General features: G+C 49.3%; 75 protein-coding genes, 2 tRNA genes and 1 pseudogene. 43 read left to right on the forward strand and 35 right to left on the reverse strand.

Annotation, left to right across the window (positions count from 1 at the left end; translation table 11 throughout):
* The 4 genes and pseudogenes from DXA74_RS08145 to DXA74_RS08165 all read left to right on the forward strand — a co-directional run.
* Nucleotides 1-983 (forward strand): annotated as a pseudogene (locus DXA74_RS08145) (mobilization protein); the annotation flags it as partial.
* A gap of 306 nt (nucleotides 984-1,289) precedes the next feature.
* A complete protein-coding gene (locus DXA74_RS08155; protein WP_117677821.1) occupies nucleotides 1,290-1,787 on the forward strand; it encodes a hypothetical protein in 498 nt (165 codons plus the stop codon).
* 19 nt (nucleotides 1,788-1,806) lie between these two features.
* Entirely contained in the window at nucleotides 1,807-2,466 is a 660-nt protein-coding gene (locus tag DXA74_RS08160) for a hypothetical protein (protein WP_117677820.1), read from the forward strand.
* A 67-nt stretch (nucleotides 2,467-2,533) separates the two neighbouring features.
* On the forward strand, nucleotides 2,534-5,149 hold the full coding sequence (locus tag DXA74_RS08165) for a UvrD-helicase domain-containing protein (protein WP_117853852.1): 2,616 nt from the start codon (nucleotides 2,534-2,536) through the stop codon (nucleotides 5,147-5,149).
* A gap of 160 nt (nucleotides 5,150-5,309) precedes the next feature.
* Here DXA74_RS08165 and DXA74_RS08170 read toward each other — a convergent pair.
* Nucleotides 5,310-5,394: transfer RNA gene (locus tag DXA74_RS08170), tRNA-Ser, on the reverse strand.
* Between the two features lie 215 nt (nucleotides 5,395-5,609).
* Between DXA74_RS08170 and DXA74_RS08175 the strand changes: the two genes are divergently transcribed.
* The 4 genes from DXA74_RS08175 (at nucleotide 5,610) to DXA74_RS08190 (ending at nucleotide 11,875) form a co-directional block, all read left to right on the forward strand.
* Nucleotides 5,610-6,842 carry an LL-diaminopimelate aminotransferase gene (locus DXA74_RS08175; RefSeq protein ID WP_118526499.1) on the forward strand — a complete coding sequence of 411 codons (1,233 nt, stop codon included), beginning with the start codon at nucleotides 5,610-5,612 and terminating at the stop codon, nucleotides 6,840-6,842.
* Between the two features lie 122 nt (nucleotides 6,843-6,964).
* Nucleotides 6,965-9,223 carry an aconitate hydratase gene (locus tag DXA74_RS08180; RefSeq protein WP_118526501.1) on the forward strand — a complete coding sequence of 753 codons (2,259 nt, stop codon included), beginning with the start codon at nucleotides 6,965-6,967 and terminating at the stop codon, nucleotides 9,221-9,223.
* A 16-nt stretch (nucleotides 9,224-9,239) separates the two neighbouring features.
* On the forward strand, nucleotides 9,240-10,502 hold the full coding sequence (gene icd / locus DXA74_RS08185) for an NADP-dependent isocitrate dehydrogenase (RefSeq protein ID WP_118526503.1): 1,263 nt from the start codon (nucleotides 9,240-9,242) through the stop codon (nucleotides 10,500-10,502).
* Between the two features lie 29 nt (nucleotides 10,503-10,531).
* Nucleotides 10,532-11,875 carry a citrate/2-methylcitrate synthase gene (locus DXA74_RS08190; protein WP_118526505.1) on the forward strand — a complete coding sequence of 448 codons (1,344 nt, stop codon included), beginning with the start codon at nucleotides 10,532-10,534 and terminating at the stop codon, nucleotides 11,873-11,875.
* A gap of 453 nt (nucleotides 11,876-12,328) precedes the next feature.
* Here the strand turns inward: DXA74_RS08190 and dapA are convergent, their stop codons facing one another.
* From dapA to DXA74_RS08205, 3 genes are all read right to left on the reverse strand, one after another.
* On the reverse strand, nucleotides 12,329-13,222 hold the full coding sequence (gene dapA / locus DXA74_RS08195) for a 4-hydroxy-tetrahydrodipicolinate synthase (RefSeq protein ID WP_118526507.1): 894 nt from the start codon (nucleotides 13,220-13,222) through the stop codon (nucleotides 12,329-12,331).
* Between the two features lie 66 nt (nucleotides 13,223-13,288).
* Nucleotides 13,289-15,295, reverse strand: coding sequence for an NAD-dependent DNA ligase LigA (gene ligA / locus DXA74_RS08200; RefSeq protein WP_118526509.1), 2,007 nt, complete (start codon nucleotides 15,293-15,295; stop codon nucleotides 13,289-13,291).
* A gap of 37 nt (nucleotides 15,296-15,332) precedes the next feature.
* On the reverse strand, nucleotides 15,333-16,211 hold the full coding sequence (locus DXA74_RS08205; RefSeq protein ID WP_118526630.1) for a family 16 glycosylhydrolase: 879 nt from the start codon (nucleotides 16,209-16,211) through the stop codon (nucleotides 15,333-15,335).
* 195 nt (nucleotides 16,212-16,406) lie between these two features.
* Between DXA74_RS08205 and trmD the strand changes: the two genes are divergently transcribed.
* The 3 genes from trmD to DXA74_RS16450 all read left to right on the forward strand — a co-directional run bounded on the left by trmD (nucleotide 16,407) and on the right by DXA74_RS16450 (nucleotide 17,952).
* Nucleotides 16,407-17,102 (forward strand): tRNA (guanosine(37)-N1)-methyltransferase TrmD, encoded by a 696-nt coding sequence (gene trmD, locus DXA74_RS08210; RefSeq protein ID WP_118526511.1) that lies wholly within the window; start codon nucleotides 16,407-16,409, stop codon nucleotides 17,100-17,102.
* A gap of 96 nt (nucleotides 17,103-17,198) precedes the next feature.
* Nucleotides 17,199-17,804 carry a zeta toxin family protein gene (locus DXA74_RS08215; RefSeq protein WP_118526513.1) on the forward strand — a complete coding sequence of 202 codons (606 nt, stop codon included), beginning with the start codon at nucleotides 17,199-17,201 and terminating at the stop codon, nucleotides 17,802-17,804.
* Entirely contained in the window at nucleotides 17,797-17,952 is a 156-nt protein-coding gene (locus DXA74_RS16450) for a hypothetical protein (RefSeq protein ID WP_199666135.1), read from the forward strand. Before DXA74_RS08215 ends, DXA74_RS16450 begins: the two co-directional genes overlap by 8 nt.
* 66 nt (nucleotides 17,953-18,018) lie before the next feature.
* Here the strand turns inward: DXA74_RS16450 and DXA74_RS08220 are convergent, their stop codons facing one another.
* The 4 genes from DXA74_RS08220 to DXA74_RS08235 form a co-directional block, all read right to left on the reverse strand.
* Nucleotides 18,019-18,267, reverse strand: a complete 249-nt coding sequence (locus DXA74_RS08220) for a hypothetical protein (protein ID WP_118526515.1) — start codon at nucleotides 18,265-18,267, stop codon at nucleotides 18,019-18,021.
* Nucleotides 18,268-18,274: 7 nt separating this feature from the next.
* Entirely contained in the window at nucleotides 18,275-18,844 is a 570-nt protein-coding gene (locus DXA74_RS08225) for a hypothetical protein (RefSeq protein WP_147401056.1), read from the reverse strand.
* Between the two features lie 90 nt (nucleotides 18,845-18,934).
* Nucleotides 18,935-19,576: a hypothetical protein gene (locus DXA74_RS08230; RefSeq protein ID WP_147401057.1), complete on the reverse strand. Its 642-nt coding sequence runs from the start codon at nucleotides 19,574-19,576 to the stop codon at nucleotides 18,935-18,937.
* Nucleotides 19,577-19,597: 21 nt separating this feature from the next.
* On the reverse strand, nucleotides 19,598-20,518 hold the full coding sequence (locus DXA74_RS08235) for a glucosaminidase domain-containing protein (protein ID WP_118526521.1): 921 nt from the start codon (nucleotides 20,516-20,518) through the stop codon (nucleotides 19,598-19,600).
* A 116-nt stretch (nucleotides 20,519-20,634) separates the two neighbouring features.
* Here DXA74_RS08235 and DXA74_RS08240 point away from each other — a divergent pair, with 116 nt between their 5' ends.
* From DXA74_RS08240 to galK, 8 genes are all read left to right on the forward strand, one after another.
* Nucleotides 20,635-21,114 (forward strand): cytidine deaminase, encoded by a 480-nt coding sequence (locus tag DXA74_RS08240; RefSeq protein ID WP_118526523.1) that lies wholly within the window; start codon nucleotides 20,635-20,637, stop codon nucleotides 21,112-21,114.
* Between the two features lie 53 nt (nucleotides 21,115-21,167).
* A complete protein-coding gene (locus DXA74_RS08245; protein WP_118526525.1) occupies nucleotides 21,168-22,784 on the forward strand; it encodes an ABC-F family ATP-binding cassette domain-containing protein in 1,617 nt (538 codons plus the stop codon).
* 91 nt (nucleotides 22,785-22,875) lie between these two features.
* Complete coding sequence (locus tag DXA74_RS08250) at nucleotides 22,876-23,448, forward strand: nucleotide exchange factor GrpE (protein ID WP_118526527.1); 573 nt, start codon at nucleotides 22,876-22,878, stop codon at nucleotides 23,446-23,448.
* A 15-nt stretch (nucleotides 23,449-23,463) separates the two neighbouring features.
* Nucleotides 23,464-24,621, forward strand: a complete 1,158-nt coding sequence (gene dnaJ, locus DXA74_RS08255; RefSeq protein ID WP_118526529.1) for a molecular chaperone DnaJ — start codon at nucleotides 23,464-23,466, stop codon at nucleotides 24,619-24,621.
* Between the two features lie 72 nt (nucleotides 24,622-24,693).
* Entirely contained in the window at nucleotides 24,694-25,980 is a 1,287-nt protein-coding gene (locus tag DXA74_RS08260; RefSeq protein ID WP_118526531.1) for a folylpolyglutamate synthase/dihydrofolate synthase family protein, read from the forward strand.
* Nucleotides 25,981-26,082: 102 nt separating this feature from the next.
* Nucleotides 26,083-27,162, forward strand: coding sequence for an aldose epimerase family protein (locus tag DXA74_RS08265; RefSeq protein WP_118526533.1), 1,080 nt, complete (start codon nucleotides 26,083-26,085; stop codon nucleotides 27,160-27,162).
* Between the two features lie 44 nt (nucleotides 27,163-27,206).
* On the forward strand, nucleotides 27,207-28,475 hold the full coding sequence (locus DXA74_RS08270; RefSeq protein ID WP_118526535.1) for an MFS transporter: 1,269 nt from the start codon (nucleotides 27,207-27,209) through the stop codon (nucleotides 28,473-28,475).
* Between the two features lie 40 nt (nucleotides 28,476-28,515).
* Entirely contained in the window at nucleotides 28,516-29,670 is a 1,155-nt protein-coding gene (galK, locus tag DXA74_RS08275; protein WP_199666137.1) for a galactokinase, read from the forward strand.
* Between the two features lie 360 nt (nucleotides 29,671-30,030).
* Here the strand turns inward: galK and DXA74_RS08280 are convergent, their stop codons facing one another.
* Nucleotides 30,031-30,420 carry a DUF3127 domain-containing protein gene (locus tag DXA74_RS08280; RefSeq protein WP_118526538.1) on the reverse strand — a complete coding sequence of 130 codons (390 nt, stop codon included), beginning with the start codon at nucleotides 30,418-30,420 and terminating at the stop codon, nucleotides 30,031-30,033.
* A gap of 141 nt (nucleotides 30,421-30,561) precedes the next feature.
* Between DXA74_RS08280 and dnaN the strand changes: the two genes are divergently transcribed.
* From dnaN to DXA74_RS08310, 6 genes are all read left to right on the forward strand, one after another.
* Nucleotides 30,562-31,683 carry a DNA polymerase III subunit beta gene (gene dnaN, locus DXA74_RS08285; protein WP_118526540.1) on the forward strand — a complete coding sequence of 374 codons (1,122 nt, stop codon included), beginning with the start codon at nucleotides 30,562-30,564 and terminating at the stop codon, nucleotides 31,681-31,683.
* A 12-nt stretch (nucleotides 31,684-31,695) separates the two neighbouring features.
* Nucleotides 31,696-32,463: a 3'-5' exonuclease gene (locus tag DXA74_RS08290; RefSeq protein WP_118526542.1), complete on the forward strand. Its 768-nt coding sequence runs from the start codon at nucleotides 31,696-31,698 to the stop codon at nucleotides 32,461-32,463.
* Nucleotides 32,464-32,538: 75 nt separating this feature from the next.
* Nucleotides 32,539-33,732: a bifunctional phosphopantothenoylcysteine decarboxylase/phosphopantothenate--cysteine ligase CoaBC gene (gene coaBC, locus DXA74_RS08295; RefSeq protein ID WP_118526544.1), complete on the forward strand. Its 1,194-nt coding sequence runs from the start codon at nucleotides 32,539-32,541 to the stop codon at nucleotides 33,730-33,732.
* A gap of 34 nt (nucleotides 33,733-33,766) precedes the next feature.
* Nucleotides 33,767-34,684: a DUF4835 family protein gene (locus DXA74_RS08300; protein WP_118526546.1), complete on the forward strand. Its 918-nt coding sequence runs from the start codon at nucleotides 33,767-33,769 to the stop codon at nucleotides 34,682-34,684.
* A 4-nt stretch (nucleotides 34,685-34,688) separates the two neighbouring features.
* Nucleotides 34,689-36,350, forward strand: coding sequence for a DNA repair protein RecN (recN, locus tag DXA74_RS08305; RefSeq protein ID WP_118526548.1), 1,662 nt, complete (start codon nucleotides 34,689-34,691; stop codon nucleotides 36,348-36,350).
* Nucleotide 36,351: 1 nt separating this feature from the next.
* Complete coding sequence (locus DXA74_RS08310) at nucleotides 36,352-38,028, forward strand: tetratricopeptide repeat protein (protein WP_118526550.1); 1,677 nt, start codon at nucleotides 36,352-36,354, stop codon at nucleotides 38,026-38,028.
* Nucleotides 38,029-38,426: 398 nt separating this feature from the next.
* On the opposite strand, the gene DXA74_RS08315 is transcribed toward DXA74_RS08310, so the two are convergent.
* The 9 genes from DXA74_RS08315 to DXA74_RS08355 all read right to left on the reverse strand — a co-directional run bounded on the left by DXA74_RS08315 (nucleotide 38,427) and on the right by DXA74_RS08355 (nucleotide 46,468).
* Nucleotides 38,427-39,311 carry a DUF368 domain-containing protein gene (locus tag DXA74_RS08315; RefSeq protein ID WP_118526552.1) on the reverse strand — a complete coding sequence of 295 codons (885 nt, stop codon included), beginning with the start codon at nucleotides 39,309-39,311 and terminating at the stop codon, nucleotides 38,427-38,429.
* A 133-nt stretch (nucleotides 39,312-39,444) separates the two neighbouring features.
* The gene (rplT, locus tag DXA74_RS08320) at nucleotides 39,445-39,789 is read right to left on the reverse strand and encodes a 50S ribosomal protein L20 (protein WP_118526554.1); all 345 of its coding nucleotides are present in this window, start codon (nucleotides 39,787-39,789) and stop codon (nucleotides 39,445-39,447) included.
* A gap of 108 nt (nucleotides 39,790-39,897) precedes the next feature.
* Complete coding sequence (gene rpmI / locus DXA74_RS08325; protein ID WP_118526556.1) at nucleotides 39,898-40,095, reverse strand: 50S ribosomal protein L35; 198 nt, start codon at nucleotides 40,093-40,095, stop codon at nucleotides 39,898-39,900.
* Between the two features lie 75 nt (nucleotides 40,096-40,170).
* Nucleotides 40,171-40,809 carry a translation initiation factor IF-3 gene (gene infC, locus DXA74_RS08330; protein WP_118526558.1) on the reverse strand — a complete coding sequence of 213 codons (639 nt, stop codon included), beginning with the start codon at nucleotides 40,807-40,809 and terminating at the stop codon, nucleotides 40,171-40,173.
* Nucleotides 40,810-40,881: 72 nt separating this feature from the next.
* Nucleotides 40,882-42,825: a threonine--tRNA ligase gene (gene thrS, locus DXA74_RS08335; protein WP_118526632.1), complete on the reverse strand. Its 1,944-nt coding sequence runs from the start codon at nucleotides 42,823-42,825 to the stop codon at nucleotides 40,882-40,884.
* A 96-nt stretch (nucleotides 42,826-42,921) separates the two neighbouring features.
* On the reverse strand, nucleotides 42,922-44,895 hold the full coding sequence (locus DXA74_RS08340) for a tetratricopeptide repeat protein (protein ID WP_118526560.1): 1,974 nt from the start codon (nucleotides 44,893-44,895) through the stop codon (nucleotides 42,922-42,924).
* Nucleotides 44,896-44,901: 6 nt separating this feature from the next.
* Entirely contained in the window at nucleotides 44,902-45,459 is a 558-nt protein-coding gene (gene def, locus DXA74_RS08345; protein ID WP_118526562.1) for a peptide deformylase, read from the reverse strand.
* An 8-nt stretch (nucleotides 45,460-45,467) separates the two neighbouring features.
* Nucleotides 45,468-45,881: a Holliday junction resolvase RuvX gene (gene ruvX / locus DXA74_RS08350; RefSeq protein ID WP_118526564.1), complete on the reverse strand. Its 414-nt coding sequence runs from the start codon at nucleotides 45,879-45,881 to the stop codon at nucleotides 45,468-45,470.
* A gap of 92 nt (nucleotides 45,882-45,973) precedes the next feature.
* Nucleotides 45,974-46,468, reverse strand: a complete 495-nt coding sequence (locus tag DXA74_RS08355) for an SPOR domain-containing protein (protein ID WP_118526566.1) — start codon at nucleotides 46,466-46,468, stop codon at nucleotides 45,974-45,976.
* A gap of 236 nt (nucleotides 46,469-46,704) precedes the next feature.
* Here DXA74_RS08355 and DXA74_RS08360 point away from each other — a divergent pair, with 236 nt between their 5' ends.
* From DXA74_RS08360 to DXA74_RS08370, 3 genes are read left to right on the forward strand one after another with little or no spacing between them, the layout of a single operon-like run.
* On the forward strand, nucleotides 46,705-46,914 hold the full coding sequence (locus DXA74_RS08360) for a YtxH domain-containing protein (RefSeq protein WP_118526568.1): 210 nt from the start codon (nucleotides 46,705-46,707) through the stop codon (nucleotides 46,912-46,914).
* A gap of 56 nt (nucleotides 46,915-46,970) precedes the next feature.
* On the forward strand, nucleotides 46,971-47,324 hold the full coding sequence (locus tag DXA74_RS08365) for a phage holin family protein (RefSeq protein ID WP_158576044.1): 354 nt from the start codon (nucleotides 46,971-46,973) through the stop codon (nucleotides 47,322-47,324).
* Entirely contained in the window at nucleotides 47,296-47,583 is a 288-nt protein-coding gene (locus DXA74_RS08370; RefSeq protein ID WP_118526572.1) for a hypothetical protein, read from the forward strand. The genes DXA74_RS08365 and DXA74_RS08370 overlap by 29 nt, the downstream gene beginning before the upstream one ends.
* 36 nt (nucleotides 47,584-47,619) lie before the next feature.
* Here the strand turns inward: DXA74_RS08370 and DXA74_RS08375 are convergent, their stop codons facing one another.
* On the reverse strand, nucleotides 47,620-49,008 hold the full coding sequence (locus DXA74_RS08375; protein WP_118526574.1) for an N-acetylmuramoyl-L-alanine amidase: 1,389 nt from the start codon (nucleotides 49,006-49,008) through the stop codon (nucleotides 47,620-47,622).
* 78 nt (nucleotides 49,009-49,086) lie between these two features.
* On the opposite strand from DXA74_RS08375, the gene DXA74_RS08380 reads away from it, so the two are divergent.
* Entirely contained in the window at nucleotides 49,087-49,287 is a 201-nt protein-coding gene (locus DXA74_RS08380; protein ID WP_118526576.1) for a hypothetical protein, read from the forward strand.
* Nucleotides 49,288-49,409: 122 nt separating this feature from the next.
* A tRNA-Ser gene (locus DXA74_RS08385) sits at nucleotides 49,410-49,494 on the forward strand.
* A 699-nt stretch (nucleotides 49,495-50,193) separates the two neighbouring features.
* On the opposite strand, the gene DXA74_RS08395 is transcribed toward DXA74_RS08385, so the two are convergent.
* From DXA74_RS08395 to DXA74_RS08435, 9 genes are all read right to left on the reverse strand, one after another.
* Nucleotides 50,194-51,138, reverse strand: a complete 945-nt coding sequence (locus DXA74_RS08395; protein ID WP_118526580.1) for a ChaN family lipoprotein — start codon at nucleotides 51,136-51,138, stop codon at nucleotides 50,194-50,196.
* Nucleotides 51,116-53,995 carry a pitrilysin family protein gene (locus DXA74_RS08400; protein ID WP_233550489.1) on the reverse strand — a complete coding sequence of 960 codons (2,880 nt, stop codon included), beginning with the start codon at nucleotides 53,993-53,995 and terminating at the stop codon, nucleotides 51,116-51,118. Before DXA74_RS08400 ends, DXA74_RS08395 begins: the two co-directional genes overlap by 23 nt.
* A 3-nt stretch (nucleotides 53,996-53,998) precedes the next feature.
* The gene (locus DXA74_RS08405; RefSeq protein ID WP_118526582.1) at nucleotides 53,999-55,228 is read right to left on the reverse strand and encodes a DUF4929 family protein; all 1,230 of its coding nucleotides are present in this window, start codon (nucleotides 55,226-55,228) and stop codon (nucleotides 53,999-54,001) included.
* A gap of 35 nt (nucleotides 55,229-55,263) precedes the next feature.
* Nucleotides 55,264-56,709: a RagB/SusD family nutrient uptake outer membrane protein gene (locus DXA74_RS08410; protein ID WP_118526584.1), complete on the reverse strand. Its 1,446-nt coding sequence runs from the start codon at nucleotides 56,707-56,709 to the stop codon at nucleotides 55,264-55,266.
* Nucleotides 56,710-56,727: 18 nt separating this feature from the next.
* Nucleotides 56,728-59,748: a SusC/RagA family TonB-linked outer membrane protein gene (locus DXA74_RS08415; RefSeq protein WP_233550492.1), complete on the reverse strand. Its 3,021-nt coding sequence runs from the start codon at nucleotides 59,746-59,748 to the stop codon at nucleotides 56,728-56,730.
* Between the two features lie 82 nt (nucleotides 59,749-59,830).
* Complete coding sequence (locus DXA74_RS08420) at nucleotides 59,831-60,166, reverse strand: DUF2149 domain-containing protein (RefSeq protein WP_118526586.1); 336 nt, start codon at nucleotides 60,164-60,166, stop codon at nucleotides 59,831-59,833.
* Between the two features lie 9 nt (nucleotides 60,167-60,175).
* A complete protein-coding gene (locus DXA74_RS08425; protein ID WP_118526588.1) occupies nucleotides 60,176-60,766 on the reverse strand; it encodes a MotA/TolQ/ExbB proton channel family protein in 591 nt (196 codons plus the stop codon).
* Nucleotides 60,767-60,779: 13 nt separating this feature from the next.
* Nucleotides 60,780-61,487 carry a hypothetical protein gene (locus DXA74_RS08430; protein ID WP_118526590.1) on the reverse strand — a complete coding sequence of 236 codons (708 nt, stop codon included), beginning with the start codon at nucleotides 61,485-61,487 and terminating at the stop codon, nucleotides 60,780-60,782.
* A 5-nt stretch (nucleotides 61,488-61,492) separates the two neighbouring features.
* Complete coding sequence (locus tag DXA74_RS08435) at nucleotides 61,493-65,602, reverse strand: cobaltochelatase subunit CobN (protein ID WP_118526592.1); 4,110 nt, start codon at nucleotides 65,600-65,602, stop codon at nucleotides 61,493-61,495.
* Between the two features lie 78 nt (nucleotides 65,603-65,680).
* On the opposite strand from DXA74_RS08435, the gene DXA74_RS08440 reads away from it, so the two are divergent.
* On the forward strand, nucleotides 65,681-65,947 hold the full coding sequence (locus DXA74_RS08440; RefSeq protein WP_118526594.1) for a hypothetical protein: 267 nt from the start codon (nucleotides 65,681-65,683) through the stop codon (nucleotides 65,945-65,947).
* A gap of 165 nt (nucleotides 65,948-66,112) precedes the next feature.
* On the opposite strand, the gene DXA74_RS08445 is transcribed toward DXA74_RS08440, so the two are convergent.
* Both DXA74_RS08445 and DXA74_RS08455 read right to left on the reverse strand, forming a co-directional pair.
* A complete protein-coding gene (locus DXA74_RS08445; protein ID WP_118526596.1) occupies nucleotides 66,113-66,847 on the reverse strand; it encodes a YitT family protein in 735 nt (244 codons plus the stop codon).
* A 740-nt stretch (nucleotides 66,848-67,587) separates the two neighbouring features.
* Complete coding sequence (locus tag DXA74_RS08455; protein WP_147401058.1) at nucleotides 67,588-68,499, reverse strand: hypothetical protein; 912 nt, start codon at nucleotides 68,497-68,499, stop codon at nucleotides 67,588-67,590.
* 68 nt (nucleotides 68,500-68,567) lie between these two features.
* On the opposite strand from DXA74_RS08455, the gene DXA74_RS08460 reads away from it, so the two are divergent.
* The 5 genes from DXA74_RS08460 (at nucleotide 68,568) to DXA74_RS08480 (ending at nucleotide 71,985) form a co-directional block, all read left to right on the forward strand.
* Nucleotides 68,568-69,161 (forward strand): DUF4252 domain-containing protein, encoded by a 594-nt coding sequence (locus tag DXA74_RS08460; protein ID WP_147401059.1) that lies wholly within the window; start codon nucleotides 68,568-68,570, stop codon nucleotides 69,159-69,161.
* The gene (locus tag DXA74_RS08465; RefSeq protein ID WP_118526604.1) at nucleotides 69,136-69,642 is read left to right on the forward strand and encodes an RNA polymerase sigma factor; all 507 of its coding nucleotides are present in this window, start codon (nucleotides 69,136-69,138) and stop codon (nucleotides 69,640-69,642) included. The genes DXA74_RS08460 and DXA74_RS08465 overlap by 26 nt, the downstream gene beginning before the upstream one ends.
* Nucleotides 69,639-70,157, forward strand: coding sequence for a hypothetical protein (locus DXA74_RS08470; RefSeq protein WP_147401060.1), 519 nt, complete (start codon nucleotides 69,639-69,641; stop codon nucleotides 70,155-70,157). Before DXA74_RS08465 ends, DXA74_RS08470 begins: the two co-directional genes overlap by 4 nt.
* Nucleotides 70,158-70,246: 89 nt before the next feature.
* The gene (locus DXA74_RS08475; RefSeq protein ID WP_255420801.1) at nucleotides 70,247-70,615 is read left to right on the forward strand and encodes a DUF4252 domain-containing protein; all 369 of its coding nucleotides are present in this window, start codon (nucleotides 70,247-70,249) and stop codon (nucleotides 70,613-70,615) included.
* 38 nt (nucleotides 70,616-70,653) lie between these two features.
* Nucleotides 70,654-71,985, forward strand: coding sequence for an acyloxyacyl hydrolase (locus tag DXA74_RS08480; protein ID WP_118526610.1), 1,332 nt, complete (start codon nucleotides 70,654-70,656; stop codon nucleotides 71,983-71,985).
* On the opposite strand, the gene DXA74_RS08485 is transcribed toward DXA74_RS08480, so the two are convergent.
* Nucleotides 71,895-73,382, reverse strand: coding sequence for a PepSY domain-containing protein (locus DXA74_RS08485; protein WP_118526612.1), 1,488 nt, complete (start codon nucleotides 73,380-73,382; stop codon nucleotides 71,895-71,897). The genes DXA74_RS08480 and DXA74_RS08485 overlap by 91 nt on opposite strands.
* Nucleotides 73,383-73,705: 323 nt before the next feature.
* Here DXA74_RS08485 and DXA74_RS08490 point away from each other — a divergent pair, with 323 nt between their 5' ends.
* The 5 genes from DXA74_RS08490 (at nucleotide 73,706) to DXA74_RS08510 (ending at nucleotide 80,778) form a co-directional block, all read left to right on the forward strand.
* Complete coding sequence (locus tag DXA74_RS08490; protein ID WP_118526638.1) at nucleotides 73,706-75,850, forward strand: TonB-dependent receptor; 2,145 nt, start codon at nucleotides 73,706-73,708, stop codon at nucleotides 75,848-75,850.
* A gap of 72 nt (nucleotides 75,851-75,922) precedes the next feature.
* Nucleotides 75,923-77,155 (forward strand): MFS transporter, encoded by a 1,233-nt coding sequence (locus DXA74_RS08495; protein ID WP_118526614.1) that lies wholly within the window; start codon nucleotides 75,923-75,925, stop codon nucleotides 77,153-77,155.
* 35 nt (nucleotides 77,156-77,190) lie between these two features.
* A complete protein-coding gene (hemN, locus tag DXA74_RS08500) occupies nucleotides 77,191-78,573 on the forward strand; it encodes an oxygen-independent coproporphyrinogen III oxidase (protein WP_370448492.1) in 1,383 nt (460 codons plus the stop codon).
* Between the two features lie 31 nt (nucleotides 78,574-78,604).
* Complete coding sequence (gene hemG / locus DXA74_RS08505) at nucleotides 78,605-80,005, forward strand: protoporphyrinogen oxidase (RefSeq protein ID WP_118526616.1); 1,401 nt, start codon at nucleotides 78,605-78,607, stop codon at nucleotides 80,003-80,005.
* A gap of 23 nt (nucleotides 80,006-80,028) precedes the next feature.
* Nucleotides 80,029-80,778, forward strand: coding sequence for a class I SAM-dependent methyltransferase (locus DXA74_RS08510; RefSeq protein ID WP_118526618.1), 750 nt, complete (start codon nucleotides 80,029-80,031; stop codon nucleotides 80,776-80,778).
* Nucleotides 80,779-80,813: 35 nt separating this feature from the next.
* On the opposite strand, the gene DXA74_RS08515 is transcribed toward DXA74_RS08510, so the two are convergent.
* Genes DXA74_RS08515 through DXA74_RS08525 form a run of 3 tightly spaced genes read right to left on the reverse strand, consistent with a single transcriptional unit; the run spans nucleotide 80,814 to nucleotide 84,524 of the window.
* Nucleotides 80,814-81,344, reverse strand: coding sequence for a hypothetical protein (locus tag DXA74_RS08515; RefSeq protein ID WP_118526620.1), 531 nt, complete (start codon nucleotides 81,342-81,344; stop codon nucleotides 80,814-80,816).
* A complete protein-coding gene (locus DXA74_RS08520; protein ID WP_118526622.1) occupies nucleotides 81,341-83,563 on the reverse strand; it encodes an ATP-dependent RecD-like DNA helicase in 2,223 nt (740 codons plus the stop codon). Before DXA74_RS08520 ends, DXA74_RS08515 begins: the two co-directional genes overlap by 4 nt.
* Before the next feature lie 10 nt (nucleotides 83,564-83,573).
* Nucleotides 83,574-84,524 carry a helix-turn-helix domain-containing protein gene (locus DXA74_RS08525; protein WP_147401061.1) on the reverse strand — a complete coding sequence of 317 codons (951 nt, stop codon included), beginning with the start codon at nucleotides 84,522-84,524 and terminating at the stop codon, nucleotides 83,574-83,576.
* 123 nt (nucleotides 84,525-84,647) lie between these two features.
* Here DXA74_RS08525 and DXA74_RS08530 point away from each other — a divergent pair, with 123 nt between their 5' ends.
* Entirely contained in the window at nucleotides 84,648-85,955 is a 1,308-nt protein-coding gene (locus tag DXA74_RS08530) for a cytidylate kinase family protein (protein ID WP_118526626.1), read from the forward strand.
* Nucleotides 85,956-86,156: 201 nt separating this feature from the next.
* Here DXA74_RS08530 and ftsH read toward each other — a convergent pair whose 3' ends face one another.
* Entirely contained in the window at nucleotides 86,157-88,013 is a 1,857-nt protein-coding gene (gene ftsH, locus DXA74_RS08535; protein ID WP_118526628.1) for an ATP-dependent zinc metalloprotease FtsH, read from the reverse strand.
* Between the two features lie 221 nt (nucleotides 88,014-88,234).
* On the opposite strand from ftsH, the gene DXA74_RS16330 reads away from it, so the two are divergent.
* Entirely contained in the window at nucleotides 88,235-88,849 is a 615-nt protein-coding gene (locus tag DXA74_RS16330; protein ID WP_158576045.1) for a cyclophilin-like fold protein, read from the forward strand.
* Nucleotides 88,850-89,001 lie beyond the last annotated feature (152 nt).

Genomic DNA, 89,001 nt, shown 5'->3' on the forward strand with positions numbered 1-89,001 from the left:
GAAGGGCATTGGCTGAACGGTCAGCCGGAAGCGGAAGACAAGGAGAGCTTCCAAGTCGGTAACAGATGGTTCAAACCAAATTATCATGCTCATGTCGTATTCGACTGGATGAACCATGAAACTGGAAAAAGCCGAAAGCTCAATGACGAGGATATGGCAACCATGCAGACCCTTGCTTCCGATATTCTCCTGATGGAACGTGGACAGGCTAAAGCTGTTACAGGTAAAGAGCATCTGGAACGGAACGACTTTATCATTGAGAAGCAGAAAGCCGAACTGCAACGTATAGAGGAAACCAAGCGACACAAGGAGCAACAGGTAAGCCTCGCCGAGCAGGAACTCAAACAGGTAAAAGCAGAGATACGTACGGACAAACTCAAAAGTGCAGCTACCGATGTAGCCACAGCCATAACCAGCAGTGTAGGTTCTCTTTTCGGAAGCGGTAAATTAAAAGATTTGGAACAATCTAACGAGAATTTACGTCATGAAATTGCCAAGCGTGACAAAAGCTTTGATGACTTAAAAGTTCAGATGCAACAAATGCAGGAACAGCACGGTAATCAAATTCGTAACCTGCAAGGAATACATAATCAAGAGCTTGAAGCCAAAGACAAGGAAATATCACGATTGAACACCATTCTTGAAAAAGCGTTCAACTGGTTCCCACTGCTCAAAGAAATGCTGAGAATGGAAAAATTATGCTATGCCATGGATTTACCAAAGATATGGTAAACAGTCTTTTGACAAAAAAAGAAGCTATCAGATGCAATGGGAAAATCTATTCCGAAGAGCATAGACGAAGATTTGAAATCAAGAATGATATTTTCAAGGTTGAAAAAAGTCCGATAGATGAGAATAAATTGGTGCTGACCATAAACAGGCAGCCGATAGGCGAATGGTTCAAAGAGCAATGGGAGAAATTAAGGCAAGGTTTGCGACAATCTACAGAAGAACCAAGAAAAAGTAGAGGATTCAGAATGTAATTTTGATAGTATTTGATTGTATCTCAATAAAATTAAATATCTTTGTAAACGGATTGAGACTACTCTTTCCAAAACATATTAGAATTAAGAAGAAGCGTTATGCTTATCTTGTACTTGAAAACGTAGGAAATTTTCAATTAGATGCAAGGATAGCATAGTGGTTCTCACGCATATAGCGTGGGCTGCTATTGTTACATCTGCATCTATGGTTTCCTACGACCTTCAAGTAAAGAATGTGGCATACAGTTCCACGCTTCTTTAATAGGTTAAATTCCTTTTGGAACTGGAGATTAAAATATGTAGTGTATGAGTGTAATAAAAAAATGGTTATTTGCTATTTGCGCCATTATATTAATGAATGGATGTGCACCACTTCGAATGCCTGTAATAGTAAGGAATGCTCCTATTGAAATGTATAAATACGCATACATTTCCCCAACAAAGGAATTGACATCAAGCATAGGAGGTACATATGGTGGGCAATACGGTATCTATGGTTCTTCAACCACCAAAAGTGTTAATCCAAGTGATGTAATAGCAGGAATACTAATAAAAGAAGGATATATCATATTACCCGAACTTAAACCCGAATTATCTAATGAAACTCTAATCGTCAATTATGGTGAGAGTGGCAGGCGTAATAGAGGTTTAGGTTATACAATAGAAGTAACTATACAGTTTAGCTCTGCAAAAACCAATGAAATGATATGTTCTTGTACAGCAGAAGGACAAGGCGAAACAGAAGCTGATGATATCCGTCAAGCCATTAGAAGAGCCTTAACAAGTTTATTCCCTGAGAAATAACCCAATAATACGACAGATTATGAAAAAGTTTTTAGTATTATCCGCTTTAGTTATAACTTCTTGTACACTCTCTAACGAGGAAAAAGCTGAGAAATTGGTTAAAGAGACGCTTAAAGACTATCTCTATCACCCTGATTCTTATGAGCCAATATCAACAAGAGTTGATAGTATGTTTATTGATGTAACTACTATTGAGCCTATTATGAAAATTAGCGATGAAATCAAGAATTTGATATCTAAAATAAATCGCTGTGAGAGAAAAATTGAATCAGCAGAATCTTCTATGGATATTTTTGCCCCCAATGGTTATTCTTCTCAATACTCTCGTGGAGAGTATTCACGAGCAAAAAAAGAAAAGGAAGAAGCCAAATCTGATTTGAACAAATACACCAAGAAACTTTCAGAACAACTTGCTTCTCTAAAAGAAAATGTCGCTAAATATCACAAAGGAGAATTTACAGGTTGGGCAGTAAGCCATAGATTTAGGAGTCTTAATGGAGCAGGCTCAATGACCATTCCGGGAGAAATGATTTTCTTTTGCGATGAAGAATTTACAACTTGTGGGGGTTATGAAACAGATAAGTTTGAGGACTTCGTAAAAATTTTAAACGCAGTAGATGAAGCAACTTCGGATGAAGATGTAATAGATTATTTTAAAGAAAATAATTTTTTGCTATAAATTCCGTATTTCCGTAGTACGCTAATTTTTATGCAAAGCAAATATTATTAACTGCTATTTTTTTAATATGCAATGGGCGTTTATTTTGGTTATTTGTATAATTGCTATTTCGGTTATTGTAATAGCGATGGTACGAACACGCCTAAAAAACAAATCCAAAGAGCTTGCAGAAAAGCTAAACCATATATCTGCATATAGCGAGAAATCAAATTATGAGCAAGCAAGAGAGAGATTATCGGCTCTTAATGAGGGGACGTTTATAGATATTCCCTCAGACTTAAATAATGGCTTTTATGGCAGGGTAATCTCCGCAACGCAAGAAAAAGATTTCATCAATCATTATAAGGTACATTTCCAAGAGGCATATTCACTTCTGAAGAAACTTGAAGCCTTTAACATCACTCCATCAGAAACCATATCCAAATTCATTAACGACTTTGGAAGAATCAACAAACTTGTAAAACAACATAATGATGGTGTTATAACCTTTCTACTTGACACGCACAGGGACTTTTTCGACCATTGCCTAAAATACCCATTAGACAAGCAACAAAGACGCTCAATTGTTTCAGAAGAGGATAATTGTTTAGTAGTCAGCAGTGCAGGTAGTGGTAAAACCTCTTCAATTGTCGGTAAGGTTAAATATCTCACCGAAATCAAGGGTATAGCACCTGAAAGAATTTTACTTATCAGTTATACCAACAAAGCAGCAGCCGAACTAACCGAAAGAATGGCGACCAATGGATTGAAAGGTTACACATTCCATAAGTTAGCCATTGATATTATAGGCAAAACAACAGGCACAAAACCATCGATTTGCGACAATACAGATTCATTGTTTGTTGATATATATCACAAATTGTTAGATAAATCGTCTTTCAAGAAAAGTATAGTAGAATACTTTATTGATTACCAAACGAATGAAGCCGATTGGGAACAACGCAAGAATGAAAGACGAGAGCAATTATCAGAGCAAAAGAATGTGCAGCTAAAGGCGATGTTCCCCGATATGGACGGCAGAGCCATATATGTGAGAAGTGAACAAGAACAAAAAATATGTTTTGCTTTGTCCTCGCTGGGAGTGAAATTCAGATATGAAGAACCATACGAACATCAATTAGCAGATGAGATGCACTCACAATATCGTCCCGACTTCTCAATATATTTTAAGCAAGGAGGAGTAACCAAACGCATCTATCTTGAACATTTCGGAGTTGATGAACACGGGCTTGTTCCTGCTTGGTTCGCAAAAGACAAGGGTATAACCTACGAAGAAGCCAATCAGAAATACAATGATGGTATAACTTGGAAAAAAGCGGCTCACGAGAAATTTGGTACACAACTTTTAGTGACATCAAGTGCAGATTTCCATTATTCTGATATTAGGGATAAACTCCGTAAACTATTAGCTGAAGCAGGTGTACCAATTCAAGAAAAAACCGATGAGGAGTTATACGATTTAGTACTACCCAAAGGCAGCAAGCAGGAAAAGGCGTTTATACGACTTGTTGTTACTTTCGTTACATTGGTAAAATCAAGTTGTAAATCAGTTAAAGAGGTTTTGAAACAAGCCAAAAATGCAGATGATGAACGAAGTGTGTTTATCATCAAGAATATATTTCAACCTGTATATGAACGCTACATAAATGCGTTAAGCGATAGTAACCAAATTGATTTTACCGATGCTATTCTTCAAGCCACTGAGATATGTCGTACTTCACACCCTGTTGAATATGATTATATCATAGTGGATGAGTTTCAAGATATTTCAGTTGACCGTTACAATTTCTTGAAAGTATTGCGAGAAGGGAATCCTCCTGCAAAGTTGTATTGTGTGGGTGATGATTGGCAGTCTATTTATCGTTTTTCGGGAAGTGATATGGCTCTATTCAATCAATTCCCCGAATATTTTGGAACAACGGAGATAAACAAGATTGAAACGACATACAGATTTGGAGAACCTTTGGTTTCTTTGTCTTCGAACTTCATACAACGCAATAAAGCCCAAATACAAAAGAATATCCATTCGTTCAGTTCTGAAATGAGAACTGAGTTGGAATTCTATGCTTACGATAGACGAGATTACTGCAATACGATAGGGCAACTTGTGGCTTCTATTCCATCGGATAAATCAATATTCCTATTAGGGCGTTATTCTTTTGATGATTACTACCTCTCCTTTATGTATCAATCTATAAAGGAGGGTAATAGATTCTACTATGTGATAGGAGGACAAAAAATAGAGTTTTTGACCGTACATAAGTCAAAAGGTCTTGAAGCAGATTATGTAATACTATTGCAATGTAACAAGGATACTTATGGCTTCCCGTCTCTTGTTAGTGACGACCCTGTGCTTAACTATGTACTAACTAAAAGCGACCAATTCCCATATGGAGAAGAACGTAGATTGTTTTATGTAGCAATAACAAGAGCAAAGATGAAAACTCTTGTGCTATATGACAAGCGTTTTCCCTCTGTATTTGTGGATGAATTTTTGCATCCTGAAAAGGTTTCAGAAGATAGCTATGTGAAGCACCCCAATGCCAATAAGAGATGGACAAGAAGTGCAGACCAATTTCTATTGAAACTGCATAATGAGGGAAAGAGCGTCAAATATATTGCAAACAAAATGGGCAGAAGTCAAACGTCAATCGTTATGCGATTGAATAAACTTAATCAATAACAATGCTTTAAATAACTTTTTGCAATTATACCACCAATAACATTGGGGTGTGTCCTTATTAAGGGTATAATCTTAAATAATACAAAAACACCCAACTTTACATTCTTGGGTGTAAAATTGGGTGTTTGTTTTGTAATTTACTGATTTTCAGCATTTATTGCGGAGAGACAGGGATTCGAACCCCCGGTGCCTCTCAGCACGGCGGTTTTCAAGACCGCTGTAATCGACCACTCTACCACCTTTCCAAGCTTCTTTGTAAGAAGGCTTTGTTTTCGAAAGCGATGCAAAGGTACGGCTTTTTTCTGAATATGCAAACTTTTGCGCTACTTTTTTTCAAAAAAAGTCTCCAAAATCCATTTTTCCCTCTAAAAAGATAAACAATAGCCTTGTTTCTCCCCTTTTTTTATCCTATTTTTGTAGTAATTAGAAAATATACAACAATCTAAAACAAAGACACGATATGGCATTAGTTAACGAACACTTTCTGAAATTTCCCAATAGTTATTTCTTTTCTGATATGGCCAAAAGAGTCAACTCTTTTCGAGTAACTCATCCGAAAGCCGACTTGCTGCGTATCGGAATAGGCGACGTGACCCGTCCCATGCCCAAGGTCTGCGCCGAAGCCATGTGTCGGGCTGCCCTTGAACTGACCGACCCGAAAACATTCCGGGGCTACGGACCGGAACAAGGTTACGACTTTCTGATTGATGCCATCTTGAAACACGAATACGCCAGCCGAGGCATCAGCCTCTCGCCATCGGAAATATTCATCAACGACGGTGCCAAAGGAGATACCGGCGGTATTGTAGACATTTTACGGCACGATAATAATATCGGAGTGGCCACACCCACCTATCCGGTTTATATAGACAGTAACGTCATGTGGGGACGGGCCGGCATGTATGATGCCGAGACGGGTACCTGGAGCAATGTAAACTATCTGCCATGTACCGAGGAGACCGACTTCAAGCCCAAGCCTCCCAAGGAACGTGTGGACATTCTGTATTTGTGTCTGCCCAACAACCCTACCGGTACAACGCTTACCAAGACCGAACTAAAAAAGTGGGTGGATTATGCCCTGAAGAACGACACCCTGATTCTGTTTGATGCAGCCTATGAGCGCTTTATCCGAAGCAATGATACTCCCCACTCCATTTACGAAATCCGAGGCGCCAAAAAGTGTGCCATCGAATTCCGCAGCTTCTCTAAGACAGCCGGATTTACCGGAGTGCGCTGCGGCTACACGGTAATTCCCAAGGAACTCACCGCAAGTACTCTGGAAGGAGAACCCATTTCATTGAATCAGCTGTGGCTGCGCCGCCAGAGCACCAAATTCAACGGCACCTCATATATTGCGCAAAGAGGTGCTGAAGCGATCTACACCCCCGAAGGCATTGCAGCCATAAACGAAAATATGGACTACTATCTGCAGAATGCCACCAATATGAAAAAAGCCATCACCCAAATGGGACTCAAATCCTGGGGAGGAGAAAATTCTCCTTATATCTGGGTGAAGACACCCAACGGCGAAAGCTCCTGGAAGTTCTTCGAACGCATGCTGTATGAAGCAAACGTGATTGTCACCCCGGGAGTGGGATTCGGTCCCGGTGGAGAAGGATTTGTGCGTCTGGCCGCTTTCTGTAGCCAGGAAGAGAGCCGCGAAGCGTTAAAAAGAATCGCATCAGTGCTCTAAAGTGCATAATTATTAATTTGTTCACTTTTTCTGCATAAGTATTGTTATTTTAATAGCTTTTCTCTATCTTTACCGACGCAATGATAATTAATTTTCTGTTATTACATTAATAAGTAAGAAAAATGATATACGATTTGAGCATGTTGCACAACTTTTATGCAACCTATGAAAGCGAAGTGAAAAATGCCAAAAAGAATCTGAACCGCCCCATGACTTTGGCCGAAAAGATTCTTTATGCACATCTCTATAATCCGGAACAGATGCAGGCTTTCAAGCGAGGCGAAGATTATGTAAACTTCCGCCCAAACCGCGTAGCCATGCAGGACGCCACCGCACAGATGGCCCTGCTCCAGTTTATGAATGCCGGCAAGGAGCGCGTAGCTGTGCCCAGCACCGTGCATTGCGATCATCTGATTCAGGCTTGCAAAGGAACGGCAACCGATTTGCCGGCAGCATGCTGTACCAATAAAGAAGTATATGATTTTCTGGGTAGCGTAGCCGCAAAATATGGCATCGGCTTCTGGAAACCGGGTGCCGGAATCATCCATCAGGTGATTCTGGAGAACTATGCATTCCCCGGTGGCATGATGGTGGGAACAGACTCACATACCCCAAATGCCGGCGGATTGGGCATGATTGCCATTGGTGTAGGTGGTGCCGACGCTGTAGATGTAATGACAGGAATGGAATGGGAGTTGAAGATGCCGAAACTCATCGGTGTAAAGCTTACCGGAAAACTGAACGGATGGGCCGCTCCTAAGGATGTGATTCTGAAACTGGCCGGTATCCTCACCGTAAAGGGTGGAACCAATGCCATTATCGAATATTTTGGTCCGGGTACTGAAAGCCTGTCGGCCACGGGAAAAGCTACTATCTGTAATATGGGTGCCGAAGTGGGTGCTACCACTTCCCTCTTCCCTTATGACGAAGAGATGGCTACTTATCTGAAAGCCACCGGAAGAGCAGAAATCGCTGCACTGGCCGACCAGGTAAAAGCAGAACTGAAGGCCGACGAGGAGGTAATCGCCAATCCGGAAGCCTATTACGACCGCATCATTGAAATAGATCTCTCTACATTGGAGCCTTATCTGAACGGTCCGTTCACTCCGGATGCCGCCTGCCCGATTTCCGAGTTTGCGGAAAAGGTGAAACAGAACGGTTATCCTCAGAAAATGGAAGTGGGACTGATCGGTTCGTGCACCAACTCTTCTTATCAGGATCTGAGCCGCGCCGCTTCATTGGCTCGCCAGGTAGCCGCCAAGAACCTCAAGGCTGCCGCACCGCTTATCATCAATCCGGGTTCGGAGTTGATTCGTTGCACTGCCGAGCGCGACGGCATGATTGCCGATTTCGAAAGCATGGGCGCCGTGATCATGACCAACGCCTGCGGTCCGTGTATCGGACAGTGGAAACGCGAGACCGATGATCCTACCCGTCCGAATTCAATCGTGACTTCATTCAACCGTAACTTCGCCAAGCGAGCAGACGGTAACCCGAATACACACGCCTTCGTGGCCTCTCCGGAAATGGCTATGGCCATGACCATTGCGGGCGATCTGACCTTCAACCCGCTGACAGATACACTGATCAACGAAAACGGAGAAGCTGTCAAGCTGAACCCTCCAACCGGAGACACACTCCCGAAGAACGGATTCACCGTGGAGGACAACGGTTATGTAGCTCCGGCAGAAGACGGCAGCAACATCACCGTAAGCATCAGCGCCGACTCCAACCGCCTGCAAAAGTTGCAGCCGTTTGCTCCATTCTGCGCTGCTGATTTCCAGGATATGCCGCTGCTGATCAAGACCAAAGGCAAATGTACTACCGACCATATTTCCATGGCTGGTCCGTGGCTCAAGTTCCGCGGCCATCTGGAAAACATTTCCGACAATATGCTCATGGGAGCCGTGAATGCCTTCAACGACAAGACCAATGCCGTGCGCAACAGTCTGACAGGCGCTTACGAAGCCGTATCGGCCGTAGCCAAGCAGTATAAGGAAAAAGGCATCTCTTCGATTGTTGTAGCCGAAGAGAACTATGGCGAAGGCTCCAGCCGTGAGCACGCTGCCATGGAACCGCGCTTCCTGAATGTGAAGGTGATTCTGGCCAAGAGCTTTGCCCGCATCCACGAAACCAACCTGAAGAAGCAGGGTATGCTGGCACTGACCTTTGCCGACAAGGCAGACTATGACAAGGTGGGCGAACAGGACAAGCTCTCTATTCTGGATATTGAGAACATCTGCCCGGGAAAGAACCTCACTGTAGAAGTGACTCACCCGGACGGCAGCAAGGAATGTTTCGAAGCTACACATACTTATAATGACCTGCAGATCGAATGGTTCAAAGCCGGATCTGCTCTGAATATTTTCACTAAAAAATAAAAACAGAACTAGAACGATGGAAAACAAAGCATATATGCAAGACGGTAAACTGGTGGTCCCTAACGTAGTGACCATCCCGTTTATCGAAGGCGACGGTGTAGGAGCCGAAATTACTCCCGTTTGTCAGAAAATTGTAAATCAGGCAGTAAGCAAGGCTTATGGTGACAGCAAAAAGATCCTGTGGAAGGAAGTGCTGGCCGGTGAGAAGGCCTTCAACCAGACCGGTTCCTGGCTTCCTGAAGAAACCATGGAGCAGTTCCGTGAATATCTGATCGGCATCAAAGGTCCGTTGACAACTCCGGTGGGCGGTGGCATCCGCTCGTTGAACGTAGCCCTGCGCCAGACTCTCGACCTGTATGTATGCCTGCGCCCGGTACGCTGGTTCAAGGGCGTTGTTTCTCCGGTCAAGGAACCACAGAAGGTGGATATGCACATCTTCCGTGAGAATACGGAAGATATCTATGCCGGTATCGAATGGGAGCAGGGAACTGCCGAGGCCCAGAAATTCTACCGTTTCCTGAAAGAGGAAATGGGTGTCAGCAAAGTGCGTTTCCCGGAAACCTCCTCTTTCGGTGTGAAGCCGGTATCTGTAGAAGGAACCAAGCGCTTGGTGCGTGCCGCCATTGAGTATGCGCTGACCAACAAGTTGCCGTCTGTCACTCTGGTGCATAAAGGAAACATCATGAAGTTTACCGAAGGCGGTTTCAAGAAATGGGGCTACGAAGTGGCAGAACAGGAGTTCGGCGCACAGACTTTCACCATGAACCAGTTTGACGCTCTGAAGAAGAGCGAGGGCGAAGATGCCGCCAAAGCCGCTCTGAAAGAGGCACAAAAGCAAGGCAAAGTCATCATCAAGGACTGCATTGCCGACGCATTCCTGCAGAACACACTGCTAATTCCGGAAACCTACTCCGTAATCGCCACCCTGAACCTGAACGGCGACTATGTTTCCGACCAGCTGGCAGCCATGGTAGGCGGCATCGGTATTGCTCCGGGTGCCAACATCAATTACCACACCGGTCACGCTATCTTTGAGGCGACACACGGCACCGCTCCGAACATCGCCGGAAAGAACATCGTGAACCCCTGCTCTCTGTTGCTGTCATCCGTGATGATGCTTCAGTACATGGGCTGGAACGAAGCCGCCGACCTGATTACCGATGCTCTGGAAAAGGCCTTCGAAAGCGGAGAAGCCACTCACGACCTGGCCCGCTTCATGCCTAACGGAAAGTCACTCTCTACACAGGAATTCGGAGACAAGATTGTGTCTCTGCTTTAATTCATTCACTTTAAACTCAGATTGATAATATGAAAAAAGAATATATCGTTTACAAGCTCTCAGAATGTGCCAAACAAGCGTCGAGAATCGACAACGGACTCTTTACCAAGTTCAACGTAAAGCGCGGACTTCGTAACGAGGATGGCACGGGTGTACTCGTGGGACTGACCAAAATCGGTAACGTAGTGGGTTACGAACGTACCGAAGAAGGCGGCCTGAAACCGATTCCGGGAAAACTGTTCTATCGCGGATATGACCTGGACGACATCGCACACGGTCTGCTCCGTGAAAAACGATTCGGATTCGAGGAAGTGGCCTATCTGCTGCTCTCCGGCGAGCTGCCCGACAACGAGCAACTGGCAGCCTTCAAGGAGCTGATCAGCGACAATATGCCGCTCGACAAGAAGACGACCATGAATATTATCGATCTGGAGGGCCAGAACATCATGAACATTCTGGCCAGAAGTGTGCTCGAAATGTATACTTTCGACCCGAATCCGGACGATATCTCACGCGACAACCTGATGCGTCAGTCTATCGAGCTGATTTCCCGTTTCCCGACCGTAATCGCCTATGCGTATAACATTTATCGCCACAGTACCCGAGGACGCTCGCTGCACATCCGTTTGCCGAAAGAGCACTACGGACTGGCCGAGAACTTCCTGTATATGCTGAAGAAGGACTTCACCCCGCTGGAGGCCCGTACGCTGGACTTGCTGCTGGTACTTCATGCCGAGCACGGTGGTGGTAACAACTCTACTTTCACTGTTCGTGTGACCAGTTCTACCCGCACCGATACCTACTCCAGCATTGCGGCCGGTATCGGTTCTCTGAAAGGCCCGTTGCACGGTGGTGCCAACATCAAGGTGAGCGATATGTTTGAACACCTGAAGGAGAACATCTCCGACTGGACCAATGTGGACGAGGTGGATACTTATCTGACCCGCATGCTCCACGGCGAGGCATACGACCACAGCGGACTGATTTATGGTATCGGCCATGCCGTATATACCATTTCCGACCCAAGAGCCGTATTGCTGAAGGAACTGGCCCGCGAGCTGGTAGCCGAGAAGGGACGCGAAAAGGAATTTGCATTCCTGGAACTCATCGAAGAGCGCGCCATCAAGTGCTTCAAGAAGGTTAAGGGCGGCAAGAAGAGCGTTTGCGCCAACGTAGACCTCTATTCCGGCTTTGTGTACGATCTGATCGGTCTGCCACAGGAAATCTATACCCCACTCTTTGCCATGGCACGTATTGTGGGATGGACCGCACACCGCATCGAGGAATTGAACTTCGAAGGCCGCAGAATCATCCGTCCGGCCTACAAGAATGTCATCGACGAACAGCCTTACACTCCGATTAACGAGCGTTAATCCGGCAGCAGGAATCTCTATTCATAAAGACAGAAAAGCCCTGACGTTTTTCCATTTAAGAAACGTCAGGGCTTTTCTGTATGATAATGCCGCCCAGCAGACTTCTGTCCGGAATCTTTACCCGCCCATAAAAAACATTCAGAATCATGGGCATCACAATCAGAAATCATTCCGATCTTTGCAGAATTTCATCAAATTGTTTTTTCCAAAAGAAGCTGATGAAATTTTTATTTTTCCAAGTTATTAAAAATCAGATATTTGAAAAGCTTCTGAAACATGCCTTGAAATGCTTCGTTTTGTCCGATTCTTTGCAGTATTTCTATTCTGACAGCCTGCCCCACAGACAAAGCGAAAAAATCCCGATATGGCTAAAACAAAAAGGGAACTGCTTCATGTTTTGCGAAGCAGTTCCCTCTCTATATCGTCTTTCTGTCCGTCTTTCAAAACCGGAAATCAGATACGGATATCCAGTTCCTTCAGAATGGCACTGATTTTCTCCATTGTAGTCAGTCGGGTCGGTACCAACGGCAAGCGCAACTGATTTTCAATCAGTCCCATAGCATGCAGCATAGCCTTTACACCGGCCGGGTTTCCATCAACAAACAGCAGTTTGAAGAGCTCGGCAAATTTGTGGTGAATGGTACGCGCACTCTCATAGTCGCCATTCAGTGCCAGACGCACCATGCGGCTGAACTCGGCCGGAAGGGCATTACCGATTACAGAAATCACACCCACAGCACCCAGAGTAATCAATGGGAAAGTGATACCGTCGTCACCGGAAATCACATCAAAATGAGCCGGTTTGTTCTTGATGATGTCATCCATCTGCGTGATGTCACCGCTGGCTTCCTTGATGGCTACAATATTCTGGAAGTCACGGGCCAGACGCAAGGTAGTCTCGGCAGTCATATTCACTCCCGTACGGCCCGGCACATTATACAGCACCACCGGAACCGGAGAAGCCTCGGCTATGGCCTTGAAATGCTGATACAATCCCTCCTGCGAAGGTTTGTTGTAATAAGGGCATACAGAAAGGATACCGTCGATGCCCTGCCAGTTGGCAGTCTTCAGTTCGTGAACCACAGCAGCCGTGTTATTACCGCCACAGCCCATCAACAGGGGCACTCTGCCGGCAACGCGCTCTACAAGAAGTTCCTTTAACCGTGTTTTTTCATCTAACGACAGACAAGGAGTTTCGGCGGTTGTTCCCATAATGCACAAGAAATCCGCTCCGTTTTTTATCTGATATTCAACAAGACGTATCAGTGCATCATAATCTATGCTTCCATCTGCTTTGAACGGAGTTATCAGAGCAATACCTAACCCCTTAAATTTATTCTGTATCATATATCAATGTGATTTTTTCTGTTGCGATGGCAAAAATAATAATTTATTCCGACTATAACAATAGTTTTATGCTTCAATTAACAGAAGAAACTCTTCTTCACTCAGGATGCGGATGCCCAGTTTCTGCGCTTTTTCCAGCTTGGCGGGACCCATATTGGCACCGGCCAGGATGAAGGATGTTTTCGCCGAAATGCTTCCCACATTCTTTCCGCCATGACGCTCGATCATGGCCTTGTATTCGTCGCGTGAATGCTGGGTAAACACGCCGCTGATGACGATGCTCTGACCGGCCAGCACGTCGGAGTGCGCCGTCAGCTCTTCCTCACTCAGCGCCATCTGGACTCCGTGGGCCCGCAAGCGCTCGATGAGCCGCACATTCTTCTCATCGGCAAAGAAGGAAACCACGCTCTGGGCAATGACCTGCCCCACTCCGTTCACCTTCATCAGGTCGTCGAGTGTGGCGGCAGCCAGATTGTCCATCGACTTGAAGTTACGCGCCAGGGTCTTGGCGGCAATCTCGCCTACAAAGCGGATTCCCAGCGCATAAACCACACGTTCGAACGGCACGGAAGCAGACTCCTGTATCGAGCGGATAATCTTCCGGGCCGACTTTTCACGGCCGCCGTCCTCACCGTTGATCTGTTCCACGCGGAGGTCGTAAAGATCGGCCACATCGTGAATCAGTCCGCGCTCGAAATACTCGTCCACGGTTTCCGGTCCCAAGCTGTCGATATTCATGGCCTTACGGCTGATAAAATGCTCGATGCGTCCTTTGATCTGCGGCGGACAGGAAGTCTGGTTCGGGCAGTACCAGGCCGCTTCGCCTTCATAGCGCACCAACGGAGTGCCGCATTCGGGACAGTGCGTCACAAAGCGCACCTCGGGCGATGCCATGAAACTGCGTGCCTCATAGTCCACACCCACAATTTTCGGAATGATTTCTCCGCCTTTCTCCACATAGACCATATCTCCCAAATGCAGATCCAGCTGTTTGATAATGTCGGCATTATGCAGTGTGGCCCGCTTTACCACCGTACCGGCCAGCTGAACAGGATCCATATTGGCTACGGGAGTCACCGCGCCCGTACGGCCCACCTGGAAAGTAACGGCATTCAGACGCGTATAGGCGCGCTCGGCCTGAAACTTATAGGCAATGGCCCAACGCGGACTCTTGGCCGTGTAGCCCAAAGTACGCTGCTGGCGCAACGAATCCACCTTAAGGACAATACCGTCGGTAGCCACCGGAAGGTTCTTGCGCTCGGCGTCCCAATAGTCTATAAAATCATAGATTTCCTGTAAGGTGGAAACCTTGCGGATGGCATCGGACACCTTGAAGCCCCACCGGCGTGCCCGTTCCAGATTCTCATAATGACTGTCGGAAGGGATTTCCTCGCCAAGCAGATAATACAGGAAACAATCCAGTTTACGCTGGGCCACAGTGGCCGAATTCTTACTTTTCAGCGTACCGGAAGCGGCATTTCTCGGGTTCGCGAACAACGGTTCCTCACGCGCTTCACGCTCCTGGTTCAGCGCCTCGAAACTGCTCCACGGCATGAGAATCTCTCCACGGATCTCGAATGATGCCGGATAATCTCCCGGCTGTAACTGCAAGGGAATGCAGCGGATGGTGCGCACATTATCGGTCACATCATCCCCCTGCACGCCATCGCCACGCGTCACGGCGCGCACCAGGCGTCCTTCCTCATAAATCAGCGAGATGGACAGACCATCGTATTTCAGTTCACAGCATATCTCAAACGGCTCACCTTTCAGGCCTTCAGACACACGCTCATAGAATGCCGCCACCTCCTGCTGGTTATAAGTGTTCGACAGCGAGAGCATGGGATAACGGTGGGCCACCTGCACAAAATCGTGGTTCAGGTCACTACCGACACGCTGGGTCGGGGAATTCGGATCCTGAAACTCCGGATGTTCCTGTTCGAGCTGCTGCAGACGGGCCATCATTTCGTCAAACTCACGGTCACTGATTTCCGGAGCATTCAGCACATAATAATTATAGTTATGCCGATGCAGCTCGTCACGGAGCTGCCGGATTTCATCTTTTATTTCCATTTTTCAATCGTTGGGTTAAGAAAGCGCTGCTTCGTTTTCATTTTTTCTGGTAGACACGTACATAATCCACCTCATAACGCATCGGCAAAGCCTGCTCGTCTATGCGTCCGCCGGTGGCTCCCATAGCCAGATTCAACAGGAGATACATCGGCTTGTGGAAAGGATTCTCATAATTTCCGTGCTTGCCGTTTACGGTCTTCGACAGATCGATGGTATTCATCAGACGATCGTCCAGATAAAGGTCAATCTTCTTGTCGGTCCACTCCATAGCCCACACATGGAAGCGGGTGGCCCACAGGGAATCCGTCTCCGTAAACTCGGCATAAGGCACTGCGGCCGAATCCCATACACTGCCGCCCTTGTCGTCGCCCCAGCAGGCGTTGGCGTGCAACAGCGCATGTCCCTTGCGCGGATAGAACTCCATGATGTCTATCTCGCCGCACGAAGGCCATCCGTAGTTCTTCTTGCTGCCCAGAAGCCAGATGGCCGGCCAGGAGCCGCGGGCAGCCGGAATGCGGGCACGCACTTCGAAATAGCCGTACTGGAATTCGCACAAGCCCTTGGAAATGACCGAAGATGAGGTATATTCGGCATACGGACGGTTTTTCTGCCAGCTGTCCGAACCTTCCTTGTAAGCCGGATTCTTCACCTTTTCTTTCTTTCCGGTGATCACCAGCACTCCATCGCGCACCTCGGCGTTCTGCGACTGATACCACTGAAGTTCCTTGTTGCGCACAAATCCGTTTTCGTAGGTCCAGTTCTTCGGATCCGGTGTTCCGTCTTTTTCAAACTCATCTTGCCACACCAGCTGATAACCGGCCTGCATCAGGGAATCGGCACGCTGGGCCGACGCGGGTGAAGCCAGCAACAGACCGGCTCCAAACAATAACCCAATATGAATGACTGATTTTTTCATGTTTTTTATTTCAAAGTTATAAAATCGCCACAGAGAAACCAAATAAATCTCAGGCTTTTTGGACAAAGTTTCCCATCCGCCCCCGGCCGAATCCTAAAAGTTCTTTATCGGCTTCTGTTTTATGCCCCGTGATTGTCCGGATTCCAAGGACTATTATTATCTTTGCAACTTAATTATGATTGGAAATACAGAAAAATGAGAATAGACATCATCACCGTACTTCCGGAATTGCTGGAAGGTTTTATGAATGAATCCATTCTGGGCCGAGCTCAGAAAAAAGGACTTGTGGAAATCCATATCCACAATCTGAGAGATTATGCCACCAATAAATACAAGCGTGTGGACGATTACCCCTACGGAGGTTTCGCCGGAATGGTGATGCAATGCGAACCGATAGACCGTTGCATCTCGGCCCTGAAGGCTGAAAGAGACTACGACGAAATCATCTTCACCACCCCCGACGGCGAACAGTTTGACCAGCCTATGGCCAACTCGCTTTCGCTGAAAGAGAACATCATCATCCTGTGCGGACACTACAAGGGCATCGACTATCGCATCCGCGAACACCTGATTACCAAGGAAGTGAGCATCGGCGACTTTGTGCTGACTGGCGGCGAACTGGCGGCAGCCGTAATGACAGATGCCATTGTGCGCATCGTGCCGGGAGTGATCGGTGACGAACAGAGCGCCCTTTCGGACTCCTTCCAGGACAATCTGCTGGCCGCTCCGGTTTACACCCGTCCGGCCGACTATAAGGGATGGAAGGTTCCCGAAATCCTGCTTTCAGGCCACGAGGCCAAAATAAAGGAATGGGAGCTGCAGCAGTCTTTCGAAAGAACCCAGCGCCTGCGCCCGGATCTTCTTGAAGGCAAAGGCAACGCTTCGGAATAAAAGAGTCTAATAATTAAAGAAAAATAAGGTCTGACATTTGCTTTTCTCAAAGCGAAAACCTATATTTGCTCTAGGAATCTAAATTTTTATACCATTATGTCAGAACAAAAACACAATCTTTATATCATTGCCGGTTGCAACGGGGCTGGTAAGACAACGGCCAGCTTCACGGTGTTGCCGGAAATGCTGCATTGCCGGGAGTTCGTCAATGCGGATGAGATCGCCGCTGGGCTGTCTCCGTTTAATCCCGAAGGGGTGGCCATACAGGCGGGAAGACTTATGATCGACCGGATTATCCAACTGCTGAAAGAGGGCGAGGACTTTGCTTTTGAAACGACATTGGCCACACGTTCCTACGTGAAGCTGATTCAACAGGCACAGAAGCGAGGCTATTTCGTGACCCTGCTCTTCTTCTCTCTGGCCAGTCCGGAACAGGCCGAAATGCGCGTGGCCAAACGCGTCAGCCAGGGCGGACACAACATCCCTATCGATGTGATCCACCGCCGTTATGACAACGGACTGCGCAACTTGTTTGAGTTGTATATGCCGATCTGCGACTATTGGGCTCTGTACGACAACAGTACTTGCCCAACCAATAAGGTGGCTTACGGCTGGAAGGACACACGCATCACTGTCCTGCAACCGGGCATTTTCGATAAGTTTAAGAATGAATACTCTAAAAGATCAGACAATAATGAATGAACTAGAAGTAGCAGAGATGCAACGTAAAATAGACGAAGGCATTTTCTTGGCACAAGAACGATTGGTCAAACGTGCCAAACATGACAATCTTACATTAGTCATTGTCCGTAACGGACAAGTAGTAGAAATTCCAGCAGAGGAGCTTTAAGAGAGCTCCTCTTTTTTATGCGCTGAAGCTAAAAAGACGAAGGAATTTCCTTCCGGCTACAGCCGGCTATAAGGATTCGGCTATGCGGCGGATGCGGTTTCTGTTGGGCACCCACTGCATGGCTTCATCCAGCATACACAAATCCGTAAGACGGTAAATGTTCCGGGATTCGTCCTGAGAACCGGAACCGATATTACGGAATAAACAATTGTATGGATCCGCTATTTCTATCAGATCCATACAATATTCTACATCCTGCAATCGCAGAATTTCCTGAGCCACAAAACGGTATAATTCTTCTTCCAGGGAATGCATCGTACTTTTATTTTTTAATTAGAGGCTGGTCCAACACACGGACACAAACCGGCACAGAATCCGAAGCCGTACGCGTCATCTCATCCAGATTACGTGCCGGAGCATACAGCGAACCATAACCGAAATCATTCCAGTAGCGGTCGTAGTTCCGCAGAGAGAAACGGGTTGAAGTGCCGTAGCCGTCGATATATCCTTCAAAATAAGAAGAAGAAAGACGATAGTCTGAAATGCGGCAGTTCAAATCGGCATTACGGAAATACATATAGATGCTCCGGTCACGGATTTCCCACTCAAAACTGTATTCTATGGCATCGAGATAACCGGCTACATTATAGAAATAGTCCGTCTCTCTGCCGTAGCCATAGAGATAAGACCCGTTGTCGGGCACAAACTCCAGAACCGTACCGTAGGCCGGACGTCCGTCAACATATACGCCCAAATCGCCGAACCATCTTCCGCTAAGCACATATCCCCGGTCGCTGTCATCATCATAACCACCGATATGCCAGTAGGGGTCGCAAGATGAGAGCCAAAGCATGGCACTCAAAAACAGGAATATAGTCTTTAGTTTTGTCATCGTTTTATCCATTTTTGATTCGTATTTCAAAGATAGGCATTACACAGACAATCCTCAAGGGATTTTTCCGATAAAACAATAGGGGTTTCCCTATTTTGCCTCTTCCACACTGATGGAAAATGAAAAGGCATCGTTACATTTCACATGAATCATCCCACCGAAACGATGGTCGTAGTCATATAGCCCCCATGTGCGGAACGGCGCCGGAATATGCGAAAACGGCAGAATCCGCTTCGAAGCATAAGCCCCCAACGTCACCTTTTCCGTGAGTTGATAGGCCGCCATGCCCGACAACCCGAACGAACGGTCGTGCCATCCGTTCCAATGCTGTGTGTCGACATACACGCCGCCAATAAGCCGGAAACGAGAAGTCACCGGAAAGACATACGCCGCTGATGCCTGTGTGGAGAACAGAGCTCCCGGGAAACGGTCGCGCCCCAAGCCAACCGTCACGGAAGTGGACAGCTGAAAGTTCAGTCCGTCGTGCAGATACCAGGGTGCCGCCCCGGAAAAGGCATAGGGATCAGTCCAATAAAGTACCGAAGGCATCACAGGAAACAATCTGCCGGGCATAACCGCCGTAACCGAATCGCTCCAAAGCGAATCGGTGAGCACACTGCGCCACACATTCCGGCTTTCCGGAATCTGCACAGCTGTTGAATCACTTTCATTCTGTGCCTGCACGGCCGAAACAGCCATGCTGATCAATGCCAAAGATATAAGTCGCTTCATCGGAAATCTGATTTTAAGTTGTTATCTTAACCAAATAATATCATTCGGCTTGGCCGCGTAATCCTCCGGCAAATCATTGATTTTATACAGGCTCTCCAGACGGATACCGTATTTCTGGGCAATGCTGTACATGGAATCACCGGGCTTGATGATATGCGGCTGCCGCTGCAAACTCTTGTGTCCTCTCTTTTTCTTCTTTTCCAGATAGATGATATCTCCTTTCTGCAAACGATAGTCGGAAGGCAGTTCGTTGTATTTGCGCAAACGGCGCGGCGAAACTCCGGTTTCGGAGGCTATGGCCTCAAAGGTATCACCGGCTTTGGCAATCACATAATAATTGTCGTTGTTGCGATATACAGTGTGATCGTTCTGAATGACGGTTACAAGCTGCCCTTCGGTATAATGGCCGGAGCTCAAGCCCTTCAGCGAACTGTATTTGTCGTACTGGGTCAGGTCATAGCGCTCAATGATATCAATGAGCGAGTACGCATATCGGGGATTCGTAGCATATCCGCACCGCTTCAGCCCGTGCGCCCAGCCTTTGTAATCCTTCATCGACAGATTGAACAGGGAACGGTAACGGGGCTGCTTCAGGAATACGGAATGGTCTTCATACGATTCCTTGGCCGACCTGTACTTGCGGAAGCGCTCATTGGGCGCATCATCGTTGGCCAGTATATAAGGCCCGTTCCAGGAACCGCCGCATTTGATACCGAAATGATTGTTGGCCTCGCGCGCCAACCGGCTTTTTCCGGCAGCGCTCTCCAGCAGTCCCTGTGCCAGCGTGATACTGGCCGGAATCCGATGCTTCAGCATCTGATCCACAGCCATATACTTATATTGGTCTATATAATTCAAATAACTTTGATTCTGCGCCTGTGCAAATGCTCCGAGAGAGACCAAACAGGCCAGCAGATACAGCAATGTAAAACGAAACTTCATCGTATTTCTAATAATAAATATATTCAATAGTCAATGATGCAAAAATAAAATAAAAACCTCGCATTTCTCAAAAATCAGAATTATATTTGTGATTGTTTTAAATAAGATTACATATTATGAAGGAATTCACAATTCATACTCAGGTCAAAGTTTACCAGGAACAGGAATTAAGCGACGAAGACAGAGCTTTGGTGGAGGCCGCACGCGAAGCTACCAAGCGCAGTTATGCCCCCTACTCCAAATTCTATGTCGGAGCAGCGGCACGCCTGGCAAACAAACAGATTATATGCGGCAGCAACCAGGAGAATGCGGCTTACCCGTCGGGAACTTGCGCCGAACGGACTACCCTGTTCTATGCGAACGCCCAATATCCCGACCAGCCGGTAGAGGCTCTGGCCGTTGCAGCCCAGACACAAGGAAGTTTTCTGGCCAAGCCGATCTCACCGTGCGGTGCCTGCCGGCAGGTGATTCTCGAAACGGAACACCGATACGGAAAACCCGTCCGCATTCTGCTTTACGGAACCGAAGGAGTGTATGTTCTCGAAGGAATCCAGTCTATTTTGCCACTTCAGTTTGACCAAGACTGCTTGCTATAGAATAATTTTTGTATCTTTGCAGACAAAATCTATAAAATCTACTCAAAAGAATTATGATAACTGTATCGAATCTAGCCATCCAGTTTGGCAAACGTGTATTGTACAAGGACGTAAATCTGAAGTTTACAAACGGTAACATTTATGGAGTCATCGGTGCTAACGGTGCCGGAAAATCCACTCTGCTGAAAGCCATCTCTGGAGAACTGGACCCCACAAAAGGAAAAATCGAACTCGGTCCGGGCGAGCGCCTTTCTGTATTGAGTCAGGACCACTTCAAATACGATGAGTTCACCGTATTGAACACTGTGCTCATGGGGCACACGACACTTTGGAGCATCATGCAGGAGAAGGACGCGCTTTACTGCAAGCCTGACTTCTCGGACGAAGATGGAATCAAAGTGGCAGAACTGGAAGAGAAGTTCGCTGAAATGGGCGGATACAATGCCGAAAGTGACGCGGCAGCTCTGTTGAGCGGTCTGGGCATCAAGGAAGACAAGCACTATACGCTGATGAGCGAGCTGAGCGGTAAGGAAAAAGTACGTGTCATGCTGGCTCAGGCTTTGTTTGGTGAGCCCGACAACCTGTTGCTGGACGAGCCGACCAATGACCTCGACCTGGAAACCGTACAGTGGCTGGAGTCATATTTGTCAGAATTCGAGCACACCGTATTGGTTGTAAGCCACGACCGTCACTTCCTGGATTCTGTATGTACGCACACCGTAGATATCGACTTCGGCAAGGTTACTCTCTTTGCCGGTAACTATAGCTTCTGGTATGAATCCAGCCAGTTGGCATTGAGACAGGCACAGAACCAGAAGGCCAAGGCTGAAGAGAAGCGTAAAGAGTTGGAAGAGTTCATCCGCCGATTCTCTGCCAATGTGGCCAAGAGCAAGCAGACAACCAGCCGTAAGAAGATGTTGGAGAAGCTGAATGTTGAAGAAATCCAGCCTTCAACCCGTAAATATCCGGGTATCATCTTCCAGATGGACCGCGAGCCGGGTAACCAGATTCTCGAGGTTAAGGATCTGAAAGCCACTATGGACGACGGCACCGTACTGTTCGACAACGTGAACTTTACCGTAGAAAAGGGAGACAAGATTGTATTCCTGAGCCGCAATCCGCGCGCAATGACCGCACTCTTCGAAATCATCAACGGCAACCGTCAGCCGGATGCCGGTACTTTCAACTGGGGTGTGACTATCACCACGGCTTATCTGCCTTTGGATAACACCGAATACTTCAAGTCAGACCTGAATCTGGTTGACTGGTTGAGCCAGTTCGGTGAAGGAAACGAAGTTTATTTCAAGAGTTTCCTGGGCCGTATGCTCTTCTCCGGCGAAGAGGTGTTGAAGAAAGTCAACGTGCTTTCCGGAGGTGAGAAGATGCGTTGTATGATTGCCCGCATGCAGCTCAAGAACGCCAACTGTCTGATTCTCGATACTCCGACCAACCATCTGGACTTGGAAAGTATCCAGGCCTTCAACAACAACCTGAAGCTTTACAAGGGAAATGTGTTGTTTGCGAGTCACGACCATGAGTTCATCGAAACTGTGGCCAACCGTATCATCGAGTTGACACCAAACGGTATCATCGACAAGATGATGGAGTATGACGAGTACATCGCCAGCGACCACATCAAGGAGCTGAAAGCTAAATTGTATGGAGAATAATCTCTCCATACATACTTTTTAATAAGAGAGAGAAGCCTTTTGGCAAGATATTTGTAGTATTCCTTAAAAATGAAACTATAAATTAAAGGACATGAAACCAGAAGAAAAAATCAACGAAGAAATAGAGCAGAACGAAGTAACTGACACTCAGAACGAAAAGGCAGAAGAAACTGCTGCTGCAGAAGAAAAAGTGCAGGCCGAACTGACAGATGCTGAAAAACTGGCAGATGCGGAGCAAAAACTGGCAGAATTGCAGGACAAGTATCTGAGACAGGTTGCCGAGTTCGACAATTATAGAAAAAGAACCATCAAGGAAAAGGCCGATTTGATTCTGAACGGCGCTGAAAAGACCATCACAGCCATCCTGCCGGTGCTCGACGATATGGAGCGTGCGCTGAAGAATATGGAAACAGCCGAGGATGTGGCAGCCGTAAAAGAAGGTGTAGATCTGATCATGCAGAAGTTCATCAAGATTCTGGAGAACCAGGGCGTGAAGAAGATTGAAACCGAGAACGCAGATTTCAATACAGACCTGCACGAGGCTATTGCCCAGATTCCGGCACCGGCCGATGAAATGAAGGGCAAGGTAATCGACTGTGTACAGACGGGCTACACACTCAACGACAAAGTAATTCGTCACTCAAAAGTAGCTGTTGGACTGTAACCTTATTATATAAAGATGGAGAAAAGAGATTACTACGAAGTACTGGGGGTGTCCAAAACAGCCTCTGATGCAGAAATAAAGAAGGCCTACAAGCAGATGGCCATCAAATATCATCCGGACAGAAATCCGGGTGACAAGGAAGCGGAAGCGAAGTTCAAGGAAGCGGCCGAAGCATACGATGTTTTGCGCGATCCTCAGAAACGTGCCCGCTATGACCAGTTCGGACATGCCGGAATGAGCGGAGCCGGAGGATTTGGCGGTGGTGCCAGCATGAACATGGACGATATTTTCTCTATGTTCGGCGATATTTTCGGTGGCCACGGCGGATTCGGCGGTTTTGGCGGATTCGGTGGTGGCGGCGGTCGTCGCAAGCCACAATATAAAGGTGGTGACCTCAGATTGAAAGTAAAGTTGAATCTGTCTGAAATCGCCACGGGTGTAACCAAGAAATTCAAAGTAAAGAAAATGGTTACCTGTAGCCATTGCCACGGTACCGGCGGCGAAGGCGACCACAGCACTGAGACCTGTCCAACCTGTCACGGAAGCGGTTACGTAACCCGCACCCAGCAGAGCATCTTCGGTATGATGCAGACTCAAAGCGCCTGCCCTACCTGTCACGGTGAAGGAACTGTCATCAAGAACAAGTGTAAGGTCTGTGGTGGCGAAGGAGTGGTCAGCGGCGAAGAAGTGATCGAAGTGAACATTCCTGCAGGTGTTGCCGACGGAATGATTGTCAACGTACCGGGCAAAGGTCATGCTGCCAAGCGCGGCGGTATTCCGGGTGATATCCAGGTATTCATTGAGGAAGAAGCACATCCAGAGTTGCTTCGCGAAGACAACAATTTGATTTACAGTCTTCTGTTGGATATTCCGACAGCCACATTAGGTGGCGAGTGCGAGATTCCGACCATCGACGGAAAGGCAAAAATCAAGATCGAACCGGGAACACAGCCCGGCAAGGTGGTGCGTCTGCGCGGAAAAGGTCTGCCTGCCGTACAAGGATATGGCTACGGTACGGGCGATCTGATTGTAAACATCAGCGTGTACATCCCCGAAACACTCAACAAGGAGGAGAAAAAGTTCTTCGAGAACGCACGCAACAGCGACAGCTTCGCCCCCAATCCATCTATTAAGGACAAGATTTTCAGAAAATTCAAAAGTTTCTTTGAATAACCTATTTATTTAACACTGGGGGATCAGCACGGTGCCATGCGCCTGTGCTGATCCCCTTTTTTTCAGAATCACATGACTTATCAGGAAGCAACAGACTATCTGTTTAACAGCACCCCCCTTTTCCAGAACGTGGGAAAGGACGCCTATAAAGAAGGACTGGAAAACACCCTTCTTTTAGACAAGCATTTCAATCATCCGCATCAACTATACCAGACCATCCATATTGCGGGCACCAACGGCAAGGGCTCTTGCAGCCATACTCTGGCCGCCATATTGCAGGATGCCGGCTATAAAGTAGGCTTATACACTTCGCCCCATCTGGTTGATTTTCGGGAACGTATCCGCGTGAACGGTGTCTGCATCCCCGAAGAACGTGTCGTGCGTTTTGTCGAAGAGGAACGTGCCTTCTTCGAACCGCTGCATCCTTCCTTCTTTGAGATTACCACAGCCCTGGCATTCCTCTATTTTGCCGAACAGAAAGTAGACATCGCCGTTATAGAGGTCGGTCTGGGCGGTCGCCTGGACTGCACCAACATCATTTCTCCCCTACTCTCCGTCATCACCAACATCAGTTTTGACCATGTGCAGTTCCTGGGACACACACTCGATAAAATCGCATCCGAAAAAGCCGGCATCATCAAACCCAACACGCCGGTGGTTATCGGTGAGACCACACCGGAAACCCGACCTGTTTTTGTAGAAAAAGCCAGACAATGCCAGGCTCCGATTCGTTTTGCCGAAGAAGAGCACGAATTGGAACAGATCCGTGAAGCGAGCGACGGCACCCGCGAATACCAGACCCGTCATTTCGGCATCATCAATGGAGTACTCAACGGAGACTGCCAGACCAAGAACACGCAAACCATACTGGCTGCTACAAGCGAACTGCAAAAGACGCTCCGGATTACCGAACAGAATATCCGCAACGGATTCCGGAATGTCTGCCAGACGACCGGTTTGAGAGGACGCTGGCAGAAACTGGCCGACGCACCGCAGACCTACTGTGACACGGGACACAATGTGGCCGGAATTTCGTATATCGTGAAGCAACTGGCACGCATTTCCTGTAAACAAAAACGCATCGTCATCGGTATGGTGAACGATAAAGACATCAATCATGTGCTCGATTTGCTGCCTAAAGATGCCGTTTACTACTTTACACAGGCAAAAGTGAAGCGCGCACTGCCTGCCAACGAACTTTTGGCCCAGGCAGAGGCAAAAGGCTTGCACGGAAAAGCGTTCCCCTCTGTAACAGAAGCATATACGGCGGCACATCGCGAAGCAGACGCAACCGATCTGATCTTTATTGGCGGAAGTACCTTCGTCGTGGCGGATTTGTTTACGGATATTTTTAAATAAAATCACGTTTTTTCTGCCACAAATCCGGTGGAATATTTGTTAAAACCGAAGTTTTTATTTTAATTTGCATAACAATCTATCAACTTTAAATCACCATAAACAATGGATAAAATGAATCTCTCTGGTCTGAACCCTAAAGATTTCCAGACCGAAATAGACGGAAAAAAGACCGACCTCTACATTCTGAAGAACCAGAATGGCTATGAGGTGGCAGTTACAAATTATGGCGGATCACTCGTTGCCATTATGGTTCCGGATAAAGACGGACAGGTGGCAAACGTCATTCAGGGACACGACAACATTCAGGATGCTATCGACAGTCCGGAACCGTTCCTGAGCACACTGGTTGGCCGTTATGGCAACCGTATTGCCAAAGGAAAGTTCACACTGGAAGGCAAGGAATACAGTCTGTCCATCAACAACGGCCCGAACCATCTGCACGGCGGACCAACCGGCTTCCACGCCCGTGTATGGGATGCAGAGCAGCTCTCTGAAAACAGCCTGAAGCTGCACTATCTTTCTGCCGATGGCGAAGAAGGTTTCCCAGGCAATCTGGACATGACCGTTGTCTATACTTTCACAGATGAAAACGAACTGGTTATCGACTATACCGGAACAACCGACAAGACTACAGTGGTGAACATGACCAACCACGGTTTCTTCAGCCTGACCGGTATTGCCAACCCAACCCCAACCATCGAGGATCTGGAATGTGAAATCAATGCCGATTATTATATACCTATTGATGACACTTCCATTCCTACCGGAGAAATTGAAAGTGTGAAAGGCACTCCTTTCGACTTTACGACTCCGCACGCAGTGGGCGAACGCATTGATGCCGACCATATCCAGACCAAGAGAGGTGCAGGATACGACCACTGCTTTGTTCTGAACAAAAAGCAACCGGGTGAGTTAACCTTTGCAGCCCGCGTTGTAGAGCCGAAGAGCGGCCGAATGATGGAAGTCTATACCACCGAGCCGGGTGTTCAGGTTTATACCGATAACTGGGCCGACGGTTACAAAGGCCAGCACGGAGCAACATTCCCACGCCGCAGTGCTATCTGCTTCGAGGCCCAGCACTTCCCAGACTCTCCTAACCACCCTTATTTCCCTTCAGTAGTATTAAAACCGGGAGAAGTCTATACCCAGAAAACCATTTATAAGTTTGGTGTAAGAAAATAATTATTTACTAATCAATCATCAATAACTAACAACTTTAAAAAACAATGAGTCAAGAAAAAAAACAATGGGGTGCCATTATCATCATGATTGCACTCTTTGCTATGATTGCCTTCGTTACCAACCTGTGTACACCAATGGCAACCATCATCAAGAACCAGGGTGAGATTTCAAATGTGCTGGCCCAGATCGGTAACTATGGTAACTTTGTTGCTTATCTGATTATGGGTATTCCTGCCGGTATGCTGATCTCTAAGTACGGTTACAAGAAGACAGCCCTGATCGGTTTGTTCGTAGGTATCGTAGGTATCCTGATCCAGTGGTACAGCGGTCAGCTCGACGCTAAGGAGAACCTCGGTCTGGTATTCGGTGTTTACCTGATCGGTGCATTCATCGCCGGTTTGTGTATGTGTATTTTGAACTGCGTGGTTAACCCGATGCTGAACCTGCTCGGTGGTGGCGGTAACAAAGGAAACCAGCTGATCCAGGTAGGTGGTGTGTTCAACTCAACTGCAGCCGTTGCCTGCTACATCCTGATGGGAGCCCTGATTGCTGACGCTTCAAAGGCTAAGATCTCTGATGCCACTCCTGCGTTGATGATCGCTCTGGCTATCTTCGTGGTAGCATTCATCGTGATCCTGATGACCAAGATTGAAGAGCCGAAGCAGGCTCCGGTTAAGCTCGACCTGATTAAGGGTGCCATGAGCCACCGTCATTTCGCATTGGGTGCATTGGCTATCTTCTTGTATATGGGTATCGAGGTAGGTGTGCCTAACTTCGTTCAGCAGTACCTGATTGCCGATAACATTCCGGCTTCTACTGTGGGTATGTTGGTAGCCGTTTACTGGTTCATGATGTTGATCGGCCGTTTCGTTGGTGCCAGCATCGGTAACAAGGTAAGTAGCCGTGCCATGATCACTACCGTATCTTCAGTGACTATCATTCTGGTATTGTTCGGTATGTTCGCTCCAACAGACGTATTGGTAAGCTTCCCGGGTGTTGACTGGGGTAAGTTGGAAATGATCTGGCAGGAAATTCCGGTTGGTATCTTTGCCTTTCTGCTTGTAGGTCTTTGCACATCAGTTATGTGGGGAGCCATCTTCAACATGGCTGTTGAAGGTCTGGGTAAATATACAGCCATCGCCAGCGGTATCTTTATGACCATGGTATTCGGATGCGCTGTAATGATGTTCATCCAGGCAAGTGTTGCCGACATGACCGACTACATCACCAGCTTCTGGGTAGTAGTATTCTGCGCCGCTTACCTGTTGTTCTACGCACTGGTAGGTAGCCGTGTAACAAAACGTGAAGAATAATCTCTCTTTAGTAAAACCATAAAATTATATTCCTATGAAATTGACAATTGACGATGTACGCAGTCGTTTTATCGAGCATTTTGACGGTACAACAGGATCAGTTTATGCTTCACCGGGTCGTATCAACCTGATCGGTGAGCACACAGACTATAACGATGGCTTTGTATTCCCGGGCGCTGTTCAGCAGGGAATGATTGCCGAACTGAAAGTTAACGGTACTCGCAACGTTAGAGCTTACTCTATCGACCTGAAGGACTATGTAGAGTTCTCTTTGGACGACGAGAAGGGACCAAACGCAAGCTGGGCACGCTACATCTACGGTGTATGCCGCGAGATGATGGCTCTGGGTGTTCCTGTAGAAGGATTCAACACAGCTTTTGCCGGTGACGTTCCATTGGGCGCAGGTATGTCTTCTTCTGCCGCTTTGGAAAGCGTTTATGCTTTCGCTCTGAACGACATGTTCGGCGACAACAAGATCGACAAGATGACTTTGGCTAAGGTAGGTCAGGCTACAGAGCACAAGTATCTGGGCGTTAACTGTGGTATCATGGACCAGTTTGCATCTGTTCACGGTAAGGCCGGTAACCTGATGCGTCTGGACTGCCGCAGCGGTGAGTTCGAGTACTTCCCATTCAACCCACAGGGCTACAAGCTGGTGTTGGTTAACTCTTGCGTAAAGCACGAATTGGTTGGTTCTCCTTACAACGAGCGTCGTTTGAGCTGCGAGCGTGTAGCTGCTGCCATCAACAAGCTGCATCCTGAGGTAAAGAGCCTGCGCGATGCTGACTGGGCTATGTTGTACGAGGTTAAGGACACTGTATCTGAAGAGGATGCTAAGCGTGCCAAGTATGTAATCGGCGAGAAAGAGCGCGTGCTGAAGGTTTGCGACGCTTTGGAGAAGGGCGATTACGAGACTGTAGGTGAGATGATGTATGCCACTCACGAGGGTCTGAGCAAGGACTACGAGGTTTCTTGTGTTGAGCTCGACTACTTGAACGATTTGGCTAAGGAAGCTGGCGTTACCGGTTCACGTATCATGGGTGGCGGTTTCGGCGGTTGCACCATCAACCTGGTAAGCGAAGAGTTGTATGATAGCTTCGTAAATGATGTGAAGACCAAGTTCCGTGAGAAATTCGGAAAAGATCCTATCATCATCGATGTAGTTATCGGCGACGGATCACGCAAATTGTGCTAATTGAAGGACATTATATCCGGATAGCAGGCGGGGCCTTTTCAAGGCTCCGCCTTTTTGTTTTCATGCCGAGAATGACTCGGAAAAAAGCCGATGAAACGGACCGGAAAAATGATTGGGAAGAAAATGTATTTTCATTTCGATCAAATCAGAAAAACATCGAAATGAAAATATAATGCCGCAGGGGACGCCGTGTAGCGTTATGCGAGCCAGCCCCTCCAACAGGAAGCAGTCTCTGAAGAAAAAGGAAGCACCGGAAAGAAAAAAGCGTTCCCGCCTTTCGGAGCACACAGGCTCGCGAAAAGCGGGAACGTTACCATAGCACTTTATGGGACAAGTGCCGTGCCTTGTCTGCCTCCGGAATTAGAAAGGCAGATCATCGTTAGAGTCGCCACCGGCAGAGAAATCCATCGGAGCGGCCGGCTGGGCGGTAGGAGCAAACGGAGTTTCTACGGCTGTAGGAGCACCCATCGGCATGCTTGCGCCACGGTCCACCTTCCAGGCACGGATACTGTTGTACCATCTGCCCTGATACTCACGGGCATCAATATCGAAAGAAACAGTCAGCACCTCGCCCAGCTGAATATTGAACTGGTCAATCTTGTCGCTTCCAAACACATCGAAGCACATTTTGCGCGGATACTGTTCCTGTGTTTCCAGAACATACTCCTGAACTTTCCACTCGGAGCCTGTGCGTGCAGATACTCCGCTGCGGGCCGGCAATACGGCAATGATTTTTCCTGTAATTTCCATTTTTTCTTTAGATTAATGTTGGTGCGAAATTACAATTTTTCCTCTAGTTTTACTAATTTTTAATGGAGATTTTTTTGAAAACCTTGCTAAAATCTGTAATTTTGTTCTATTAATATATAATGATAAAAACAGCAATAATTTATGAAATTTGTAGTCTCCAGCATCGCCCTTTTCGGTCGCATACAAGCTATTAGCAAAGTTATCAATTCCAAGAACACCCTCCCCATTCTCGATAGTTTTCTGTTTGAAATAGAAAACAACACCCTGACCATTACCGCCTCCGACACCGAGACCCGTATGGTCACTTCACTCGAAATCGTAGAGAGCGAATCCGACTTCCGTTTCTGTATCAATGCCAAGACCATGCTCGATTCGATGAAGGAGATTTCCGAGCAGCCGCTCACCTTCGACATCAATCCGGACACAATGGAGATCCAGGCACAGTATCAGAACGGACGTTTCAGCATTATGGGACAGAATGCCAACGAATATCCCGAGGCACAGGCTGCTCCCGAGGCAAACACGCTGACCCTCTCGGCAGAATCTCTGCTCAAGGGCATCAACTACTGTCTCTTTGCCACTGCCGATGACGAGTTGCGCCCAATCATGAACGGTATCTATGTGGACATCTCTACGGAGGATGTTACTTTCGTTTCTTCCGACGGACAGAAACTGGTGCGCAACAAGGTGCTCAATGCCCACGGCGACAGCAAGTGTGCCTTCATCCTGCCGAAAAAGCCGGCAGCCCTGCTCAAGAATATCCTGCCGAAGGAGAGCGGCGACATTGAGGTGAAGTTCAACGAGCGCAGCGCCGTGATTATCATGAGCGACTACACACTTTCCTGCCGCCTGATTGAAGGACGCTATCCGAACTACAACATGGTGATCCCGCAGAACAATCCCTACTCTGCCATCATCGACCGTCTGCATCTGCTCGGCGCCCTGAAGCGCGTGCTGATCTTCTCTAGCCAGAGCAGCTCGCTCATCAAGCTGAGCCTGGACAACAATACACTGGTGGTTTCGGGTCAGGACGTGGACTTCTCTACCTCTGCCGAGGAGAAGATTGCCTGCTCATACAGCGGCAACGCTTTCAAAATCGGATTCAACGGTACTTATCTGTACGACATCCTGAACAACCTGAACTGCACGGATGTGACCATCGAGCTGGCTGACCCAAGCCGCGCCGGTGTGGTGGTTCCGACCGAACAGGCCGAGAACGAAAACACCCTGATGCTGTTAGTTCCCCTGATGCTTAACGAATAAAAAAACATACTCATGAAACTGAACCTTAAAAACCCGCTGGTATTCTTCGACCTGGAAACCACGGGCATCAATATTGCCACCGACCGTATTGTGGAGCTTTGTTACATCAAAGTATATCCCAACGGCAATGAAGAATCAAAAAGCATGCGCATCAATCCGGAAATGCATATTCCGGAAGCATCTTCTGCCATCCACGGCATCTACGACGAGGATGTAAAGGACTGCCCCACCTTCAAGCAGGTGGCCCGCGAACTGGCCAACGCCATCGAAGGTTGCGACCTGGCAGGATTCAACTCCAACCGCTTCGACATTCCGATGCTGGCCGAAGAGTTCCTGCGTGCGGAAGTGGACTTTGACCTGACACGCCGCAAATTCATTGATGTGCAGAACATCTATCATAAACTGGAAAAGAGAACCCTCTCGGCCGCCTATAAATTCTATTGCGGAAAGGATCTGGAAAACGCGCATTCTGCTCTGGCCGACACACAGGCCACCTATGAGGTCTTGCAGGCGCAGTTGGACAAGTATCCGAACGAACTGCAGAACGATATGCAGTTCCTGGCAGATTTCTCCCGCATGAGCAACAATGTGGACTTTGCCGGACGCATCGTCTACAACGAGCAGGGCGTGGAAGTCTTCAATTTCGGCAAGTACAAGGGAATGCCGGTTACCGAGGTCCTGCAAAAGGATTCGGGCTATTACGGTTGGGTGATGCAGGGCGACTTTACGCGCAACACCAAGCAGGTGCTCACCCAGCTTCGACTTAGAGGAAACAAATAATCAGAAACATTTCATGGAATCTTTCTTCGGCCCGTAACGGGCGGGAGAAAGATTCCTTAATTAAATCGTGTATTCATGCTAAAAGGCAAAAAAATAGTTTTGGGCATCACCGGCAGCATCGCTGCCTACAAATCGTGTCTGCTCATCCGCAACCTGATTAAGAAAGGTGCCGAAGTGCAGGTGGTCATCACCCCTGCGGGCAAGGAATTCATCACTCCCATCACCCTGTCGGCACTGACCAGCAAGCCGGTCATCAGCGAATTCTTCTCACAGCGCGACGGAACGTGGCACAGCCATGTGTCGCTCGGTCTGTGGGCCGATGCCATGATCATCGCACCGGCCACAGCATCGACTATCGGCAAGATGGCTCACGGCATCGCCGACAACATGCTCATCACCACTTATCTGTCGATGAAAGCTCCCGTGTTCGTGGCTCCGGCCATGGATCTGGACATGTTTGCCCACCCCAGCACCCAGAAGAATCTGGACATCCTGCGTTCTTACGGCAACCACATCATCGAACCGACCAGTGGCGAGCTGGCCAGTCATCTGGAGGGCAAGGGACGCATGGAAGAGCCAGACGTGATTGCCCAGGTGCTGGACGACTTCTTCGAGCAGCAGCAGGATCTGGCCGGAAAGAACATCCTGATCACCGCCGGTCCTACTTACGAAAAGATTGACCCGGTGCGCTTCATCGGTAACTACTCGTCGGGCAAGATGGGATTTGCCCTGGCCGAGGAATGTGCGTCGCGCGGGGCCAAGGTGACGATGGTGTGCGGACCGACAGCGCTGAGCTGCCATCATCCGAACATCTGTCGCATCAACGTGGAATCGGCTGCCGAAATGTACGAACAGAGTGTGAAGCACTTCCCGGAAACAGATGCCGCCATCCTTTGCGCAGCCGTGGCGGACTTCACTCCGGAGCATCGTGCGGACAACAAGATCAAGCGCGAGGGCAACGAGCTGTGTCTGCATCTGAAACCGACCAAGGACATCGCCCGCGAACTGGGACAAATGAAGAAACCGGAACAGGTGCTCGTGGGCTTCGCTCTGGAAACCTGCGACGAGGTGAACCACGCACAGGACAAGCTCCAGCGTAAGAACCTGGATTTCATTGTACTGAACTCGCTCAATGATGCCGGAGCCGGCTTCCAGCACGACACCAACAAGATATCCATCATCACGGCTGACGAGCGGACCGACTATCCGCTGAAAAGCAAAACGGAGGTGGCTCACGACATCGTGGACCAGCTCAGTGCCCGCCTCTGATGCCTTTTAATCACCGCACTTACGGAAGACCATTATGAAGAGAAGAAACTGGCTCAAAGCTGCCTGCATGGCGTGTCTGCTGGGATGCCTCCCTACCCTGGCCGACGCGCAGGAACTGAATGCGCGCATCACCGTGAACCACTCGCAGATTTCTACCACACGCACCTCCATCTTCGAGGCGCTGGAAAAGAATCTCACGCGCTTCATGAACGAGCGACAGTGGACCGGCATGAAGTATCAGCAAAACGAACGAATTAACTGCACATTCAGCATCACCATCTCGCAATACAAGGAGGACGAGAATCTGTTTACCGCCCAGATGCAGGTACAGAGCACCCGTCCGGTGTTTAACTCGACTTACACCACCACCGTGTTCAGCATGAAGGACAACAAATTCAATTTCAACTTTCAGGAATTTGACCAGCTGAACTTCATGCCCGAACAGATGGACAACAATCTGACGGCCATGATGGCTTATTATGCCTATCTGATCATCGGTATGGACATGGACACGATGGCTCCTCTGGGCGGCACTGAGGTGCTGCGTCAGGCCGAGAGTATTGTGACAGGAGCACAGAATCTGGGCTTCGAAGGCTGGAAAGCGTATGATGACAACCGCAACCGCTTTGCCATCATCAATGACTATCTGGACGGAGGCATGGAACCGTTCCGGCAGATGCAGTATCAGTACTACCGCAACGGACTGGACATTATGGCTGACCAGGTGGATCAGGGACGGGCGGCCATCACCGAAGCGCTCACCTTGCTGCAAAAGGCGCACGAAAACAAGGCGCTGAGCCAGTTGCCGCAGATCTTCACCGACTACAAGCGTGATGAAATCGTAAATATCTACTCCAAAAAGGGAACTTCCGAAGAAAAACAGAAGGTGTACGACATTGTGTTCGGCATCAATGCGTCACAAAGCAACTATTGGGACAAAATCAAACAATAACCTCATGCTGAAATCTTTATTCATTCAGAACTATGCCTTGATCGACACGCTGAATATTGAATTCGAAAGCGGTTTCTCGGTCATCACCGGCGAAACGGGTGCCGGAAAATCAATCATTCTGGGAGCCATCAACCTGCTGCTCGGACAGCGGGCCGAAAGCAAGTTTATCAAGAAGAATGCCAACAAGTGCACCATCGAGGCTGTCTTTGACCTGTCGCGCTATGGAATGGAGGCTTTCTTCGAGCGCAACGATCTGGACTTTGACGGCGAATGCATCATCCGGCGCGAGATTTCGGCATCGGGCAAGAGCCGCACATTCATCAACGACACGCCCGTACCGCTGGCGCTGCTCAAGGAACTGGGAGAAACGCTGATTGACATCCACTCACAGCATCAGAATCTGTTGCTCAACAAAGAGGACTTTCAGATGAATGTGGTGGACATCATGGCCAACAACCGGAAGGAACGCGAGGTATATGCTGGTCTTTACAAGAAATTCCGCACCTTGTCGGCCAACCTGAAAAAGGCAATTGAACAGGCTGAAAAGACACGGGCCGAGGAGGATTATATCCGTTTTCAGCTGGAACAATTGGAAGCCGCACAGCTTCAGCCCGGCGAACAGAAGGAACTGGAAAAGGAAGCGGAAATGCTGGAACATGCCGAAGACATCAAGCATGCCCTGTTCTCAGTGGATGCCAAACTGAACCACGAAGAGGAAGGGGTGGTCACCGTATTGCGGGAATGCCAGCATACGTTGCAGAACCTGCAGGAAATGTATGCTCCGGCCGAGGAAATGGCCAGCCGTCTGCAAAGCTGTTACATAGAAATCAAGGATCTGGCCAAGGAGATTGCCAGCGAAGCGGAACAGATTGAATACAACCCGGAACGCCTGAGTTATGTGAATGAGCGCCTGAACACCATCTACTCGCTCCAGCAAAAGCATCATGTAGACACGCTGGAGGCGTTGATTGACTTGCAGGAGGATTACACCCGACAATTGGACAACATCGAAAACAGCGAGGCCTACATCCAGCAACTGGAGCACGAAAAGGAAGAGGCGCTGAAGGAGGTTAAAAAACAGGCGGCCGTGCTGACTGAACAGAGAAAACAGGCGGCCGTGCTGATTGAATCGAAAATGAAGGAACTGCTCATCCCGTTGGGCATCCCGAATGTGCGCTTCTGCATCGACCTGAAGCAAAAGGAAGAGCCCGACGAAAGGGGCATGGACAAGATTTCTTTCCTGTTCAGCGCCAACAAAAACGGCGAACTGCAGCAGATTGCCCAGGTGGCTTCTGGAGGAGAAATCGCGCGCGTCATGCTCTCGCTCAAAGCTTTGATTTCCGGTGCGGTGAAACTGCCTACCATCATCTTTGATGAGATTGATACGGGCGTATCGGGATATATCGCCGAGAAAATGGCGCACATCATGCAGGAAATGGGGGCCAATAACCGTCAGGTAATCAGCATCACACACCTGCCGCAGATTGCCGCTTTGGGAGCTACGCACTATAAGGTTTACAAGGAGGACAACGAACAGGGCACCACCAGTCACATCATCCGGTTGAATCAGGAGGAACGCGTGCAGGAGATTGCACACATGCTGAGTGGAACCACACTGACGGATGCTGCCGTCAACAACGCCAAAGAATTATTAAACATAAAATAAAATGAGAAACAGATTTATAGGATTGCTGGCTGCCGGCTGTCTGCTGACAGGCAACGCACTGGCACAAACACCCAAATGGTATAAGAAAGCACAGAAATCTCTATTGAGCATCGTCACCTTTGATGAAAACAATAATATTCTGGCCTCCGGTAACGGTATTCTGGTGGACGAGGACGGAACGGCAGTGGCCAACTACGGACTGTTCAAAGGAGCACACAAGGCCAAAGTGGTGGACAGTAACGGAAAAGAGCATGAGGTGAAATGGATTTGCGGCGCCAGTTCCTTGTATGATGTCGTGAAACTCCGTCTGGACGACGAGAAGTTGCCGGCAGGAATCAAACTGGCAGAAACGGCAGCAACCAAAGGAGAAGAGGTGTACTTCCTGCCTTATGCCACTCAGAAGAAAAAGGAATGCAAGGCCGACAGCGTTCTTGAAGCATCTCTCTTTGAAAAGGAGTATTACTACTACACCTTGTCGGGCACCCCCAACAAAATGATGGTAAATGTACCGGTAATGAACAGTCAAGGAGAGGCTATTGCCATGCTGCAAAGCTCCAGCGACGAACAGAAAAACTATGCCATCTCCATCCATTATGTGTGCAGCCTGGCCACTAATGCCTTGTCTGCCTCTGACAATGACCTGAATGCCATCCACATCGCGAAAATGTTGCCGGAAAAGGAAAGTGATGCCAGTACATTCCTGTATCTGACTTCCTCGAACGACAGCCTGATGTATGTTGATTATCTGCAACAGTATCTGAACCGCTTTCCGGAAAAATTTAACGGCTACTCTACTGCCGCCGATTTCTACAGTCAGCGAGGAGATTTAAAGACCGCAGAAGGATATTTGCAGCAGGGTATCGAAAAAACAGACGAGAAGGATCAGTTGCATTATGCCTGGAGTAAATTGATCTATAACCTGAACATGACTCCGGGCTATCAGCAGTATGCGGACTGGACTATGGAACGGGCACTGAGCGAAGCGCAGAAGGCCTACGAAAGCAATAACTTGCCGGTTTATCTGCTGCAGCAGGGAAACTGCCTCTACGCCCTGCACCGCTATGAGGATGCCTATAATATTTATATGCAGGCAAACAATTCCAATCTGAAATCGAGCGAGATTTATCTGTATGCCGCCCAGTGCAAGAAGATGCTTCAGGCAGCTCCCGAAGAGATTCTGGCCCTGCAGGACTCTGCTCTGAACCTGCACAGCAAACCGTATAAGGCGGATGCTGCTCCGGTATTGCTGGCCCGTGCCAATACTTATATGGAAATAAAGGAATATAAGAAGGCGGTAGTGGACCTGAACGAGTACGAATCGCTGAACTATGGCAATCTGAATGCAAACTTTTATTATCTGCGTTCTCAGGCCGAACTGAACGGAAAAATGTACGAACTGGCGGTGACGGACATTGATAAGGCAACCAAACTGGAGCCCAAGAACCCGCTTTTGTGGGCGCAGAAGGCCGGAACGCTTTATGCCGTTGGTATGATTGAGGAGGCTATCCGTGCCGCACGTGAAAGTATAAAGCTGAACCCGGCTTTTGCAGATGCTCACCGCATTCTCGGTGTCTGTCTGATACAAAACGAACAGAAAGAAGAAGGCGTAGCTGCTCTGAAAAAGGCAAAAGAACTGGGTGATACAATGGCTGAAAAACTGATTGAAAATATGAAATAAATAATGGAGTCAGTTTCCTTTCAACAATACATGTTGATCTAAGTCCTGATATTCTGAAAATAATGAGTTCTATCGCACCAAACAGAATGGTGGCAGATAGAACTCATTATTTTTTCAACTCCCCTCTCCCATTTGCTTTCTCTTTTGCCGTAATCATGAAGCGTAATATCGTACCACAGACTTGCTTTTAAAGGTATTCTCCAGCGCCTATGGACAGCCACAGAAGATGGCACGAACCAAACTTCTATAGGCGGAAAAGAAAATCAGCATCATACAAGAGCACAAAAATGCCTCATTTTGCTCAGCTAGGAGTAAAATGAGGCATTTTTTATTTGTCGGAAATCAGAGTTCCGATTGAAGCCCTATCGGACTTTCCCGTAAATCGTTATTCTTTGCCGTTACTTCTTTTGAGAAAGTTTTTCCAGAAAATAAACCAGGAAGAAACCAATGATGGCCAATACAATGGCTTCTGCCAGAAAAGCGTTCGGCATAATGTTCTTTTCCAACTCAAATCCACCGTCCATCATGATTTTCTCTTTCCACGGCCATACTTTGTTCAAGGAACCGAGCATAAAACCGGTCAGGAGTGCCAAAGTTGAATTGCGGAAACGAGCCAAGGCAAAAGAAAGAACTCTTGAAAATGAAGTAATACCAATCAGTGCTCCTGCTGCAAATACCAGCAAGATACCGATTTTAAGCTCTTTCACTGCATCCATAATGTAGAAATACTTACCCAGCAATACCAGAATAAAACTTCCGGAGATACCCGGCAAAATCATGGCACAAATGGCAATGGCTCCACAAAGGAAAATGAAAAGCAGATTAGTCGGGGTCTCGGCCGGTGTAGCTACCGTGATATAATAGGCCACAGCAGCACCCACAATAAACGAAGCGATCGTTTTTACGTTCCATTCCTTAATATCTTTGGAAACGAACCAGGTAGAGGCCAAAACCAGACCGAAAAAGAAAGCCCATACCATAATCGGATGTGCTTCCAACAACCAAGTAATCAGCTTGGCCAAAGAAAAGACACTGATACCGATACCCAAAAGAATAGAGAAAAGGAAACTTCCGTTAATGGCCTTCCAGAAAGACACAATCTTACCGGTAAACAGTAACTTCAGACTATGTGCATTAATACTCTTGATCGAGTTGATCAACTCATCATAAATACCTACGATAAAAGCAATCGTTCCTCCGGAAACACCAGGCACGACGTCCGCAGCGCCCATGGCCATACCTTTCAGAGCCAGCGTTACGTAATCCTTAATTGTTCGACTCATCGTTAAAAGAATTAATTTGTGAGATTATTAAAACAGTTACTAGCAAAACTCTTTCTAAAAATAAAAGCATAAAAGGGTGACCTGTACAGAATACAGATCACCCCTATCGTAAATCTTTAAAAGTCTTTCAAGCTTACTTTACTTTAGCAACAATAGCCTTGAATGCTTCAGGATGATTTACAGCCAGATCGGCCAAAACCTTACGGTTGATCTCGATACCAGCCTTGTGCAAAGCACCCATCAACTGAGAGTATGACATACCCTCCAGGCGTGCAGCAGCGTTGATACGCTGAATCCACAAAGCGCGGAAACTGCGTTTCTTGTTACGACGGTCACGGAAAGCGTAAGTCAAACCTTTCTCCCAAGTATTCTTGGCTACGGTCCATACATTCTTACGAGCTCCGTAGTAACCTCTGGTTAAACCTAAAATTTTCTTTCTTTTTGCTCTAGAAGCAACATGATTTACTGATCTTGGCATAATTTTTACTCTTTTTGAATGGTTAGCGCCGCTCTGTTTCTTTATGAGCGAACTTTAGGCTAAATCATTCGGTTAATAAATTTAAAATAGTTTACCGCATTTAAGAAATTAACGTAAGCAAAGCAACTCGCGAACCTGCTTCATGTCAGCCTTTACCACGATATCATCGTGTACGAGGTTTCTTTTACGCTTCTTTGATTTCTTAGTCAAAATGTGACTGTGAAATGCATGATGTCTTTTTACTTTACCGGTTCCGGTAAGAGCGAATCTTTTTTTAGCACCGGAATTAGTCTTAACTTTTGGCATTTTGTTTAAATTTTAAATTATTATTAATATTAGTGGCAACGCATATACCAGGGCGTTACGCACGTTCTTTTCTTTTTATTCGCCTTCTACTCTCGGGCCCTGATACTCTTTCGGAGCATTAGCCTTAGGCTGTGCCTTCTCAGGCTTGGCTGCGGCCTGTGTTGTAGCGGCTTTGTCTGTCTTCTTGGCACCCAATTTCTTAGGAGCGATGAAGATGGTCATACGTTTTCCTTCGAGAACAGGCATCTGTTCTACTTTACCGTATTCTTCCAAATCATTGGCAAAACGCAGCAAGAGCACCTCTCCCTGTTCCTTGAAAAGGATACTTCTTCCTTTAAAGAATACGTAGGCCTTAACTTTGTCACCGTCAGAAAGGAATCCCTGAGCGTGCTTCAACTTGAAGTTATAGTCATGGTCATCTGTCTGAGGTCCGAAACGGATTTCCTTCACATCGACCTTAACCTGCTTCGCCTTCATCTCTTTCTGGCGCTTCTTCTGCTGATAAAGGAACTTACTATAGTCTATCAAACGACAAACAGGAGGAGTGGCATTCGGTGAAATTTCAACTAGATCTACCCCTTGGCTCTCGGCTAACTGCAACGCTTTGCTTGTTGGCATTACAGTAGATTCAATTTCATCGCCCACAATACGGACTTCACGCACACGTATCTGTTCATTGACACGATATTGCTGCTTCAAATTGTCTTTCTTCATTAATTCTAAATGATCTTCTCTTCTGTTTTTTTGATTGATTAATAATTAAGTTCTTTATTTGTGGCGGCAAAGTTAGTAATTATTTAGCATATTACGCACTTCTTCGTTGATTTTCTTTGCAAAATCTTCAAATTTCATGCTTCCTTGGTCGCCTTCACCGCGTTTTCTTACAGAAACGGTGCCTTCTGCAGCCTCTTTCTCACCGACAATCAGCATATAAGGGATACGCTTCATCTCGTTGTCGCGAATCTTACGTCCGATCTTTTCATTACGATCATCCACAATAGCGCGCACATCCTGCTCGTCGAAATAAGCCTGCAACTGCTTGGCATAGTCGTTGAATTTCTCTGAAATAGGCAGGATAGCTACCTGATCCGGAGTCAGCCACAATGGGAACTGTCCGGCTGTATGCTCGATCAACACGGCGCAGAAACGCTCCATAGATCCGAACGGAGCACGGTGAACCATTACCGGACGATGCTTCTGGTTGTCCTCGCCAGTATATTCCAACTGGAAACGTTCCGGCAAGTTATAGTCTACCTGAATGGTACCCAACTGCCATCTGCGTCCCAAGGCATCCTTCACCATAAAGTCGAGTTTAGGACCATAGAAAGCAGCCTCTCCATACTCTACGCGAGCTGGCAGGCCTTTTTCCTTACAAGCCTCGATGATAGCGTTTTCTGCTGCATTCCATACTTCCTCAGAACCGATATACTTTTCTGTATTGTTCGGGTCGCGCAAAGAAATCTGAGCCTCGAAGTTCTCAAAATCCAATGCCTTGAAGATGATCTGGATGATCTCCATCACACGGATAAACTCATCCTTCACCTGATCCGGACGGCAGAAGATATGGGCATCATCCTGAGTAAAGCTACGAACACGAGTCAGTCCGTGCAACTCACCGCTCTGCTCATAACGGTAAACGGTACCGAATTCTGCGATACGCAACGGCAGATCCTTGTAAGAACGCGGTTTCCATGCAAAGATCTCGCAGTGGTGCGGGCAGTTCATCGGCTTCAGCATATATTCTTCACCCTCTTCCGGAGTATGAATCGGCTGGAAGGAATCCTTACCGTAGTGTGCATAGTGACCAGAAGTTACATACAGGTTCTTACCACCGATATGCGGAGTGATTACCTGCTGATAGCCATAACGCTTCTGGATTTTCTTCAGGAAGTCTTCCAGACGCAAACGCAGGGCTGTTCCCTTTGGCAACCAGATAGGCAATCCCTTACCTACGCGCTCAGAAAACATGAACAGTTCCATTTCCTTACCGATCTTACGGTGATCGCGTTTTTTGGCCTCTTCTACCAATGCCAGATATTCATCGAGCAATTTCTTCTTCGGGAAAGAAACGGCATAGACACGAGTCATCTGCGGACGTTTCTCATCGCCACGCCAGTAAGCAGAAGACACGGCCATTACCTTCACGGCCTTGATCGGAGCTGTAGAAAGAAGGTGTGGACCACGGCACAAATCGGTAAAGTTACCCTGAGTATAGGTAGAGATATGTCCGTCTTCCAGTTCTTCAATCAACTCATTCTTATAAGTCTGTCCTTTCTCGGTAAAGAAGGCCAAAGCATCAGCCTTAGAGATTTCCTGACGCACTACAGCTTCCTTACGCTGAGCCACCTCGATCATCTTTTTTTCGATCTGGGCAAAGTCAGCCTCGCGGATAACCACTCCCTGAGGAGGCATCACGTCATAATAGAAACCGTTTTCGATAGCAGGACCGATACCGAACTGCATGCCCGGATAGAGTTCCTGCAAAGCCTCTGCCAGCAAGTGGGCAGAAGTGTGCCAGAAAGCGTGCTTGCCTTCTGGTGAATCCCATTTATAGAATACTACAGAAGCATCTTCCTGAATCGGTCTGTTCAGCTCCACGATTTCACCGTTTACGCTGCAAACCAAAACATCCTGAGCCAAACGGCTGGAAATACTTTCTGCTATCTGTAAACCTGTAACGCCGCTCTCGAATTCGCGAACGGAGTTGTCTGGAAAAGTAATTTTTATCATCATTCTTAAAGATTTGTTCTAAATGCAAAAATACTACTTTTTTTACGAAAACAAGATTTTATCCGAAAAAAAGGTATCACACAGCATCAAGAAATTCTACTTCCGGTAGTCGGCATACTTCTTGATCAGGCTGTAAGAATCATAAAGTCCTAATTCTCCGGCCTGACTCAAGTCAGATACCGCCTGCTGCATCTTCTCCTGCTTGATGCAGGCCACTCCCCTGTTGAACAGTGCTTCGGCAAAGTTTGCATCAATTTTCAGGGCTTGGGTAAACGCCTGTTCAGCCTTGGCGTAGTTCTGCTCCAGCATATAGATATATCCTATATTATAATAAGCATACTTAAAGTCGGGAATCTGACGGAGTACGGCCTCCAAATCGGTCAGGGCAGCATTGTAGCCAATCTGCAATGCGGCAGTCGACTTTTCCTGTCCGGTACCGGCAAACGCTTCCAACTGGCGGATCTTGATCTGTGCCCGCAGGAAATATCCCAAAACGCCTTCAGGATTGCGCTCCAGATATTTGTTGACATCATCCATCGCCGCATCATAATCCTGCACGGTATAGTATTCCAAGGCGCGCTCCAGATACAACTGTGCCGGTGGATTGGCAGCCTCCAGTTTCTGAGCCAGCGTTTCCAACCGGGCAAAATGTTTCTGCACGAGATTCCGGTCCAGAGTCTGTTCATGATTGGCCAAAGCGATGCGTTGCGGCAGCCAACCCGTCTGATTCAGTTTTTCCAGTTCCGGATGATAAGCCACCGACCGCTCCACGCCGAGACGCTGCGGATGATAAGTCAGCACGAACATGGCCTCGGGGCGCACTTCCACCTGTTTGTTTTGAATCTTTCCCCGATATTCGCTGCTGTACTTCTGGGCATAAACCACCGTATCCTCCTCGACCAGTTTATCGTAATCGTTCATATCCAGATCACTCTTCTTACGGGTCTTGTTGGAAGTCTTGAACTTCTTGCCCTGATAACGGGCCTCCATCTGCGCCTTCATCACCTTGAATTCATCCCGTTCCGCACCATTGACGTCACCCAGTTTTCGCCGGATGGTGGCTCTCAGCTGATAGCCGGTCCAGAATGTGGGATACTCTTTGATGACAGCAGACAAGTCCTTCAGCGCCCCCCGGTAATCTCCCGTATTGTTGCGCATCAGGGCACGGTTAAAGAGTGCGATCATGTTGTCCGGCTCCACTTCAAGCACGAAGTTGAAATCCTCAATAGCCCGGTTGTCATCACCCACCTGAGCACGGAGCAAACCGCGGTTGAAGTGTCCGATATAGCTTTTCGGGTCCACCACAATCGCTTCGTCATAATCGCTCATGGCACCGCGCAGGTTGCGCTGATGATAGCGCGCCAACGCACGGTTCACATAATAACTTGCATTTCGTTTGTTTATCGAGATTGCCTGTGTGAGTTGTTCTTCTCCAGCCTTATAATCTTCACGGTTCAAACTGATCATGGCCAGCATTTCCCAGATGCGTTCATCATACTGGTCCACCTTGAGAGCCTGATTCAAAGACTGTTCGGCCGTAACCGTATCTTTCTGCTGGAAAGCGACTTGCGCCTTTACGGTATAGAACTGCGCATCGTCGGGCCATTTGCGAATCACGGAATCCAGGCTGTTCATGGCCTGGTCATAGCGTTTTGTCTCCGCCTCGCACAAGATGTAGTTATACCATCCGTTGCGGTTTTCCGGTTCCAGTTTCAGCAGTTTCCGATAAGCTTCGCATGCCTCTTCATACTGTTTCAGATTGATAAAGCACAATCCCAGCAGTTCATAGTTACGGGCCACAAAAGGATTCTTTTCGATGGCTTCCCTGCAATCCTCAGAAGCCCCCGAAAAGTCCTCCAGATAAAACTTTGCCAGTCCGCGATAGAAGTAAGGCTCTGAAAGATATGGTTTCGCATTGATCACCATATTGAAATACTGCATGGACAGCACGTAATCCTCGTAATAAAGAGCATTACGTCCCATCAGCATCACCCGGTCCGCATTAATCTGGGACCATCCCAGCTGCGGACAGGCAAAGAGTAAGAACAGCGCCTTCTTGAAGTGTCGCATTCTGTATTACTTTCTAAGTTTAATCTTATAAGAGCAACGGAAATTTCCTTTCAGCAAGCTGTTGAGCTTGCCCTTGATCATCTGTTTGCGCAGCATGCTCAGACGGTCGATAAACATGGTTCCTTCCAGATGGTCGAACTCATGCTGCATCACGCGTGCCAGATAACCTTCCACCCACTCTTCATGTTCTTCAAAATTCTCATCCTGATATTTCACGTGGATGCGGGTCGGACGGCGCACACTTTCGTGGATTCCCGGTACGCTCAGACATCCTTCCTCCATCAATTCCGTTTCCGTATCATCATATTCCAGGATATGCGGGTTAATAAAAGTCTTGATATATCCCTTATATTCGGGCAGATCATCAGATATGATATCCAGATTAATCACAACCAGACGGATATCCAATCCGATCTGTGGAGCTGCCAGGCCGATGCCTTCCGAGTGCTCCAGAGTTTCGTACATGTCCTGAATCAATCCTTTCAAATTCGGATAGTTCTCATCAATATCCTCAGCCACTTTTCTCAATACAGGCTGACCATAAGTATAAATAGGTAAAATCATAATCTTCTTTATTTATGCGCTTCCATCCAACCTTGCAAAATGATTGTGGCACTGACTTCATCAACAAGCGCCTTATTTTGCCGTGCCTTTTTCTTCACACCTCCGGCCAGAATCGCCTTCTGGGCGAGCACCGAAGTAAACCGTTCGTCGAAATACTCCACAGGAATGTCGGGCAATGCCTTTTGCAGTTTGGCAACAAACGGTTTGATATTCTGCATGTTCTCGGAACACTCTCCGGTGACGGTTTTAGGGAGCCCGACCACAATCCGCTCCACCGGTTCCTTCTGAACATAATTAAGTATAAATTCGAGCAACTGGGCCGTCTGCACGGTAGTCAGTCCGTTGGCGATAATCTGCAACGGGTCCGTAACAGCCAGTCCGGTCCGCTTCCGTCCGTAATCTATGGCTAAGACTCTTCCCATACCTTATTATATATGCGCCGGGCGCAAGAGCGAGTAACCTCTATCTATAAAGGCCGACAGCTGGTGTCGGCCTTTATAGATGGAGCACTCTGTTATTTCTTATAAAGCAACCATGCGTCCGGATAAGTAGCTCTGAGCTTATCTCTTGACTGCACGGCAGAATGTTTGTCGGCAAATGTTGTTGCTACCACACGGTACATGCTGTTGCCAGAGTTGAAGGCAATCTGAGCTGAGTAACCGGCGTTCTTCAATGTAGCCTGCAATCTTTCAGCATTGTCTTTGTTTCCGAAGCTTCCGCAAACCACGCTGTATGCATTCAGTCCGTTACCAGATACTACGGTAACGTTTTCCTGACGAACAGGCACATTGCTTACATCCACAGTAGTAGTGGTTGTATTAGGCTGTGTTACCGGAGTCACCGGAGTTACCTCTACGGCAGCGTTCTGCTGTGCGCTGTTATCTACGGCAGCCTGCTGCTGTTGTTTTGCTTTCTCATACGCTTTCTTATAAGCGCTTTCCTGGCTCTTACATGAAGTCATTGCAAAAGCAAGACTCAAGCCAACACCTAACAATAATACTTTCTTCATCTTTCTATATGGTTTATTAAACAGTTTAGTTATCACGAATAAGCCGCTTGGGCACGGCATATCAAGTTTACGGACAAAAATACATATTATAATGATAGGAAGCACAAAAAACTTAGAAAAATTTGTTAAAACCTTTTTTTTCACGAAGCGGTAAAAAAAAGATGGAAAAAAGTTTTGTTCCCAGTATATTTTTCCTATCTTTGCTATATCCAACTTAATTTTTAAAAGAGAACATTATGAAAGCATTGAATTTTTTGGCAGCATTCGTAGGCGGCGCAGCCGTTGGTGCAGCATTCGGTATTTTATTTGCTCCTGAAAGAGGTACAGATACTCGTGAAAAAATCGCTGAAGCTCTTCGTAAAAGAGGTATCAGATTGAACCGTAAGGAAATGGATACTCTCGTTGACGAGATTGCTGAAGAAATCAAATCTGGCGAAGAGGCTTAAAAACGGGGCGCATGTTTTCAGTAAATAAAAATGTAGAAAGCATTCAAAAACTTCTTTTGGAGTTTAAGAATTACTACTTGCTCCAAAAGAAGTTTATCCGTTTGGACACCGCAGAGAAGCTCACGGTGATTCTTTCGGCAATAGGAATTGCTTTGATCATTTTGATACTTGTTGCGCTTATCTGCTTCTTCGGAACATTGGCTCTGGCCTTCTATCTGGGCAATACGCTCAACAATATTCCGCTGGGCTTTATAATCGTGGCAGGAATTATCGCTTTCGTGCTGCTCATATTCTATTGGAACAGAAAAAGATTTGTGGTAGAACCGTTGGCCCGCTTCATCGGACAATTGTTCGCCTCAGAACCGAATAAAACAGAAGATCATGGAACAGAATCCCAAAATGCCCGCTAACGGCAAGGTGTATACATTAGAACTGCTCCGTGAAGAGAAAAGACAGGTACGGAAGCAGATCAAAGAAAGCAGCGACCGCATCCGCAACACTTATCAGAGCATCGTGGCTCCTCCCAAACAGCCGACAACCAAGATGGAGTCTTTCATGAATGCCTTCGATCAGGGTATGGCCATTTACGACGGAGTGATGATGGGCATGCGGATTGTACGAACCATACGAAGCATCTTTGGTTCTTCAAGAAAAAAGAAGAAATGGTAAATGATTTTCATCGCCATTTCTTCTTTTTTTGTTTCCTTATTTCTTTATGGCTTTCTTCACTGCCTCGGAGACTTTCATTTCCGCGTCTCCATCGTAGGCCACGACGTATGCTCCCGGGAAATCGTCACCCAATGACTTCAGTTTCTGACGAACGGCAGCATAGTCACTGCTCTCAAAATAGAGACATTTATAGAATTCGCCTTTCTTCACATAGCGCACCGGCCACAGTCCCTTCAGGCGTTTGTCCTTTTGCGGCAATTCCTCGCGCACGGCCATCAACTGAATATAAAAGCGGACACCGCTTCCGGTCTGCTGTGTCTTTTCGGTTTTCTTCTCATTGGTCTTCGCTTTTTCCTTCGTTTCCGGCTCCTGAACCTTTTTCTCGGATTTCGGAGTTTCTTTTTCTTTTTGCTCCACCTTCTTGGACTTCACGGTGCGGTCTGCCTTCTTCTCTTCTTTCTTGTCAGCATCCCGGTTTTCCGTTTCTTTCCGGTCGCGCTTCTCCGGCAGTTTTCCGGTCAGCGCCAACTGATGGGTGGCCTCGTCGTAGATACCCATCGAGGGGTCGAGCTTCATCGGCACATTCTCCGTTTTCTGTGCGTTGCGCGAGATTTTCAGTTCTGCCAACCGCTCTTTGGCCCGTCCTTCCTTCAGCGTGTTGCGATAGGCCACAATGGCGTTGTAAATCGAGCCGGAGACCTCTTCCACACCTTTCTGCGAAGTCAGATAACTCTCCTCGTCCCAGGTAGAGATAAAGCCCACCTCGGTGAGAATGGCCGGCATCATCGTGTTCATCAGCACATAAAAGCGGGCCTGCTGCACTCCGCGGTTTACGCGCGCACCGGCCTTGATATATTCTTCCTGCACCAGACGGGCCATCAGCTCACTGTTGTCCATATTCCGGACGCGCGCCGACTCCAGCAAAATGGTGTTCTTGTATTTCTCCTCATAATCCGGCTCAAACTGTCGGGCGGAATTATTCTCCTTATCGGCCACCTGTCCGGCCACATGACACACAGCATCGCCTACGAAATAGGTCTCCGTACCGCGTGCAATCCTACTGCCCTCCGAAGAATTGGTGTGAATGGACACAAACAGATCCGCCTCACGTTCGTTGGCAATCTGTGCCCGTTCATCCAGAGTGAGATACACATCCGACTGACGGGTCAGCACCACCGTAATGTCCGGATTGGCCCGCAAACGGCGCAACACTTCCAGAGCCACATTCAGATTGATGTCTTTCTCCAGGGCATATTCTCCCTTGGCACCGATATCGCGCCCGCCATGCCCGGCATCAATCACCAACACAAAATCATCTTTAGGTGCATCAGCCGTCTCTGCCATAGCCAGCGAAGAAAACAGACAGCACACCATCGCATATCCGGCTCTCTTACCGAGAAGCCACATTTTTCCTTTAAAAAACATCCTTACTTTTATTTTACCGACAAAGGTACAAAATTCCGAAAAAAACTTATATCTTTACTCTCGAAATAAAAAATAAATATGAGTGACGGAAATTTTAATCGCAATCTGCTTCCCTACACGCCCTATCAAAGCGGAATGAAAGCAGGAAAGGCCATGGCCCGCATGAAAGCCCTGGAAGCCTTCAAAACTTATCTCCAAAGTAAGGAGAATCTCGAACCGGAAGTGATCGAAAAAGAGTGCTCGAAATTTAAAAAACTCCTCGAAAAAACCATCATTTAAGGGGCTACAGACAGAAAAATGCACTTTTTTCGAAAAAAAAGAGCCGGAAAGTTTGCAAGTTCAGAAAAAAGCCGTACCTTTGCATCGCTTTCGAGAAACAAAGCCTTCTCACAAAGAAGTTCGGAAAGGTGGTAGAGTGGTCGATTACAGCGGTCTTGAAAACCGCCGTGCTGAGAGGCACCGGGGGTTCGAATCCCTCCCTTTCCGCGGAAAGAACAGAAAAAGGTGATCAAATTTTTGGTCACCTTTTTTGTTTTTTGTCTATCCGGCAGATTCTGCCAAGCTGCCGGACCGAAATTTCTGAAAACCGCAAAAGCAATTTGCCTCAAAAATACAGTTTCACCAAACAAATTGCCATTCATATCCCATTTTTTCCTTTCCCACCTACAACACTGCTGAGAGGATTCCAGAAGAATTGTTGCATAAACATACGGCCCAAAGTGCATAAAAACGCTATTTATCTGCATCCGGATGCAAAAAATCGAGTGTCAAGCCGGATGTCAAAGCGCACTCCCTACTCTTTTCACTTCGGAAAAAATACGGATTCATCAGCATCAAAGACTCAAATCATCAAAATGAAAGAAAAGAATCTTCAGAATCCGGTTTCAAAAGCCCGGGTTTTCCTCTGGATCTGAATGGCATCGAACAAGGTATTTTCTTCATAGAACACAGATAAACAAAGGAATAGTCCCAGAATGAGCTGCTGAAAATCCGAAATTCAGGAAACCTCCGAAGAAAAGCTACAAAAAACAAACTCTCAGCACTCGAAATATACATTTTGTCAGAATGTCAGTTGTCCGCTAGCAGCATACCGCCCTTGCCAATAAAAATACCGGCCGGACAGCAGGCCATGCCTTCTATCCAACCGGTAAGAGCTAAAGAAAGATACGAATCCGGATTCGGTCGTCAATAGGAAGAGGACATGTCCTCGGGCACACAAATATAATAATCGGCGCGCCCTTTATGCTCTTCGTCGAGCAACTCCACCGTCTCCTGACGCACGCTGCATACGGTCTTTACCGTCGTGCCCGGGCGATATTCCAACAGATAGGGCACCAGTCCCTTCTTGAAATCCGAGTGATAATTGCCGTTGAAATGCAGAAACTTGTGCTGCATGCTCCGGGCAATGAACCAGCCCATCGTGGCGTCTTTCAGTGCCTGCGCCTCGGCCAGAAAGGATTTCTCGCCCTGTCCCTTGCCCACCGCGTGCATCAGGGTAAACAGATGCTCCTGATCATCGTCGGCCTGAAAAGTGATGGGCAGAGGCGGCAGATAGCGCTTGGCCTCATCCGAAAGCGAATCCAGAAAAGCCAGTCCCTTATACTTCACCACATTGGCATAGCGACGGGGCACATTGGTGGCCACGAAGGGAATCGAATGTTCCTTGGCATAAAACACCAAAGGGGCATAGTCCGTCTGATAATTGGGCCAGAGACGGGCCTCATCTTCAAAACTGTCATAACGGATGGTGCGCTGCATGTATTCGTCCAGCAGCAACTGGTTGTCGGCCTCAAACATCTCGGCGCCCATCATCAGGCGGTCGCCATGAATCCGGTGCAGCGCCCGCGTAATCTCCAGCTCCAGCCAGTGCGTGATGCAACAGTTATGGATTTCTCCGACAAGCACCACATCGGCTTCTGCCAGTCCGGACACCATCTCCGAAAAGGAAATCCTATGCCCCTGGGCATCGAAGAGTGCATAGGCCTGCGGGTCGGTCGAACTGGTTTGTTGCACCGGAGTCTGTGAAAAACCTGTTCCGCTTCCGAAAATCACAAACAGCAGTGTTCCCAAGAACCGCTGAAAACGGCCGGACAACCTAGCCGCCTTTTTATTTTTCTTTGTTTTCTTCATGATCCTTTTTGTTTTTTACCGTTTTCGTACAAGAATTCCTTTTGTCAAACTGATGCTCGCCGATATAAAGCAAGATATGGTGGTCGGCATCCAGACAGACTTCAAATGCCCTACGGATATCCTCCACACCGATCTGTTCCAGAATGTCGTCGTAGTGCTCGAAATCCTCCAGACTCTCGCCGTTCTTCAAAAGATTGGACAAGGTGTTGCGCCATTCGGTCGAGGCACTTTGCGTCAGCACCTGCATCTTATTGATGCGGAAAGAACGCTTCAACTGTTCCAGCTCTTGCTCGGTTATCGGCTCCTTCTGCAACGAACGGATGATCTGCCGCACCAGTGTGTCGGTACGGGCCGTATTGGCCTGATCCACCGAAAGCGAAAGATTCAGATAATAGGTCTGTTCAGGACTACCGTTATAAAACAGCGATACGTAGGGCGAATAGACGATATGCTCCCGCTCGCGCAGAATATCCAGCACACGAGCCTGCAACACATCGCGCACCAGTTTCAGCGTCAGACTGCTGCGCAACGAAGGTTCATAGAATCCGGGGAAGACGTATTCCAGAACGGTCTGCGTTTCATGCTCTCCGGCAAATCCTTCGCGGTGCTGCTGCACCAGTGTCGGACGGCGTACAGCCGTCGGGCGCATGCTTTCGGCAGAGCGTCTCATCCGGGCAAACACCGGCACGGCAATCTGTTTGATGGCTTCGGTGGAGAAATCGCCCGTAAGTACCAGTGTCATTCCCTCCGGATCAGTAAAAAGACGCCGGTAATAGGCTGCCATGGAATCCAGATTCAGCTGTTCCAGATGTTCCCTTCGCCGTTTTGCACGGGCCGCCGGAGGGACATTGCCCACCAGCATGTTCAGCCGGTTGGTCAGTTGCCGGTCGGGCGCCTGCTGCATCTGTCGTTGCAAGATGGTTTCCTGATTCCAGTCCTCCAATTCTCCCTTCTTTATTTCTTCGAAGTCCTCACGGCAAAGTTCGGGGGCATGCATCTTTTCATACATCAGCTGAAACAGCGGCAAGGCCTCACTGACGGGTGCCGAAGCCAGTATGTCGTGCCAGCTGTTACTGATGGACACATTCATCGACAGTTCGTTCTGGAGCATAAATTCCGACAGGGTGTCGGCATTGACTTTGGCAATACCTCCCATCTCCATGTATCCGGCCGTACCTTCGTAGCGGTAGTAGTCTTCTGCCGGCAGATCGCCCACTCCTCCGCGGGAAAACAGGTTCACCAGCATGCGCCCGCTGTGATCGGGTGTAGGTCGCAAAAGCAGCTTCAGTCCGTTGGTCAGCACGATTTCCGTAACGCCAAGCCCCGAATAGTATTTTTCGCTCTTGATGTCCGAAGGAGAAAAGCGGGGCGGGCGCAACAGACAGGCGGGTGCAGGAAGAATCTTCTCGCTATCCGCGGCACCGTGATAACGGTAGGAAGCCAGCTGCACGGTGTCTTTGTCCTGCCACAATTGCTCCATCCAGGCAGCGGTGAGAGGGGCTTCCGGAACAAGATGATTGCGGCAGGCTACCAACAGCGTGGTATCGCGCCCCGCAAGCCATCCGGAAAGCATTGTCTGAAGGTCGCCGCTGGTGGTCTGCCTCATCTGCTGCTGAAGACGGGCCAGATCGGCCGCCGTATGCACATAGCGGTCGCCGGAAAGAATATAGTCTGTGAAATCATCACACCATTCGGCCGATCTCCGGTCGGAATCGGGCAAGGTGAGGCGTTGCAGATAGGCATCGCAGGCATCGCGCAGCTCATCGTCCTGGAATCCCTCCCGCCGTATACGTTCCAATTCGGCCAAAGCATACAGCAAGGTGGTGCGTAAATCCGTTCGGTTCTCTCCGCGCGCAGAAAGCACAAAATGGTTCCGGTCGGCCAGATACCAGTCGTCGGTGACCTGACAGTCTATGCCCTGTTGCCGCAAGCGACGGGCAAGCATCCGCACCAGCAGTCCGCCGCGCTCCTTTCGCACCAGTTCCTCCAGAGTGTGCGTCACGGTGGCCGGATGAGGAATAATCAGTTCCATCTCGGATTTGGAGAGCAGGGTGTCGATATGTTCCTGAATCCGGATGCCGGGCTCATAGGTCAGCGGATAAGTGCGGAATGCGCTGATGTCCTTCACCGGCACGTCCGAAAAATGTTTCCGGATAAGCTGCACGGCCTGCGTGGTGTCTACCGCTCCCACCAGAATCACGGCTGCCAACTGGGGAGCGTACCATTTCTCGTAGTACTCCTGGAGCGTTTCGCGTTCGATGGAGCGGATGTCCTCGGCCGTTCCCAGCGGCATGCGTTGCGAAAAGCGGCTGTTGCCCATCTTCAGGACATAGAAGTCATCGCCCACGTCATAGCCACGCAGTTCCTCCAGAATCACTCCCCGCTCACGGCGCGTACGGTCCTCATCAAAAGTAATGCCGTCGAGCCAGTCGCGCAACATCAGCAGGGTGCGGTCCAGCAACAGGGTGTCTTCCCGTCCCATCGGGGCCGAAAGCATGAACACGGTCCGGTCGTATCCGGTAACGGCATTGATGTCGCGCCCGTATTTCATACCTTGTGCTTCCAGAAACTCCACCATGCTCCGACCGGGAAAATGGCGTGTTCCGGCAAAGGCCATGTGCTCCAGAAAATGAGCTGCTCCTTTCTGACTTTCGTTTTCCTGCACTGAACCGACACGCATCACCAGACGCAGTTCCACATTATGCACCGGTTCGCTGTTGGGGAGCACCAGATAATGCAGCCCGTTGGGCAGAAAGCCTTCTACCGTCCCCGGAAGGAAGTCAACCGGAGGGGAGGCGGCCCGCAACAGGCTGACCGCAATCATCCCCGTACCCAAAAGAATCCATCTGATGTTCATAGCCTATTTTTTGTTCTTTAGAGTATAAACCACCTGAATCTGTGTATAGCCCGATGAGCTGCTGTGATCCCACGGGAAGGTGAAGGTGAGCGTGCCGCCCTGCTCGTCAAAGACTGCCGAAGGCTTCACCCAGTCCGACGGTTCGTTTTCCCACGCATCATGTTCCAAAGAAGAGGAGAACAGGCAGGCATCCGGATTCAATGACGTTCCGGTTGCGATGGCATCGGCCAGAGTATATTCCACCTTCGTGCCTCCTTCTTCTACCTGAAACTTATCGCCCCGTTCGGCCTGTTTCTTCATCCATTCCCATGCCGAATAGCTGAAGCGGAACGGTACTACGGTAATCGGCTCGTCATAATTGTTTTTCCGTTCTGCCAGAAAATCTACGGTGTGATCTCCCTTCAGCACCAGACTGTCCAAGGTTACGTTAAACGTCTCCTGTGCCGGCTGATAGCCGATCAGATTCAGGACAGGCTGTGCATACGGCTTGCCCATCCAGAACTCATTGTCCACGGTTTCTTTCTTGAAGATCTCATACAGGAAAGAAGTCAGCCCCATCGGGTTGTCGGTCATTTTGAGAACAGGACTGTCAGGAGTTGCCTTATCACTCAGGGCCAGAACGGACTTTCCCTGAAATTCCCGCACCTCGCTGTCTGTAAAAAAGCTGCCTCTTTCATCGGTTGGAAAGACAATTCTCACCTTGCAGTCCAAACGGCCCAGAAAACGGCTTACGTCTATGCCCAGACGCTCCCGGTATCCTGCCAGCAACTGCTTTTGCGCATCGGTCAGTTCCTGCAATTCGGAATCCGGATGTACTTGTATGATCAAAGGAGGATTGGCATTCCAAAGCTTGATCTGGACATCGGTGGAAGACTTTAACGTCAGTCTCATGGAACGCGTTTCTTCGAGAAGCCCCTTCTTGTTGGAAACGATCTTCAAGGCAGCGGTTTTGCTTCCCGGCTCCAGAACAAGCGGCGAATTCAAGAGAGCCAGCACGGAATCGGTATTCTGCTGCAACTCGAAATCCAGCACCGTACGGTTCTGGACGGCCTGACTCAAAAGCAGGTCTAAGACTAAGGTATCGGACTGGTCTTCTGTAAGGAACAGCGACTCCTGACTGCTCAGATACACGTAATTGGTCTGTTTTCTGCCCTCCTCGTTCTCCGAACAGGCGGCAATAGCGGCAGTCATGCATGCAAGCGCTGCCACACGAAAATAAAGTTTTGCTTTCATTGTCAATTGGTAATTTTTAAAATGGTTCTTTCAATTCAACGTAACAGCGGCCACCCGGCATTCTGAGTCACCACTTCATTATATCGGTATTCCGAACGAGGTATCGGAAAAGTCCAGCGATAATCGTCGGAAGCAATCGTTGCACTCGTCCCCTGTCCCCAGATATTCCATCGGGTCAACGGATGGCGATGCAAACGCTTGCAGTCGAAATAGGCCATGCCTTCTCCCACAAACTCTTTCTGCTTCTCCTGCAGAATGGCATCGGTAAGTGCTGCCCCTGTCAGTTCGTCAGAAAGCGGTGCTGCCCCGCAACTCACCAGATAGTCATTCACCAGCCGGCGGGCTACAGCCTCCTGTCCTTGCATTCGAGAATACGCCTCGGCTGCCATGAAACAGGCACCGGCATAACGCATGGTGTTTACATAGCGGTTGACTTTCCCCTCTTTGTTGTTGCGGTTATATTTGCCCAGCAAACGGCGTTCTGCTCCGGCCATTTCCTGCGGATAAATATGAACGCGGCTTCGTATGTCTCCCTCAGCATAAACAATCTGTGGAGAAAGGGCAAAATAATCACCTTCCTTACGGTCATACTGTATGGCCGTGTAATAAGGAGAACGGGTATAGAAGGCAAAGATTCTCCCGGTACACGAAGTTTCTTTCCAAAGGCTTTCGTAATCTCCTTTCGGGTAAGCGCCCTCCGGTTTGTGCTCCAGTAACAGCATGGCCCAACGGGCAGCCTCCGCATAGTTCCCGGCATACAGTTCCAGATCAGCCAACAGATAACGCACTGCCGACTGAGAAAGCCAACCGTTTGCTGTCGGCTCATTTTCTACCTTCTCGGCCTCCAGTAGCCATTGGCGCAGGGTGCTGACACAGGTTTCTATGGAAGACCGTCCCCTATGCTCCAGTCCGACCACCTTTTTCAAAACCACTCCATCGGCCTGCGGATTCAGGTCATACGGAGGAGCAAACACGCGTAGCAGATTCAGATAACACAGAGCCTTCAGGGTCTTGGTCTCAGCCTCAATCTGCCTTTTTCGGGTCTGTTCTTCTGCTGTAACGGTCTGAACGGCCGGCAGACGCTCCAACAACACGTCGCACGCGGCTATCGTCTTGTAATAACCCAACCAAACCGTTTCGGCAAAGTCGGAGATCGTATTGTCCTGCCATAAGTAAAGGTTCTTCTGTTCCATATCTTTTCCGATAATGGAGGTCGGACAGAAATCAGAACCTAAAACCGAAAATTCATATTCATAATGCGGATACAACGCGTATGCCGATGAGAGGAGGGAGCGCGCCGTTCCCACTCCGGTAATCGCATCCGGGTCGGAATACTGATCGGCCGGCGGTATGTCGAGCGAACAGCTGCCGCACCCCAAAAGCATGATGCCGGCGCACAACAACCGGCCATAGTGCAACAAGCGTTCCAGTCTCTTCGGCTTCAAGGAAGCGGTATCCTTTTTCTTCTGATAAATATTCATGCTTCTTCTTTATATTGGTCAAAAGGTCAGATTTACGTTCACGGAATAGACCGGCTGCAAGGTACCGGCCAGGGTACCGCTTTCGGGGTCAGATTCCCGGTATGTGGTCCAAGTGAAAAGATTCGATCCTCGCAAAGCCACATTGGCATATTGCACAAAGGGCAGATACTTCCGCAGGAAACGTGCCGGCAAACGATAACGTAAAGACAGCATCGACAATCTCAAATAATCACTCCGGCCTACCGTAAGAGAGTTGGGCAAGAGCATGTTGTTCTCGGCAATTCCCGAGGTATTGAACGGGGTGGCATAGATCTTGTTTTCATCGCCCGGCCGGAACCACATATTTGCTGTCTGCCCGGCAACGGCATTCTTCTGCACATCATCCTTGTCGCGCACATAGGTGTATTTAAAAGCCTGTACCCCGCCGTGCACATAGTAGAAGTCCATATCCAGATCAAAGGATTTATAGGACATACTCATATTTATGCTTCCGGTGTAAGGCGGTGTCAGATGTCCCAGCGCCACAAGATCCTCCTTTTCAAGCACTTCCGTAGCCTGCTTCTCTCCATTCTTTTCACTCCAGAACACCGGATAACCGGTAAACGGATTGATCCCCAAGGAAATCGAACCGTAGAGCATATCGTAAGATTTGCCGATTTCATAGTCGGGCACCAAAGCCTGATCCGATGAATAGATTTTGTCGGCATAGTACAGGTCTATCACTTTATTGCGGTTGTAAGCCATATTCACTCCGATGCGTACCATCCATTCGGGAGTATCCACCAAGCGGGCACTAAGACCAACTTCTATACCACGGTTCTGCAAGATACCGATATTACGCTGCAAATTCGTGAAACCGGTAGATGCAGGGATCGGCACGTCCAGCAACGCCTGTTCCGTACGCCGGTTATACCAGTTGACATCGAGAGTAAGGCGATCCCAAAGTTCCAGACTGATGCCAGCATCCACCGATTTAGTCTGTTCCGGTTTCAGGTCTTTATTATACAGGGTGATCAGCTCCAGCAGACGCTGGTCTTCGTAAACATTGGCAGAATAAGCAAAGGTGGCAACCGTAGCTGCTGCCGATACTCCATTCAGATTGGCCGTATATCCATAGGAAGCCTTTAACTTCAGATGAGTCAGAACCGGGTTTCCGTCCAGAAAGTCATAGGCCGTTGGAGTCCATCCTGCACCGACAGCCCAGGCACTGTTCCACCGTTTATCTGCCGGAAGCACTGATGAAGCATCCCATTTGCAGGTGGCATACATATCGTAGGTGGAATCGAAAGTATAACCTGCTACGGCTCCAAGACCTATCTGTGCCGTCTTATCCTTCAGTCCGCTCACCTTAGGCTGCCGGTTTCCCTGCAACGACTGATTGATGGCAGCAGCCGAATTTATGGTCCCTACTCCATAGCCCGTCATGCCGACCTGGTCCAATTGTGTCTGGTAATAGTCTGTATTGGCACCAAGGGTCAGATCGTGGCGCCCGGCAAACACATGGTTATAGGTGATTCGAACGTTACCGGAAAGATTCAGCGTTACATTCTTTGCCTTGCTGTATATGCCTCTCTCCACTTCGGGAATGCCCCCATGCGTTTCCGAATAGGCTGTAGAAGGGATAAACTGTTCCGATTCATGCAACAAGAAATCAAGACCTCCCACAGCCGCAATATCCAGTCCGGGCAAAGGATTCAAAGTCAGACTGGCACTCACCCCGGCATCTTTTTCGGATGCCTTGGCACTGTACTCCTGAAGCAAATCCTGAAAAGTCCGTCCGGGATAGGAATACAGTTTTCCGGTGGTCTGCTCATAAGGATTCAACTCATAGATTAAAGACGCGGGATCTGAGGAACTGCCATTCGGAGTATTCGTACGGCTGTAGCCTCCGTTCATCCCCAAAAGAAGATATCCGGCCCGTCCCAGCCGTTGATCGAGATTCAGTCGTATCCCCATGCGCTGCTTGTCGTTTCCGGGAATGCGGCCTCCCTGTGCCGTATAATGGGCAGAGGCAAAATAAGTGGTCCGGTCACTTCCACCACGGATGCTCACATGATGCTTTTGATACAGGTTATTGCGCAACAGTTTCTTATACCAGTCCGTGTGAATCCCCGACAGGGAATCAAGCACGGACTGCCCTTCGGCAATTAACTCTTCCAGATTGGGAGCATCGGCATAATACTTATGATAAAAATCGGCGCTATACCGATAGCCCGGTGTCTCCGGGTTCTGCAACAAGCGTTCCAGTTCCAGCTTTTCGGAAGAGTCCATCATGCGAATACCCCTTCGTCCGCGTGTCGTCACTCCCATATCCACACTATAAGAAACCGTCGTCTCTCCCGAACTGCCGCGCTTTGAGGTTATCTCCAGCACGCCATTGGCAGCTTTCACACCGTATAAGGCGCAGGCTGCAGCATCTTTCAATACCTTTATATCCTGAATATCCGTAGGATTCAGATTGTAGAACGTTTCCGCGGCGATGACTTTTCCGTCGAGCACATATAAAGGTTCATTGGTCAAGTTGCCTTTCCGCAGCGAAGAATTTCCACGGATTCTTATCTTCGGTTCAGCACCCAGTTCACCGGTATTGACCACCACCAGACCGGGAACAGAACCTTGCAGGGCCAATCCCATATCAATCATCGGTTTGCTTTCAATGCGCCTCATGTCGATGCTCTGCACCACTCCCGAACGTGCCCGCAAATCTATCTCATTGATATTGGCCTTAGCCGAAACCTCTACTGTTCCCATCGAGCGGGTTTCATCCTCCAGCCGGACATGCATTTCCGGCTGCCCCGCATACGTTACGGTCTGCCGCCGCATTCCCATACACCGGAATTCTATCGTGGCTCCTTTGGGCCACAGGCCACGCAGTTCGAAGCGTCCTTCCAAATCCGTGACAGTAGCCCAAGAGGTATTGAGCACACGTACGGTCACCCCAGGCAAAGGTTCGTGAGCGGCATCATAAACCACTCCTTTGAGCACCCGCTCCGGATGGGGACAATGCAGACTGTCCTCATACAGCACATCAGACGACATCCTGCCGGCAAACATTTCCTTGCCCGACAACTGAAGAGCGGACAACAGGAAAGAGCCAAACAGGAAAGGCACCATCCGGCAATTATTCGGGCACATAAATAATCTCTCCATTCTCCAATTCATAGGCCACTCCTACTTTTTTTCCTTTTGTACTGCTTTGGGACGACTGGTCCTCACTCGGCGTGTAACGGTTTATTTTCTGACCCTCCTTCGTGATAATCTCCATGTTATCCTTTCCCGGATTCTTCACCATCGTAAAATCTTCCTGACTGAACATCTCCGTCATGTTGTAGCGTGTGACCAACGCGACCATCAGCGCCAGAGCAAAAACCATTGCCACATCAAACAGGTTACCGACCACGCTCATCGGGTCCATGTCCTCCCGCTCGTCCAGTCTGCGTTTTCTGTTTCTTTTCATATCCCCTCCTTATTTTTCTGTCAGTAAACCGGCAATGAACTCCAGGCGCGACAGGTCTTTCTGATACCAGCGCTGCTTGACCTGCAATGTGACAAACCCCACCGCTGCCGCAAACAAGCCGACCACCGTTGTGGCAAAAGCTACCTGCATATTATAGGCCATCGAAGCTATATCTCCCGTAGACAAGCCCACAAGAGCCGGTCCCATAGGAATCAAGGTACCCATCAGTCCGAGCATCGGTCCCATCTTTGACAGCATTTTCGCAACAGAAAGATCTTTCTCGGCCGCCAGTTCATATTCATCTATCAGGCGTTGCATCTGCGCTTCGCTCTGACGATGCATCCACAAGTCATGCAACGTACAGACTAAAGCAGAGTCGGATTTTTGAGGCAGCTTACCGATCCAGTCGGACAGATTTTGGATGGTTAAGGTTTCCTCACCGCAATCACATAAGGTTTCGGTTTTCTTCACGGTCCGGTAATGTCCGAAGAAGCCGCCCACCAGAACGAGAGAACGGAGAAACAAGAAGATCAGCAACACAATGACAGGAACCAACAGTCCTGTAGAAATCCAGTACAAAACATCTGAAATGTAATTCATAATCCTAATATTTTTATTTTTTGTTTTTCTTATTTCGTAAACGCAAAGGCCGCACACGATACCAGCCCCAGCCCAGCAGACCGAAGCCAAACAGCAGCAACGTCACGCCGCCCAGAGCCTTGACATCCACTTCGCTGACACCCGCCACGGTAGTCTGCCCATTGATCGTTGCCACAAAGCCCAGTACGGCAGTCAGCCAACTCATCTGATACAACAGTTCCAGACGTAATCCACGCTCCGGCAGCAGACGTTTCATGCCCCATACTCCCAACCACAACCCTGCGGTCACTGCAACAGCCAGTCCCCAGGACAGCAACGGAAAGGAGAAGCCCGGAAACGAAAAGATAACCGACACCAACAGGGCAAAGAGCACCGGAAAAAGCAACAGGCCCGGGAACCCTTGCAGGAACCGATAGCTCCAAAAACGCCATCCGGAAGCAGGAGGCGCCGGAAGGCTCCGGCTCTCGGCTTCCCAGCAAAACAACATCTGGAGAAACACATCCAGCGTGAGCAGCACGGTCAGGTCGGTCATGAGCTTGCGGTCGGCCAGCCACTGCATGATTTCGGTACGTGACTGTTCTATGGCCCAGGGCCATGACAATCCCACAAAAAGGAAACAGACGATTCCGACCAACAGCAGCGGAATCCGCGCATTCTCCGTTTGCTTCAATATAAAATTGAAACAAACGAGAAGCGCCAACAAGGCAATCAGTATCTCCATACGCCTTATTCCTTTCTCCGCTTTCTGCGGAACCATACCAGCATGGCGATCAGAATGACAGACACTGCGGCAAATACCGTTACGCCATTCAGTTTCTGTTTCTGCTCCTGCTGTGCTGAAGAATTCATTTCCTCTTTTTTCATCACCACACCCTGCTGATCGGAAGAAGCCGTCTGCCTTACCTCCTGAATATTCCGGCTGTAATCGGCCACGGCCTGCTGCGGGGCATGCTCTTTGATGAACGACTGAAGTTTGGCATTGTCGCAGACAAACTCCGTGCAGGCAGGCCGGTAAGTATTGATCAGCTTCGTATGCAGTTCGGACAAGTCCCGGAGCTGCCCGTCCGTAGCTTTCCACAAGTCCTTGCGTGCCGTCTCGAGCATCACGGCCGTGAGCTCCTGCAACGCTGCCGGACTCTCCCGTTCAAAAAATTCATGAAGGCCCAACTGATATTTATCTTTCACATAAACTTCGTAAATATCATTCCACAGCGCGGCATCAATAGCCTCCGGCTTCATCACGTTCCATCCGTAAGTATTGCGTACCGTTGTCGCAAAGACAGCCGCAGCTCCGGCCCCTCCTTTCATCTTTTCCTTTATATAGACAGGATTCAGCAAGGTGGTACGTCCTTCCACGCCCACGGCTTCCTTGATTTCCTGCATCCGGTTGCGGTTACGGTTTCGATAGTCACTCAGATAGGCATCCGGCTCTTTTCCGGTGACCTGACGCACGGCCAGATTCAGTCCTCCCATGAATTCGTAAACATGATCCAGACTGAGCGCGCCCCAAGTATTGCTCTGTCGCGGCTGCACCACGGCATCCGTACCGGTCAGCGCCGCCTCGAAGGCCGCCTTGCGGAACTGTTGCCATTTGTCTTCGCTACCATAGTAAGCGCCCATATTATTCAGATATACTTCAGCTATCTCGCTCGATTTCTCCCATTGGTCTCCGGCTTCCACCATCGCCTGGATGCCGGTGGCATAATGACCGTTCACGCCTCCGAACACACGATAGTAAGCCACCTCGCGGGCTTCTTTCGGAGTCATGCCTTTGGCGGTCAGTGCCCGCTCGGCAGCCACAACACCCACAGCCACTCGGTTCTCATAGAGATCGTCCTTAGCTGCAGCGGCCATCTCCACGGCACGGGTGATCAGAAACAGACGCGACGCCGCAATGTCGCGCATCTGTCCGCTGGTCTGCACCACCACATCAATGCGGGGACGACCCAATTCGCGCGAAGGAATCAGGCGCAAATCACTCACCCGTCCAAAAGCATCGCGCACCGGCTCCACACCCAGCATATACAACACCTGAGCAATCGTTGCCCCTTCGGTTTCGATAAACTCACTGCTCCACAACGTGTAGCTCACTTTCTGCGGCAACGAATCATGATGACGGCGACGGTACATCTCCAGAGTCTGTTCGGCCATTTTCTTTCCCTTTTCCCAAGCTGCCTCCGAAGGCGTAGCTTCCGCATTCACCGAATACAGGTTGCGGCCTGTGGGCAACGTGTTCGGATTGGCTATCGGATCACCACCGGGCGACGGGGCCGTATAGCCTCCGCTCAAAGCGTTGGTCAGGCTCTTCATTTCCTGCTCCGGACTGTTTTCCAGCTGCTGGCGGTATTCGGGAACACGGCGCACGGCCTGTTCCGCTTCGCAGATGAGACGGGCTTTCTCGCGGTCTTCACGTGAATATTCCTTTGCCGGAGCTGCACCGGGGTGCATACCGCGCCGCATCATCGCCATCATATCCTTAGGTCGGCTGGCCTCGGCCATGACTTCATGAGCCCAATCCAGTTCGGCTTGTGTGATTCCCAGATGACGGGGCACCACCGTTTCGGAATAAGGCAGACCGTCCAACAAACGGTTGACCAGCGCACGGGCCGGATTGAGATAGTTCTGCGTGAAGAACTGTGCCTGCCGGTCGGCCCGTGCAGCCGCAGGCAGTCCGCGCTGACGGTCCAAAGCCAGCTTGCTGTAGGCAACAGGTTCTGCCGTCATGGCCAGCACACTCGAATGAATCCGTGCCGGTTCATAAGGCACTCCCAGCGTATAGAGCTGACCGGTGATCTGCTCCGTTGCCAGTTCTTCGGCAAACTGATCTATGCGGGCGATGTCCTCTTCACCGTATGGAGTGGCCAGCAGACTGTCCAGTCCCAGGTCGCGATGGAAGCCCAGCTTCACGGCCAGTTCCTTGACACGCAGGGAAGCCTGACGCACTTTGGCACTTCCGGCATTCGCCCCGTCCTGAAGCGCATAATAAGTTTTGAGCGCCTCCTCCAGAGCGCGATATTCCGACCGCACTCCACTCTCGAGGAAAGGAGGAGTAAGATAAGACTGCAAAGTGGCATACGAACGGCGCTTGGCTATCACCCCTTCGCCCACATTGCCGATAGAATAGACATAGAAATGCGGCAGTGGTCCCACCAGACGGTCAGGCCAGTCGTCATCACCCAGAGCCACCTGTTTGCCCGGAGTGAATTCCAGACTGCCGTGCGTGCCGAAATGAATCAGGGCATCGGCACGGAAGCCATAGCGCACCCACAGATAGGAAGCCAGATAATTATGAGGCGGCGGTGCATCCACTCCGTGTACGATCTGGAAGGAATTGTCGCCCAGTGCCGCGGCAGCCTGCGGTACAAGCACCACATTGCCAAATTCCAGACGGGCCAGTCCCATGCGCCTCTCCGCATCTCCGAAGTAAATGCCCGGGAATGCTCCATAGGCACTGTCAGCCTGTTCACGTTGGCGACGGCTCAGCCCGTCCTTCACCCATGCGGCATACTTGTCGGAAGGAATCCAAAGCGGATTTCCGTTTTTCAGGAAAGCATCAAAGGCCCCCTCGGCATAAAGATTGAACACAGAGCCCTGGGTTTGGATGAGCTTGCCCAGAGCCTCGGGTGTCTCGGGAAGGCCATCCACCCGATAGCCTTCTTTGCGGAGACGGAGCAACAGGTTGTAGAGCGAAGGAACCACCTCCATTCCCGAAGCGGTCAGGGCGCTCTGTCCGGGACCCTTATAGTAAAAAACAGCTATTTTCTTCTCGCGATTCTGTTTGTTTCTCAGACTCACCACACGGTTTACGTACTCCACAAAAGTTACCAGACGCTCCGGAATGACCTGAATCACCGGCACTCCATCGGCATTCTGCTGCAAAGCGAACACCACATACGGCCGGACAGCCCCGTCCAGCTCCGGCGTAGCAATACTCTGCGACAGGAATCCTCCCTGCATGCCCTGCCTGTTCTTCTGCCATTCCTCGAGCGGCGCATTGACATTCAGTGCCGTAAGCAGCGGGATATTCCGGCTCTTCAGATAATCCACCACATCATCGCCCAACCGTCCGTGGGGCATATACACCACAGCCGACGGCTGCAACGAATCGCCATAAGCTTCGATCAGGGCCTGAAGGGAACGTGTCGGAAACACCATATTGCCACCGGCCTCCAGTTTTGCTACCAGCGGCTCCGGCTCGCCCATGTGTCCGGCCAGAATGATCTGCGGTGCCTGCTCTTTCCACAATCCCTGCCGGCGCAAAAACTGCCGGTATTCCTTCAAGGTCTGAAATTCGAGCGGTTCACCCCCGTCCTGACCGGGTGCGGCATGATAAAAAAGACCGATTTCGGGTTCCGTGGCCGGCAGCACGGGCTCGGCACCAAAGCGCTTGCCGTCAATGTCGGTGCGCACAAGGTTCAGCAAACTGCGGTAGTTCTTCCGACCGCCATATTTGAGATAGGTACGCAGAGAGTCAGCCAACAGACTGTCTACCGAGCAGAAAGCATTGTCGGGATTGGTCACCGACACCGAAAGCACGGGCACTCCCTTTTTCTCGGCCGCGCGCACCTGCTCACGCTGCTCTTCGGTCCACGTCAGTCCCATGGCATTAACAAAAACCATATCATAGCGGTCCAGATGCTCCACGTCGTCGGCTTTGACATCAAAAATCCGGATCGATGCATTCTGATTCGACTTGGCAATCTCTCCCAGAACGATTGCCTGATAATTCACGAAGGCGATTCGGGTTGGCGAGAACCAGCAGTTCCAGGCTCCCCATCCCCCGCCAATCAGCAGAGAAGCCCCCAGGCCTATCGTGATCCACTTCTTTTTTTTCATACTAATTCCATTTTATAAGTTTATCGTTTTTTCTATAATAACTTTAAAACGGGGCAAAAATAGAAGGAAAAAGAAGGGATGACAATACTCAAAAACCGTGATTTTATCTACCTGAAAACAAGGATGATAAAGCCGTTTGTTCAAGTAGTTTCAGAATGTAAATCCTCATGCGGAAAACCAAGCAATCTGAAAGTTTTTCCGAAGAAACAGAAACAGCCTCTTGGATTCCCAACGGATAAGTGGAGAAAAATCTTGCCGAATTTCTTTCTCTGGCGCCAGCCGGAAAAGCGTGGAGCCACCTTTCAGAAGAAGAAAGAAGCCCCTACAGCGGCTCCCGATACTTAAAACGGGTATCGTGTTATCCGTCGGAAAAGGTAACTCATCAAAAGGAGTACCCAAAAGCAGGTGCCGAATTCTGTGTTTTTCCCAATAAAAAAAGTCTTCCGAGACATGGGAAATCTCAGAAGACTTGAAGAGCGCACTCTTGACAGCGCCTTTTATTGAATCGTGTTATTTTCTATAAATGTATTTGGCCAATCCGTAAAGGTATCTCCGGAATCCCGGCTGATACTTGAGCAAACGGTCAAACCAGCTCAGATGGTGGCCGATGATGCGCACGGCAAAACCGACATAATACATGGCAAACAGGGTTCCTATGCCGATAATGTGCCACTGCCATGCCCCGAAGAAAGCATAGCAGGCAATGATTCCCAACAACACCAGCGAGGTGTCTACCGCAATCTTGACTCTCGGAAAGTCCATGCCCAGCACACGGCTCACGGCCACCGGGAATCCCTCGCCCGGCATCGTGACACTGCCGCACCGCACCTCAAGCGCCACTCCGGCAGCCAGAACAGTGCATCCGGCCAACTGCGAAAGCGCTTTTTCCCAAAAGGCTGTCGGCTCTAACCAGGAAGTCAGATACATGTTGAAGTCTAACAACATGCCGAAGACGAAACCGACCAACAACTGAAACAGCTGAATCGGGTCGAACTTACGGCGGAGCACTCCAACCTGACCGACAACCAGTATGGCATTCATGATATAGGTGTACTGACCGATTGTCAGTGCAGGCACCATCCCGTCGGCTCCCGCTTCCTGAAAGACATAAGGCAACACGCTGATCACACTCGATCCCAACATGCTCTTCACACACAAAGCCACGCCCAAGGTCATGATAAACAAAGAAACAAGCAGCAGCAAATGCTGCCATACGAATGATATTACTTTCTCTTTTTTTGTCATTTTATTTTGTTTTAAATACGATGCAATCCGACATAAAATCTATAGGTTTTCTGATAAGACACAGGTTTCTACCGAGAAACGAGCTCAGAACCAACCTGTAGACTTTACGAAAAATACCCTCAAAAGTAATCAAAAAATGCGAAAATCTTGTGGCTTTTTGAAAAAAACATAAAAACTGGAGGGAATAAAATGGAGCCGAAACATCTGGTGCAGACAGTCCGAATACCGAAAAACAAGCGCAAGAACAAAAGAAAGCTCCCCGAAAGCATTGCTGACAAAATGCTACAGAAAACCCCAATCCGGTGTCTACACCGATCTTACGCAACCGGCAAAACAGAATCTTTGGGTGCATAAATATTCCGAGAAACAGCATAAAAATAGAGAAATCGCAGTATTTTATATGAAAAAACGGCGCTACAAACGAGGATATAGCTTCAAAGGAAGCAGACTTTCATCGAAAGGAAAAGGAAAAATCATCGAAATGAATGCCCGAAACGGTCCTGATAAAACAGAAATCCCTTGCCGTGCACCCCTTGAAAGCAATCTGAAGCCCCCATTTTGTGCATAGAAGAAGAGTAACAAAAAAGGAGTACCCTGCTGATTCACAAAGCGGAACAAAGAAAAAGCCTGCTGAGATTTTAATTTTCTCAGCAGGCCGGGATATTGTGTTCGAAATACGGAGTTTCAGAGCATCGACATATACAATCTGTCAAAATGTCCAGACAAGCGCCAGCGTGCGGCTAAGGCAAGCATACCTTTTTACCACCGAAAAGATACAGGCCCGCAGGAAGTTTTCGGGCTGCTTCGGCTTTCGTCACGGAATGCAACAGCAAGGTACCGCCCGTGGTATAGACATCCGCACGGGTTTCCGTAAGCACCGGAGCGTTTACGCCTGTGGTTTCGTGGGTAAAGGATTCGATATACTGCAACAGCGCCTCCAGCATCTTGACAAAAGCAGACACTTCGAAAGTGTCTTTATTCAACGCCGCGCGGGCTTCGTTGATGGCAGACTGCAGTTCTCTGCCGGCCTGAGAATTCTTCTGCGCCTCTGTGGCTCTGAGCAGCAGTTCTTCCGCCTCCAGACATTTAAGATAGATTTGTTCGGCGGCAAGCACATCCAGCTTGATTTCCTCTACCGCCAATGTCAGACTCTTATACAGACTTTCCAGATTCTCGGCGGCATTCGCCACTTTATGGTCGTACTCCACACGGAAATCCGCTTCTTCACTGTCAAAGCCTTCCACCTGACCCTTATATTTCTTTTCCAGGGCCTCCAGAGCGTCAAAGTCTCCTTCCGTGAGATATTTCGTGTACTCTTCCTCATATTCCGACCGCGCGGCCACCCGTCTGTCATACAGCTCGGCAAGCTGCTCTTTCAGCACATTCTGGGCGGCAATTCTCCTGGCGACAACTTCTTTTGAAGAGGTGACCCCTTCATCGGCCACGGCATCCAGATAATGATCCACCGCAGGAATGTAATGGTAATACTGACTGGTACGGTCAATCTCGTTAATCAGCACCTGAACATCTGTATATGCTGCGTTGAAAAGGGAATCGCCAGGGCTCTCGGCGGCCGACAAACGGGATACAGAACCTGTTGCCAGCACCAGGAAAAACAGCAACAGGCGCATCAGAAAGGAATGTTTCTTCATAAGCAGTAAGATTTTATGGAAATAATTCGCGGCTAAAATAAGCATTTTCACGGAAAATCTCACTATTTTTGAAAAAACAAAGAAAAATGGTGCAACATATTTCCGGCTTCCGCGTCTTTCACATAAAAACGGATCCGAAAACTCAAACTTATGTTTCACTTTTAAAGCCAGAATTTATGAAAAAATACGCGCTGATCTGCCTGCTTTTTCTCGCTCAAAGCACTTTTGCCGGGAGTATAAAAGATATATTCAAGGAGTTCAGGAAGATAGAAAACGCAGAGTATGTCCATATTCCCAGGATTGCCATGCGTATGCTAACAGCCTTCTCCGGAGACGATGAATTCATGCCGCATATTAAAAGAGTCAGAATACTTACTTTAGATAAATGCGACGGAAAAAAGGTTGCGAGATTTCTGCAAAAGACCAAAGAACTGGAGCAACAGGGTTATGACCCGTATGTCAAAACCAAAGAAGACAATGAAAACATGTCTGTTCTGATTAAGGAAAAAAGAAATACAATCCGAGAGGTAGTTCTGGTAATGGCCGACGGTCAGGAACATTGTCTGATTCAGGTAGAAGGAAAGTTCAAATTGGAAGATATCTCCGGACTCAGTGTTAAAGTAACGCCGTTAGGACATGGAGACAAACGAGTTCAAGAATAAATTTCTGCCCCATCATGTCATGATGTACCGAACGGCTTATGCCTTTCTTCGCAACAGTCAGGAAGCGGAAGATATTCTTCAGGAGGCTTTTTTGAAACTGTGGCTCAAACGAGAAGAGCTGGATGCGATCGACAACACGGAAGCTTACTGCATCACTCTGGTGCGCCACCTGTGTCTGGACCTGATCCGGAACCGAAAAAAACATCTGCACGAAGGCATACAGGAATGTCACGCCATAGAGCATTCCGCCAACTTGCAGAAAGAGCTGGAACAGCATACTGAAGCGGAAACCGTGCGGACACTCATCAACCAATTGCCCGACACGCAACGGAAAGTGATCTGGCTTCGCGACGTAAATGAATGTTCCTTTGAGGAAATCTCCCGGGCCACCGGACTGAACCCCATCAACATCAGAGCCACTTTGTCAAAAGCCAGAAAGAAAATACGTGAACAATTTAATCGACGGATCAAGGAAATATGAAAACGGATGATATAAAACAGCTACTACAACGCTTCTACAACGGGCAGACTACATTGGAAGAAGAACAGCAACTGATGCTTTTTTTCCAGGATGAGCAGGTTCCGGATGAATTGCAGGCAGACCGTGCCCTGTTTCAACAATATCTTTCTCTGAAGGATGAAAAAGCTCCACTTCCCGCGGCACTGGAACAGCGCCTGGAATGCCGGATCGACGCCTGGGAAAGCAACCGACGGACCGTGTCGTCCGGACAACACCGGAAATGGTACTGGATCAGTGGATGGGCAGCAGCTCTGATTCTGGCCATCGGCATCGGGTTCCATCAGACAAGGCCACACACGGATGTGGAGATGCGCGACACCTGCGAGACGCCCGAACAGGCTTATGCCGAAACACGCCGCGCCTTAAAACAACTGGCCGAGGTTATGGAAAAAAGCGAAGACCAGCTGCAAAAAGCCAATAAGGCCAACCGGCAAATAAAGGAAGTGTTACACTCAATAAACAATCTGAAAAAATGAAACATCGTATTCTTATCCTGTTATTATGTCTCGTATGTGGCATAGCTCATGTCCAGGGACAGGATGACGTATTCAAGAAAATATCTGATATGGATCATGTAACGTCCGTTTACATATCTCCCAAAATGTTTCAGCTCATGAGCAGAATGGAGGATGAAGACAAGAGCATGAAAGAACTGATCTCACGCATCAGAAACCTGCAGATATTGTCGTCATCAACCTCTTCTGCCATAAACGTCATGCGCCGGGAAATGAACGCGCTCCATAAAAATAAGGGATATGAAGAACTGGTCCGCGTCAAGGAAGGAAAAGAATCCTCTGTCATTTCCAGTAAAAAGCAGGGCAATATGTATGACTATATACTGACTTCCGACTCCCCGGATGAGTACACCATCATATTCCTGCAGGGCAACTTCTCGCTCGAGGAAGTTCAACTCATCATGGACCGCATGCCATAAACTCTGAAGATTCTTATCCGTAAAAACGCACCTACCGTATGAAAAGTTTGATTCTCACCGGTGTCCTATTGATCACCCGGCAGGCGTTTGCCAGCAGCAACGCCTGTCGGGCAGACTTTTGTATTCGGGAGCACAAACCAACCGCTCAGACCGAACAAACAGACAGCACCTCTCACAAACTACGTCATCATATTGCCTTTGATTTCCGGCCGGACTATATTTTGCCCACCAACAAATATCTGAGAGGACAAAGCGGGGTTCTGCCGCCGCGCACCGCCCTGGCCGTTAATCTGAAATACGGCTTCCGCTTTGCACCGGACTCCTATTTCGGAAGGAATTATCCGCACACCGTGCAAGGTATCGGTGTGGGCTATCATACGTTCTTCAACCCGTCGGAAATGGGAAATCCGCTGGCCGTCTATGTCTTTCAGACCTCGCGCATCGCCTCACTTACCCCCAAACTGTCGTTGGATTATGAGTGGAATTTCGGGGTGTCGCTGGGCTGGAAAAAATATGATCCGGTGAAGAATCCGTGGAACACGGCCGTAGGCTCTTACGCAAATGCGTACATCAACCTGGGCGTTCTGCTCAACTGGCAGCTGGCGTCGTCTACAAATCTCAAGGCAGGCGTGGGCTTCACGCATTTCTCCAACGGAAATACACGCTACCCGAATGCGGGTATCAACACGGCGGGCGCCTATATCGGAATCAGTCACGATTTCGGCAAGGAGAACTTCTCAGAATATTCCCGGAATCTGCCGGTGCAGGAGGACTGCCACGGACGCTTCGGGCAGAGGATGACTTATGACGTGGTCGTTTATGGAGCCGTGCGCAAGAAAGGAGTTTTTCCGGATGGAGTCACACCGGTCATCGCACCGGGAGTATTCGCCGTGGGCGGACTGAACTTCACGCCTCTCTACCGGGTGAACCGCTATTTCCGCACCGGAATCTCTCTGGACGTGCAATATGACGAGAGCGCCAATATCGTGGATCACATTGCCAATCCCGACGGTGCGACGTCTGGCTTCGAAGCGAAATTCTACAAACCTCCTTTCCGCGAACAGTTCGGCGTGGGACTGTCTGCCCGTGCGGAACTGGTCATGCCGATATTTTCCATCAACATCGGTATCGGAAAGAACCTGATCTGCAAAGGGGCCGACACGAATTCATTCTATCAGATTCTGGCTCTGAAAACAGACATCACGCAAAGATTCTTCCTGCATGTGGGCTATCAGCTGTATCGTTTCAAGGACCCGAACAATCTGATGCTGGGTATCGGTTACCGTTTCGGACGGCGCACCACAAAACCGGAGAGCAGACACCAGAGTGCTCCGGCTCCGGCAAAGAAAATAAAGAACAGGGTGCCCTGACCCAGACAGGTGTAAATACGTCCGGTGTGTATCTCCTGCGCCACATTCCACAGCGGCATGGGAAGGGTGGAAAGTTTCGAGGGCATGGACAGACGGTCTGTGCCCTGATTGTATTCCACGGGGAAAGGTATGCCGGAAAAATCGGAACTGTATCCCGAAACAGCATACTTCCCGAACGGAGGCCCTGCAGTCTCGGGAGCCTTTTCGCCCGTAAAATAGTCCCAGGCAGTATGTTGCTGCCGGCTCCACAAGTACAAGCCGCTGAACGAACCTACCAGCCAGTTGCCCGAAGCATCCTTCTGCCAGACATTCAGCCCCATGACGCTCACGGGAGGCGTATGCGTCAGCACTTGCGGAACAGCTGATAAGGAGGACAGGGAATAAATGCCCTCGGAGGTGGACAGCAGCCAGTCGCCATAAGCCTCATCATAGCGGAGCATGCGTAACTTGTCCTGCCAGGGGTTGGCATCATCGAGAGAAGTATAGGGCACGATCGGAGCACGCCCGTACACCAGTGCCAGAAGCAACGGCGGACGAAGGCACCAGCCGGTAAGCGCTACCAGAAACAGCAGGATAAACGTATAGCGCCCGAAACGGTCGTGCACATGCAGACTGTATTTCAGCATTCGGAGCGCAACACGCGGATTCCGCCCTTTCCGCTTCTGCCGACGGACATGCTTCGGCAGAAGCCAGTAAACCACTCCCGTTAAACAAAGGATCATGAAAAGCACCGCCACGGCATCGACCACCAGTTTGCCGCCCAGACCGAACAGTTCGCCGCTGTGCAAAAGCCACACCAGACGGAACAGAGACACCCGTCCGTCATAATCCGACGGAGCCGCCAGACGGATTTTCTGAAAGGATGTATAGGGAGCCGAAGAAAGATATAAATAAGAACGTCCCACGGCTATCAGGGTATCTCCCCGAAAGGTCAGGTCAGAAAGTTTCTCGTCTTCCGGCATGGGCAGGGTACAGGATTGCCAGCGCTTGCCGCTCTCCTGATAACGATACAGCCCGAACTGCCCTGCTGCCCATAGCGAACCGTCGGGCAGGCACACCACTCCTTTCACGTGACGATAATCGGCTCCCGCAGGCAGTCCCGCATTAAAGTCGGTAACCGATTCGCCGTCCGTATCAGACAACCAGATGCCACTGGCTCCGTAAATCAGGATATGCCTCACGGAGTCGCTACCGATATAGGGGCACGTGCCGCGCAAGAGTCCGCGGTTCCAGTTCTGATACAGGTAATCGGAGGGCAGCCACGAGCGGCTTATCTGCCAGTCGGCCACTGCCCGACGATGATTCAGAATGATGCCGCTCACCCCGAACATCAGCATAAAAAAACAAAGTATCAGTCCGAACCATTTATGATGTTTCTTCCATTTTGTCCGTTTCATTTCGTATATCTATTGTTTTTAACGGTTTCTTAAAGCATATTTAATTTCTCCACAAAAGTATATCGGGCAAGGACACTTTACCAAGCATCCCTTTTTCTTTTAACAGATGTTTTCACGGAATATCCTCATTTGTGAGGATGCCGAACCGTATGGTCAGGCAAACAGCACGGTTTTTCCTCCTGCTTATCCTCATAAATTAGGATTGCACGGATATTTCCCCGTTTCTATTTTTGCAACTCGATTTTTTAATCCGGAGGCTGTTTGGGGAACGAACGAGGCAAAGGATTCTAGGAATGTCAGCAAATCAGACTAAATACAATTATATGCAAAAGAACATCAAAACTGTAGTATTACTGGGAAATATCCTGCTCTGTGCGACAACTGTTGCGGCTGCCCATACCGGCAGCCTGGTCTTATCCGCTCCGGAGAGTCAGAGAAACGACTCTACAGACCGCAGGCACAGACTGGAAGAACTGGTAGTCATGCCTTTCAAGCAGGAAAAAGACCTGAGCCTGTCTCCTATTGCCACCTCTACCTTCAATGCCGGAATGATAAAAAACAGAAACATCACCGACATCAAGGATATCAGTGCTGCCGTGCCGAACCTCTTCGTACCGGATTACGGGTCCAGACTGACCTCTCCGGTATATATCCGCGGCATCGGCTCCAAAATCAATTCCCCTTCGGTAGGTCTGTATGTGGACGATATGCCTTACTTCGAGAAATCGGCTTTCGACTTCAATCTGTCGGAAATAGACCGCATAGAGATTCTGCGCGGCCCGCAGGGCACTCTTTACGGCCGAAACACGATGGGCGGACTGATAAAGGTCTATACGCGCTCGCCGCTGAAATATCAGGGCACCATGCTTCGTGCGGGTATGGGAAGCTATCTGGGCATCGATGCCGATGCGGCACACTATGGCAAAATCAATAACCGGTTGGGATACTCGGTGTCTGCCAATTACCACCACACGAACGGATATTTCAAGAACCACTATACGGGAAAAAGTGTCGATGAACAGAATGCTGCCTCGGGCAGAATACGTCTGGAATGGCGCCCATCGGAACAGATGCAGATCGGATACAACACCAATCTGGACTATATCAATCAGGGCGGTTATCCTTATGCCGTATATGATCCGGCAAACGGACGCATAGCTGACGTCAGTTACAACGACCCGGGACGTTACCGCCGACTGATGTCTACAAGCGGAGTGTCCGTCAATTATCAGGCGGCAGCATACAGTATCAACAGCCAGACTTCCTTCCAGCATCTCAACGACCGGCAGGCAATTGACCAGGACTTTACGGACGAGGCCTTGTACTATGCACGCCAGTGGCAAAGCCAGAACATGATTTCCGAGGAGTTCAACATCAAATCCAACAGCCACTCCCGATACAGCTGGCTCTTCGGAGTTTTCGCATTCTGGCAACAGATTGACAACTGTGTCTGGCTCGATTATCTGAACAAACGGAAACGCAGTGAGAAGAATTACGAACTGCCGACACAGGGTTTGGCCTTCTATCATCAGTCCGTACTTCAGGATTTGGGACTAAAAGGCCTGAGCCTGACGCTAGGTCTGCGTTATGATCTGGAGTGGGCGCGTATGGATTATTCGGGAGGGATGCGCCAGTGGACCGGAACAGAAACCGATGGCACGGGAGAAAAAACGACACCTCTGGAACCGTTCCTCAGCAAGCTGCATTTTGGACAACTGATTCCCAAGGTAGCCCTGCAATATAGTTTCCCTTCTTCGGGCATCGTTTATGCGTCCGTGAGTAAAGGATATAAAACCGGAGGATTCAATACTTCCTTTGAATCGCCCGAACAGCGTTCCTTCAAACCGGAGTATAGCTGGAACTATGAAATAGGAGCCAAGCATCCGTTCTTCGACAACCGCATGAGTGCCGAACTGGCTCTTTTCTTCATCGACTGGAGAAACCAGCAGATCACCCAACCGCTCCCTTCGGGAAAAGGCAGCATGCTGACCAACGCCGGACGCTCGCAAAGTAAGGGAGCGGAAGTGAGCATCACGTATAATCTCTGCAAGGGACTGACACTGACCACAAACTATGGATATACGCATGCCACGTTTCTGGACTATAAAAAAGGGGAGGCCGATTACCGGAGAAAACATCTGCCCTTCGTGCCGGAGCATACCTTCACTGCAGCCGCCAACTATACTTTGCCTCATCCTTTTAAAGGAGTTGACCGCCTCAACGTAAATGTAGACTACAACGGCAACGGCAGAATATACTGGAAGGAGGACAACATCGTGTCGCAACCTTTCTATGGATTGCTGAATGCCAAAGTAAGTCTCAGCAAAGGCATCCTGACACTCAGTGCCTGGGCCCGCAATATCACGGCAACCGATTATGTGGCCTTTTACTTTGAAAGCGGAAACAAAAAGCTGGCCCAGAAAGGCAAACCGTTTACCGTGGGGGCCGATGTGCAACTGAACTTCTGACCTGACGGCAGCAACTGGTCTGGGTAATCTTTTCATCTGATAAAATCATTCATCGAAACTGAATCACATAACATGACATCAACTCCTTCAAAACTTTCCCCCAATGCCGGGGAGCAATCGGGACGCATCGGCAATCTCTCCACATTCTTCTGTCTGTATATCGCACAGAATCTGCCGATGAGTTTCTTCTCCACCGTCATCCCCGTGATGATGCGCCAGGAGGCATTCTCTCTCACGGCCATCGGTATGCTGCAGCTGATCAAGCTTCCCTGGATTCTGAAATTCCTGTGGTCGCCTCTTGTGGACCGGCACACCCGCACCGTGAATGACTACAAACGCTGGATTTTCTCCTCGGAACTGCTTTATGCCTGCCTGATCTTTGCCGTGGCTTTTCTGGATTTCAAGGCCGATTTCCCAACGATCATGGTTTTTCTGATTCTGGCCTTTATGGCATCGGCCACACAAGATATTGCCACAGATGCGCTGGCGGTCCTTTCCTTCCGCAAGGACGACAAGAGTATGATCAACAGCATGCAATCCATGGGCAGTTTCAGCGGCAGTCTGCTGGGTGGCGGTCTGTTGCTGATCTTGTTCAAGATGTGGGGATGGAACACGATTGTTCCTTTTCTGGGACTGTTTGTTCTGATTGCCTTGGTGCCGCTCTTCCTGAACCGCAAGATTGCGTTTTACAGCGAGCAGGAACGGCCGCGAGCCCGCAAGATGGACCTGATTTTCTTTTTTACCCAAAAGGGCATCTGGAAACAAATCGTCTTCCTGTTGCTGTATTATGCCGGGCTCATCGGAACGCTGGCCATGCTGAAACCGTATCTGGTGGACCTGGGATATAACATGCACGACATCGGTATCATGAGCGGAGTCATCGGAACATTCACGGGTTTTGCCGCTTCTTTTGCCGGAGGATTCCTTGTGCGCCGCATCGGACTGTTTCGGGCACGCCGCCTGTTTGCCTTCCTGATTGTAGTCACAACGGGCTATTTCTATCTTCTGTCGTACCTGACACCCAACATCGCGCTCCTGCATGCCGGAGTGATGTTGCTTTGGGGAAGCTACGGCCTAGCTACCATCGTGGTCTACACTTCTGCCATGGAACAGGTTCGCCAAGGACGTGAAGGCACCGACTTCACCCTGCAAACCGTCATGACGCATCTGAGCGGCATCCTTCTGGCCATAGCCAGCGGAAAGATAGCCGATGCTGCCGGATATCACGGTCTGTTCCTGTTCGAACTGATTGTGGCGCTCACCTCTTTCGTATTTGTATTCTTTGCCTTTAAAAGAAATGACTGATCTATTTAACGATAAACTCCTAGAAATATAAACCAATGAACCAAAACCATATTCCACAAACCCTGATCGAGAAATACAACATTCCCGTACCAAGATATACCAGTTATCCGCCGGCCAATTATTTCACTCCGGAATTCACCGCAGCCGATTATCGAGAACAGATTGTAGCATCGAATTCACAGTCGCCATCCCTTCTGTCCTTCTATTTCCATATCCCGTTTTGCCGCCGTCTGTGCCACTATTGCGGCTGTAACGCCTACCCGATGGCTTCGGCGGAATATATCGACCGCTATGTAGACTGTCTGCACCGGGAAATGGATCTCGTGCTGCCATTGCTTGACCGCAATCGGAAAATCGCACAGATTCACTACGGAGGTGGTACCCCGACCATTCTGCCCGTTGAGAAACTCAAAGAGCTCAACCAACATCTGCTGGAGTATTTTCCTCAGATTGAACAGCCGGAGATTGCCATAGAGTGTCACCCGGGCTGGCTCGATGAAACGTATTGGCAAGGACTGGCCGATGCCGGCTTCAACCGGGTGAGCCTCGGCATTCAGGATTTTCAGACGGAGGTGCTGAAGTGTGTCAACCGCAAGCCGTCGCTCCTTCCTGTAGCGGACATTGTGTCTCTCCTCCGGGAAAGAGGAATCCGTATCAATATGGATTTTCTCTATGGTCTGCCTCTTCAGACACCGGCATCCTTCGAAGACACCATCCGAAAGGCTATCGACATCCGTCCCGACCGGTTGGTTACCTTTTCTTATGCTCACGTACCGTGGGTAAACAAGCGACAACTGATTCTGGAAAAAGCCGGCCTGCCCGACGCGTCTTTAAAAGAAGAGCTGTTCCGCACAGCACAGGAACTGTTGCTTCAAGCCGGATATCTACAGATTGGAATGGATCATTTTGTCTGCGCGCATGATGAACTTGCTCTGGCCCGACAGGACCATTCGCTGCACCGTAACTTTCAGGGATATTGCACCCGCCGCACCACAGGACAGGTATATGCCTTCGGAGTGACCGGCATCAGCCAGTTGTCTACGGCCTACGCGCAGAATACCAAAGACCTGGATGTGTATCTGGATGCGGTGACTCAGGGGAATCTGCCTGTAATAAAAGGCTACAAGCTAAACGAACAGGAGCAGATTGTGCGTCGGGTGATTGATACACTGATGTGCAACAACCTCATCGACTGGCAGGAACTTTCCGACGAATTGCAACTCAGTATTGAGAAAATAAAATATCTTTGCGGCTATGATGCCGGACAACTAGAGGATATGGCCCGCGACGGACTGGTCGGTCTTTCGGAAAACCGCCTGGAGGTAACGCCGCTCGGTAAGGCTTTTGTCAGAAATGTGGCCTCGACCTTTGATCAACTGACCCGAAACAACCCGAAGAGTTTTTCCAAACCGATTTAACCACCTCCTCTACAAAAACAATATGCAAACGATGGCATCACAACAAAACAGACAGACCCAAGTGGTCATTATCGGAGCCGGACTGACCGGACTGTCGACCGCTTTTTTTCTGAAACAAAAGAATCTGGAAGTAGTCGTTCTCGAAGAGAAAGATCGCACGGGAGGACAAGTACAAAGTTTCTCCGAAAGGGGATTTGTATTTGAAAGTGGTCCCAACACCGGAGTATTGTCTTATCCCGAGGTGGTAGAAATGTTTCAGGTACTCGGCGATGTAGAACTGACCACCGCCCGGGAGGAAGCAAAGAAACGCCTCATCTGGAAAGGCAACCGTTTTCATGCCCTGCCCGCCAGCCTGCCTTCTGCGGTTCTTACCCCTCTGTTTACCTGGAAAGACAAATTCCGCATTCTGGGCGAGCCCTTCCGCAGCAAGGGAAACAACCCGGACGAAACGGTGGCGCAACTGGCCGCACGACGTCTCGGGCGGTCTTTTGTGGATTATGCCGTAGATCCCTTCCTTTCGGGAGTCTATGCCGGCAACCCGAATACCCTGGTTACCCGCTATGCCCTGCCCAAACTCTATAATCTGGAGCAGAACTACGGCAGCTTCATCAAGGGAAGCATTGCCAAAGCCAAGGAACCGAAAACCGAGCGCGACCGTCTGGCCACCCGCAAGGTCTTTTCCGCCCAAGGCGGGCTCAGCGCATTGGTAAAGGCTCTGACCAACCATATCAACGGTAAGGATTCTCAGCAAAATATCATTACCGGAGCCAAAGAGATACGGATAAAGCCAGGAACGGATGGACTGGAAACGACCAGATGGCGTACCGAATTCATACACAACGGAGAGCTCTGCACCCTTCAGTCGAAATATGTCATCACTACGGTGGGCAGCTACAGTCTGCCCGACATGCTGCCTTTCATAGAAACAGAGCAACTAAACCGGGTGAACAATCTGTTCTATGCTCCGATTGTTCAGGCAGCAGTGGGCTACTCCGAGGAGGCGTTGCCCCATTTTCAGGCATTCGGCGGTCTGGTACCTTCCTGTGAGCAACAGGATATTCTGGGTATTCTCAATCCGTCGGCCTGCTTCGGGAACAGAGCCCCACAAGGCGGAAGCACGCTGGCCGTCTTTATGGGAGGAGTCAGACATCCGGATTACGTGCAACGAAGCGACCGCGAACTGGAAGAGATGGTCCTGAGAAACATGCACCGCATGCTGGGCATCCGGAAAGATCCGCAGCTGCTTCGCCTTTTCAAGCACGCACAAGCCATCCCACAGTACGAAACGAATAGCGGCGAACGGTTTGCTGCCATAGAACAAATAGAACGACAGTATCCCGGTCTGTACCTGAAAGGAAATCTCTGCGGCGGCATCGGCATGGCCGACCGCATCCATCAGGCTTATCTGACCGCACAGGCGATCAATGTATAAATCAAGAACAAGCAAAACTGAATATGGATGAAATGGAATTGATGATGCACCTGCATCTGAACAACGAACGGCAAGGTCCCGGTAGCGAAGCCACTACCCTGCTGGCCTTGCAACTGGCACAAATAGACCGGAACCGCTCCTATAAAATCGCGGACATCGGTTGCGGAACAGGTGCCCAAACCCTCACTCTGGCCCAATCTCTTCAAGGAGAGATTCTGGCCGTCGATTTGTTTCCGGAATTCCTGACCAAACTGGAAGAACGCCTGCAAAGTCAGACACTAACCGCCTCGGTAACCCCAATCTGTGCCTCTATGGATCAGCTGCCTTTTAAGGCCGGAACACTGGATCTGATCTGGTCGGAAGGAGCGGTATATAATATGGGATTCCAGAAAGGAGTGACTTATTGGAAAGACTTTCTAAAAAGCGGCGGCCTACTGGCTGTTTCCGAAATTTCATGGACCACCAGCCAGCGCCCTCAGGAGTTGGAAGAGTTCTGGAACGGAGAATATCCCGAAATGGATACCGCTTCGGGGAAAATAAAGGTTCTGGAGGATGCGGGCTACAAGGTCTTGGGACATTTCATGCTGCCTGAAAACTGCTGGATGGAAAACTATTATGAGCCGCTCCTGAAAAGCCATCCTCGCTTTCTCGAAGAATTTGGCAACTGTGACAAGGCCCATAAAATCGTAGCGACTGATCTGCAGGAAGTCGAATTCTATCAGAAGTATAAGGATTATTACAGCTACGGTTTCTACATCGCACAAAAACCATAACCACAGACCGTTTCGGACTTAACCTGCCGAAACGGTCATTTCTTTTTGGACACCCTCAGTTTTCCCAACGCATGCTGACGGGCAGCCCCGACACTAGGCGCCGGATCTTCGGCAAGGAATTCCAGACACAATTCCAGTTCCTGTTTCAATTCGGGATAGAAACCGCAAAGGCGGGCTGCCAGATGAATCATATAGGAACGGTCGCCGGACGTATAGTTCCGGTCGGACAGATGACACAGACAGAAGTCCAACAAATCGCTCCGGAAGTTCTCTTTTGTAGACAGATCCAGCAACAACGAAAGAAGCAAGCCCAACCGTACCGGCACTTCGGACGACAAAGCCAGACCGACAAGTTCCTCATAGCGGGAGGACAGATACAGCGTTTTGTCCTCCTGACTCAAATGACTGAATATCCAGGCCACATTCGTACAAACCCGAGCATGGTCTGCCCGAAACAAAAGGTCACAAAGTTCCGAAATTCCTGCCTCGTCGTGATGCAAGTCCTGCACCCATACCAGCACTTCGGCCTTGGACATTCTTCTTTCCAAAATATGAATATCTTTCATCGTTTTTCTTTATTGTTTTCAGAAAACAGACCGGGTTCGGCAGCACGCATCAGGTCATCCTGCGGGAGCACATAGCTGGCGGCTCCACCTGTTGCCACAAGGCTCAAGCGTTCTTTCAGACGGGTGTTGCGCTGCTGCACCGTCATATTGCGCACAGCGTAAGCCAAAGCCTTGGCCGTGCCCACCAGCACACAGATTTTCTTGGCGCGGGTGATGCCCGTATAAATCAGGTTGCGTTGCAGCATCACATAGTGCGACATGAGTACCGGCATCACCACAATAGGATATTCCGATCCCTGCGACTTATGTATCGTAGTGGCATAAGCCAGCGTCAGTTCGTCGAGTTCCGAATATTCGTACTCCACCAGTTTTCCGTCGAAATCCGCCAGCAGGGTACGGTCGTCCGTATCAATCTCCTGCACGTAGCCCAAGTCCCCGTTGAACACTTCCTTGTCGTAGTTGTTGCGTATCTGCATCACACGGTCGCCCTGCCGGAAACTGTATCCGCCTCGGCTCAATGCCGTTTTCGAAGGATTCAATGCCTCCTGTAAAAGCATGTTCAGATTGGTGGCACCCACATGGCCTCGCTGCATGGGCGTGAGCACCTGAATCTTGTTCCGGTCCAGATGATAAGCCTTGGGCAGACGGTCGCGCACCAGGCTCACAATGGTCTGCGCCACCTGCTCCGGGTCTTCCATCGGCATGAAAAAGAAGTCGCTGTCCGCTCCGTTGCTGACATTCGGATAAAGTCCGCGGTTAATGGCATGGGCATTCATCACGATACGGCTGGACTGTGCCTGACGGAAAATGCGGGTGAGCCGCACCACGGGAATACTCTCCGACTCAATGATGTCGCGCAGCACATTACCGGCTCCCACACTGGGCAACTGATCGATATCGCCCACCAGCACCAGACGCATGGAATTGGGCACCGCTTTCATCAGGCTGTTCATCAGAATGATGTCTATCATCGAACACTCGTCCACTATCAGCGCATCGCCTTCCAGCGGATTGTCCTCATTGCGTTTGTATCCGTCCATCGGGTTGAACTCCAGCAGGCGGTGGATGGTCTTGGCCTCCATGCCCGTAGCCTCGGTCATGCGCTTGGCCGCGCGTCCGGTAGGGGCCGCCAGCAGAATGCGGAGTCCTGCCGACCGCAAAGAGGCGATGATCCCTTGCGTGGTGGTCGTCTTTCCGGTTCCGGGACCTCCCGTCAGTACCATCACTTTGGAGGACAGCGCCTGACGGATGGCTGCCAACTGCACCTCATCATAGGTAATGCCGCTCTGCTTGCTCAATTCTTCGGGAGCAAAACAGCCGGTCACCTGCTGATTGCGCGTGTCAGACAAAAGGGTGCGCAAGCGGGTGGCCGTACCGCATTCCGCATAATAGAAAGGAGGCAAATAGATAGCCTCGTCCTCCAGAATCACATCCTTGGTCGCAATCATGTCGGCCAGCGCACGGCGCACCGGTTCCTCCTCTGCTTCGAGCAGCGAACAGGCTGTCTTGACCAACTGTTCCTCTACGGCATACACATGTCCGTCGTTCGACAGCTGACTCAGCGTATAGGCTATTCCGCTCCGGCAGCGGCGCAGATCGTTTTTCTCATACCCCATCTTTCCGGCAATGGTATCGGCCGTCTTGAAACCGATGCCCCAGATGTCGTCTGCCAGGCGATAGGGATTGTCCTTCACCTGGTTGATGCTCTCTTTGCCGTACGCCCGGAATATCTTGGCGGCAAATGCCGTGCTCACACCATAACCTTGCAGAAAGAGCATCACGTTTTTGATCTCTTTCTGCCGCTCCCAACTCTCACGGATTTTCTCCACCCGTTTGGCTCCGATGCCGGGCACTTCCAACAGACGTTCGATATCGGTTTCGATCACCTCTATCGTATCCAGTCCGAACTGGCGCACGATGAGCTGGGCGTATTTCGGACCGATGCCCTTCACCAGTCCGCTTCCCAAATATTTTTCGATACCATAGAGGGTGGCGGGCATCACTTCCTCCCAGCTCTCCACCATGAACTGACCGCCGTATTTCTTGTCCATCTTCCAGTTGCCTTCGCAAAGCAGCACACTGCCCACGGGCACATCGAGCAACGTACCTACCAGAGTTACCGGTTCGCGATAACCCTTTACCTGAGCTTTCATCACCGAATAACCGTTCTCGGGATTCTGATAGGTGATATGCTCTATGACACAACGGATCTTTATCATGGTTACTTGTTTATTTCTTTTCTAATTGATGAAGCCCAACAGAGGGCACTTTTTCTTCGTCCGCTGCTACCGGCGATACAGAAACTTCCTTCTCCAGCTCCCGGCGCATGCGGAACTTGAGTGGCGACAGACCGGCTTTCCGCACAAAGAATTTACCGAAAACCGACTGGTCGGAAAAGCCCAGCGCCACGGCGATTTCCTTCACATCCCGGTCCGTACTTTCCAGCATGCGGCGGGCCTCGGCACAAAGCAGTTCGGCAATATGGTCGCCTACCGTGCGCCCGGTAATCTGCTTGACCACACGCGACAGATAGGTAGACGAGATATGAAGCTGTGCTGCATAGAAAGAAATGGCATGCTGTTGCTTGTAATGCTGCACCAGCAACTTCTTAAACTGACGGAAAATCTCGTTCGTGCGGCTGACATATACCGGTGTATCGTGGTTTATGCCGCAGAGCAGTTCCGTGAGTTGCAGCAGCAGAAAACTGCAAAGATGGCGCACCATGCCCGCATGATACAAAGGCATGTCCGCCAGACGCGGCGCAAACAGCGACAGCGTATTCTGCAAATAGGCAGAAGCCGCCGCATCGAGCCGGCATACCGGAGTGCGACGGCTCCCCAAAGTAACGGCCAGCTGATTGTAAAGGGCCTGTCCGTCCGGCAGACTGTCAAAATAGGCCGGGCGCAGATACAAGCCGGTAAAGGCAAAATCGGCGGACATCTCCTTCAGAACAACCTGCACACTGGGAGTCAGAACCAGCAAGGTCTGTGCCTTCAGCACATAACTGCGATACACGTCCTCGGCCCGGGCTGCTCCACGGACAACCAGCAGGAAAAAGAAGCCCTGCTCCAGCAGCACTTCCGGATGAGCGGAAATGTCTCCCTCCAGACGAATATAGTTTTTGCCCGCTGCACCGTCCGGCCGACGGCCCGACATCAGGTCTGTCAAATGTGGAATCATACTTTTGTTTTCCACAAAATTAAGGCTTGTTTCGTTTTCGACCAAAAAAGGTTGTTCTTTTATGAACCGAAAATCAGAAAATAGCCGGAAATTTGCACGATTTTAAAAGATAGCAAAAAAACTATGAGCAAATTTCTATTGCGGCGGTACCTGCTGTTCTGCGTTTCGCTTTTTGTCAACGCACTGGGTATTGCCTTTATCACCAAAGCAGCGCTGGGCACGTCGCCCATCACCAGTGTCACCTACGTGCTCAGTATGTTTACTCCTTTCACCATCGGACAGTGGACCATCATGCTGAACCTGCTGTTTGTACTCATCGAGCCTCTGCTGATGCAACGTGAGGAGCTGAAGAACGATTTGCGCATGTATCTGCTGCAAATCCCCATTTCGTTTTGCTTCGGCATGTTCATCGACCTGTCCATGCAACTGCTCTTCTGGCTCAACCCCACAGAATATGTAAGCATGATTACCGATCTGGTCATAGGATGCGTGATTCTGGCCGTGGGCATCGCTCTGGAAGTGAAGGCCAATGCAGCCATGATGGCCGGAGAATATTTCGTAAAGGTCATCACCCGTTGCTTCAAGGGCGAGTTCGGCTATGTAAAACTGGGCTTTGACATCACTCTGGTGGCCCTGGCCTGCGCGCTGTCCCTGCTCTTCATGTCGGGCATCTACGGCGTGCGCGAAGGAACGGTCATCTCGGCCCTGATTGTCGGTCCGATTGTTCATTTCGTCACTCCCTACTATCGTTTTCTGGACCGCTGGATTACCGCTCCCACGCCACAAGGCGGCGGAACGGAAAAGCCCGAAGCACAGCATACCGTCATCACCATTGCCCGCGAATACGGCAGCGGCGGTCATCTGCTGGGCGAAATGCTGTCGCGGGAACTGGGCATCAGGCTCTACGACAAGGAACTGATCCGTATGGCTGCCCAGCGCAGCGGCATGAACGAGGAATACATCGTCCGCAACGAACAGTCCATCCCCTCTTTCTGGCTGAAATGTATCCTTTCGAAAAACAGCGAGCAGCCGCTCGAAGCCAGTCTTTCTTCGGACGATGTGCTGTTTGTGGCCGAAAGCAGAATCATTCAGGAAATTGCAGAACGGGAATCCTGCATCATCGTGGGCCGCTGTGCCGACTACATTCTGAAAGACTATCCGAAGGTCATCAAGATTTTCTGCTACTCGGATGTGGCCAGTGCCGTGGAGCGCTGCACCAAGGAATACGGTCTGAAACCGGAAAACGCCGAGAAGGAAATCCGCAGCGTAAACCGAAACCGCATCCATCATTATGAATATTATACCGGCGAGCGATGGGGTGAGCCGCATCACTACCACCTGATGCTGAACACCGGAAGCATCGGACTGGAAACGGCATGCGCTTTGGTCAAAGGAATCTGGGCACGGATGCAGGAGCCTGTTGCCTCATGAAACGATCGGCCATGCCGGAAGTAAAAAATGTCCTCCGGCAGCTCGAAAAAAAATTATCAAGATGATTCTGCATTTTGATTGGGATGATTTTTGAATTTCATCAAAATGATTTTTCCATAGGGTTTATATCAACAGGAAAGCCCTTCAGAAGTTCGGTTTCCGAAACTTTTGAAGGGCTTGATTTTTTAATCGGTAACGGGCTTACTGCGAAGCCTGAGCCTGACGCAGAATCCGCATAAACTCTTCTCCGGTGATGGTCTCCCGCTCCATCAGATAGGCGGCAGCCTGATGCATCACCTCCAGATGGGAGGAAATCAGGTCACGGGCTTTCTGATGGGCTTCCTGAATCAGACGCAACACTTCGCGGTCGATGTCCGCAGCCGTTTCTCCCGAACAGGTCAGCGAGGTGTCGCCACCCAGATAGGCATTGTTCACAGTTTCCAGTCCCATCATATCATAGCGGTCGCTCATGCCGTAGCGGGTAATCATGGCCCGTGCCAGACGTGTAGCCTGTTCGATATCGTTGGACGCTCCGGTAGTCACGGTGTGCAGCACCACCTCTTCGGCCGCACGTCCTCCGGTGAAGGTCACAATCCGGTTGAACAACGTATCGCGGTTCATCAGCAGCTGTTCGCCTTCGTCCACCTGCATGGTGTAGCCCAACGCGCCCGAAGTACGCGGTATGATGGTAATCTTGTGCACGGGCGCGGAGTTGGTCTGCAAGGCAGCTACCAGAGCATGACCGATTTCGTGATAGGCCACAATCTTTTTCTCGTCTGCAGAAATCACCTTGTTCTTCTTCTGGGCTCCGGCAATCACCGTCTCCACGCTTTCCTCCAGATCGGCAGTAGTTACCTGCGTGCGCCCCAGACGCACCGCACGCAAGGCAGCCTCATTCACCATATTGGCCAGCTCGGCTCCCGAAGAACCGGCAGTGGCTCTGGCCACAATATCCAGATCTATTTCCTCGTGTTTCACATGAGTGAGGTGCACACGCAGGATGGCCTTCCGGCCTTCCAGATCGGGCAGTTCCATCTGGATGCGCCGGTCAAAGCGTCCGGGGCGCAACAGGGCCTTGTCCAGTGTCTCCGGCCGGTTGGTGGCAGCCAGAATCACAACACCCTTGCGGCCGTCAAAACCATCCATCTCCGTCAACAGCTGGTTCAAGGTCTGTTCGCGCTCATCATTCCCCGAGAAGCCGTTGTCGCGCTTCTTTCCGATGGCATCAATCTCATCAATAAAAATAATGCAGGGGGCCTTTTCATTGGCCTGCTTGAACAGGTCGCGCACCTTGGCCGCTCCCATTCCGACAAACATCTGGACAAACTCCGAACCGGATATGGCAAAAAACGGCACTTTGGCCTCACCGGCCACGGCACGGGCTATCAAGGTCTTTCCCGTTCCCGGAGGGCCCACCAGCAGAGCGCCCTTGGGAAGCGAGGCACCAATCTCGGTATATTTCCTGGGATTATGCAGAAAATCCACAATCTCACGGAGCGTATCCTTGGCTTCGTCCTGCCCGGCCACATCGGCAAAGGTGGTCTTCACATCGGCATCGGCATAGATTTTGGCCCCGCTGTTGCCGAACGACATGAAATTTCCTCCCGAGCCGAGACGGTTCTGAATGCTTTTGCTGGCCTGTCTCCAGATCAGATAAAAAATAAGTCCCGGCAATACCCACATCAGCAGAAAATTAAGAATGGGGGAATTTTCCTGAGGCACAATCTCATTGAAAGCTATCTTTCCGTCGGCATTCGGGCTCTTGGCTTCCAGCAGACGATCCACCAGTTTCGGGTCGTTAATCTCGCCTGTCTGGTAGGTGCGGACCTCGCCGTTTTCGGCCAATGCAGTAAAGAATATCTGATTGCTCTTGATCATGACATCCTTCACCCGGCCACTGTCCACCAGACTGATGAAGTTGCCATAGTCCGTGGTGACGATGCGCCCTTTTCCGAATCTGGGAAACACCATACCGTTTAAAAACAAAACAATCAGAATGCCCAGTAAAAAACCGTAATAAGGATTTGTCTTCCTTACATTTCGTCTCTCTTTCTTCATACCTTATTCATTATTTGAGAATCGGAACAAAAATAACAATTCGCCCCAAAGAAGCGGTCGTCAAAAAGGAATGAAAAGTGTGCCAAATGTCTCATATTCCAGATACCCACAAAATGGTAACAAAAACCGTAATCGGGGTATCGCCGCATTTCCGTTTTTTCGATATGTTTGCCGCATCAGAAAGAACGGTTTATGACATCAACAACTAACAGACAATGCTTATGAAAAAAACTGCAATCTTTTTACTCATTCTCATGGCCTGCACCTCGCTGCCGGCATGCAGCCCTGCAGAGGACGAGCCGGTGCCTCCTCCCACTCAGGAAGAACAGACCGGAAATGACTCAACGGATGTGCCGGACGACGAAGGAACAACTCCGGAGGACAGCATCCCCGAAAACCCGGCACCCAATGACAGCATTCCTAGTGAAAACCAACCCGAAGAAGACGACGATGAAAAAAGAGAATTTATGGAGAAGAACAAAATCAAACTGACCGTAAACGGCAAATCCTTTACGGCGACTTTAGAAGAGAACTCCTCGGCAGAAGCCCTGCGCCAGCTGCTTGAGAAAGGAGATCTGAACATACGGATGAGTGATTACGGAAACATGGAGAAAGTGGGTTCTCTGGGTACTTCCCTGCCCCGCAACGACCGGCAGACAACTACACGTCCGGGTGATCTGATTCTCTATCTGGGAGACTCTTTCGTGATCTATTATGATACGAATTCCTGGAACTTTACGCGTCTGGGACGACTGGACGGTGTCTCTACCCGTCAGGAAGTACTGGAACTGCTGGGCGGAAAAGGGGACGTAACAGTACACCTCTCTGTCAAATAGAACTTTGCCCAAAAATTCATGTCTTGTCTTTGCTACTGTTAAAGTCCCCCTGCAAGGTCCTGATGTCTTCCCGCTCCGATGGGAAGGAGCAGGACCTTGCTTTTTTTATGAAACCTTAATTCCGCAACACTATTATAAAATATTTTTTTTAA

The organism is Bacteroides sp. OF04-15BH, from assembly GCF_003477995.1.
In the GTDB taxonomy this organism is placed as follows: domain Bacteria; phylum Bacteroidota; class Bacteroidia; order Bacteroidales; family Bacteroidaceae; genus Paraprevotella.

Excerpts from the sequence above, each read along its gene's own strand:
- DXA74_RS08510 (WP_118526618.1), top strand. The coding sequence starts at position 80,029 with ATGGATGAAATGGAATTGATGATGCACCTGCATCTGAACAACGAACGG.
- DXA74_RS08175 (WP_118526499.1), top strand. The coding sequence starts at position 5,610 with ATGGCATTAGTTAACGAACACTTTCTGAAATTTCCCAATAGTTATTTC.
- DXA74_RS08485 (WP_118526612.1), bottom strand. The coding sequence starts at position 73,382 with ATGAAACGGACAAAATGGAAGAAACATCATAAATGGTTCGGACTGATA.
- DXA74_RS08340 (WP_118526560.1), bottom strand. The coding sequence starts at position 44,895 with ATGCGACACTTCAAGAAGGCGCTGTTCTTACTCTTTGCCTGTCCGCAG.
- infC (WP_118526558.1), bottom strand. The coding sequence starts at position 40,809 with ATGAAGAAAGACAATTTGAAGCAGCAATATCGTGTCAATGAACAGATA.
- DXA74_RS08250 (WP_118526527.1), top strand. The coding sequence starts at position 22,876 with ATGAAACCAGAAGAAAAAATCAACGAAGAAATAGAGCAGAACGAAGTA.
- ligA (WP_118526509.1), bottom strand. The coding sequence starts at position 15,295 with ATGGAAATAAAAGATGAAATCCGGCAGCTCCGTGACGAGCTGCATCGG.
- DXA74_RS08205 (WP_118526630.1), bottom strand. The coding sequence starts at position 16,211 with ATGAAAAAATCAGTCATTCATATTGGGTTATTGTTTGGAGCCGGTCTG.
- DXA74_RS08370 (WP_118526572.1), top strand. The coding sequence starts at position 47,296 with ATGGAACAGAATCCCAAAATGCCCGCTAACGGCAAGGTGTATACATTA.
- DXA74_RS08155 (WP_117677821.1), top strand. The coding sequence starts at position 1,290 with ATGAGTGTAATAAAAAAATGGTTATTTGCTATTTGCGCCATTATATTA.
- DXA74_RS08415 (WP_233550492.1), bottom strand. The coding sequence starts at position 59,748 with ATGTCGTCTGATGTGCTGTATGAGGACAGTCTGCATTGTCCCCATCCG.
- trmD (WP_118526511.1), top strand. The coding sequence starts at position 16,407 with ATGAGAATAGACATCATCACCGTACTTCCGGAATTGCTGGAAGGTTTT.
- DXA74_RS08480 (WP_118526610.1), top strand. The coding sequence starts at position 70,654 with ATGAAAAGTTTGATTCTCACCGGTGTCCTATTGATCACCCGGCAGGCG.
- DXA74_RS08410 (WP_118526584.1), bottom strand. The coding sequence starts at position 56,709 with ATGAATATTTATCAGAAGAAAAAGGATACCGCTTCCTTGAAGCCGAAG.
- DXA74_RS08310 (WP_118526550.1), top strand. The coding sequence starts at position 36,352 with ATGAGAAACAGATTTATAGGATTGCTGGCTGCCGGCTGTCTGCTGACA.
- DXA74_RS08455 (WP_147401058.1), bottom strand. The coding sequence starts at position 68,499 with ATGAAGAAACATTCCTTTCTGATGCGCCTGTTGCTGTTTTTCCTGGTG.
- ftsH (WP_118526628.1), bottom strand. The coding sequence starts at position 88,013 with ATGAAGAAAGAGAGACGAAATGTAAGGAAGACAAATCCTTATTACGGT.
- hemN (WP_370448492.1), top strand. The coding sequence starts at position 77,191 with ATGAACCAAAACCATATTCCACAAACCCTGATCGAGAAATACAACATT.
- def (WP_118526562.1), bottom strand. The coding sequence starts at position 45,459 with ATGATTTTACCTATTTATACTTATGGTCAGCCTGTATTGAGAAAAGTG.
- DXA74_RS08270 (WP_118526535.1), top strand. The coding sequence starts at position 27,207 with ATGAGTCAAGAAAAAAAACAATGGGGTGCCATTATCATCATGATTGCA.
- DXA74_RS08495 (WP_118526614.1), top strand. The coding sequence starts at position 75,923 with ATGACATCAACTCCTTCAAAACTTTCCCCCAATGCCGGGGAGCAATCG.
- DXA74_RS08405 (WP_118526582.1), bottom strand. The coding sequence starts at position 55,228 with ATGAAAGCAAAACTTTATTTTCGTGTGGCAGCGCTTGCATGCATGACT.
- DXA74_RS08400 (WP_233550489.1), bottom strand. The coding sequence starts at position 53,995 with ATGAACATCAGATGGATTCTTTTGGGTACGGGGATGATTGCGGTCAGC.
- DXA74_RS08265 (WP_118526533.1), top strand. The coding sequence starts at position 26,083 with ATGGATAAAATGAATCTCTCTGGTCTGAACCCTAAAGATTTCCAGACC.
- ruvX (WP_118526564.1), bottom strand. The coding sequence starts at position 45,881 with ATGGGAAGAGTCTTAGCCATAGATTACGGACGGAAGCGGACCGGACTG.
- DXA74_RS08190 (WP_118526505.1), top strand. The coding sequence starts at position 10,532 with ATGAAAAAAGAATATATCGTTTACAAGCTCTCAGAATGTGCCAAACAA.
- DXA74_RS08530 (WP_118526626.1), top strand. The coding sequence starts at position 84,648 with ATGAGCAAATTTCTATTGCGGCGGTACCTGCTGTTCTGCGTTTCGCTT.
- DXA74_RS08230 (WP_147401057.1), bottom strand. The coding sequence starts at position 19,576 with ATGAAGCGACTTATATCTTTGGCATTGATCAGCATGGCTGTTTCGGCC.
- DXA74_RS08475 (WP_255420801.1), top strand. The coding sequence starts at position 70,247 with ATGGATCATGTAACGTCCGTTTACATATCTCCCAAAATGTTTCAGCTC.
- DXA74_RS08490 (WP_118526638.1), top strand. The coding sequence starts at position 73,706 with ATGCAAAAGAACATCAAAACTGTAGTATTACTGGGAAATATCCTGCTC.
- DXA74_RS08245 (WP_118526525.1), top strand. The coding sequence starts at position 21,168 with ATGATAACTGTATCGAATCTAGCCATCCAGTTTGGCAAACGTGTATTG.
- DXA74_RS08360 (WP_118526568.1), top strand. The coding sequence starts at position 46,705 with ATGAAAGCATTGAATTTTTTGGCAGCATTCGTAGGCGGCGCAGCCGTT.
- thrS (WP_118526632.1), bottom strand. The coding sequence starts at position 42,825 with ATGATAAAAATTACTTTTCCAGACAACTCCGTTCGCGAATTCGAGAGC.
- DXA74_RS08465 (WP_118526604.1), top strand. The coding sequence starts at position 69,136 with ATGGAGACAAACGAGTTCAAGAATAAATTTCTGCCCCATCATGTCATG.
- recN (WP_118526548.1), top strand. The coding sequence starts at position 34,689 with ATGCTGAAATCTTTATTCATTCAGAACTATGCCTTGATCGACACGCTG.
- DXA74_RS08315 (WP_118526552.1), bottom strand. The coding sequence starts at position 39,311 with ATGAGTCGAACAATTAAGGATTACGTAACGCTGGCTCTGAAAGGTATG.
- DXA74_RS08420 (WP_118526586.1), bottom strand. The coding sequence starts at position 60,166 with ATGAAAAGAAACAGAAAACGCAGACTGGACGAGCGGGAGGACATGGAC.
- rpmI (WP_118526556.1), bottom strand. The coding sequence starts at position 40,095 with ATGCCAAAAGTTAAGACTAATTCCGGTGCTAAAAAAAGATTCGCTCTT.
- DXA74_RS08355 (WP_118526566.1), bottom strand. The coding sequence starts at position 46,468 with ATGAAGAAAGTATTATTGTTAGGTGTTGGCTTGAGTCTTGCTTTTGCA.
- DXA74_RS08225 (WP_147401056.1), bottom strand. The coding sequence starts at position 18,844 with ATGACAAAACTAAAGACTATATTCCTGTTTTTGAGTGCCATGCTTTGG.
- DXA74_RS08220 (WP_118526515.1), bottom strand. The coding sequence starts at position 18,267 with ATGCATTCCCTGGAAGAAGAATTATACCGTTTTGTGGCTCAGGAAATT.
- DXA74_RS08240 (WP_118526523.1), top strand. The coding sequence starts at position 20,635 with ATGAAGGAATTCACAATTCATACTCAGGTCAAAGTTTACCAGGAACAG.
- DXA74_RS08380 (WP_118526576.1), top strand. The coding sequence starts at position 49,087 with ATGAGTGACGGAAATTTTAATCGCAATCTGCTTCCCTACACGCCCTAT.
- DXA74_RS08160 (WP_117677820.1), top strand. The coding sequence starts at position 1,807 with ATGAAAAAGTTTTTAGTATTATCCGCTTTAGTTATAACTTCTTGTACA.
- DXA74_RS16330 (WP_158576045.1), top strand. The coding sequence starts at position 88,235 with ATGAAAAAAACTGCAATCTTTTTACTCATTCTCATGGCCTGCACCTCG.
- DXA74_RS08300 (WP_118526546.1), top strand. The coding sequence starts at position 33,767 with ATGAAGAGAAGAAACTGGCTCAAAGCTGCCTGCATGGCGTGTCTGCTG.
- DXA74_RS08395 (WP_118526580.1), bottom strand. The coding sequence starts at position 51,138 with ATGAAGAAAACAAAGAAAAATAAAAAGGCGGCTAGGTTGTCCGGCCGT.
- hemG (WP_118526616.1), top strand. The coding sequence starts at position 78,605 with ATGGCATCACAACAAAACAGACAGACCCAAGTGGTCATTATCGGAGCC.
- DXA74_RS08470 (WP_147401060.1), top strand. The coding sequence starts at position 69,639 with ATGAAAACGGATGATATAAAACAGCTACTACAACGCTTCTACAACGGG.
- DXA74_RS08515 (WP_118526620.1), bottom strand. The coding sequence starts at position 81,344 with ATGAAAGATATTCATATTTTGGAAAGAAGAATGTCCAAGGCCGAAGTG.
- rplT (WP_118526554.1), bottom strand. The coding sequence starts at position 39,789 with ATGCCAAGATCAGTAAATCATGTTGCTTCTAGAGCAAAAAGAAAGAAA.
- coaBC (WP_118526544.1), top strand. The coding sequence starts at position 32,539 with ATGCTAAAAGGCAAAAAAATAGTTTTGGGCATCACCGGCAGCATCGCT.
- DXA74_RS08525 (WP_147401061.1), bottom strand. The coding sequence starts at position 84,524 with ATGATTCCACATTTGACAGACCTGATGTCGGGCCGTCGGCCGGACGGT.
- DXA74_RS08165 (WP_117853852.1), top strand. The coding sequence starts at position 2,534 with ATGCAATGGGCGTTTATTTTGGTTATTTGTATAATTGCTATTTCGGTT.
- DXA74_RS08180 (WP_118526501.1), top strand. The coding sequence starts at position 6,965 with ATGATATACGATTTGAGCATGTTGCACAACTTTTATGCAACCTATGAA.
- DXA74_RS08445 (WP_118526596.1), bottom strand. The coding sequence starts at position 66,847 with ATGACAAAAAAAGAGAAAGTAATATCATTCGTATGGCAGCATTTGCTG.
- DXA74_RS08290 (WP_118526542.1), top strand. The coding sequence starts at position 31,696 with ATGAAACTGAACCTTAAAAACCCGCTGGTATTCTTCGACCTGGAAACC.
- icd (WP_118526503.1), top strand. The coding sequence starts at position 9,240 with ATGGAAAACAAAGCATATATGCAAGACGGTAAACTGGTGGTCCCTAAC.
- DXA74_RS08235 (WP_118526521.1), bottom strand. The coding sequence starts at position 20,518 with ATGAAGTTTCGTTTTACATTGCTGTATCTGCTGGCCTGTTTGGTCTCT.
- DXA74_RS08260 (WP_118526531.1), top strand. The coding sequence starts at position 24,694 with ATGACTTATCAGGAAGCAACAGACTATCTGTTTAACAGCACCCCCCTT.
- dnaJ (WP_118526529.1), top strand. The coding sequence starts at position 23,464 with ATGGAGAAAAGAGATTACTACGAAGTACTGGGGGTGTCCAAAACAGCC.
- DXA74_RS16450 (WP_199666135.1), top strand. The coding sequence starts at position 17,797 with ATGAATGAACTAGAAGTAGCAGAGATGCAACGTAAAATAGACGAAGGC.
- dapA (WP_118526507.1), bottom strand. The coding sequence starts at position 13,222 with ATGATACAGAATAAATTTAAGGGGTTAGGTATTGCTCTGATAACTCCG.
- DXA74_RS08375 (WP_118526574.1), bottom strand. The coding sequence starts at position 49,008 with ATGTTTTTTAAAGGAAAAATGTGGCTTCTCGGTAAGAGAGCCGGATAT.
- DXA74_RS08280 (WP_118526538.1), bottom strand. The coding sequence starts at position 30,420 with ATGGAAATTACAGGAAAAATCATTGCCGTATTGCCGGCCCGCAGCGGA.
- DXA74_RS08435 (WP_118526592.1), bottom strand. The coding sequence starts at position 65,602 with ATGAAAAAAAAGAAGTGGATCACGATAGGCCTGGGGGCTTCTCTGCTG.
- DXA74_RS08425 (WP_118526588.1), bottom strand. The coding sequence starts at position 60,766 with ATGAATTACATTTCAGATGTTTTGTACTGGATTTCTACAGGACTGTTG.
- DXA74_RS08520 (WP_118526622.1), bottom strand. The coding sequence starts at position 83,563 with ATGATAAAGATCCGTTGTGTCATAGAGCATATCACCTATCAGAATCCC.
- DXA74_RS08215 (WP_118526513.1), top strand. The coding sequence starts at position 17,199 with ATGTCAGAACAAAAACACAATCTTTATATCATTGCCGGTTGCAACGGG.
- DXA74_RS08430 (WP_118526590.1), bottom strand. The coding sequence starts at position 61,487 with ATGGAGATACTGATTGCCTTGTTGGCGCTTCTCGTTTGTTTCAATTTT.
- dnaN (WP_118526540.1), top strand. The coding sequence starts at position 30,562 with ATGAAATTTGTAGTCTCCAGCATCGCCCTTTTCGGTCGCATACAAGCT.
- DXA74_RS08440 (WP_118526594.1), top strand. The coding sequence starts at position 65,681 with ATGACAATACTCAAAAACCGTGATTTTATCTACCTGAAAACAAGGATG.